The following is a 114434-nucleotide window of genomic DNA, read 5'->3' as shown; positions in this document are numbered from 1 at the left end:
CTACCGCCCGCCGGCTCCTGAAGCCATCGTCCAAATGGACCAAGGGCCAATTAGCCACTAACAATCAAATTGGACCACATAGGTGGGGCTGATCACGGCAGAAAGCGCCGAAATCTGGTCCAGATCAGGGCGCAACGCCACCTCTTCGCCGCCATTATCAGACAGCCAGACCGCAATCGCGCTCAGCACGCGGGTGGCCAGTGGCAGCACTGTCAGGCGGTAGAAGGCGCGGTTGGCCTCTTGGTAATTGGCATAGGTCGCATCACCCGGAATCCCCAAGAGCATCGGCGGCACGCCATAGGCAATCGCGATCTCGCGCGCGGCGGCCTCTTTGGTTTTCTGGAATTCCATATCCGAGGGTGAAAACCCCATCGGTTTCCAATCCAGGCCCCCTTCCAGCAACATCGGCCTGCCCGCATTGCGCGCGCCCTGATGCTGGGTCTCCATCTCACCCAGCAACCGGTCATATTGATCCGCTGTCAGCGACGACTGCCCGTCCGCCCCGCGATAGACCAGCGCACCCGAGGGGCGTGCGGCATTGTCCAGCAAGGCCTTTGACCACCGCGACGCTGCATTATGCACATCAATCGCCGAGGCCGCCGCCTGTAGCGGTGAAAACCCGTAATGATCATCCTGCGGATGGAAACTCTTGATATGACAGATCGGGCTCAGCCCTTCGACCACCGCAAAGCGGTGTTTGCGTACGTTGACCATATATTCATAGCCCACAGGCCAACCGTCCGGTCCCGGCACCACAGACATACGATCCGACCGAAGCACATGCATCTCGACAGGCAGCCCCTCATCGGCCACAGCCTCCAGATAGCCATTGCCGGTCAGCAACACCTGCCCGAAGAGCGCCTCCAGCAACTCCGCCCGCCCCTGCCCTGCATTGGGGCGCGCCAACAGCGACTGGACTGGATGGGTATCATAGCGGCGCGTAGCGTCCTGTACGACAACTGGCAGGGCCGCCGCCGCCTCCGCAATCATCTTCACTGCCCGAAAGCCAATGGGATTGCCGGTGAAACCCGCCCGCGTCAGTGACACCACATCACGCGGCGACCAAGCAACGCGACCGGCACCGGACATCGCCATCACACGCCCCGTCGCCGAGGCTTTCACCTCGACAGGGGCCGCGTCTGGCTTGGTACGGTTTAAAAAATCAAACATTCAAAACTCCTGGTGCCGGTCGGTGGTGACCATCTGCAGTTCACGAAAAACAATTTGCCTGAGCCGGATTAGGAAATTGACACAGCAGCGCACGCACCGGCGCGCAACGCCTTCAAAGCGTACGAATACTGGGGTTGCGCCACTTTGCGGCGGGTTCGATCATCAGATCATAAAGCGCCCAGACAAGCGCATCGACACGGTCGGGCGATCCTTTCCCCTCATATCCCGCGCCGGTCATCTGCCCCATCTGGTCTTCCAGCGCAGAGAGGCCCAGCACATGCGCCACACGGCCCTGCTCATAGAGTGCCGCCACAGGTTCGGCGCGGGCAACCTTGCCTTTTGACGCATGAACGGAACGGTAGGGCACCATGCCATCCACACCGCGCAAGACGGCCTCAACCATATCACCGCCCTGATTGACCTCGGCCACCAGACGGTCGGCCCCGTGCCTGCGCATCGCGGCAATCGCAGCCTCGGCCCAGACTGTCGGACGTGCGGCCTTGATGCTGGCATCCTCCAAAACGACGGCGGTCCATTGATGCGGCGGCCCTTTCATATAGGCCCCCGCGACCACAATCCCGCAGGCGTCCGATCCCGCATGCGATGTGCCAGGCGGATCAATTGCCACGACAATGCGGTCAGGCCTTTGCACCTCGGCCACCTGACAACGCGCCAGATCATCCGATGACCACAACGCCCCCTCGACCTCGGTCAGCATCAGGCCTTCCATCTCCTGCCGCCCCAGCGAGGTGCCGCCATAGCGCCCCTCGATCTCGCGCAGGAAACTTGCCGCCAGATTTGCGCGGTTGGCCTGTGTAGGGGCGTGGGTGACAACGGTCGTGTCCATCTCCAGCAGATCGCGCAGTAGCTGCGATTTGCGCGGTGTTGTGGTCACACAGGCCCGCGGGCTGTCCCCCAGCCGCAGCGCAAACTGCAACATATCCCATGCCGCGTCCCCCTTGCGCCATTTCGCCAGTTCATCCGCCCAGACCGCATCAAACTGCGGCCCGCGCAGGCTATCGGGGTCGTGCGCGGAAAAGACCTGGGCCTCGGCCCCGTTGGGCCAGACCAACAGCCGCCGCCCCGCAATCCACAACGGGCGGCGGTCATCAGGGCAGACCGAAAGAATCCCGCTATCGCCAAAGACCATCACCTCGCGGGACTGATCCATCGTTTCGCCCACCAAAGCCACACGGCGCGCAGTGCCACGGGCATGGGGCGTCGGCCCTTCGACCATTCTGCGCACCCATTCGGCACCGGCGCGGGTTTTCCCCGCGCCGCGACCGCCCAAAATCACCCAAGTGCGCCAATCACCTTCTGGTGCGATCTGATGCGGCATGGCCCAGAAATCAAACAGATATGGCAATGCGCGCAGCTGCTCATCCGTCAGCATCCCCAAGAACGCCCTCTGCGATGAGGGCGTCGCGGAGGCGATCAAGTTGGCGCCCGATGTCATCCCTGATCGCGTCATAGTCGATGGCGTCTGCATCGGGGTCGGTTCCGATTTTGTCATGGAATTTATCCTCAGCGATCACCACCCGCAGGTGCGACGCATGTAAAAGATCAAGCTGTTTGTTGATGTCGTTCAGATTGCCGTAGGTGACCTTTTTCAGGTCATCAGCCATTTCGCGCAGCCTCTCGCGGACGTACCGCGACACGGCATCTATCTCGACGACCCTGTCGGATGCCGACTCGAGGCCATCCAGCCCTGTTTTATCTGGTGTATTCATTTTGAACTGACCTTGGGAAGGAAACTTCCGTTACGGTCGAGCGACCGGGATCACGTTCATTGATCCCCGTCTTCTAGCCTGTGTAAACTACGCCTGACACTACGATAAGTCAACAAAAATGGCGCCCCCAGAGGACGCGCCATTAAGAATTTGTTAACAAATATAGAATGTTACCCGTCGTTCGCGCGCTGCGCCTCGATCTCGCGCCAGCGGGCCACATTGCGGTTATGGTCATCCAGATTGGTCGCAAACGCGTGGCCACCGGTACCATCGGCCACAAAGAAAATATACTCGGTCGTATCAGGATCGAGCGCCGCTTCAATCGCCGCCTGTCCGGGGTTTGCAATGGGGGTTGGCGGCAGACCAGTGATCACATAGGTGTTCCACGGCGTTTCGCCGCGCAGTTCACTCTGGCGCAAACCACGGCCCAAGACACCTTCTCCGCGCGTGATGCCGTAAATCACCGTGGGGTCTGTTTGCAGGCGCATGCCAAGGTTCAAACGGTTCACAAAGACGCTCGACACCTGACGGCGCTCATCAGGTACGCTGGTCTCTTTTTCGATGATACTGGCAAGGATCAGCGCCTCTTCCGGGGTCTCCAACGGCAACCCGTCAACGCGGTTCTCCCATGCTTCGGCCAGAATCGCTGCCTGTGTTTCCTGCATCCGGTTCAGGATCGACGATACCGTATCGCCTGGCGTGAATTCGTAATCACGCGGGGCAAGGCTGCCTTCGGCTGGTGCCTCGGTCACATCCGCGACCAGACTGTCAATCTGTCCAAGCGCGTTCGCGATCTGCCAGCTGGTTGCACCCTCGGCAATAACAAGCCGGAACGTGGCACTGCCATCAGCCTTAGTGGCCTCATAGCTCGCGGGCGGTTCGGTCTCGCCCACCACAAAATCCGCCACCTCGATGAATTCATTGGTCGCAGGATCAAGTTCGCGCACATCGACAAGCGTCTGGTTGATCCCGACGCGATAGATCACCTCGGCACCGCACGTGTTGCGGCCACCACGGGTGACTATATCAACAATCTCTTCCATCGACGCCGCCGCAGGCACACGGAAGCGGCCGAATTTCAGATCATCGGATTTTTCGGTGTAATCCGCACCGACCTCAAAGATGAACGCCGAAGAAATCGCGCCCTGATCCACCAGATCATAACTCAGCGCCTTCATGCTGCCCCCGCGCGGCACCTCAAGACAAATGGCGGCGTCCAGCGGGCCCGCCGTGCGGTACTCTCGGCTTCCCCACGCAATAACGCCCGCGAGCAGGAACAGCCCGACAATCAGGAAAGTCAGTGCATTCGACGCGATATGACGCCACATTAATCCACTTTCCCGAAGACAACGCTGGCATTCGTGCCACCAAAGCCAAAGGAGTTTGACAGAGCGATATCAATCTTGGCGGGCTTCTTTTCGTTGGCGCAGAGATCGACCACGGTCTCGCAGTCCACATTATCAAGGTTGATTGTCGGCGGCGCGACCTGATCGCGGATCGCCAGGATCGAGAAAATCGCCTCAATCGCACCCGCAGCCCCCAAAAGGTGGCCGGTGGCCGATTTCGTGGAGGACATCTTCAAAGATGAAGCGGCGTCCCCCACCAGGCGCTCGACAGCACCCAGTTCAATCGTGTCTGCCATCGTCGACGTACCATGCGCGTTCACGTAGTTGATCTGGCTCGGATCAATCCCCGCGTTACGGCAGGCCGCGCGCATCGCACGTTCCGCGCCTTCATGGTCAGGTGGTGGCGCGGTGATGTGGTAGGCGTCACCGCTCAGTCCATAGCCCAACACCTCGGCGTAAATCTTGGCACCGCGCGCTTTGGCGTGTTCGTATTCTTCCAGCACCACAATGCCGGCACCTTCGCCCATTACAAATCCGTCGCGGTCAGCGTCCCAAGGGCGACTGGCTTTGGTCGGATCATCATTATGCTTTGTGCTCAACGCCTTGCAGGCATTAAATCCGGCAATCCCCAGTTCGCAAATCGCCGCCTCGGCACCACCGGCAATCATGACATCCGCATCACCATGCTGGATCAGACGCGACGCATCACCGATCGCATGGGCACCTGTCGAACAGGCCGTCACCACCGCATGGTTCGGGCCACGGAACCCGTATTTGATGGACACCTGACCGGAAATCAGGTTGATCAGCGCACCCGGCACAAAGAACGGCGATACGCGGCGCGGGCCTTTCTCGGCCATCATCACGGCGGTATTGGCAATCGAATTCAGACCACCAATGCCCGAGCCGATCATCACGCCCGTGCGTTCCAGATCCTCACGATCCTCAGGGGCCCAACCGGAGTCCTCAATCGCCTGCTGCGCCGCCGCCATACCAAAGATGATAAAGGTATCAACTTTGCGCTGCTCTTTGGGATCAAGATATTTGTCGGCGTTGAATGTCCCGTCGGTTCCGTCGCCCAAAGGCACTTCGCAGGCATATTGCGTGCTCAGCCGGCTTGGGTCAAAGCCGGTAATCGTACCGGCACCGGACTGGCCAGCCAGAATGCGCTCCCATGACTTTTCCACACCATCTGCAAGGGGTGTGACCAACCCCAGACCTGTCACAACAACACGACGCATATTTTGCCCTCACCTCTTGGCGTATTTGCCGACACTGATAGCCCAGCCAAGGGCCAAGGGGCAAGTGCAGCAATCTTGATCGGCAAGGATTGCACCAATTGCAGAAAGCGTCCTGTTCGCTCTTTGATGAAAAATGCGCCAGAGACTGATTCCACTGCCGCGCATCCCGCCGATCCGCGAATGACAGACTACCCCACAAAAGCAAAACGGCGCCCCGAGGGACGCCGTTTCACAAAACCGGATCTAACGCTTAGCTTGCGCCGTCGATGAACTTAACCGCATCACCGAATGTCTGGATGGTTTCTGCAGCATCGTCAGGAATCTCGATCCCGAACTCTTCTTCGAAAGCCATAACCAGCTCAACAGTGTCGAGGCTGTCTGCACCCAGATCATCAATAAAGGACGCAGCTTCCGTCACTTTGTCTTCTTCAACACCAAGATGCTCTACAACAATCTTGCGTACGCGGTCTGCAACGTCGCTCATATTAAATCCTTACGTTTCTGTGGGCTCTCACCCGTTGTTCCCTAGGCTTGTGCCTAAATTTATGCGCCCTTGACGGGTCGCAGCCTTATCTGCCCTGCACAACAATTGACGTGGCGTCACATGCACCGTTCAGCAAATCTGCGTGGCCTATAGCAGAGAATACCCGCTTGGCAAACGCTTTCAATCACCGAAAGTGATGATCTTCTAGATCATGGCCATCCCGCCATTCACATGCAAGGTGGTCCCTGTCGTATAAGCAGCCTCGGGACTGGCAAGATAAAGCACCGCTGCCGCGATTTCCTCGGCCTCGCCCATCCGCCCTGCAGGAACCTGCGCGAGGATACCGGACTTCTGATCATCGGTCAGCTTGTCCGTCATCGCCGTCGTGATGAAACCGGGGGCGACGCAGTTCACCGTTATGCCACGGCTTGCCACTTCGTAAGCGATGGATTTTGACATCCCCACCATACCCGCTTTCGAGGCCGCATAGTTGGCCTGCCCCGGATTGCCTGTTGCCCCCACAACGGACGAGATATTCACGATCCGTCCCCAACGCGCTTTCATCATCCCACGGATCACGCCCTTGCACAGACGCATCGTCGAGGTCAGGTTAACCTCCAGCACCGACGACCATTCCTCATCGGACATGCGCATGAAGATGTTGTCGCGTGTGATACCCGCATTGTTGACCAGAATATCGACCGATCCCATCAGGTCAGCGGCCTGTTTGGGCAGCGCTGTCACCGCTTCGGCATCGCTCAGGTTACACGGCAACACATGCGCGCGCTCCTCCAAGGACGCGGCCAGCTCTTCCAGCGGGGCCATACGGGTGCCCGACAAGGCAACGGTCGCGCCCGCATCGTAAAGCGCCTTGGCAATCGCGCCACCGATGCCACCGGATGCACCCGTTACAAGCGCATTCTTTCCATTCAGATCAAACATTTATACGTCCTTCTTCAACTTATGCTTTGATAGCAGCAACCGCTGCAACCACATCTTCAGGTGTGCTCACCGCCACCGCGTTGATCCCCCGATCAATCCGCTTGACCATGCCTGACAGGGCTTTGCCCGCCCCGATCTCGCAGACCTCGGTTACGCCTTGGGCGGCCATATACATCACGCTTTCACGCCAGCGCACCGAGCCTGTCACCTGCTCTACCAGCAAACGGCGGATCATTGCCGGGTCATTGACCGCTTCGGCCAGCACATTGGACACCACAGGCACCTTGGGCTGCGCGATCTCGACCGCATCCAGCGCAAGCGCCATCGCATCGGCGGCGGGTTGCATCAGGCTACAATGGAAAGGCGCGCTGACTGGCAAAAGCAAAGCGCGCTTGGCGCCTTTGGCCTTGGCAATCTCGACGGCCCGTTCAACAGCTGCCTTATGACCCGACACAACCACCTGAGCGGGATCATTGTCATTAGCGGCCTGACACACGTCGCCCTGCGCGGCCTCTTCGGCGACCGCTTTCACAGCCGCAAAATCCAGCCCCAAAATCGCGGCCATCGCGCCGATGCCCACAGGCACCGCCTCTTGCATCGCGATGCCGCGTGCGCGCAGCAAACGGGCCGCATCTGCGACAGTGAACGCACCTGCCGCCGCAAGCGCAGAATATTCCCCGAGTGAATGACCTGCCACAAATGATGCGGCCTCAACAGTCACACCCTCTGCCTCAAGCGCACGCATCACGGCTATCGAGGTCGCCATCAACGCAGGCTGTGCATTCGCTGTCAGTGTCAGCGCGTCCAGTTCACCCCCCCAGATCAGACCAGAAAGATCCTCCCCGAGCGCCTCATCCACCTCATCAAAGACGGCCTTGGCCGCCGGATAAGCATCAGCAAGGGCCTTACCCATCCCGATTGTCTGTGCACCCTGCCCCGGAAATACAAATGCGCGCATGAAGCGTCCCCCAATCATTGCCTTTTATTGCCATGACGCTTACCGCGCCGCGCCCGTCTGCACAAGCAAACACGAAACTGCACAGCACCAAGAGCACAGGCGCACAGAACGTGCCCTTTGCATGATGACCAGACATGTTACCTATCCTGAAACTTTTTTGGAGATTGTTATGTCAGGCACGCAAACCTACGGTACAGTTACGAAAACCTTTCATTGGCTCACGGCACTATTGATCATCACCATCGTGCCGCTTGGGGTGGTTGCCTATAACCTGCCCTACGAAACAAACGAGCAGCTGGCCCTGAAAGCACAGCTGTTTTCATATCACAAAACACTGGGGGTGATCGTCTTTGCCGTGGCCCTGGCGCGCATTGTCTGGGCATTTACCCAGACCAAACCGGCCCCGCTGCACCCTGAACGCAAATCCGAAACCTGGCTTGCCGAGACGGTACACTGGCTCCTTTATATCTCGCTGGTGGCTGTGCCGCTGACCGGTTGGATCCACCACGCCGCGACCGAAGGCTTTGCACCGATCCTGCTGCCCATCAGCCAGGACCTGCCCTTTGTGCCCAACGACGAAGCCGTTGCAAAACTCTTTGGTGGTCTGCACTGGCTGTGGAGCAAGATCATGGTTGGTTCAATTCTGCTGCATATCGCAGGCGCGCTCAAACACGTGTTCATCGACAAAGATGCCACCCTGCGCCGCATGTGGTTCGGCAAAAGCGAAGCTGCTGGCCTTGGTCGCCATGTTGGCACATGGACAGCACCTGTTGCAGCGGTCGCACTCTATGTTGCACTAACAGGTGCAGGCGCGGCAGCAGGCCTCTACGCTGCACCTTCAACTGCCGAACGGATTGAACTTGCCGAAGTATCCTCGGACTGGACCGTGACCGAAGGGTCCATCAACCTCACAATCACGCAGTTCGGCAGCGCTGTCAGCGGCAGCTTCGCGGATTGGACCTCTGCGATCAGCTTTGATGAGACCGCAAGCGGCGTCATGGGATCGGTTGAAACAACCATTTCCATTGGGTCCCTGTCGCTGGGTTCTGTCACGGGCCAGGCGCTGGACGCAGATTTCTTCAATGCCGCGACATTCCCCACAGCGGTCTTTACGGCCGACATTCTGGCAGATGGTGACGCCTATGTGGCTGATGGCACGCTGACGATCAAAGACATCACAGCACCGCTTGCCTTGCCGTTCTCGCTGACACTTGAAGACGACACGGCCACGATGAATGGGTCCATCACCATTGACCGGCGGACGTTTCAAATCGGCCAGAGCATGAGCGACGAAAGCAACCTCGCCTTCCCTGTGCAGGTTGATATCACCCTCACCGCAACCCGCTAAACGAAAAAAGCCGCGCTCCGATATGGAGCGCGGCCTGATTGTTCCGTCAGACGGTGAGCTTATTCAGCTGCTTGCATCGCCTCGATGGAAATCATGACTTCCACTTCATCGCTGACAAATGGTGCAAAAGCGCCCACTTCGAAATCGGACCGCAGCAGTGTTGTTGTCGCGTCAAAACCTGCCCACGGCATTTCGGCCATCGGGTGCATGCCAACCTGGTTCAGCTTGGCATCCAGGACAACAGCTTTCGTGATGCCGTTCAGTGTCAGATCACCCGTGATCAACGCTGTGTCTTCGCCTGTCACCTCAATCCCTGTGGATGTGAATGTCACCATTTCGTCTTCGGCAGCGTCGAAGAAATCACCGCTCATAAAGTGCTGAAAACGCTCTTCCCAACCTGTCAGCATGGTGCGCACAGGGAAAGAAACGTTGACAGAGGATGCCGCGGGATCTTCCTGGTTGAATGCGATCTCGCCTTCAAATCCGGAGAACATGCCGTAGGTTGTCGAATATCCAAGGTGGTCGTAGCTGAAGACAATCTGGCTGTGGCTCGCATCCAGCACGTAGTTTTGTGTTGTTGCAAATGCGGGTGTTGTCAGGGTCGCAGCAGCAAGTGCCGCGGAGGTCAAAAGGGTTTTCATGAGGCTTCTCCAAGCTGAAAAATGTTTCGTGGGCTTGAGATAGCCAATCTGGTTTTGGTTCCTAGCTTCAAAAACGAACAGAGTCTGTTCACGGATACGCAGGATCACGACGCACGCACTCGCCGAAACAAAAAAGGCCGCCCCTTTCGGACGGCCCATGTCATTGGCGACAGTGCGTTCTTACAACAAGTCACTCGCCAACCGGTCCCGCAACGGGAGCAATTGCGCCTCTGTGCCTCTTGCAATGCTGATCGCATGGGCGGAATCGTTGTAGCCCAGCAAAAGCTGTGACTGACCGGTGCTTTCATCCAGCTCCAGATAGATGCCACTGATTTCGTCGAATGTATAAAGCCCCACGGTTGTCGGACTGCCGAAACGGTTGTTCACAACCTCGCGGATTTCGCGCGCTTTGGTGTCGATATGGACATCCGCAATCGTGCCACGGCTGGCAAACCACAAAAGATAGAACCCGATCGCCCCCATCAACACGGCAGCACCGATGCGCATAAAGCCAAAATTACCATCAAAGAAGAGGGTCGGCAGAACCAGAACGCCCAAAGTTGCCGTCACCAGACAAACGCCAAAAAAGAAACTGATCGCCTGCCCCAGCATCACTGAAACAGGCGCGGCGTCGGATGAGCGGACCTTATAGCCCCAAAACTGATCTTCGGTCGCAAACGGGGCCGCACGCGCAACGTGATTAACAAAGCCGCCAGCGGTGATGTTCATATCTGTCATTCTGCCCACTCCAAACTTATTGATGACATGATGCCCTGCAATCCGGGCAATAAAGCGGCAAGCACAAGGCGAGGTTAAGAAATCCCCGATTGTTGCGAAAAGGCTGCTTTTCTGGGGCATTCATGGCTTGCGCCACGGGAATTCACCTGTATAAGACGCCATCCTTGCTGCAAAACGTATGAACTGCGCAGGCTCTCGTGGATGGGACGCATGCAAGGGGAACCGCCCATCCTTTGAAATGCGCTGATAAATGAACTGGAGTTCACATGCCGCTATACGAGCATGTCATGATTGCGCGTCAGGACTTGTCCAACACGCAAGCTGAAGGCCTCATCGAACATTTCGGAACCGTCCTTGCCGACAACGGCGGCAAGCTGCTGGATAACGAATACTGGGGCGTCAAAACGATGGCCTACAAGATCAACAAGAACCGCAAGGGCCACTATGCCCTGCTGCGCACAGATGCGCCTGCTCCTGCTATTCAGGAAATGGAACGCCTGATGCGTCTGCACGAAGACGTCATGCGCGTGCTCACCATCAAGGTCGACGCACACGAAGAAGGCCCTTCCGTGCAAATGCAAAAGCGCGAAGAGCGCGGTGACCGTGGCGAACGCCGCGAGCGTCGCTAATCGTTGATCTGAGAAAGGACATCAATCATGGCAACCAAACCATTTTTCCGTCGTCGTAAGTCCGATCCGTTTGAAGGCGAAAACGCCCCGAAGATCGACTACAAAGACACTCGCCTTTTGCAGCGCTACATCTCTGAGCGCGGCAAAATCGTTCCCGCCCGTATCACTGCTGTTGGTGCAAAAAACCAGCGCGCTCTCGCCCGTGCGATCAAGCGTGCCCGTTTCCTTGCCCTGCTGCCATACGCCGTAAAATAAGGAAATCATCCCATGGATATCATCCTCCTTGAGCGCGTTGCAAAGCTGGGTCAGATGGGCGAAGTCGTCTCTGTCAAAGAAGGCTACGCACGCAACTTCCTGCTGCCACAGGGCAAAGCCCTGCGCGTAAACGCAGCAAACCTTGCCCGTTTCGAGGCCGAAAAAGCCCAGATGGAAGCACGCAACCTTGAAACCAAAAAAGAAGCCGAAGCGCTGGCTGCAAAGCTGGACGGTGAGAAATTCATCGTGATCCGCTCTGCATCCGACGCAGGTTCGCTTTACGGTTCTGTCACAACACGTGACGCCGCAGAAGCCGCCACTGCAGCCGGTTACTCGGTCGACAAAAAGCAGGTTGTTCTGCTTGGCGCGATCAAAGAACTTGGCCTGCACGATGTTTCGATCAACCTGCACCCCGAAGTCACAGCCACGATCACACTGAACGTCGCACGTTCCGTGGAAGAAGCTGAACTTCAGGAAGCCGGCAAATCCATTGCAGAGCTTGCAGCAGAAGAAGAAGCAGCAGCTGAATTCGAAATTCAGGAACTGTTTGACGATATCGGTGCTGCAGCATCTGACGACGATGAACTGGCAGAAACTGCCGGTGTCGACGCAAATGCGGATGACGCAAACGAAGAGAAGTGACTTATTTTCATCTGACAAATTCAAAGGCCGCTCCATTCGGGGCGGCCTTTTTCGTTTCGCGATTCTCTCATTCACGAAATCTTAGTGCGCTGTGGCGATAACACGTGACACAACGAGAAAGGAGCAGGAATGAAAACGCTATCACTTGGCCTCGTGGTCATGATCACCGCGACACAACCACTTTACGCAGACGGAACACAGCAGGCGATGGAGGCGTTCATGACCTCCCAAATCATGCCTTGGGCCTCAGACCCCGTCTTGATTGCTGCGATTGAGGCGCAAAACACGACGACATCCAGCTACGATCAAGCAGAGATTGATATGCTTGATCAGCTTTGGCGCGGTTACGCGGCAAGCGGCGATGGCGACCTTATAAATAAAGTCCTTCAGAACGCGGCAGCCGACTTTCTGCGCGCACAGGTAAGCAAGTCAGGCGGCGCCATTACCGAAATCTTCATCATGGACGCGCGCGGCCTGAACGTTGCAGCATCATCTGTGACTTCCGACTACTGGCAAGGTGACGAGGCTAAGTTTCAGGAAACCTATCAGGTTGGGCCAACGGCCGTGCATTTCGGGGACGTTGAACTCGACGATTCAACGCAGCAGGTTCAGGGACAGGTGTCGATGACCATGACAGATCACGACACCGGTCAGCCGATTGGCGCAATGACAATCGGGATCAATCTGACGTCCTTGATGTAGACGGAATTGCGCATCTGACCGAAGGCACAGGATGCACCGCAAGCGGGCATCCTAACGGTCGAATGTCTCCAGTTCCAGCCGCGCGTTGCAATACGCGCCATCATAGGTCCCGATCCAGATGTCGATCCGTCCATCGACAGGGCGCGTCAGGGTGATCTTGGGGTCAAGATTACCATTGTCGTCATCGTCGTAATACCAATTGGCAGAGGCTGTGTTGATCAAAAGTGCCGCATCACATTCACTGACCACCCGCAGTTCAAGCCGATAGGGGTTCATATTGCTCAACTGAAAGGAAAAGTCCGGCGCGGTCGGAAAATATCCTGCCCCCGTGTCGGTCCCGGGACGCACATTTGGACAATCCCAGATATAATTATCCCCTCCGGCAACAACATCGAAAGACCGCGGCGTATAAAGTTGCTGGCCGGTCGCCTGATAAGAGGCTTGTGGCGCGACATTGAAATTCGGGCACGCCGCGGCACTCCCCGCCATTCCGACAATCGCACAAACGGACAATACGGTTAGTTTTCCCATTATCTGGCTCCTTCACTTGATGCCGCAAGCATAAAGTCGGAAAACTGAAAAAGTACCTGCATTTAAAGGCAGTCTGGGGCAAGTAAGGATCGGGCCGCAATCATCTCACGAAAAAGGGCGCCGCAACGGGCGCCCTCTCTTATTCGATATTGCTGAAAACCTATTCTTCTTCGAGCTTCTCGACAGCCTTCTGAAGGTCTTCTTTGCTGACCTCTTTGTCGGTCACGGCCGCCTGCGCAAGGATGTGGTCAACAACCTTGTCTTCGAACATCGGCGCCTGCAACTGCTGGCGGAACTGCGCGTTCTGCTGAACAAACTCGAAGAAATGACGCTCTTGACCCGGGTACTGACGCGCCTGGTTCATGATCGCCTGTGTCATCTCCTGATCGGTCACCTTCACTTCAGCCTTCTGGCCGATGTCAGCCAGCAACAGACCCAGCTTTACGCGGCGCTCGGCCAGCTTGATGTGCTCGCCGGTTGGCTTGATCTCGGGATGATCATGGCCTTCGACCTCGGGGTTTTCTTCATGCCACAACTGATGCGCAATCTGGTTGGCTTCCGCCTCGACCAGCAACGCTGGCAGGTCGAATTTGACCTTCTTGTCGAGCGCATCCAGCAAGCCACGCTTTGCAATTGCACGGGACGCGCCAGAGTATTCCGCTTCCAGACGCTCTGTGATCTGACCCTTCAGCGCTTCAAGATCCTCGGCACCGAACTTTTTGGCCAGGTCGTCATCCAGCTTTGGCTTCTTTGGGCCGCGGACTTCTTTGATTGTGCATGAGAAGACAGCTTTCTTGCCAGCAAGGTTTTCTGCCTGATAATCCTCAGGGAAGGTAACCTCGACGTCTTTCTCGTCGCCCGCTTTCACTTTCAACAGGCCGTCTTCAAAGCCGGGAATGAACGAGTTTGACCCCAGGACAAGCGGGTAATCTTCGGCTGCACCACCATCAAAGGGCTCGCCGTCGATCTTGCCGACGAAATCCAGAACAACCTGATCGCCGTCCTTGGCTTGCGTCTTTTTCGCCTCATAGGTCACGGCCTGTGGGCTCTCGGCAAGGTTCTCGAGCGCTTCTTTGACAGAGGCCTCATCCGCCTTCACGATCAGGCGTTCAAGCTTGACCTTGCTGAAATCAACGTCCTCGATCTCTGGCAGCTTCTCGTAAGAGACTGAAATCTCGACGTCGTCGCCTTCTTTCCAGTCTTCGTTGGTCATTTTCATCTCGGGTTGGGCCGCAGGACGATCACCGGTTTCTTCCAGATGCGATGACAGCGCGCCGTCGATCGCCTCTTGCATGCTCTCGCCCATCAGGCGCTGGCCGAATTGCTTGCGCAGCAATGCCATCGGCACTTTGCCTTTGCGGAAACCTTTCATTTCGACCGAAGGCTGTGCCTCTTTCAGCTTCTCTTCAACCTTGGCGTCCAGTTCGGCCGCCGTGACGGTGATCGCATACTCGCGCTTGAGGCCTTCGTTCAGGGTCTCGGTGACCTTCATGTGCTGTCCTTCTTTTTTCAAACTTGGTGCGGGTGAAGGGACTCGAACCCCCACGCCTTGCGGCGCCAGAACCTAAATCTGGTGCGTCTACCAATTCCGCCACACCCGCATGATCAAAAGGGGCTGGATTGCGCCAGCCCCGGTTTGCGCGCTGTCTAGCAAAGGAAACGGGGGGATGCGAGAGGAAAAATCGCGTTAAATGCCCAATGCACGAAAGACTTTGGGCAGTTCTTCGGGAAGGTCCTCGGCAATCAGGCCCGGACCGAAGGAGAGCGCGCATTCGGTGTGCAGCCAGGCACCGGATTCGGCGGCTTGCATCGGAGCGAACCCCCGCGCCAAAAGGCCGGTGATAAAGCCTGCCAAAACATCGCCCGATCCGGCGGTCGCCAGCCAAGGCGCGCTGCGTTCATAGACGGATGCATTGATGCTGCAGCGCCCATCCGGTGCGGCAATCACCGTATCGGGCCCTTTGAACAGAACGACACACCCGGCCCGCTTGGCCGCGTCGCGCGTAGCATCCACCTTGGAATAGGCCGGGCCCTTGATCGCAGGTGCCGCCAGCTTTTCCGCAATGTCCGGAAACAACCGCGCAAACTCGCCCGCATGGGGCGTCAAAACACACCTGTCATGTAACATCGCGAAGAGAGGCGCATCGCGCCCGATGAGCGTCAGGGCATCCGCATCCAGCACCATCGCCCGGCCGCTCTTCAAGCCTGCCTCGATGAGGCTACGGCTTTCATCGCTCACGCCCATGCCGGGGCCAAGGCAAAGAGCGTTAATGCGCGCATCACTCAATGCATCGTCAAGCGCGTCGGCGTCCCCCAGCTTGCGTAGCATGATCGCGTTGAGTTGCGCCGCATTCTCGATCAAGGCCGCAGGCGGACAGCCAATCGTGACTGCCCCTGCCCCAACGCGCAACGCGCCACGGGCAGCAAGGCGCGCAGCACCGCCTTTGCCGACGCTGCCCGAGAGGATGAGGGCATGACCATAGTTATACTTGTGGGGTAGATCTTCGCTGAATTTGCCCAACAAACTCCAGCCACGATCAGGCTCATACCACCAGCATGGGATCAAGCGCGGCACAACAGTCAAGTCAATGCTTCTTTTCTTGCTGTTCCTACTAGGTCGAACACCCAATTCAATCAGAGCTGAGTGCCGATCCAAACCAATATCAGAAACTACGGTTTTTCCACAGACATCAGGCCCGTCGCACAAATAGTGGCCAGCTTTAGCAAACTGAAACGTGACAGTTAGAGAAGGTCTAATCAGCGGAAGGTAAGCGTCATCCGAACCATGTAGCAGCATTCTGCCGCTGTCTGAACAGCACCCTGACGGCATATCAACGGATACAACTCGTTCGATTGCGCATGCATCGTTAACGGTTTTTGCGATACCCTGATCAATAGCTCTGGTTAGTCCGGTGCCAAACAAGGCGTCGACCGCAAGATCATAGTCGCTTTTCCAAGTATTGAATGCGTCAATTCGGGAAACCTCCCCCATTCCCCCCCAACGCTCATAATTCACCCGCGCATCCGGCGGCAACTTCTCCGCATCCCCATAAAGAAAGACCTCAACATGCCACCCCGCCTCTCTGAGCAGCCGCGCGACAACAAACCCATCACCGCCGTTATTACCCGGCCCACACAGAACCACCGCACGATGCAGTCCCTGCTCATCATTTTGCAGGAAATACTCCGGGGGTTTGGGGGCTGGCCCCCAAGATGGTGCCAACTCCGGCCATTCCTCAAAAATAGCTGCGACGACGCCCCGCCCCGCGCGCTCCATCAATTCCAGTCCGGTCACCTCGCCCGAGGTGATCGCGGCCGCTTCGATGGCGCGCATTTGGGCAGCGGTGAGTAGTTCGGTCATGGTTTCAGCACCAAAAGTTTACAAATCGCCCATCAATCAATCTAGTTGCACAAATTTTAAGCATTGCACACAGTTTCCCCCGACCAGCCTGCCTTGAGGTTCCACGACGAATTGTCCCTATGCAAGAGAAATGGTCTGACCACTGACGAAACACACAAGGGGGAGTCGCGAGCGATGAAAAAAATCGAAGCGATCATTAAGCCATTCAAGCTCGACGAAGTGAAGGAAGCCTTGCAAGAGGTGGGCGTCCAGGGCCTGTCTGTCGTCGAAGTCAAAGGGTTCGGCCGCCAGAAAGGGCACACCGAACTTTACCGCGGTGCTGAATACGTAGTCGACTTTTTGCCCAAAGTGAAAATCGAGGTCGTCCTGGCTGACGACCAGGTCGATGCGGCCATTGAAGCCATTATTGGCGCCGCGAAAACCGACAAGATTGGCGACGGCAAGATCTTTGTATCGTCAGTCGAACAAGCCATCCGCATCCGCACCGGCGAAGCCGGCGACGATGCACTCTAACCAGTAACGACGCTACAAAAAAGGACATCATAGATGGACAACAAGGCTGTTCTAAAACTGATCAAAGACGAGGAAGCCGACTACGTCGACATCCGCTTCACTGATCCACGCGGCAAACTGCAACACGTGACTGTTGTGGCCGATCTCGTTGACGAAGACTTCCTCGAAGAAGGCTTCATGTTCGACGGGTCATCTATCGCCGGTTGGAAATCTATCGATCAGTCCGACATGAAACTGATGCCACAGGCCGAAAGCGCCTACGTCGATCCTTTCTATGCAGAAAAGACAGTCTGCATTAACTGCAACATCGTCGAACCCGACACGATGGAACCTTACGACCGCGACCCACGCGGTACAGCCGTCAAGGCCGAAGAATACCTCAAGGCTTCGGGCATCGGTGACACCGCATACTTTGGTCCAGAAGCAGAATTCTTCGTCTTTGACGATGTGCGCTTTCAGGTGTCCATGAACAAAGTGTCCTATCAGGTCGACGCAATCGACGGCGCATGGAACACAGACACCGAGTACGAGATGGGCAACACAGGCCACCGTCCCGGCGTCAAGGGCGGTTACTTCCCTGTGAACCCCATCGACGACGCGCAGGAAATGCGCTCCGAGATGCTGTCCACCATGAAGCGCATGGGCATGAAGGTCGACAAGCACCACCACGAAGTGGCGTCTTGCCAGCACGAACTTGGCCTGATCTTCGGCACGCTGACACATCAGGCGGACGAGCTGCAGAAGTACAAGTACGTCATCCACAACGTGGCACAGGCCTACGGCAAATCAGCGACATTCATGCCCAAGCCCATCGCAGGCGACAACGGCACCGGCATGCACGTCAACATGTCGATCTGGAAAGACGGCAAGCCGCTCTTTGCTGGTGACAAATATGCTGACCTGTCACAGGAAGCGCTCTACTTCATCGGCGGTATCCTCAAGCACGCCAAAGCGCTGAACGCGATCACAAACCCGTCCACAAACAGCTACAAGCGTCTGATCCCAGGCTTCGAAGCCCCCGTTCTGCGCGCTTACTCTGCACGTAACCGTTCGGGTTGTGTCCGTATCCCATGGGCTGAAAGCCCCAAGGCAAAGCGCGTCGAGGCCCGTTTCCCCGATCCCGCAGCCAACCCTTACCTGTGCTTTGCAGCACTGTTGATGGCTGGCCTTGACGGCATCAAGAACAAGATCGACCCAGGCCCCTCTTCCGACAAAGACCTTTACGATCTGCCACCGGAAGAACTGGCAGCGATCCCAACGGTCTGTGGCTCACTGCGCGAAGCGCTGGAAGCACTGGAAGCGGATCACGAATTCCTGCTGGCCGGCGACGTCTTCACCAAAGACCAGCTGGAAGGCTACATGGAGCTGAAGTGGGAAGAGGTCTACGCCTACGAGCACACACCGCACCCAGTTGAATACAAGATGTACTACAGCTGCTAATTTCCCAAGTTTAAGAAAGCCCCGTCAGAGAAATCTGGCGGGGCTTTTTTGTTTCTTTTCACAAACCGCGCCGTTTGTATCTGCCGGATATCACGCATAGCCGTCTTGCTTTGAGTTTATGGGCACATGGTGCCCATCACCCAAAACACCACACTTATTAGGCAACTCGCGTCAGACTGCCGCATTTTTGGGCAAAAGAGGGCGCACAACCATAGACCTATGTGCCCTCCTTCGTTACGCTTTCCCTCAGGCCGACAGAAAATATTTGCCCCTCGGGGTGAATTGCACCACGAAGCCTGATCATAAGACAAATGAACAGGGACAGAATTATGAAACTCGTTATTGGATTAGACGGGCGAAGCTCGGGAGAGAAAGCCCTCGCCTTTGCCAAAAACCTGGCGAAGAAAGCCGATGATTGTGAATTGATCGTCGTCTATGTGATCGAATGGTCGCCGTTTTCATTTCAAACTGCGGCTGAGAATGCGGAACGTCACAAGCGGCGCGAAGAGGAAATCGCGATCGCCCGCGAGCGGGTTGTCGATCCGGCTGTGGCCGATCTCAAAGCTGCGGGGCTGAATGCCCGCGCCATTGTGCGCCACGGCGATGTGGCCGACACAATCGACAGCATCGCGCATTCCGAAGACGCTTCCCAGATTGTTGTCGCCCGTTCGAGCGATGGTGGCCTGACATCACGCATCTTTGGCAGTTCAACCGCAAATCTCGTGATGAACGCACGCGTTCCTGTCACCGTCGTCGCATAAGGAGCAGTCCAGATGAAAAAATTTCAAGCTATTTTCTTTACGTTGATTGCTTCGCTGGCTCTGGCTGTTCCCGCGCGGGCACAAGAAGCGGCCCTGTCTCTCGATGCCCGCGTAAACGAGGCGTTTGCAAACGCCACGGGTTGGTTCGTTAACTTCATCTTCATGTCGATCCCCGGTACGAATTTTCCCTGGATCGTCATGTGGTTGGTGGTCGGTGCCACTGTTTTCACAATTTACTTTGCCGCCGTACAGTTCCGGTTCTTCGGCCACGCGATCGCGCTGGTAAAGGGCGATTATTCAGACCCCAAGGATGCAGGCGAGGTCAGCCACTTTCAGGCGCTGGCAACCGCACTGTCCGGGACTGTCGGACTTGGGAACATCGCCGGTGTTGCTGTGGCCGTCGGCATCGGTGGTCCGGGCGCGACTTTCTGGATGATCCTCGCGGGTCTGCTGGGCATGGCGTCCAAGTTCACCGAATGTACGCTGGGTGTGAAATACCGCAACGAATACCCCGATGGCACCGTGTCAGGTGGCCCGATGTATTACATCTCCAAGGGTTTTGACGAGCTGGGACTGCCCGGGGGGAAAGTCCTTGCTGTGATGTTCTCGATCTTCTGTATCCTCGGCGCTCTGGGTGGCGGTAATATGTTCCAGGCCAACCAGGCCCATGCGCAGATCACGCAGATCACTGGTGATTTCCCGGGTTGGATCACAGGGATTGTCTTTGCCGCGATCGTCTTTGCGGTCATCGTGGGTGGGATCAAATCCATCGCGCGGGTGACTGAAAAAGTCGTTCCCTTCATGGGCATCCTGTATGTCGGTGCGGCCATTGTTGTGTTGATCGTCAACTACGAGATGATCGGCTGGGCCTTTGGTCAGATCTTTGCCGGTGCCTTCACAGGTCTGGGCGTTGCAGGCGGTTTCGTCGGCGCGCTGATCCAGGGTTTCCGCCGTGCGGCGTTCTCGAACGAAGCGGGCGTGGGTTCCGCGGCGATTGCGCACTCTGCGGTGAAAACAAATGAACCCATCACCGAAGGGTTTGTGTCCTTGCTCGAGCCACTGATCGACACGGTTGTGATTTGTACAATGACCGCCTTGGTCATCATCATCTCCCAGCAGCTGATCATTGATCAGGCAACAGGTAACTACATGCTGAACGAAGCAGGCACAGCGATTGCAACGATTGATGGCAACAGCGGTGTTGCACTAACATCCGCCGCCTTCGGTTCTGCCATCAGCTGGTTCCCCTATGTTCTTTCATTGGCCGTGATCCTGTTTGCCTTCTCGACCATGATCTCGTGGTCATACTACGGGTTGAAAGCCTGGACCTACCTCTTCGGCGAAGGCAAAACCACAGAGCTGGTCTTCAAGATCATCTTCTGCATCTTCATCGTGATCGGGGCAGCCGCAAGCCTTGGCCCTGTGATTGACTTCTCGGATGCCGCGATCTTTGCCATGGCAGTGGTGAACATCTTCTGCCTCTACTTCCTGATGAAAGTGGTGCGCAAAGAGCTGAACTCTTACAGTGCCCGCCTGAAATCAGGCGAGATCAAGAAGTTCACGCACTAACAAGTGTGACATGAATGAAAGGGGCCGCGGTGCATGCCGCGGCCTTTTTTCGTGGCGCGGGGCTGGCTTGCCCACAGGACTGTGACAATCCACCCCCCTTCAATGCCTTGACACAACACCGCATCAGGTCACTCTGTGACCGGTTCCCACCGGAGGCATATGATGAAGAATTTCCCCGTCACGCTTACCCTGATCGCCCTGACGACACCCGCATTCGCCGATGTCACAATCAGCCACGGCTTTTCGACCTTCGGTGATCTGAAATACGGCCCGGATTTCACGCATTTCGACTATGCCAACCCCGACGCCCCCCAAGGCGGCACCATGAGCCAGCGCCAGCTCTTCGGCACCCCGACTTTTGACAGCCTGAACGCCTTCATCATCAAAGGCGACAGCGCCCCCGAGGTCAGTGTTCATATCTATGACAGCCTGATGGTGCGCGCCAATGACGAACCCGATGCGCTCTACGGGTTGATTGCGGAAACCATCGAATACCCCGATGATTTTTCATATGTCGTCTTCAACATGCGCCCCGAGGCCCGTTTCCATGACGACACCCCCGTCACCGCCGCCGATGTCGTGTTCACGATCAACGCGCTGCAAACCGAAGGGCACCCCTACTATCGCAACCTCTTGTCCGATGTGACCGCCGTGACCGCGGAAAGCGCGACCCGCGTCCGCTTTGATCTGGCCCCCGGTGCGGGAAGCGGTCTTTTGGGCAGTGTCGCGGAACTGCCCGTGCTGCCTGCACATTTTTATGACACCGTGGATTTCGCCGAAAGCTGGATGGATATCCCCCTTGGGTCCGGCCCTTACGAGGTCACGACCGTGGATGCCCCACGCACCATCACTTTCTGCAAAGACCCCGATTACTGGGGTGCGGACCTGCCCGTAAACACAGGCCGCAACAACTTCGACTGCTTTACTTACGAATACTTCGTCGATGATACCGTGGGGCTCGAGGCCTTTGCCGCCGGTGAATACCATATGCGTGTCGAATACCGCTCGGCCTCTTGGGCGACAGGCTATGATTTTCCTGCAGCACAGCGCGGCTGGGTCCAGCAACTCTTGATCCCCGATGGCCGCCCCGCCAATGCCCAAGGTATCTGGTTCAACATGCGTAATCCCGTGCTGCAAGATATCCGCGTGCGCCAGGCCCTTGAATATGCGTTCAATTTCGAATGGACGAATGACACGATTTTCTATGGCACCTATACCCGCAACGACAGTTTCTTTGAAAACACCGATATGCAGGCGACAGGTTTTCCCGAAGGCGCGGAACTGGCACTGTTAGAGGAATTCCGCGACCAGCTCCTGCCGGAAATCTTTACGGAACCTGCCCATGTCCCCAACCCCGGCAGCGACCGCCCCCGCGACCGTGGTGATCTGCGCAGGGCGGGCGAGCTTCTTGAGGCCGCGGGCTGGACTGTGGGCGATGACGGGATGCGCCGCAACGCAGCCGGCGAGATCCTGCACCTTGAATTCCCCGACAGCAGCCGCAGTCTTGAGCGGATCATGATCCCCTATACCGAAAATCTCAAAGCCCTTGGCATTGATGCAGAATTCGAAGTGATCGACCCAAGCGCGTGGACCCAGCGCAGGCAGGCATTCGATTTCGATCTGTCCTCGACCGCATGGTCCGTCGCCACGACACCGGGGGCAGAATTGCGCGCCTTTTACGGGTCTGCCGCCGCCGGTGCGGAAGGCAGCAACAACCTGACAGGCCTTGCCGATCCTGTGGTGGACGCGCTGATCGAAAAGGTCGTCGTGGCCAGCACCCGCGAAGAGCTCACCACCGCTGTGCGCGCGCTTGACCGCGTCCTGCGCTCCAAACATATCTGGATTGGCGGCTGGAACCTCGGGGCGCACCGTGTGGCGGTCTGGGATATCTTCGGCATGCCCGAAACGCCTGCCCCTTATGATTTCTTCCGCAACGTCGATTTCTGGTGGTTTGAACGCGACAAATACGATGCTTTGGTGGCTGAAGGGGCACTCGACGGCGGATTGTGATCGAAACCCGGGATTTTTCGCGCGCCGCCAAACGATTGCGGTATAGGCTGAGGGCAGATTGCGATTCATTCCAAAGCATCAATTCACATGTCCAAATACCACCCTATCGACGTGCGCTACAAAGGCCCCTCGACCGCCTATCGCGGGTCGGCACGCCGGAAAGCAGAGCAACGCGCCAGCGTTTTCGCGCAAACCAAGCCACGTGCTGCCAAGACTGTGCCAACAGCCATCCCCAAAGTCAGGCGCAGCCAAAAACGGCCGGTGACGCAGTCTGCCAAGCGCCCGCAGCGGCTGACGCGGCTTCTCGGCTTCGTCACCAGAGGCAACCTTGCACTCGCTGTGATCCTGGTGGTGATAGGCCTGATCAGCAACCCACAGCTCTTGTGGGACTGGCTTTCGCTGGGCAGCACGCAGATGAACACGATCCCCTGAGCCGTATGGCCCCCACCACGGCAGCGCATCTGACGCGGTAACATCTCTCACCTTGCTGCGATAAACAGGTCTGCCGATTGCCATCCGCGCGCCACCTTGCCATCACGGATACAGACAGAGGAGGCCCCGCAATATGCCAACCGAAAAGCTCACCTTCACCGGACATGGCGGCGACACGCTTGCCGCACGCCTTGATCTGCCAAACGGGCCGCATCTCGCCACAGCCCTTTTTGCGCATTGCTTTACCTGCTCCAAGGACATCACCGCGGCGCGCCGGATCGCAGCGCGTCTGTCCTCCATGGGGATCGCCGTCTTGCGGTTTGATTTTACAGGCCTCGGGCATTCCGAGGGCGAGTTTGAAAACACCAGTTTCACCTCGAACGTGGATGATCTGGTTGCCGCCGACAAGGAGTTGGCCGCACGGGGCATGCCGCCCTCCTTGCTGATCGGCCATTCGCTGGGTGGTGCGGCCGCCCTGAAAGCCGCCCCTATGCTGACAGGTATCAAGGCCGTCGTCACAATTGGTGCCCCCTTTGATCCCGGCCATGTCACCCATCATTTCGCCCATGCGATCCCCGAAATCGAGGATCAGGGCGTGGCCGAGGTTGACCTTGGCGGCCGCCCCTTCCGCATCGGCAAAGGCTTTGTCGAAGATATCAGCACGGCAAATCTGAAGGCCGCGATTGGCAATCTGGGTGCGGCCCTTCTGGTGCTGCACGCCCCCCGCGATGCCACCGTCGGGATCGCAAACGCCTCGGATATCTTCATGGCAGCCAAACACCCCAAGAGCTTTGTCACGCTAGACAATGCCGACCACCTGATGACAGGGGCAAAAGACGCCGATTACGCAGCAGATATGATTGCCGTGTGGTCGAAACGCTATCTGGAATTGGCACAGCCTGAGCCGAAAGCCACCACACCTGAAGGCATTTTGCGGGTGTCCGAGGCGGACGCAAACGGCTTCTTGCAGGATATCCAGTCCGGTCCGCACCATCTGCTGGCAGATGAGCCTGCAAAACACGGTGGCAGCAACAAAGGGCTTTCGCCCTATGGCCTTGTTTCCGCCGGACTGGGCGCCTGCACGTCGATGACGATCCGCATGTATGCGCGGCGCAAAGGCTGGCCTTTGACGGGTGTCAGTGTCGATATCAGCCATGCCAAGGAACACGCCGCTGACGCAGCTGATCCGGCGGATGGCAAAGTCGATCACTTTGAACGCCTCATCCGGCTCGAAGGCGATCTCAGCAAAGACCAGCGCGACAGACTGCTTGAGATTGCAGATAAATGCCCAGTGCACCGCACGCTTGAGCGGTCATCGGCTGTCACTACCCGTCTTGCATGAAAAAAGGCGCAAGCGTGATGCTTGCGCCTTTTCCAAGAATTGAAAGCGAAGCTTATGAGCGCGCGTCGCCGATCAGCTTCCACAGACCGGGGACCAGCAGCGCCGCAAGGCCCAGCTTGAGCGCGTCACCGATCAGGAAGGGTGTCATGCCCACTTCGACCGACCACGCGAGGCCGTTGCCATAAAGAACGCTCAACCACGCCACACCGGGCAGATAGATCAGCGCATTGGCGATCAGCAATGCAACACCCATCATCAGAACCGAACGGTCCCAACCGGCACGCGCCGCAAAGCCGAGTGCCAGCGTCGCCACGACATAACCCACCAGATAGCCGCCTGTGCCGCCCATCATATAAGTCAGACCTGCGTTTTCGGCGGTCGAGCCTGCAAAGACGTCAAATCCAAGCGCACCGATGATCATGTACCCCATGATCGTCGCCAGACCCAAACGCGGGCCGTAGGTGGCACCGATGGTCAGCACCGCAAATGTGCCCATGGTGATCGGGACCGGCCACATCGGCACTTTCACTTTCGCCATGATCGCCAGAACCGCGATCCCCAGAACCACCATGGCGGCCTGCTTGATGCGCAGCGCGGTACCGGTTGACGGGCCGAACGCCTCGGCCAGGACTTTGTCGTTAAGTGCGAGGGCCATGTGCCACTCTCCCCTATTGTGAATTTCGTTTCGGTTTTATCGCCGATGCCGCGACGCGGCGCAAGCATGATGGCGTTAACGGCGTTGATAAGTCGAGGTCGAGACATAATCCTTGCGCGGCCCTTTAACGGTCCAGATCGCGCGCCACACGGGCCATGCCGTGAAATCATAGCGTACCGTATAGAAATCATCGCCACAGGGATGGTCGGTGCCTGCGGCATGGCCTGCAGGGGTAAAGGCATGAAACGGACGCCCGTCATCGAATGTGACGACAACATCCAGTGGCATGAAGGCCCAGTGATAGCACCGTTGCGCCTCCAGTGTGACACCGCTGTCCAGCGTCAACTGCCCTTGCTCGTGATAGGTCAGATGATCCGCATCCGTGGCTGTGAACACCACCTGCCCTTCCAACACACCGTTCTGGCCATCGCGCCGGTCCACGATCGTGCGCCGCAAAGCCCAAACACCTTCAAAATCCGTTGCCACCAGTGCCAAAAGCCATCTCTCCCTTGAGGGTTCTGCCCCGGCCCCTTATGACGCGTCAGGAATCCTCTGCCCACCCCCTGTAAAAGGTGCATGCCAATGATCCCTCGCTATTCCCGCCCCGAAATGACCGCCATTTGGGAACCGGCCACCAAATTCCGCATCTGGTACGAGATCGAAGCGCATGCCTGCGACGCACAAGCAGCCCTTGGCGTGATCCCCAAGGAAAACGCCAAAGCTGTGTGGAAAGCCAAAGACGTGGAATTCGATGTCGCACGGATTGACGAAATCGAGGCCGTCACCAAGCATGACGTGATCGCGTTCCTCACACATCTGGCCGAACATATCGGATCAGACGACGCGCGCTTCGTCCATCAGGGCATGACATCGTCCGACGTGCTCGACACAACGCTGAACGTGCAACTGGTGCGCGCGGCCGATCTGCTGATTGCCGATATGGACCGCGTCCTCGCCGCCCTGAAAACCCGCGCCTATGAGCATAAAGACACCGTCCGCATCGGTCGCAGCCACGGCATTCACGCAGAGCCCACGACAATGGGTCTGACCTTCGCCCGCTTCTACGCCGAAATGGACCGTGGCCGCGCGCGCCTTGTGAATGCCCGCGAAGAAATCGCGACTGGCGCAATTTCCGGCGCTGTCGGCACATTCGCCAACATTGATCCCGCCGTCGAAGAGCACGTTTGCGAAAAACTGGGCCTGAAGCCCGAACCGATCAGCACCCAGGTGATTCCCCGTGACCGCCACGCGATGTTCTTCGCGACCCTTGGCGTGATCGCGTCCAGCATCGAAAACATCGCCATCGAAATCCGCCATATGCAGCGCACCGAGGTGTTGGAAGCCGAAGAGTTCTTCTCTGCAGGGCAAAAAGGCTCGTCCGCGATGCCGCACAAGCGTAACCCCGTCCTGACCGAGAACCTGACAGGTCTGGCGCGTCTGGTGCGCATGTCGGTGGTGCCAGCAATGGAAAACGTGGCCCTCTGGCACGAGCGCGACATCAGCCATTCATCCGTAGAACGTGCGATTGGTCCTGATACGACAATCACCTTGGATTTCGCGCTGAACCGTCTGGCGGGTGTGATCGAAAAGCTGGTGATCTATCCTGACAACATGCTGGCCAACATGAATAAATTCCGTGGCTTGGTCATGTCGCAACGTGTGCTTTTGGCCCTGACACAGGCCGGTGTCAGCCGCGAGGACGCCTATAAACTGGTCCAGCGCAACGCCATGCGTGTCTGGGAACAGGGTGCGGATTTCAAAACGGAACTGTTGGGTGACGCCGATGTTCTGGCGGCACTCTCTGCCGAGGAGATCGAAGAGAAATTCGACCTCGGATACCACATGAAACACGTGGATACGATCTTTGGGCGCGTCTTCGACGCTTAACAACACACTTCAGATGACCTGATCGCAAACCGCGATGCGATCAGGTCTCTCACCAACGAACCTACAGCTTTGACGGCGCGTGGAGCGCCTGTGCCGGCAAACTATGTGACGACGACCGCAGAACCGGAGCATCTTGCGCTGCCTTGGCCGATTTGCGGCGTACCGCAGGCATCGCCATGGCCACATAGCGGCGATCATCATGCAGGTTCGTGTAAGGCTCACCAATGATCTTTGCAGGGTATCCCAACTGACGCAGCGTGCGCGCAAAAACGGGCGGACACAGCGCTACAATTTCGGTGGCACCCTGCGCTGTCGCCTGCTCGACCACACCATCAAGTACGAGCGCGAGGCATTCTGACCGTTCCGCATGGGTGTTGAGCGCGTCCGAGATCACAACGCGGGTTGCTTCCCAGACATTCGGCGTGACCTCTGCATGCGGAATAATGTCGGCGGGGATGCCGATCAGCTTCCCGTCCACCGCGTCACGCAGCATATATGTATGCGCCCCCCACTGTGCCGTCGTGGCCATTGCCCGCATGCCACCGACAACCTTGCCATCTTTCAGAACAAGCGAATAATACGCCTTGGGGTTGTCGTACTGATCCATTTCCACATCATCGTCATGCGGAATGTCCCACCCCAATTGATCGACAAAGAATTGCTTGCGAAGTGCAAGAAATTCGAAGAACGCAGATCCATGCTTGTGGAGTTCTGTCAGGTTGAATGTAATCTTCTCCATAGTATTCCCTCTGGTTGTAATGTTTGGGTCGACGGCCCCCACCGTCACCAAGTACGATGCTAACATAGCAACCTACAATTTAGCTCTAATTGTAAGGAATGGATAAAAGAAGCGCCTAATTCTTTTTAGATTAGGCCGAATTGATTTGCCAATGCAGCCGCCTGGGTCCCGGTTTTCGCACCCAGTTTCAGTTTGGCATTCTTGAGCCGCTGCTTGACTGCCCCTTCGCTAACACTCAACTCAAACGCGATTTCTTTCAAGCGCTTACCGTCCTTGACCATCCCCAAAGCTTCGAGCTCTGCCTTGGTCAGATTCGTCGGTGGCGCCGTCTCGGTGTGGCGGCGCGTCAGATAGGCAAGAAGCAGCTTCACTTCGAGATCGGTGTAATCCCGGTCAGATCGTGTAAAAGATGCAAAGGACCGTTGCTCGTCTGCATCGCTATCAAACACCGAAACAGTGACACCGTATCGCATACCAAAACTATAGGCCTGAGTGATGATTCGCTTTGGATCGTCTTCTGCAAGTGCGGACCACCTGATGGCACCCACATTCGCATAGGCCCACTTTACGACCGGATCAAAAAGCATATACCGCTGTTTGGTGTAATGGTTGATCCAGCCTTTCGGAAAGGCGTTCACCTCTTCCATCGGGAAAGCAAAGCCAATGCGTAGCGCCACATAATAGCCAGAGGGGGCTAGCTGCCCAATCTCTTCTGGGTCTAAGAGTGTCGACATTCAACTTCCTTAACGAGCCGTTGTAACAAAGCTCTTGTTGCGGCCGCGCTGTTCGCCCTAATATGCCCGGACAGCGGTTCGAACAGACTTTATGGTCATAACGTTAATCTTGGCAACCGGAAAGCGAGTACAATTCGATGGCCTCTACGCAATTTGAGATTAGCGAAACACTCGGCCAGCTCAATGACCTTGCGCCGGCTGGCTATGCGTTAGGCATCCATATTGAGTACACGACCCCCAAGTTCATGTTCCAAACCTATCCCAAAGACTGGCTGGATTACTATTCACGAAATGGTCTGTTGATGTCAGACCCGATGGTGGCCTGGGCGTTTGATACGGAAGGTGCCACGCGCTGGTCCGCCCTTGATGATCCGGCGGGTGTCATGACCAAAGCGGCTGAACATGGTCTGAGATATGGCATCGTGGTATCCATCGTATCGGATGACAGCCGCACAATTTGTGGTTTTGCCAACGGTGAACGCGAATTCTCGGATGAAGAAATCGCAAGTATTCAGGGACTTGTCACCAAGATCCATGACAACACCGCAGACACTGCCCAGCTTGACCCCAAGACCGTCGAGCAGTTGAAAAAGATGTCAATTATGGTGACACACCCGCGCGCTTAAGTCGTTTAAGCTAACCAATATTTTACGGTCACGCGTTTATGTGACCCTATGGATTTCAGCGCCTCGTCCACCCCTGATATGACCCTGACACGTCGCCGCAAGGCGGCAATGGTCGTGCATATGCTGCTGGAAGACGGCAACACGCTCGCATTGGGGCAACTTCCCGAACCGTTGCAACTCTTGCTCACCGATGAGTTGGGTGCCCTGCGGCGGGTCGACAAAGCCACCGTCACCGCCGTGGCGGAAGAGTTCACTGCCGAGCTTGAGGCGGTGGGTCTGACGGCCCCCGGCACCCGTGACGGGGCGATCACAGCACTTGCCGATCACCTCAGCCCCGTTCTGGCCGGCAGGCTGCGCAACCAGCTGGAAAGCGTCCGCAACGGCGATCACTGGCCCGTTGTCGTCGACCTCAGCGTCGAACGGCTTGTGAAGATCATGCAGTCCGAAAGTATCGAGATCTGTGCGGTCGCTCTGTCCAAACTGCCGGTTGCCAAGGCCGCTGAGGTGCTGACCAAGACACCCGGGGAAAGGGCGCGCAGGATCACATATGCGATGTCCCAGACCGAAGATATCTCGCCTGACGCCGTGCGCCGTATCGGGGCCGCATTGGCTGCGGATTATGGCCAGCCGGCCGATCAGGCGTTCGAAAAGGCGCCGGTGCAGCGCTTGGGTGCTATTCTGAACTCGACAGTCACAGATACCCGTGAAGACGTGCTGGAAGGGCTGGAAGGCACGGATCCGGACTTCGCCAGCAATGTACGCAAGGCGATTTTCACCTTCAAGGACATCGCGCCGCGCGTCAAACCGACCGACATTCCGAACGCGATCCGCAACGTGGATGGCGATATGCTGACCACGGCGATCGCGGCGGCGCTCGCCGGTGAAGAGGCGCTGATGAATTCGGCAGAATTTATCCTCAAAAGCCTGTCGCAGCGCATGGCAACCCAGTTGCGCGAAGATGCGCAGGAACGCGGACGCATCAAAAAAGACGATGCTGAAAAGGCTATGGCCGCGATCACGACTGTCATCCGCGAAATGGCTGACGCCGGTGTCATCACCCTGATTGATCCGGACGCAACGGATACCGCCGAAGAAGAAGGCTAAAAACAACAAATGTGATTCACGTCGCGCAGAAAATCTCCTAAGCTCACAGCATGACTGATAATCACCCTTTCACTGGCCAACGCTGGCACGACATGGGCGGCGGCGCGGCCGGCACCATACCTACCGGGCAACATGATTTTTCACTTTGGGAAAAGCGTGTCGATGCCTTGATGATCATCGCCTCGAGCCAAGGGCATTTCACCGTCGATGGTCTGCGGCGCGTGCTTGAAGACATGGGCGAAGAGGCGTTCGAAACCATGACATACTACGAACGCTGGATTGCCGCCGTGAACCAGAACCTGATCGAGGCTGGCGTCTATACAACCGCCGAACTTGCCCAACGCATGACGGCAGTCGCCGCCCGCGGCGCCACCTATGGCGAGGCTGCAAGTGAGTGACCGCCAATATATGCGGGTGCGCGCAGATATGCCGCCCGGCCATGTGCGCACACCATCCTATTTGCGGGGCAAGATCGGCTGGGTCGAACGCACACTTGGTCCCTTCCCCAACCCCGAACAACTGGCCTATGGGCTGAACGCCCAGGCCCTGCCCTTGCTACGGGTCCGCTTTTCCATGGCCGAGGTTTGGGGTGAGGCATCCGAAAACCCCGCCGACACAATTGACGCCGAAATCTATAGCCACTGGCTCGAACCCGCAGAGGCACCCCATGCCCCATGATCACCACGACCACCTGTCGCCCTCGGGTCACCCCTACCGGCCTGATGATGATCACCCTCTGACCTACTGGCAGCAAATGGAAATCGCTGTGCGCGAGCTGCTGATCGAAAAAGGTGTGACCACGGCTGCGGCCATCAACGCCCAGATCGAGGCCATGGACGCGCGCAGCCCTGCCCATGGCGCAGCGGTGGTGGCACGTGCATGGACCGACCCTGATTTTCGCGCAGCTTTGCTGGAAGATGCCAGTGCCGCGACTCGCGGCATGGGTTTCGATATCGGCCCAATGCGGCTGATCGCGCTGGAAAATACGGAACACATCCACAATATCGTCGTCTGCACCCTTTGTTCGTGCTATCCGCGCAATCTGTTGGGCCTGCCGCCCGATTGGTACAAATCCCGCGCCTATCGGTCCCGCACCGTCAAGGAACCACGCAAAGTGCTGGCCGAGTTCGGCGTCACATTGCCCGACACCACCACGGTCCACGTCCATGACAGCACGGCCGACATGCGCTATGTTGTCATCCCGCAACGCCCCGCAGGGACGGACGAATGGCACGTTGATGACCTTGCGAAACTCGTCACCCGTGACAGCATGATCGGCACGGGGCTTGCCAAATCACCGGATGCCGCGTGACGACTGAGGAACCCCCGACCGGAACACGGGCCGATTGGCTGGCTGACCGCGCCCTGCGCGGCCTGATCGGCACGCTCATGCGCCTGCCATACGAGACGCGCGTGCGCATGATGGGCAGCGCGCTGCGCCGCGCAATCGGGCCTTTGGCAGGATACCGCAAACGGGCCGAACAGAACCTGGCGCTGGTCTATCCCGACATGGGCGTCATCAAACGGCGGCAGATTGCGGAGCAGTGCTGTGACAACTTCGGACGCACAGTCATCGAGAATTATTCGTGGCAGGAATTCGGCAAGAAACTACGCGATACCAAGCCACAAGGGGACGGCCTTGATGCGCTTTCGGATGCCGTAAAATCCAAGCGTCCGGTCCTTTTTGTGACTGGCCACTTCGGCAATCACGAAGCCCCGCGTCAGGTACTGACCGCGATGGGGCATACCATAGGCGGCCTCTACCGCCCGATGCAAAACGCCTATTTTAACGATCACTATGCCAAGACAATGACCTCATGGGGCGGCCCTGTCTTTGCCCAAGGCAGACGCGGCACCATGGGCTTCGTGCGGCACCTGCGCGGTGGCGGTCTGGGCACGCTGCTGTTTGATGTCGCGGCACCAGGGCCTTCTCTGCCCTTTCTGGGCCACCCTGCGCGCACCTCGGTCTCTGCCGCCGAGATCGCGTTGAAACTCGATGCTGTCATGATCCCCTATTTCGGAATCAGACAGCCTGACGGGCTTTCATTTCAGGTTGAGGTTGAGGCACCCATCGCACCGGATAGGCCTGAAAGCATGCTTTTGGCCATGAATTCACGTCTTGAGGCACAAATTGCGCGCAACCCGGCGCAGTGGTTTTGGGTGCACAGGCGATGGAAAAACCGTGGTCGCAGTGCCTAGCGCAGCACAGCCGCACCGACGATCGGGCCATGCGTGGACTGCTGCAAGATCACAACAATCGGGCTATCCCCTGCCGCATCCGCCTCGAACGCCAGTGGTGACCGCCCGTCCCATTCAGCGACGACTTCCCATGATGTGACGATATTGGCATAGCTCAATTTGCGTCCTGCGTTTTCCCCGCGTCTGATATCAACTGTTTCCTCGGGGATGTAACGGACCAGTTGCACTGCATAGTCCCCACCTTGCCCCGGTTCGGCGGTGATCAGAACGGCACCCTCACGCCGCGTCAGTTGCAGATCAAAAAGGCTTCCTGCCTCTCTTTGCGCCTGAAGCGCATCCATCACCTGCATGGGGCGCGAACCGACCACCTGTTCAACACCGTTGATAATCATCTGCGGGGTATAGACCGAGGTGGCATTCGCAGCGCGCGCATAGGCGTGCTGGCGTGCGGTGAAAGCAGGGTTTGCAAAGATATCCTTCCAGCCGATGTAATCCCAGTAATCCACATGAAGTGCCAGAGCGATCACATCATCCCGCTTGGCCAGATCATGCAGCATCTCGTCTGCCGGAGGACACGAAGAGCACCCTTGCGAGGTATAAAGCTCAACCACCACCGGATCGTCCTGGGCTGCAACCTGTGTTGCATGCATGACTCCAAAGACCGACAAGGCAGCAAGAAAATAACGCATAAGGAACCCCGGGTAATTGCTCTTCTGTGTCGGGTGTAATCAGATTAGACTGAAATGGCCAATCAATGAATTGCGATTGCAAAGTTAACAATGTTTCAGTGTCAAACGGCGTTGATCTTTATTGTGTGCAACAGTATACAACGCCCAAATGCGCCGCATTGCATGACGAATCTGCATGGTGCATCACCGCGACAAGCAGCCTTGCATAAGCATACGCCACGAAAGGGAACGCCATGACGATCACAGTCGGCAAAGATACTGCCAAGACACGCAAAACCCTCAAAGTCGGTGACCAGTCGGTCGCTTACTATTCCATCCCTGCCGCTGAAGCCGCAGGTCTGGGGGATTTTTCCAAACTGCCCGCAGCCCTGAAGGTCGTGCTTGAAAACCTGCTGCGCTTTGAAGACGGCGGTTTTTCGGTCTCCGTCGACGATATCAAAGCATTCTCCGCATGGGCCGACAACGGCGGCAAAAACCCCATTGAGATCGCCTACCGCCCTGCCCGCGTGCTGATGCAGGACTTTACCGGCGTTCCTGCCGTGGTTGACCTAGCCGCGATGCGCGACGGGATCGTAGCTTTGGGCGGCGACGCCCAGCAGATCAATCCGCTGAACCCTGTTGACCTGGTCATCGACCACTCGGTCATGATTGACGAATTCGGCAATCCACGTGCGTTCCAGATGAACGTAGACCGTGAATATGAGCGCAACATGGAGCGTTACCAATTCCTCAAATGGGGTCAGGGCGCGTTCAACAACTTCCGAGTTGTGCCACCGGGCACCGGCATCTGCCATCAGGTGAACCTTGAGTATCTGGCGCAAACCGTCTGGACCGACAAAGACCAGAACGGCGAGGAAGTGGCCTATCCAGACACGCTCGTCGGCACCGATAGCCACACCACGATGGTCAACGGTCTGGCCGTCTTGGGCTGGGGTGTTGGCGGGATCGAGGCCGAAGCCGCGATGCTGGGCCAGCCTGTCTCCATGCTGATCCCCGAAGTTGTCGGCTTTGAGCTGACAGGTGAGATGGTCGAAGGCACCACAGGCACCGACCTTGTGCTGAAAGTCGTCGAAATGCTGCGGAACCTTGGCGTTGTGGGCAAATTCGTGGAATTCTATGGCGCGGGCCTTGATGTGCTGCCACTGGCCGACCGTGCCACCATCGCCAACATGGCACCGGAATATGGCGCGACCTGCGGTTTCTTCCCGATTGACGGTGAAACACTGCGCTACCTGCGCAACACAGGCCGCGACGAAGACCGCATCGCGCTTGTCGAAGCCTACGCCAAGGAAAACGGCTTCTGGCGCGACGAAAACTATGCACCTGTTTACACCGACACGCTGCACCTTGATATGAGCACGATTGTGCCTGCAATCTCCGGTCCCAAGCGCCCGCAGGATTACACACCGCTGACCCAGGCTGCTTCGGCCTTCATGGACGTCGTGAACGAATATCGCGGCATCGACAGCAGCAAGGCCGCTGACGAAATGGCATCCGAGGGCCCTGCCCCGACCGAACCGATGGACCCGCGCAAATCACAAGCCGTCAAAGGCGAGGATTACAAACTGCGTGACGGTTCTGTTGTGATCGCTTCGATCACATCCTGCACCAACACGTCAAACCCCTACGTCATGATCGGCGCAGGTCTGGTGGCACGCAAAGCGCGCGCCTTGGGCCTGAACAGCAAACCATGGGTCAAGACATCACTGGCGCCCGGTTCACAGGTCGTGTCGGAATATCTTGAAGCCGCAGGTCTGCAAGAAGACCTCGACGCGATCGGCTTCAACCTTGTGGGTTATGGCTGCACCACCTGCATCGGCAACTCTGGCCCGATCCAGCAGGAACTCTCCGAAGCCATCGCCGAGGGCGACCTGATCGCCACGTCCGTTCTGTCGGGCAACCGCAACTTCGAAGGCCGCATTTCGCCTGATGTGCGCGCCAACTATCTGGCCTCTCCTCCGCTCGTCGTGGCCTATGCGCTGGCGGGTGACATGAACGTCGATATGATCAACGACCCGCTGGGGCAGGACAAGGACGGCAATGATGTCTTCCTCAAAGACATCTGGCCCACCTCTGCCGAGATCAACGAACTGGTCGAGCGCACCGTGACACGTGAGGCGTTCCAGAAGAAATATGCCGACGTCTTCAAAGGCGACGAAAAGTGGCAAGCGGTCGAGACCACAGATTCCGAGACCTACGACTGGCCCGCATCGTCAACCTACGTTCAGAACCCGCCCTACTTCAAAGGCATGTCCAAGGACGCAGGCACCATCAAGAACGTCGAAAATGCCAAGGTTCTTGCGGTTCTGGGCGATATGGTCACAACCGACCACATCTCGCCTGCCGGTTCGTTCAAAGACACCACCCCAGCGGGCCAATACCTGCTGGACCGTCAGGTGCCTGTGCGCGAATTCAACTCTTACGGATCGCGTCGCGGCAACCATGAGGTCATGATGCGCGGCACATTCGCCAACATCCGCATCAAGAACGAAATGCTCGACGGCATTGAAGGCGGCTATACCAAAGGCCCCGATGGCGCGCAGACATCCATCTTTGACGCGGCTATGGCCTATCAAGAGGCCGGCACCCCGCTGGTGATCTTCGCGGGCGAACAGTACGGCGCGGGTTCATCGCGCGACTGGGCGGCAAAAGGCACGGCACTCCTGGGCGTCAAGGCCGTGATCGCGGAAAGCTTCGAGCGTATCCACCGCTCCAACCTTGTTGGCATGGGCGTTGTGCCGTTCGAGTTCACTGGCGGCGACACCCGCAAATCGCTGGGCCTGACAGGCGACGAAACGGTGACTATCGAAGGTCTGGATGCCGTCAAGCCACTGCAGGATATGACCGCCAAGATCACAATGGCCGATGGCAGCGTGAAAGAGATCACCGTGAAATGCCGGATCGATACGGCGGTTGAGATCGAATACATCGAAAACGGCGGTGTGCTGCACTATGTGCTGCGGAACTTGGCCAAAGCAGCGGCCTAACCGAAAAAGGAAAAGCCCGGTCATTGTGACCGGGCTTTTTTTATCCACGCGTGGGTTTCACCCACCCTACTCCATCGCCTTCGCAAGTTCCGGCAGGAACCGCTGCTCGTAATCCGACCCGACCAACGGCCCGACAAAACGGAAAAGGACCGTCCCGTCACCATCCACGATGAAAGTCTCTGGCGGCGCGGTGACACCCCAGTCGATCGCCGAACGGCCCCGCAGATCAAACCCTGTGGCGAAAAAGGGGTCGTCATAATCCACCAGATACTGTGACGCTTGTGCCTGCTGATCGCGGAAATTCACGCCAGCGACACGGTAGCCTTCGGCCTCGAGATCAAGCAGATTCGGGTGTTCTGCACGGCAGGGCGGGCACCAGCTCGCCCAGAAGTTCACAATCGTAATCTCGCCTGCACGCAAATCGGCATCGGTCAGTTGCGTTGTCCCCTGAACGGCCTCGACCGGCAGGGGCGGTGCCTGATTACCGACAAAAGTCGATGGGAGTTCATCAGGGTTGTCCCGCATCATCCCAGCAATCGCGAGGCCGGCAAAGGCTGCAAAAATCACCGGAGGCAGGATCATCAAAGGTTTGATCTTAGCCATTCTTCTCGACATCCTCCAAGGCAGCACGCACCTTGGCATAGCGCCGCCAACTCAGCCACACCAGCGCGAGCAACAACACGATGCTGACCGCATAGGCCGACAAAACCTCAATCCGATAGTCACCTAAATCAGGCACGGCGCGCCCTCGCTTGCAAGGCGCGGATCCGGCGCGCGCGAATTTCGGTACGGGTGCGCATCAGAACGAGCGCGATGAACAAAAGGACAAATCCGGCGATGCAGACAAGGAGCGGAAACCAGAACACATCCGAAATGTTCTCTTCCTTATCCAGCGACAGCGACGCCCCCTGATGCAGCCCCTGGTTCCAGAACAACACCGCATAGCGCGACAGGATCGCAAAGACCGACCCCACCATGCATAAGACCGATGTCAGATCGGCGGCAGTATCAGGATCTTCAATCGCTTCCCAAAGGGCGATGTAACCCAGATAAAACAGGAACAGGATCAGGAATGACGTCAAACGCGGGTCCCATGCCCAGTAGGTCCCCCACATGGGCTGCCCCCAGATGCCGCCGGTGAAGAGCGCGATCAGCGTGAAAACAACGCCCACAGGGGCCGCGGCACGCGCCGCAAGCGCCGAGACATGGTGGCGGCGAATGACCCAGATCAGAGAGGCCACCAGCATCATAATCCATGCGTTAATCGCCATCAGGGCCGCTGGCACATGCAGGTAGATGATCTTGACGGTCGAGCCCTGGCGGAAATCATCGGGGGTAAAGAAGAACCCCCAGATCAAGCCCACCGTGAGGCACAGCCCCGCCAAAGCAAAGCTCCACGGCAGGACCGGACGGGTCCAGCCCATGAAACGTCTTGGATTTGCGTATTCCCACATCGACATGGCGTTTATTTATCCTTCATGGTCCCGTCCAACAATCCCCGATCACCGCAGATTGATGCGTAAGACAGCCGCAGTGGCAAATGGCAGGAGCGCGAAACACCCTGCAGTGATCCCCGCCATCAACATCAAGGCCCCCGTCGGATCAAGGCCATCAGCCCCGCGGCGTACGGCCTCGGCCCCGAAAATCAATGTCGGCACATAAAGCGGCAGCACCAGTAGCGACAACAACAACCCGCCGCGCCGGATGCCGACGGTCAGCGCGGCCCCGAATGTCCCAATCATCGACAGCGCAGGCGTACCCAGCAAGAGCGAGACCAGCAGATAGGCGTAGGCCTCGGGCGCGAGGCTGAGCAGGAACCCCAAAGCAGGTGCGGCCAGCGTGAGCGGCAGACCTGTCGTGATCCAATGCGCCAGCGCCTTCATCATCGCAGCCCCTTCCATTGGCAGCGGCGATGTCGCCAAAAGGCTGAGCGATCCATCTTCGAAATCCAGCGCGAAAATCCGGTCCAGCGACAAGAGTGCCGCCAGGAGTGATGCGACCCAGAGGATACCGGGCGCGATGCGCGACAAAAGTTCTGTTTCTGGCCCTACTCCGAAGGGCACCAGCACGACGACGATCAGGAAGAAAGCAAGGCCAAGTCCAAAACCGCCGCCTGCGCGGAACGCCAGCCGCAGATCGCGCAACAGCAGCGCGATCACAAGAAGGCCTCGTCTGATCCGCCATCTGCGTCCGCTGCGGCTTTGAACGGTGTCAGATCCAGTTCGGGGGCCGCCAGCCCCAGATCAATATGCGTCGCAATCACCGCCACTCCGCCCGCGGCAAGATGCGTGTTTTGCAGCCAATCGGCAAAGAGTTTCACGGAAAACCGGTCGAGCGACACCGTCGGTTCATCCAGAAACAAAACCTTGCGGCCGATCACACCCAAACGCGCCAGTCCAAGACGGCGCTTTTGGCCCGCTGACAACGTACCGCCCAAACGGTCACGCAGATCGGCCAGATCAAAGGTCTCCAAAATCGTATCCGGCAGCGCTGCACCATGCACATCCGCCCAGAATTTCAGGTTCTCCGTGACTGTCAGCGCGGTCTTGATGCCGTCCGCATGGCTGGCATATGCACCTTGCTCTTCAGGAAAATCCACCTCGCCTGTGATCGGCGGCTGCAACCCTGCGAGCGTGCGCAGCAGCGTGGTTTTCCCGACGCCATTGGGACCGCGCAATATAATCGCCTGACCCGCTGCAACCTCGAAACTGACGTCCGTCAGCACCGGCACGCCGCCGCGGGCGCAACTCAGATTACGGACATACAGCATTCAGACAGGCAAGAGGGCCACGGCAACGCGCCGGCCCTCGGACAAGAGAACATTATAGGTCCGGCACGCCGCAGGGGACGCCATGGTTTCCACGCCAATCCCTGCATCCTCCAACGCCGTGCGAAAGGCCACCGGCGGATGCGCGATTTCGGCACCAGTACCAACGAACAGCACGTCAATGTCACCTACATGGTCCAGCACAGCAGCGGTATCTTCAAAACCACCCCAACCGCTCACCCCCGAGGGCATGACGAGAACAGCACCATCATGGCGTTTCCCGCCAATGCGGAAAAACCCGGTGCCGTAGCCATCTATCGGCACGGCATCGTTATAGCTGATTTCGTTCAGACGCATGTCTCACCTCCATTCAGGTGTCGATGTGACCGTATTTCGTCCCCGCGCTCGGGTCTTTCTTCGACCAGTCGCGCTTGACGCCCAGCACCAGCAGGATCGCTGATGCCACAAAGATCGAGGAATAGGTCCCGATCAACACGCCCCACATCATCGCAAAGACAAACCCGCGGATCACGTCACCACCCAAGACGAACAGCGCCAAAAGTGCAAGCATCGTCGTCATCGAGGTCATCAAAGTCCGGCTGAGGGTTTCGTTGATCGACAAGTTCAGCACCTCTTTGAGGTCTTTTTGCTTATACTTGCGCAGGTTTTCCCGCACGCGGTCGAATACAATCACCGTATCGTTGATCGAATAGCCCACAATGGTCAGCAAGGCCGCGATAATCGCGAGATCGAACTTGATCTGAAGCTCCGAGAATATCCCGATGGTCAGGATCACGTCATGGCACAGCGCCAGCACAGCGCCGACCGCGAACTGCCATTCAAAGCGCAGCCAGATATAGAGAAGGATCGCGATCACCGCCAAACTGACCGCCAATATCGCGGTCTGGATCAGCTCACCCGACACCTTCGGCCCCACTGATTCCACCGAAGGGAACGTCATATCGGGGTCAATTGTGCGCAGCGCAGCCTGCACCTGATCAATCGTTTCAGTCGCGATCCGCTCATCGCCTTCCTGCGCCTGAATGCGCACCATTGCCACGTGCTGGTTTTCGTCAAACGACGGATCGAACACCTCGGCAATCGACACGTCACCGAGGTCCAGCGCCTCAAGTGCGGCACGGTATTGGGCTACATCGACAGGCGTTTCGGACTGGGTCCGGATGCTTGTACCACCCTGAAAATCAATGCCGTAGTTCAGGCCCTGGATCAGAAAAGACGCAAAAGCGATGACCATGGCGATCATGGAAATACCCAGCCAGATACGGGCGCGGCTGAAGAAATCGATCGTTGTGTTTTCGCGAACCAGTCTCAGGCGCATATCAAACCTCGATTGTTTTGGGGCGGGTGCGCGAGAACCAGATCACAATCAGGGATCGGGTCACAAAAATCGCGGTAAAGACGGATGTCATGATCCCGAAGCCCAAGGTCACGGCAAAGCCGCTGACCGGGCCGGAACCCATGGTGAACAGGATCACAGCCGTCATAAAGGTGGTGATATTGGCGTCGATGATCGAGGACAGCGCTTTTTCATAGCCCAGCTCGATCGCGCGCGCAGGGCCTTTGGCGGTTTTCAACTCTTCGCGGATGCGTTCAAAGATAATCACGTTCGCGTCCACCGCCATGCCGATGGTCAACACGATACCCGCGATCCCCGGCAAGGTGAGTGTCGCACCAACAATGCTCAGCAGGCCAAAAATCAGACCGACGTTGATGATCAGCGCAATATTGGCAAAGACGCCAAACAAACCGTAGCTGAGCACCATGTAAAGCAGAATGCCGATACCTGCGACGATGCACGCCACCTGCCCCGCAGCAATACTATCCGCGCCCAGTTCCGGACCGATGGTCCGTTCTTCAAGGAATGTCAGTTCCGCTGGCAGCGCGCCTGCGCGAAGCAAAACAGCCAGATTTGTGGCTTCCTCAATCGTGAAATTACCGGTGATGATACCCGAACCACCCGGAATATGGCTTTGGATCGTAGGGGCAGAGATAACCTCATTATCCAGCACAATCGCGAAAGGGCTGCCGATGTTTTCCAGCGTATAGTCGCCGAATTCTCGGGCCGCGGATGTGTTGAACCGGAACGCCACCGCAGGGCGGCCGTTCTGGTCAAAATCCAGTTGCGCGTTCTGCAGGTCCTCGCCCGTCACCACAGGGCGACGTTCCAGAATATAGAAAAGGCCCGCTGTCTCTTGTGCAGGCACAATCATATTGCCGGTGCCTGCCGACGCATCGGGATCGCCCGTCGTCCCCTCAACAGGGTTGAATGTCAGCTGTGCGGTGGTGCCCAGCAGTTCGATGATCTCGTTGGCCGAGCCGACACCGGGGACCTGTACCAGAATACGCTCTGCCCCTTGCCGCTGGATCGTTGGCTCACGGGTGCCAACCTCGTCGATCCGGCGGCGAATGATCTCGAGCGTTTGGAGGATCGTCCGCTCGTTCATCGCGGCCATTTCCGCATCGCTCAGCGTGATTGTGAGCAGCGTACCATTCAAACGGACATCTATATTGGTGGCGGCAGCACCGGTAAAGGACGCCACAGGTGTGGCCAAACTCCGCGCAATCTCGAAAGCGCGGGTCGCACCAGCCGCCTCGGAAATACGCACGCGCAATTCGGTGGGCGGGCTATCCTCGCGGGTGACGAACCCAACTGTGTCACGCTCTACGGCCAAGGCATCGCGTACGGATGGCCAGAAACCTTCAAGAAATGAGGCATGCACATCCTCGACCTGCACTTCGACCAACAGGTGTGCCCCGCCACGCAGATCAAGCCCGAGGTTGACAAGGCCCGAGGGCAGGAAACTGGGCCATTGCGCGGCATCAGCGGCAAGCGCATCATTGGTGATGCCCGTGTCGATGATCGCCATCGCGTCATTATGCGTCTCGACCCGACCATAAAAGCCATTGGGCAAGGCAAACAACAGACCAACAACAACTGTGATCCAGATCATCAGCTGCTTGGGGAACGAAATATTGAGCATAAAAGCGTGCCTCGCCGGCCAGACTTAGGTTTTTGCCGGTTCTGTTTTGTTCATGACGGTCGCAATTGTCGATTTGACGACACGGACGTTCACGCCCTTGGCAATCTCGACTTCGACTTCGTTGGTGCCGTCTTCTTTGACTTTTACGATCTTCCCAACCAGACCGCCTTGGGTGATGATCTGGTCACCCCGACGCAGGCCTTCGATCATGGCAGCATGCTCTTTCAGCTTTTTCTGCTGCGGGCGGATCAGCAGGAAATACATGATCGCGAAGATCAACAAGAGCATAATCAGGTCGGCAGGTCTCATAAATCCATCCCTTTTGGTCGTGCGGCTTTAGCGCCTTGGAAACTCGCGGCACATTATGTCCGCCACCTGTGAATGGCAACCGCGATTGGCCCGAATTGAGCAGGCTTGCGTGCCATATGGGTTGGCTGTCCGCCGAAAGCAATCACAATGCTGCGCTTTCGGTGTGAATTGCTTGAGAGCCGCAAGTTTCGAGGCTTGCAAGCAAACAAAAAGGCCCACAGAGAACTGCGGGCCTTTTAAGTACCTGTTGCGGTTGTTTAGACTGGGCCGAAGAGGAAACCACCTGTCAGCAAACCGTAGCCGATGTTTGGCTGAACACCAAAGACGCCTGTTTCCAGATCAGTCTTCACATCATCCATCATGTTCCGGTCCAGACGCTTGCTTGCGCCCATTTCGTAGCTCAGACCAACTACAATCGCATCTGTATCGCCGCCGAAATCCGCGTCGATGTTGGTGTAACGGGCCGTTGCTGCAATACCGGGCGCGAACGCATACGCACCACCGATTGAAAGCGCTGTGTATTCGCCAATGAAATCGTCACCAGAAAGAGCTTCGACACCACCATTGATGCTGATCGCATCATCAAAGCGGTACTCACCACGCAGACCATAAACCGCAAAATCCACGTCAGTGACGCTTGCGTAGTAAGCACGGCCAAAGATCTGGCCCGCATCATATTCTGCTGAAAGGAAATAGGTGCTTTCGTCAACGTCGGCAATACTTTCGACGATACCACCGACTGTCACCCCGGGAGCAACCTCACCCTGCGCGAAGAGCGTTGTAATCTCGATCTCGTCAAAGTCCTGGTCAGGACGATTGTAGTTGATCGCAACACCGAACGCACCTGTTTGGTACTGACCGAAAAGGTCATAGCCGCTGAAGTCTTCTTCGCCGAAGAAGGAGAAGTCGACAGTCGTGTTTGCAAAACCGGCGCCGAACAGAATTTCGGGGGTAATTTCATATCCGGCGAAAGCGTCAAAAGTGCGCACGGTAAATTCATCGCCGTCGCCAAGATCAATGTTGTCGTTCGAAATGCCTGCGCCGAAGACAAACTGGTCAAGGGTGAATTCTGCATCACCTTCCAGGTCGAAACCTGTCACATCTTCACCACCTTCGTCCGAAGAGAATGTTGAATAGTCTAGGTCGAACGCACCATAGGTGAGTTCCTGCGCAAAAGCAGGGGCAGCCATGACACCCATCGCAGCGATAGAGAGAGTTGTCCTAATCATTTGTTTTCCTGTCTAAACATCTGTTTCGTACGCGGACACATCGCGCAAAACCCTGCTATGAGCAACCCGTCTAGCGGTGTTTTTTCGCAGCAATTTAGAGGCATTTTTGTGGCAGGCCACACAACCCTTGATTTTAAAGCGGATGAAGCGTGCTTTGCCGTGATAGGCCGCGCTCCGACCAGCCGGCAAGTGCCCTTTGGTTGTGCTTTCTATGCTTCACTTGCCGGGCACAATCAGGCATATCACCGTCACGCAAACACCCTAGAAGGACCGATGCTATGCATGATATCCGCACCATCCGTGACAACCCCGCTGCTTTTGATGCGGCCCTGTCTCGTCGTGGACTTGCACCTGTATCGTCCCGGATCCTTGCGATGGATGAGGCGCGCCGCGCCAAAATACTCGCGGCTGAAACCGCGCAGGCCGAAGCCAATAAAGCCGCCAAAGACGTCGGCGCAGCCAAGGCCCGCGGTGACGAGGCCGAATTCGAACGCCTGCGCGCGCTTGTGGGTGAAAAGAAAGCACAGATCGCCGCGTTGAACGATGAGGCCAAAGCCGAGGATGCCGCCCTCACCGATCTTTTGATGGGCATCCCGAACCTGCCTGACGACAGCATCCCCGATGGTGCGGACGAAAACGACAACGTCGAAATCCATCGGTACGGCACCCCCCGCGCCCTCGATTTCACGCCGCTTGAACACTTCGACATCCCCGCCATCCGTCCGGGCATGGATTTTGAAACCGCCGCAAAACTGTCCGGTAGCCGGTTCGTGCTGCTGTCCGGTGCTGTGGCACGTCTGCACCGTGCGCTGGCGCAATTCATGCTGGACGTGCATGTGGAAGAACACGGTCTGACCGAAACCATCACCCCTGTGCTGGTGCGCGAGGACATGATGTATGGCACAGGCCAATTGCCGAAATTCGGCGAGGACAGCTATCAGACAACAAATGGCTGGTGGCTGATCCCCACTGCCGAGGTGACACTGACCAATATCGTGAACGGCCTGACAGTCGAGGAAAGCTACCTGCCCCGCCGCTATGTGGCACACACCCAGTGCTTCCGCTCCGAGGCAGGTTCGGCGGGCCGTGACACATCGGGCATGTTGCGCCAGCACCAGTTCGAGAAGGTCGAAATGGTCAGCATTACCAAGCCCGAGGACAGTACCGCCGAGCACGACCGAATGACGAAACAGGCGCAGGCCATCCTTGAAAAGCTGGAGTTGCCCTACCGCACCGTCGTGCTTTGCACCGGTGATCTGGGCGCGGGTATGCGCAAGACCCACGATATCGAGGTCTGGTTGCCCGGCCAGAACACCTACCGCGAGATCAGCTCGGTTTCTGTAGCCGGTGATTATCAGGCGCGCCGCATGAACGCCCGATACAAGCCCGAGGGCGGTGGCAAGCCGCAGTTCGTGCACACGCTGAACGGATCGGGCCTTGCCGTCGGGCGGACGTTGATTGCCGTGGTCGAAAACGGCCAGCAGGCTGACGGATCGGTCGATCTTCCCGCCGCTTTGCACCCCTATCTGCGCGGCAAGACGCGGATCAACGCAGACGGCCAGATGGTCTAGCGCGGCGGCAAGAGATCGTCCTTTGTGAGGGTCTCTTGCAGTTTTGGCAGGACTTTTGCGAGCGTCTTGGGCTGATAGGCCGGATCACATGCGATCCGGTCAATCGCCGTCTGGCTCACATCCACCACACGCGTCGGCCCGTCGCGATCGAAAGGGCGCAACCGCATCACGCGGGCCAACAATCCCAAACGGGACTGATTGACCAGTGCCTCGCGGATGTTGCGCCCCTCACGGACCTGCGCCAGTTTCGCGCTGTCCATGCACAGTTCCGCCCTTTGCGCCCCTTCTGCGACCCAGTCAAACGCGAATGCCGAGAGCCCCAACCGGTCGCCCCCGCCCCCGACTGATCCATGATCACCCGGGAACCATTCCTGCCGGTAGGGCCAGTCCGCGCGGGTGGCAGGATCCAGACTTGTCTCCGCGTCCAGTCCCAGCGCCGTCCGGTTCATGCGGTCCAGCTTGTCTGACCAAAGAGCCGGCGCAAATGTCCGGCGCTGCTCGTCAATCGCGACGGCGTGGCGGGCCGAAAGCACCGTGCGTGACAGGTCCGCATCGTGGAACTGGTGCCTTTTGTTGAAGAGTGGTGCTGCGGCCCAATAGCCCGGCACCCCCAGCGCGCCGACCGTATCCCAGACGCCAAGATATTTGATCGTCAGGTTTACACAGAGGCCCGGCTTTGTCTTTTGCCGCCAGTTCCATTCGAGTTGGCTTGTCGCCGTGTAGGGCGCAAAATCGCGGCGCCACGCAAAGCTTGCCGGATCATCCGGTTTGGTGTCCTTGGAACGCGACCGGTAGCGCCGGATTGCCTCGCCGATACGGCCCACATTTTCGCGCGGCGGGATCCCGCAAGAGCGCAGTAGTCCGGCCAATGACCGCGCCGTATAGGCCCCGCGCGAAAATCCGAAAATGAAAATCTCGTCCCCCGGTTCATAGCAGAAAACCAAAGCGCGATAGGCGTCCTCGATATTCTCGATCAGGCCCCAACCCAATGCACCACCCGCGAAACGATCCAGCCACCGCGCGACCGCGTTCGATCCGCGTCCGGCCCCGACGCCCAGCACATAAAACACCTGCTGTTTGCGCCCGTCATCCGCCGTGTGTTTGACCGCCTGCGCCATGCGCACCACATTCGTGGGGTTCACAGCATCATGGCGGTTCCAAGTCCCGTCACAAAAAATCGCAATGCGTTTCATGGCAATCTCCTGAATTGAATAAGTGAATGCTGGCGCAAGGATCGGTTGTAGGCAAGTCCGGGATGTAACCGGTTTTTTGGGTAGCACTCCATCAGCAGACAGAGGATAACAGGGACATGAAAAACATATACGCGATCCTCACCCTACTCGTTACGGTCACTTTTGTGGTGTCCCCTGCGCTCACCAGACCGTTCAGCGGGTTTCGTGAAGACCAACTGCCCGTTCCGCAGATTGACCCGCCGGTCCAGCCCGAAGGCTATGCCTTTGCGATCTGGGGGCTGATCTATGGCTGGCTCGTGGTGTCAGCCGTCTACGGGATGATCAAACGGGCCGATAGTGCCGAGTGGAATTACGCCCGCCCGCCGCTGATCATCAGCCTTGCGGTAGGCACACCGTGGCTTGCTGTGGCCAACGAAAGTGCAATCTGGGCGACAATCCTGATCTTCGTCATGGCCACTGCCGCGATTGCGGCGCTCTTGCGCGCACCGCGCAAGCACCGTTGGTTCTTTCGGGTGCCGGTGGGTATCTATGCGGGCTGGCTGACAGCGGCGTCTTTCGTGTCGCTGGGCAGCACCGCCGCAGGCTATGGCATCGGCCCCGCAGCGCAAGGCTGGGCCTATATCGGCATCACCGGTGCCTTGATCGTTGCAGTCGCCGTCCTGACCCGCGTCAAATCACCCGCCTATGCGCTGACCGTGATCTGGGCGTTGGTTGGAATTATCGTGGCCAATGGCGCAGCAAACTGGACCGTATCGGCGCTGGCGGCCATCGGCGTGGTCATCCTGCTGGGGCTGATCGCCAGAATGCGGGTCAGCTTGACCCCTTCTTGAGATGCTTTGACAGGCGCGACGGCTGCGAGGACTTCTTGTCCTTATACGGATTCTTGTCGCCCTGATCGCGCAAATAGAGGCGGATCGGCGTGCCCGGCATATCAAAGTCAACGCGTAAGCCATTGACAAGATAACGCTTATAGCTTTCCGGCATCAGATCAGGATGAGATGTCATCACAACAAACGCAGGCGGACGCGTTTTCACTTGGGTCATATAGCGCATCTTGATCCGCTTGCCGCCCGGTGCGGGTGGCGGGTGCTGTTCCAGCATCCCCGTCAGCCAACGGTTCAGTTGCGCGGTTGAAATACGGCGGTTCCAGACCTCATGGGCGCGCATGATGGCCTGCTGCAAACGGTCAAGCCCTTTGCCGGTCTTAGCGGAAACGGTCACTAGAGGCGCACCGCGCAGTTGCGGCAAAAGCCGTTCAAAGCTTTCGCGCAATTCCTTCAGCTTGGTCTGCTTTTCGTCCTCGACGTCCCATTTGTTGATGGCCACGACAACAGCACGACCTTCACGTTCGGCCAGATCGGCGATGCGCAAATCCTGCTGCTCGAAGGGGATTTCGACATCAAGCAGAACCACCACGACTTCGGCAAATTTCACAGCACGCAGACCGTCGGACACGGACAGCTTTTCCAGCTTTTCCTGCACCTTGGCTTTTTTGCGCATCCCTGCGGTGTCAAAAATCCGCATTGGCACCCCGCCCCAGTCCTGCAGAACAGAAATTGCGTCGCGGGTGATCCCTGCTTCGGGACCTGTCAAAAGGCGTTCTTCGCCGATAATCTTGTTGATCAGCGTGGATTTACCCGCATTCGGGCGGCCTACCACGGCAATCTGCAAAGGCTTGGCGCGGGTCGGGATACGCGGCGCATCCTCGTCATCCTCGCCCACGTCGACATCAATCTCGGGCGCGTCGGCGGCAGCTTTTTCCTCATGCGCCTCGGCAATCGGGCGCAGCGCGTCCATCAACTCGCCCATGCCCTCGCCGTGTTCGGCGGACATGCGGATCGGCTCGCCCAGACCCAGCGCATAGGCCTCAAGAATGGTGGCGTCGGCGGCTTTGCCTTCGCCCTTGTTGGCAGCCAGAATCACATTGGCGTTTTTCTTGCGCAGAATATCGGCGAACACCTCATCCGCAGGCAGAACACCGGCGCGGGCGTCGATCATGAAAAGACAGACATCAGCCATTTCCACGGCACGTTCGGTCAGGCGGCGCATCCGGCCTTGAAGGCTGTCGTCTGTCGCTTCTTCCAAACCTGCGCTGTCGATCACGGTAAAGCGCAGATCGGCAATCCGCCCCTCACCTTCGCGCAAATCACGCGTTACCCCCGGCTGGTCATCGACCAAGGCCAGTTTCTTGCCCACCAGACGGTTGAACAAGGTGGATTTGCCCACATTCGGACGGCCCACAATTGCGAGGGTAAAGGTCATTTTGTCAGCTCCTGACGGTCTACGCTTGCGCGCTTACACCAACGCGCGCCTAACGGAAAGCGTGCAATTGACCGTCTTTGCTTAGCACATAGAGCGTCCGGCCAGCCACAACAGGCCCAGAGGCCGCGCCGCCCGGCAAGGCAAGCTGCCCCAAGGATGCACCAGATGCGGGATCAAACTGCCGGATCTGCCCGTCAGATGAGGTGACAATCAGTCGACCACCGGCCAGAACAGGGCCGTAGTGCGTGAAGATACGTCTTTCGCGTCGCGGGTTCGCACCGTCCTCAAGCACCGGCAACGGCACACGCCAAACGGGGCTGCCGGAGTTTGCATCCAGACGCACCAGCTCATTGACATCGTTGATCAGGAACACGGCATCACCGACAACCCAGACAGGGCTCAGCGACCCTTCGGTTGCCGTCCACACGCGCGCGCCATCGCGCAGATCAAAGGCGGCGGTGCGGCCCCCAAAGTTGCCGATATAGACGCGATTGCCCACAATCACCGGATCGCCCGAAATATCATTGATAACGGCCGAGGCACTGCCCAAACGGTCACCGGTCACAACCGAAGACCACCGTGTCAGCCCGCCACGGGGATAGGTAGCGAGCACCTCACCCGATGGAAACGGAAATACAACATATTCGCCGCTGACTGCAGGCGATGCCCCGCCCGCGAAATTCGCGGTGGACGGCGCACCGGAGCGCTGCCAGCGGATCCGGCCATTGGTCACATCAAGCGCCCATGCGGTACTGTCGCGGGCCACGACATAAACCAGATCGCCCTGCAGTGTGGGTGCGGCATTTGCGGGTGCATCAAGGTCCTGCACCCAGATTTCAGCACCCGTAGCCGCATCAAGGGCCGTGATTTCACCGAAACCGGTGGTGACGTAAACACGCCCGCCGCCGACAGAAATGCCCCCGCCGGAGGCATCCGTCGCATTGTCGCGCGTAGGCGTCAGATCACGGGTCCAGATATTGCCACCATCAACAGATGTCGCTGTCACAAGGGCACGTGCATCAACCGTGTAGATGATCCCGTTTGCCACAACAGGGTGCGATGTCATCCGCGCGCGTCTGCTGTCGCCCTCGCCGATATCCACCGAAAACAGCGGGCTCAGGCTCGGACCGAGTGCCGGATGCGTGATCGTATGGCTGGGGCTGCCGTTCCGGTGTGTCCAGTCGGCATTCACCTGTGCTGCAGGCAGTGCCACAGGGCGGCTTTCATTGGCCAGAACGGTCTGCCCACGGATATCGAAACGGTCACCGGGCAGGATCACATCATCGTCGCCGCATGCCGCCAAAAGAACGAGGCTGATCGCTGCGGTGATGGTTACTCTTAAGGTCACGGGTCAGATCCAATCTGCGCTTTACTGGCTAACAGGGTCGGGCATGGGTTCGCCCAGTGCCACCATGAGGCTCTGGACACGCTCGCGCAAGCCGCGAGTCACACCGGCGTCTTCCTCAATCTGACGCAAAAACCCCAGACCCGCATCAATATCACCTTCTGTCAGGGACAGATAGGCCAGCTGCTCAAGCGCCAGCAGGCGGAACGGCTCACCCGGCTGGGCCAATGCATCAAGCTGGATGCGGCGGGTATTAATGTCCTCGACCGGCAGCATCGCCATCTTGAAAGCCGCCAGTTCGCGGTACATTTCCGGCACATCGGGATTGACGGCAACACGGTTCAGGGTCGCCAAAGCGCCCGCATTATCGCCTGCTTCTTCCTGTGTGGAGGCCTGCAAAAGCAAAGTGACGGCAACGGCCGCACCCTCGGCCTCGATCTGGGCCATTGCGGCTGCGCGCGTGGCAGGATCGGCCTCTTCCAGCGCTGCCATGATCGCATCACCGGTTGCCTGTGCGGTCGCACGCTCTTGGGCATTGCGATACTCGTTCCAGGCCGCACCACCCACGAGCAGCAAGACTGCCGCGACACCGATCCAGCCATAGCGGCGCAAATAGCCAAACAGCTTTTCGCGGCGGACTTCTTCGGTGACTTCATTGATAAAACTGTCAGTGTCGCTCACCTTGGCCCCCAGTTTTGCATAATTCTGTAATCTCTTTGCGGGTACATATCGTGAAGCCTGCGCGATGAACAAGAGGCCAGCGTCATTTGCGCAGGTGAAAGCCGCAATTGATGCGCAAAACGGTGCTTGCCGGAACAGTATTGGCAGTATAATCTGAACTGAGCAGTTTAGTATGGCAAAGTGATCCTACCGCCGCGGCCGGACGTAACGATAACAGACTGATCATTGCGCCACAGCGTGCATCGATCGCAAGAGAGATGACAAGATGAAACTGATACCGATCATCACGGCACTTTTGGTGCTTGCCGGCCTTTACATGGTCGTTTTCGAGCGGGATGTGCTTCTCGGCGTCGCCCAGTCCACCGCACCCGAAGCAGCCGTCTTGGACACCGCCGATGCCACGGCCCCTGAAAGCGTGGTGCAGGATGCCGCCGCAGTCAGTGTTGTTGCTATGCATTCCGTGGCGCAAACCATTGACAGCGCTGTGATCCTACGCGGCCGCACCGAGGCCGCACGCAAGGTCACGGTCGCTGCTGAAACATCGGGCCTTGTGATTTCGGAACCGTTGCGCGCCGGCGCATCGGTGAATGCGGGTGACGTTCTGTGCCGGCTGGACCCGGGCACACGCGAAGCGTCATTGGCCGAGGCGCGCGCACGACTGGCCGAGGCCGAAGGCCGTGTGCCAGAGGCGCAGGCCGGTGTGCTTGAAGCGAACGCGCGGGTGCGCGAGGCGGAAATCAACCTTAACGCTGCCAGCCAGTTGTCGGAAGGCGGTTTTGCTTCTGAAACCCGCCTTGTCAGCGCGCAGGCCGCGATGGAAGCCGCGGCAGCCGGTGTGCAGCGCGCCAATTCCGGTGTGGCGTCGGCGCAGGCGGGCATCCAGTCCGCGCAGGCTGCCGTTGCCTCTGCTTTACGCGAAATTGACAAACTGACGATCACCGCCCCCTTCTCTGGCTTGCTTGAAACCGACACCGCGGAATTGGGCGCGCTCTTGCAGCCGGGTGCACCATGTGCCGCAATCATCCAGCTTGATCAGGTGAAACTGGTGGGATTTGTGCCAGAGACAGATGTCTCCAAGATCACAGTCGGGGCAATGGCTGGCGCACGCTTGACCAACGGCGCTCAGGTTCAGGGCCGCGTGACATTCCTGTCGCGCAGTGCTGATGAGTTGACGCGCACATTCCGCGTGGAAGTCACTGTCGAGAACAGCGATCTGGCCATCAGCGACGGACAGACGGCGGAAATCCTTGTGGCCTCAGACGGGCGCACGGCGCATCTGATCGCGCAATCCTCGCTGACACTGGATGATGACGGCGTGCTGGGCGTGCGCACAGTGGCAGAGGATAACATCGTCAAGTTCATGCCGGTTACGCTGTTGCGCGACACTGCCGAAGGTGTCTGGGTCACAGACCTGCCAGAAACGGTTGATATCATCACGTTGGGTCAGGAATTTGTTGTCGACGGGGTGCGCGTGGCACCCACATATACGGATGCCAAAGGATGACCGGTCTCGTTGATTGGGCCGCAGCCCGCGCGCGGATGGTGCTGGCCTTTATTGCGCTCTCGCTGCTGGCGGGGGGCATGGCCTATGTCGGACTGCCCAAAGAGGGTGAACCCGATATCGAAATCCCTGCGATCTTTGTGTCGGTCCCCTTCCCCGGTATTTCTGCCGAAGACAGTGAAACCCTGTTGGTCAAACCGATGGAGACCGAACTGTCCGATCTCGACGGGTTGAAATCCATGAGCGCCACCGCCGCCGAAGGCTATGCGGGCATGGCGCTCGAGTTCGAATTCGGCTGGGACAAAACCAAAATTCTTGCCGACATCCGTTCCGCCATGAACAACGCCGAGGCGCAGTTCCCTGCGGGCGCGGATCAATATTCCATCAATGAAATCAACTTCTCTGAGTTCCCGATTGTGATCGTGAACCTCACCGGTCAAGTGCCCGAGCGCACCCTGTTGCGGGTGGCCAAAAACCTGCAGGACCGCATCGAAGGAATTGATGCGGTGCTTGAAGCCGGACTTGCCGGTCAGCGCGACGAGATGCTGGAGGTCGTGATCGACCCGCTCCGTCTTGAAGCCTATAACGTCACGGCAGGCGAATTGATCGGTGTTGTGACAAATAACAACCTGCTGATCGCTGCAGGCGAGGTGGACACCGCGCAAGGGACGTTCTCGGTCAAGATCCCCTCGTCTTTTGACGAACCACAGGACGTCTATAACCTGCCCGTCAAAACCAACGGTGACCGCGTGATCACGCTGGGCGATCTGGCCACGATCCGCCTGACATTCGAAGACCGGCTTGGCACTGCACGGTTCAATGGTGTGAACACGGTGGCCTTGCAGGTGGTCAAACGCAAAGGGTTCAACCTGATCGATACCGCCGCATTGGTTGAAGAGGCAGTCGAAGCCGAACGCGCAAGCTGGTCGCCCGAGCTTCAGGAGGCGATCCAGGTCGGCACCTCGAACGACCAGTCCCGCAATGTGGCTTCAATGGTCAGCCAGCTGGAAGGTTCGGTTCTGACCGCAATCGCGCTGGTCATGATCGTCGTTCTTGCCGCCTTGGGGACGCGCCCTGCGCTGCTGGTAGGCTTTGCTATTCCCACATCCTTCCTGTTGTGTTTCGCCCTGCTTGCCGTGATGGACATCACGATTTCCAATATCGTGATGTTCGGGCTGATCCTTGCCGTGGGTATGCTGGTGGATGGCGCCATTGTGGTGGTTGAATATGCCGACAAGCGCATCAAAGAGGGCACGGGCCCGATGCACGCCTATGTCGAGGCCGCCAAGCGCATGTTCTGGCCGATTATTTCCTCGACCGCCACGACGCTCTGCGCCTTTCTGCCGATGCTGTTCTGGCCGGGTGTGCCGGGGCAGTTCATGGGGATGCTTCCTGTCACCCTGATCTTCGTGCTCTCGGCATCGCTGGTTGTCGCGCTCGTCTATCTGCCTGTCATGGGTGGCGTGACAGGCCGGATGAGCCGGATGTTCGGCAATGCATCCGACACGCTCCGCGCCCGCCTGCCGTGGGTGGTGCGCGCGGCACTGGTCCTGCCTGCCATTATGATCGTGTTCACGGGTGCGATGCTGACGCTGAACCCCGGCTATCTGACCGGTGAAGCGGTGCAGACAAGCGGGTTGGGCGATTCCCTTCCCGGCATGATTGTCTTCCTTCTGGGGGCTTTCGCATTGTCGATCACCATCGGGGCCGCCAAGATTGAACGCGAAGCCAAAACAATCAAAGCCGGTTACCGCCGCTCGCCCTTTGGGCACTTCATGCATTTCGTTGCAGGTAACCCGATCATGCCGCTGGTCACTGTGGCGGCCGTTGTCTTCACCGTGATCTCGATCTTCGGCTACTACGGGGCCAACAACAATGGGGTGGAATTCTTTGTTGAATCCGAGCCCGAACAGGCCATCGTCTATGTACGCGCCCGCGGAAACCTTTCACTTGAGGAAAAAGACGCGCTGGTGCGACAGGCTGAAGATATCGTTCTCGCGCATCATGGCGTGATCACCGCTTTCGCCTTTGCCGGTGACGGCGGGCTGAACACGGACGCAAGTGGCGCCAGCACCCCCAGCGACACCATCGGGCAGGTGCAGCTTGAGACAATTCCATGGGAAGACCGCGCAGGCATCGCCGAACTGGACGGTGATGTGGTGCTGGCGGAACTGCAAGAACAACTCAACACAATCCCCGGGATCGAAACCGAGATCCTGGCCCAATCCCGCGGCCCTGCCTCGGGCAAGCCGGTGCATCTGCGCCTGAAAAGCGACAATTGGGACGACCTGATTGCCGCCACCAACATCGCGCGCGCACAATTTGAACAAACACCGGGATTGATCACAATCGAGGATTCCCTGCCCCTGCCCGGCATCGACTGGCAGATCGACGTTGATGTTGAAAAAGCAGGGCGCTTTGGCGCCGATGTAGCGACTGTGGGTGCCATGGTGCAGATGGTCACGCGGGGTATTCTGCTTGATACGATGCGCGTCGACAGCTCTGACGAGGAAATCGAAATCCGCGTCCGCCTGCCAGATCAGGACCGCGTGCTCTCTACCCTTGATAGTCTGAAAGTGCGGACCAATCAGGGCCTGATACCGCTGTCGAATTTCATCACGCGCACGCCGGTGGCAAGCCTCGCGCAGATCGACCGCATTGACCAGAAGCGCTATTTCGACGTCAAGGCAGGCGTGGCCACAGGGCTGACGACACTGACGATGGACGGCGAGAATATCGCGGTTGTCCAGATCGTGAGCGACGAGGCATCCGGCATGGATCGCTATGCAGTGCAGACGCTGCTGGGTGATATGACGTCTGCGCGTCTGACGGCCCTTGTGGACGCAGGCGACATCTCGGAGACACCGCTCAATGCCAACGAACGCATTGCCGCGCTGACGGACTGGCTCGGCACCAACCCCCTGCCCGCATCCATTGAATGGGAATGGACGGGCGATCAGGAAGAACAGGCCGAATCCGGCGCGTTCCTGCAAACCGCCTTTGCAGGTGCGCTGGGTCTGATGTTCATCATCCTGCTGGCGCAGTTCAACAGCATCTACAACTCCATCCTTGTTCTGATGGCCGTGGTCATGTCGACCGCCGGGTCGCTGGTGGGGATGCTGGTGATGGATCAGCCGTTCTCGATCATCATGACGGGAACAGGTATCGTGGCGCTTGCGGGCATCGTGGTGAACAACAACATCATCCTGATCGACACCTATCAGGAATACAGCCGTTATATGCCCAAAACCGAGGCGATCACCCGCACAGCCGAAGACCGCATCCGCCCTGTGCTTTTGACGACCATCACCACAATGGCGGGGCTGGCCCCGATGATGTTCGGCCTCAGCCTTGATTTCATGAACGGCGGCTATTCCATCGACAGCCCGACAGCGCTTTGGTGGAAACAATTGGCCACAGCCGTGGTCTTTGGCCTTGGTATCGCAACAATGCTGACGCTGGTCTTCACGCCCTCCATGCTGGCCCTGCGGGTCTGGTTTGTGACCTATGTGCAGTGGTTCGCACAACTCTTGGCGAAACTCTCCATGGGGCGCAGCAGCCGCGCCGCCCGCGACTGGGCGCTGTCACGACAGGCCCGCCGCATGAAAGCGCCCGAGATTATCTGGGATGATCCAAGTGCGGCGGTGCTGACACCCATCGCGCCCAAACAACCGGTACAAGCCGCTGAATAAAGAAAAGGCCCGCTCGAACGGCGGGCCCTTTGATCCGGTCGGCGCGAACTAGACCGTCGCCTCTTCTTCCTCGGACTGTCTGTTCCACAAATGCGCATAGCGCCCTTCGGCAGCCAGAAGGGCGTCATGGCGACCTTCTTCGACAATGACACCGTTTTCCAGCACCACGATCAGATCGGCATCGGCAATCGTGGATAGGCGGTGCGCAATCGTAATCACCGTGCGCCCCTCGCCCATCGCCTTCAACTCGGCCTGAATTTCCCTTTCGGTTTCGGTATCAAGCGCGCTTGTCGCCTCATCCAGCAACAGGATCGGCGGGTTCTTCAAGAGCGTCCGCGCGATCCCCACCCGCTGCTTCTCACCCCCCGAAAGCTTCAACCCACGCTCACCCACAGTCGTTTGATAGCCGTCTGGCAGGCTGATGATAAACTCATGAATTTTGGCAGCTTTGGCCGCCGCGATAATCTCATCTTCGCCGGCCGTGGGCCGCCCGTAGGCAATGTTGTAATGTACGGTGTCGTTGAAGAGCACGGTATCCTGCGGAACAACACCGATCTGTGCGTGGAGGCTCTCCTGCGTGACATCCCGCACATCCTGCCCATCAATCAAAAGCGCCCCGCCGCTGACGTCATAGAACCGGAACAGCAACCGCCCGATGGTCGATTTACCCGACCCCGAAGAGCCCACAATCGCCACGGTCTGACCGGGAGCCACCTCAAGGCTGACGCCTTTCAGGATTGGCCGCGCGGCATCATAGCCAAAGCTGACGTCCTGCAAGACGACACGCCCGCCTTTCACCTCAAGCGGTTTCGCGTCCGGTTTATCCGTCACCTCGGCGGGTTGTTCGAGCAGGTCAAACATATCGCCCATATCAATCAGGGCCTGCCGGATTTCGCGGTAAACCGTGCCAAGAAAGTTCAGCGGCATCGTGATCTGGATCATATAGGCATTGACCATCACGAAATCGCCCACGGTCAGATCGCCCCGTTGCACACCCAAGGCGGCCATGACCATCACCGCGACCAGACCGCCGGTAATCAGTAACGACTGGCCGAAATTCAGAAAAGCGAGCGAGTAATTGGTACGGATTGCAGCGTTTTCATAATTCGCCATCGCAAGGTCATAGCGGTCGGCCTCCCAGCGCTCGGCGCCGAAATACTTGACCGTTTCGAAATTCAACAGACTGTCGATCGCCTTCTGGTTCGCATCGGTGTCCTGATCGTTCATTTCCTTGCGGATTTTTACCCGCCATTCCGTCACCTTGAAGGTGAACCAGACGTAAAGCGCGATGGTCAGCACAACGACCGCCAAATACCAGACATCAAAGAGGAAAAAGAGGACCACAGAGATCATCAGCAGTTCAAGAACCAGCGGCCCCATCGAGAACAGCAAGAAGCGCAGAAGGAAATCCACGCCTTTCACGCCACGTTCGATCACGCGCGACAGACCACCCGTCTTGCGGGTGATATGGTAGCGCATCGAAAGGCGGTGGATGTGGGTAAAGGTTTCAAGCGCAAGCTGCCGCAAAGCCCGTTGCCCGACGCGCGTAAAGACCACATCGCGCAATTGCTGAAAGCCCACCGACATCAGCCGCGCCAAACCATAAGCCAGCGTCAGGCCGACGGCCCCCAAGCCCAGCACTGTGGCCGCCGTCGCCCCCTCGGGCGCCAAGGCATCAACGGCCTGTTTATAAAGAACAGGTGTGCCGACCGCGATCACCTTGGAGAGCAAGAGCACGGCCAGCGCAATCACCACACGGCGTTTGACCCATGTCTGCCCCTCCGGCCACAGATAGGGCACCACGCGGCGAATGACGTTCCACCCCTGGATTTGGGCATCGCTCAGATTGGCATCGGTTTTTTCTAGACCACGCATTGGGACTCCACGGCTTGAGGCGTCATTCCTAAGCCTGTGATCCAAAGATGACCAGAGGCCCGCGCGCTATTGCGTGATCTCGGGGATACGAAAGATTTGACCGGGGTAGATCAGGTCAGGGTCGCGGATCAGATCGCGGTTTGCTTCAAAGACCTCGACGTAAAAGATGCCCGCGCCAAGGTTCTCTTCGGCAATGGCCCAGAGCGTCGCACCGGGTTGCACGGTACGAACCGCCACTTCAAAGCCCTCGACGGCTGTTTCTTCGGCCAGCACCGCCGCCACGTCAGCGGCCTCTTCGCGCCGGAACGGGGTTTCAAGGCGCGAAACTACACCACCCTCTGCATCCACTTCGTCAATCCGCAGCGTGTAAACACCTGTTGCGATATCGGGCAGATCAATCCGCCAGTCGCCGCCCTCGGTGACAGGCGCGGCTGTGACCGGTTCGTTGTCGATATAAACCTGAACGGCCCCGTCACCTGTGGCGCGGCCGGAAAGCTGGACTTCACCCTCTGGATCATAGGTGATCGCATCAAGGGCGACGTTTGGCTGGGCTTCGGGTGACGCGAGCGTGGGGCTCGCCTGAACGACGCGCACACCATCCGCATCCGCTTGCAGCACTGTGGGGGCCACGGGTGCCGCAGGTGCAAGGTCAGCATCCGGCAAGCTTGGCGCTTGTGGTGCCGCAATAGGCGCCGCGTCCGCCGTGGTGTCCTGCACCGGATCAGCCGGTGCTTGCGGGGCGGCATCGGTGACAGCCGGTGCGGGGTCTTCCGCCGCGGCGATTACGACGGGGGCCGCAATGGGCGCCACCATGTAACTTGTGGTCGAAGCAACCGCCTCGCCCTCCGGATCTGCCAGCAATGACAACCTGCGTGGTTGTGCGGCGGGGCCTGCGACGGGCAGTGAGACAAAATTGCCCGCTGAGTCGGCAATGACGCGGTCAATCGCTTCTCCTGCCAGAATAACATCAACGGTTTGCCCCGGCTCGGCGCGTCCCGCGATCACCATGCTGCCGTCAGGCTCTACGCGGAACGTATCGAACTCCGGCACCTGCTGCGCTTGCTTTGGCTCGGGGGCTTCGGCCACGATATCCGGGGCAGGTTCAGGCGCGGCGGCGGATTCGGGCGCGGCAAGAACAGGTGTCTCGGCGACCACATCTGCGGGCGGTTCATCTGCTTCCGGTCGCGGCATCATTACAAAAATCAACACACCGATGGCCACAGCAGCGATGCTGCCCAGTACCACAGGCTTTGCGCCTGATTTCACGTCTTCTTCCAAGTTTCGCCCCTTTTACAATGCCCGCTGTAGGCAAACCTATAGTCAAGGTTGAGACACCTTAACAACGCCGCTATGACCGGTCAAAGTGAAGCTAGCGCGAAGGAACCACAATGTCTGCACATCCAAAATCAGTTTGCGTCTACTGTGGCTCTCGGGACGGCGCTGCACCTGCCTATGCCGAAGCTGCCAAAGCCACAGGCGAGATGCTGGCCGCCAATGGCTGGCGTCTGGTTTATGGCGCAGGTGATGTGGGGCTGATGGGCCGTGTGGCCAATGCGGTTCAGGCGGCCGGCGGCAAGACCTTTGGCGTGATCCCGACCCATCTGATGGATTGGGAAGTGGGCAAGCGCGATCTGGATACCTTCGTGGTGACCGAGACAATGCACGAGCGCAAGAAAGTGATGTTTATGAACGCCGATGCCATTGTCGTGCTTCCGGGCGGTGCGGGATCACTCGATGAGTTCTTTGAGGCGCTGACGTGGCGGCAACTCAAACTTCACATCAAACCGCTAATATTGCTCAATACCGAAGGCTTCTGGGACCCGCTGCGCGATCTGCTCGTGCATGTGGTCGACGAGGGCTTTGCGGGCGACGACATCCTGTCATTCGTTCAGGTCGCCGAGGACATCGCCGATCTCGAGGCCAAACTGAAAGCCGTGCTATAGCGCCTGCATCAACTCCGCATACCGCCCGAGCGAAATATTGGACCCGCAGGCAATAATCCCGATCCGGCGCCCTGCCAGTTCCGCCTTCAACGACCCCATGATGGCCGCCAGTGAGGCCGCACAAGCCGGTTCGGCCGTGATGCGCAGGATGTTTTGATAGACATCCATCGCCGCCAGCATATCGTGGTCTTCAATCTTGACGATCCGGTCCACATAGGCGCGGCTTACACCATAGGTCAGCGGCAGCGCGAGCGGTGCGCCAAGACTGTCTGCGATGGTGGCAACTCTATCGAGTTGCACCGGCTGACCCGCTGCAAGGCTTTGCGACATACTATCCGCACCGAAAGGTTCAACACCGATCACCGTGGCAGCGGGGTTCATCTGTTTGATCGCACAGGCCATGCCGCTGATCATGCCCCCGCCCCCGACGGGAACAACGAACGTATCTATCTGCGGCGCCTGCACGGCGTATTCGTGGCCGCAGGTCGCCGCGCCAAGGATCATATGATCCGCCTCATAGGGATGCATGAGGGTCCGGCCTTCCTCGGCTGCCGCGTTCATCGCGGCAAAAGCCGCAGCCATATCATCGTGCAAAGTGACGGTCGCACCCAGCGCCTGACAACCGGCAATGCGGGCAGGATCAGTGGCCTTTGGCATTGCGATCAGCGCATCCACACCTGCGGCTTGCGCGGCCCATGACACCGCCAGTGCGTGATTGCCACCGCTCGCCGCAACAACACCCGCCGCACGCTGCGCCGCGTCAAGATTGCGCATCCCCAGCAAAGCACCACGCGCTTTGAATGACCCGGCTTGTTGAAAGAGCTCAAGCTTGACAGTAACGCCTGCGCCCTTTGGCAACAGCCCATGCCAACGGGCAGAGGTCAGCGGCAGGATCGGTGTCTCAATCAGGTCTGCTTGCACGTGGGCTTTCGCGGCAACGATTTCGTTTAACCTTGGTCCGATCATCACTTCCTCCAAGCAAAAGGCCCGTATGAGCGATGTCACACGGGCCTTTCAGATTGTCCAGATCAGACAGGATTACATGCGCGAAGCGACGTTTTCCCAGTTGACCAGATTATCAAGGAAGTTGGTCAGATAGGCCGGGCGCTTGTTGCGGTAATCGATGTAGTAGGAGTGTTCCCATACATCACAGCCCAAAAGGGCGGTCTGGCCAAAGCACAGCGGGTTCACACCGTTTTCGGTCTTGGTCACCGCCAAGGAGCCATCCGCGTTCTTCACAAGCCAGCACCAGCCCGAACCGAACTGGCCCGCACCTGCGGCGCTGAACTGCGACTTGAATTCGTCAACCGAACCAAAGCTCTCGACTAGTGCTTTTTCAAGCTCGCCTGGCATCGCGCTGTCATTCGGGCTCATCATTTCCCAGAACTGGTTGTGGTTCCAAAGCTGGCTGATGTTGTTGAAGATGCCGTTCTGCGCAACAGCAGATTTGTCGTAAGTGCCGACGATGATCTCTTCGAGGGATTTACCCTCCCACTCGGTGCCTTCAATCGCCTTGTTGCCATTGGTGACATAGGCGTTGTGGTGCAGGTCGTGGTGAAATTCGAGCGTTTCAGCGGACATGCCTTTGCTGGCAAGCGCGTCATGTGCGTAAGGAAGGTCGGGAAGCGAAAAAGCCATAGCTTGTGTCTTTCTGTATTGAGGAAAGGATACCCGTTACATGTCACATGGACAGCTAACGTCAAGGGTACGCGGCGGGACACGGTCGTCTGATTGCCGAAATCCACCTATGACATTCAGGGTCCCGCAGGTTGCCAAAGCTCGATCGGGTTGCCTTCTGGATCGTGGATGCGTGCAAATTGCCCGACACCGTCCATCTGTGTGCGATCAGTCGCTGTGATCCCTGCATCTGCCAGCTCTGCAAGCGCAGCCTCAAGATCGGCCACGCGAAAATTCAGCATGAACGCACGGTCTTTGGGAAAATAGTCTGTATCTGCATCAAAAGGTGAAAAGATCGTCACCCCCTCTTGCGTGATCCACGGCCTGTCGTCTGGCCCGTTCGGAACCGGATTGATGCCCAGATGGGTGTGATACCACTGCGCCAAAGCGGCAGGATCCTTGGCGCGGAAGAACACGCCACCAATTCCCAAGACCTGAACCATCTTAGTCAATCTCCTGATTGCGCAGCCCGATCATTTCGGAAAACCCACAAAAAAGCAATGAACGGACCATTATGGACACGGCGCTGCGCGTGAGCACAAACTGCTGAACTGTCATTTCTACGCGCGGCTGTTTTGGTTCCGCAACGCCCTAAAATTACGCCCGCCATACCTATGCGAACTGGATAATAACCGCTTCGAAATCGACGTCGCTGGTGACCACCGTGTGATGGCCCTTCCCGTACGTGTCTTGCATATGCCACACATCGCCTGGCCCGATGTCGCGTGCCTCTCCGTCACTGGCGGTCACGCGGACCATCCCTGCGAGACAGATCAGTTTTTGCGCAACAGGCGTCGGGTGAATGGGTTCATCCCATCCTGCCTTTAGTCTTAAAAACATGGTTCTTTTGGCTGCTTCAGGCTGTGACACCGCGATGGCTTTGGCTGGCGGTGCAAAAACCCGCTCTTCAAGGGTGACCGTCACGTCCTCCCAATGACTTTCGCCGCTCTCATCGACATAGAGCTTGTGAAAGGTCATCATGATGGAAAATACCCGACCTGCCCTGCCTTGGCAGAGGCCGCCAGCAGGTTGAACGCATATTCCGCGACGGAGCGGAAACAGATCACCTGAAATGTATCCTCATCGCGCATCCAGAAGGCCGCAGCCACCTGCCCCAGACGCGTGCGGCGGAAATCGCCCGGTTTGAAGGTGTCAGGATGCAGATCAACAGGCGCCAGTTTCGCGATCACCTCGCGGCAGAACGCACCTTCGACAATCAATACCGCCCGCGCGTCTGACACGTTCTCGGCCAGATAATGCGTGCCCGTCAACGCCTTGTCGATTGCGGCGATGGCTTCGGCCACCTCATCATAGGGCACAAGGACCAATATCTCGTCGGGCGACATCCAGCAGAGGCCCTTCTTGCCCTCGCTGTTTGCTTGACCCTGCGCCGGAAAACCGACGCCAGAGATCCCTGTGCAAACGGCGCGCAGTTTCTTATCCGCCAGATCACCGCGCAGGATAATCATGCCCTGCAATCCCGCCTCGCGGATCGTCACTTCACCCGGGGCAACCTTGCCTTGTAATGCACTGACAGCATTAGACATTCTGCTTCTCCCCTTCTTTATCATAGACGACCGGATCAACGATCCTTGCCCGCACAGTCGTGCCATCGACTTTGTTGAACTCAATAACCTCGCCGATCCGCTCGGGCCCGCGATGCACCAGCCCCATCGCGATGCCGCGCTCAAGATTGGCGGAATAATAGGTCGAGGTCACGCGGCCCTGGGTATTGCGCTGCCCGTTGGCATTTGTCCCCTCGGCAATCGCATAGGCCCCGTCCGGCAGAACCGATCCATCCTCGGTCTCAAGCCCGACCAGTTTCCAGCGGTTCGGGTCGGCCATATGGCTGCGCTCATGCGCGCGTTTGCCAAGGTAGTCTTCTTTCTTCTTCGACAGCGCCCATTGCAGATTGAGATCCTGCGGAATGACCGTACCGTCGGTTTCATCCCCGATCATGATAAAGCCCTTCTCGGCGCGCAGGATGTGCAGGGTTTCGGTGCCATACGGCATGATTCCGAATTCCTCGCCTGCTTCCATCAGCGCCTCCCAGAAGGCCGCACCCTGTCCGGCAGGAACGGCAATCTCGTAAGACAACTCACCCGAGAAAGAGATGCGGAAGACGCGCGCGTCAAAATCGCCGATCTTGCCTGCTGCATAGGTCATGAACGGCAGCGCCTCGGCGCTGACATCCATACCGCCCAGTTTGCGCAGCAGTTTACGTGCATTAGGCCCCACAACCGCGATCTGGGCATATTGTTCGGTGACATTGGCGACATAGACTTTCCAGTCCCACCATTCGCATTGCAGCCAGTCTTCCATATGGGCGTGGATGTGTTCGGCTCCGCCGGTCGTGGTGTGACACAGCCATGTATCCTCGGCCATGCGGACAACAACACCGTCATCCATCAGGAACCCGTTTTCGGAGCACATGAGGCCGTAACGGCATTTGCCCACCGGCAGTGTCGACATCATGTTGGTGTACATCATGTCGAGGAACTTGCCCGCGTCCGGCCCTTTGACGATCAGCTTGCCTAGGGTCGATGCATCAAGCAGGCCAAGGTTCTCGCGGGTGTTCTTCACTTCGCGGTTCACCGCGTCATGGACGCTCTCACCGGACCGCACGTAGGCAAAAGGCCTGCGCCATTGGCCGACCGGTTCGTTATCGGCCCCATGAGCGTTGGACCACGCCGAGATCGGCGTCATGCGCAGCGGCTGGAACAACTCGTCGCGTGCGGCACCGGCAATCGAGGCCATCGAGATCGGTGTATAGGGCGGGCGGAAGGTAGTCGTACCCACATCGGGAATATCTGCATTCAGCGATTGCGAAAGGATCGCCAGACCGTTGATATTGCTCAACTTGCCCTGATCTGTCGCCATCCCCAGCGTTGTATAACGTTTCGTGTGCTCGACGCTCTCAAAGCCCTCTTGGGCGGCCAATTGCACATCACTGACCTTCACATCATTCTGGAAATCCAGCCACGCCTTGGACCGCAGCGCATGGCTTGCGCCCAGCGGCATCAACCAGACGGGCGAAATCGCACCTTCCGCCGCATCCTCGCCCATAGGTGCCTGCGGGCCGCGTTTGGTGTGGCCTGTGGCTTTCGCCGCTGCACGCCCTGCTGCCCAGCCATCACAGACAACCTCGGCCGTAAACAGATGCCCGTTTGCAATTCCTGCGGTCATAACGAATGGCAGACCATCTGCGCCAGTTGGCGCGCGGTCGGGATCGGGGCGGAACATCACCTGTTCCGCATCCCAGTTCAGCTTGCCACCGCAGTGCGACCACAGGTGCACCACCGGTGACCACCCGCCCGACATCGCAACGCAATCACAGTCGATCTCCTCAAGGACCCCGCCTTCACCGGCCTGCGCACAAAGTGCGACACCGGTCACACGCTTGCCGCCTTTGACCTTGGCAATCCCCTTGCCCATCTCGATGCGGATCCCCAGCGCGCGGGCGCGGTCGATCAGCTCACCCTCGGCTTCGGCCCGCGCGTCAACGATCACGGGCACATCAAGGCCCGCCTCTTTCAGCACAATTGCCGTGCGGTATGCATCGTCGTTATTGGTCACGACCACGGTCCGGTCGCCAATGGAGACGCCAAAATTCACCGCATAGTCGCGCACAGCCGAGGCCAGCATCACACCGGGCAAGTCATTGGCAGCAAAAGACAAAGGCCGCTCGATCGCACCGGTCGCGGTCACAATCTGCTTGGCACGGATCCGCCACAGACGATGGCGCGGACCTTCGGTATCGGGCGCGTGATCGGTCAGGCGTTCATAGGCCAGCGTATAGCCGTGGTCATAGACCCCTGCCCCCATACAGCGCAGGCGCAGGTCAACGTTTGGCATGGCTTCAAGTGCTTTGACCGTGGCATCAATCCAGTCCTGTGCAGGCATGGCATCAATGGTCGGCGTATCAACCACCGCACGCCCGCCCCAATCGGCGGTCTGTTCGACCAGCAACACCCGCGCACCGCGCGCGCCTGCGGCATGTGCGGCCGCAAGACCGGCAATGCCGCCACCCACAACCAGCACGTCCACATGACAGTTGAAATGCTCGTATGTATCCTGATCACGGTCTTTCGGGGCTTTGCCCAGACCCGCCGATTTGCGGATGATGGGCTCGTAAACATGCTTCCAGAACGACTGCGGATACATGAACATCTTGTAGTAGAAACCCGCAGGCAGGAACCGCGACAGATGCGTGTTGATCGCACCCACATCGAATTCGAGGCTCGGCCAGTGGTTTTGCGACTGCGCCGTCAGCCCCTCGAAGAGTTCGGTAGTCGTCACCCGCGCATTGGGTTCGAACTGCGCACCTTTGCCAAGGTTCACGAGGCCATTGGGCTCTTCCGCGCCCGAGGCCACAACGCCGCGCGGACGGTGGTATTTGAACGACCGCCCCACCAGCATCTGGTCATTGGCGAGCAACGCCGATGCCAGCGTGTCACCTTCAAACCCGTGCAAGTGCTTGCCATTAAACGTGAATGACACAGCCTTGTTTTTGTTGATCAAACGGCCCTGACCGGCCAGACGGGTGCTCATGTCAAATTCCCCCAAGACCAACCGGGACGCGCGGCCGAAATCTTGTCTTTTATCTCTTGTGGTGGCTCAAGCGTCTGGGCCGGATAGGTGCCGAAGACCTGCAATGTGTTGGTGCAGCGCGCGGCCAGAAACCATTTGCCGCAGCCATAGGCATGGCGCCAGCGTTCGAAATGCACGCCTTTTGGGTTCTCGCGCATAAAGAGGTAATCCTCGAAGTCCACATCCGATGCGCCGGGTCCTTCGCGCTTGAGATGGGCTTCGCCACCCGCGTGCAAATCAGTCTCATCGGCATCGACGCCGCAATAAGGGCAATGCAGGGTCAGCATGGTTGAACCTCGGTATTTGGGAAACGCGATGCGTTCAGAACGAAAGGGATATGAGCGAAAATCCCCCACGCATTTGCGCGAACAGGCACTAATTCCGCCGATATCGCACAGCCACGGCCCGCAGGGGTCGCAGTGGGGTGGCCTGATGCTAGGCTCATCTCATGGAACTTTTGCTGATTGTCATAGGGGGAATCCTCTCGACGGCCATAATCTTTGTGGTCATCGACGGGTTGCGTGGTGGACTGTCCGAAGATGACGAGGATAGGTTTGATTAGTGACGCGCAGACGCGGTCTGGCTGGACTGTGCTGAACATCAATGCGCCACCCCTGCTGCCACGCTTTCATCAATGAACTTGCCCTCGCGGAAGCGGAACATGCTGAACTCGTCGGTCAGCGGTGATTGTCCTTTGGCCATCAACTCGGCCATGGCCCATCCGGACCCCGGGATCGCCTTGAACCCGCCGGTGCCCCAGCCGCAGTTGACGAAGACGCCCTCAACAGGGGTTTTCGACAGGATGGGCGAGCGGTCGCCCGTCACATCCACGATCCCGCCCCATTGGCGCAGCATTTTCAAACGTGCAATCATCGGGAAGGTCTCGACCAGGGCGCGCACAGTTTCCTCGATATGGTGGAACGATCCGCGCTGGGTGTAGTTGTTATAGCCGTCGGTGCCGCCGCCAATGACCATTTCGCCCTTGTCGGACTGGCTCATATAGCCGTGGACGGTGTTGGCCATCACAACCACATCCATGCAGGGCTTGATCGGCTCTGACACCAGTGCCTGCAGCGCGACACTTTCAATCGGCAGACGGAACCCTGCCATTTGTGCCAGCACACCGGAATGCCCTGCCACAACCATCCCCAGCTTGTCGCAATCAATCGGCCCTTGGGTGGTATCTACGCCCACAACCTTGCCGTTCTCCTGACGCACCGCTTTGACTTCGCATTGCTGGATCACGTCCATGCCCATATCGGAACAGGCCCGCGCATAGCCCCAGGCCACCGCATCGTGGCGCGCAGTACCGCCACGCGCCTGCCACAAACCGCCAAGCACCGGATAGCGCGGCCCGTCGATATTCATGATCGGGCAGAGTTCCTTGACGCGGGCCGCATCAATCCATTCGGTCGTCACCCCTTGCAGCGCATTGGCATGGGCGGTGCGTTTATAGCCGCGCACCTCATGCTGGGTCTGGGCCAGCATGATCACGCCGCGCGGGCTGAACATGACGTTGTAGTTGAGGTCCTGGCTCATCGTCTCATAGAGAGAACGCGACTTTTCATAGATCGCCGCAGAAGGATCCTGCAGGTAGTTCGAGCGGATAATCGTCGTATTCCGGCCCGTATTCCCGCCACCCAGCCAGCCTTTTTCAAGAATGGCCACATTGGTGATCCCAAAGTTCTTGCCTAGGTAATAGGCCGTGGCCAGACCATGCCCGCCCGCACCCACGATAATCACGTCGTATTTCTTTTTGGGCGCGCGTTTGGCCCAGGCGCGGTCCCAACCGGTGTGTTGGCGCATGGCTTCTTTGGCAACTGCAAAGGCGGAATAGCGTTTCATCAGGGTCCAGAATCCTCTGTCTCGGGCGGCACTGCTGTTGCATACTATCTGGACCCTGCGCCTGTCCAAGAGGATACTATCAGCGGCGCATAGATTGCTATTTACGACATGCGTGCCGCCACTGGAAACGGCATAGGGTCACAGCCCCTTTTCATGCCCGCCTCGGGTGGTTATGTCAGCCGCAACGAAAAGGACGAGAAACACATGATTTTCTGGATTGTTTGCGCTGTTTTGACGCTGGCTGTGACGGCGCTGATGGTCACGCCTCTGGTGCGGCCCAAAGAGATCGGCGACGACAACCCCGATATCGCCATTTACCGTGCCCAGCTGGAAGAGATCGACCGCGATCTGGAACGTCAGTTGCTGGAACCCGAAGAGGCCGAGCGTGCCCGCACCGAAGTGGCCCGCCGCCTGCTTGCTGCAAGCAACGCTGCCGTGAAACCGACAGCGGCCAGCAAACCCAACCGCTGGCTGCCTGCGGCGATTGTTGTGCTGATGCTGGGCGTGGGCTTTGGCACCTACTGGATGATCGGCGCACCCGGTTATCCCGATATGCCGCTACAGTCGCGCCTTGCCGCCAGCGAAGAGATGCGCGCAAACCGCCCCTCGCAGGCCGCGTTAGAGGCCGCAGCCCCTGTACCGCCGCCCGCCCCCGATGTCCCTGATGAGTACCGCGCGGCAGTCGAACAGTTGCGCGTGATTGCCCCAACCCGCCCTGATGATCTTGAAGCATGGTCGCGGCTGGCCATGGCCGAGGTCGAATTGCGCAACTATGCGGGCGCCGCCGCCGCGCAGGAACAGGTCGTCGCTATCAAAGGAGATGCCGCCGAAACCCTTGATCTGCAACGCCTGCTTGATCTCAAGGTCGTCGCGGCCGGCGGGTTTGTCTCGCCCGAGGCAGAAGAGCTGATCGGCGATATCCTTGATAGCAACCCCGGCAATATTGCGGCGCGGTATTATCTGGGGTCGCTCTATAACCAGACAGACCGCCCCGATCTGGCCCTGCGCCTGTGGCGCGAGATTATCGAGAACGGCGATCCTGCGAATTTCCACGTCGCCAGTGCCCGTGCGCAGGTTGGCGATGCAGCCTTCCGCGCGGGGGTCGAATACGCCCTCCCCGAGGCGCGCGGCCCGTCATTTGAACAAATGGATGCGGCACAGGATATGTCCGAGGAAGACCGTCAGGCCATGATTGGCGGCATGGTCGCGGGTCTTGCCGACCGGCTTGCCACCGAAGGTGGCCCCGCCGAAGACTGGGCGCGCCTGATCCGCGCCTATGGCGTGCTGGGTAATCTTGATGCTGCGCGCACTGTCTGGACCGAAGCACAGCAGGTCTTTGTCAGCAGCATGCGCGGGATGGAAATCTTGACCAATGCCGCCCGCGATGCGGGCGTCTTGGAAGAATGATCTTAGAGACCCCCGAAGAATTCCTGCGCGTGATCCCGCCCCATGGCGCGCTTGCCGGGCTTGATCTGGGGACGGTGACTATCGGTGTGGCAGTGTCGGACGTGTTGCAATCGGTGGCGACCCCGGTGACCACGATCAAACGCAAGAAATTCGGCGTTGATGCAGCGAAACTTCTGGAACTGACAACACACCGCATGGTGCAGGGGATCGTGCTGGGCCTGCCGCGCAACATGGACGGCAGCGAAGGCCCCCGCGCCCAGGCCACCCGCGCCTTTGCCCGCAACCTGTCAAGACTGACCCCCCTGCCGATAACCTTCTGGGATGAACGGCTGTCCACCGTCGCCGCCGAACGCGCGCTCATTGAGGCGGATACGTCACGCAAACGTCGCGCAGAGGTGATCGACCATGTTGCCGCAAGCTATATCCTTCAAGGCATGTTAGACCGCATGCGCAACCTGAGGGACGATTCGTGAGCAAACCCGAAAACACCGATCACATCTGGTCCCGCGCCGAGATCGAAAGCCCCTGCATCAAGATCTGCGTGATTGAGCCGAAAAGCCGCCTGTGCACAGGCTGCCTGCGCAGCATCGACGAAATCGGCGCATGGTCACGGATGACGCCCGAAGTCCGCGCCGAAATCATGGCCGAACTGCCCACACGGGCAGGCCAGATCACGAAACGGCGCGGTGGGCGGGCAGCACGTCTGAAATCCTAGCTTGTTCTGGCGTGCAATATCCGTCCGATCACATTCATCAGCAACTGCGCTGCTAGCGTCGATGTGGACCCGCTATGATCGTAATCAGGGGCCACTTCCACCAGATCGAGCCCGACGATATTGCCACGCTTTGCCAGTCCCGCGAGCAATTCAAGCACTTCGTAATAGATGAACCCGCCGTGGCTTGGCGTGCCTGTTCCAGGGGCGATTGACGGATCAAAGGCGTCGATATCGACAGTCACATAGTACTGCACACCCGCAGGAATACGGTCCAGCATCGCATCTACGCCCATCGCGCGGAACTGGCGCACCGACTGGATATCCGACCCCATGTTGCGCGCATCGACATAGCCGTCCTTGGCGGTGGAGGAGACGTTGCGAATACCGATTTGGCTGAGGCCTGTGACATAGTTCTTTTCGGCGGCACGGCGCATGGGATTGCCATGGCCGAACCGCACACCATGACGTTCATCGACAAAATCAAGATGCGCATCAATCTGGACCACATGGATCGGACCTTGGTCATCAAAGGCGTTGATGCAAGGGATATTCACTGAATGATCGCCGCCCAGCACAACGGGGATTGCACCCGCCGCCAGGATTTTGCGCACACCGAATTCGATATTCGCATGGCTCTGCACCGTGTCGGTATGCACGATATCCGCATCGCCAATATCGACGATCGTGACCTCGGCAGGGTCAAGATAGGTCACATCATCCTCGTGGTCATAGGCCCCCGCATGGCCGAAGGAAAACAGGGTCGAGGCCTCGCGGATCGCGCGCGGCCCCATGCGCGCGCCCGACCGCCACTGGGTTCCGAAATCAAAGGGCGCACCCATCACCGCAACATCGGCGTCAATCGCGTCCCAATCGGACACATAGGGGTATTTGCCAAAGGTGCAGATGCCTACAAATGGCAGGTTCAACCGCCCGCCCTCATAGCCATGATTTGCCATATCCCGTCCCCTCATTGCGTGATGCACAAGGGAACTATGGCCGATCTACAGGCGTGCTGTAAGGACATTTTTTGACGCGTCAGTTACCTGTGCGCGGAAACACAAAACACCGGTCGCGGCGGATCATCAGCCAAAGCGGCATACCGGGTTTGGGCAGGAACACCGACGGCACCACGGCCTTCAGGATCGAGCCATCAAAATCCATCCGGAATTCAACAAGGCTGGAGGCCCCCATGAACCGCGCGCGTTCGACAACACCGCGTGCGGCGGTGCCGTCTTCGGGCGTCGGATTCGGGCCGCGCCCGCCACGATCAAAGTCGATCTTCAGGTGCTGGGGGCGAATGACGATATCCACCTCGGTCCCGTCCGGCACACCGGGAGCAAGGAACTGGCCAAAAGGTGTGTCTGTCAGCGCACCCTGAACCTTGCCCTTCAGAACATTGATATCACTGAAAAATGCAGCGGCTGCTTTATCTTTCGGCGTGTTGTAGATGTTATAGGGTGCACCGCGCTGCACAATCTTGCCGTTGCGCATGAGGGCGATCTCATCGGCCATGCGCATCGCCTCGCCCGGCTCGTGGGTGACCAGCAAAACCGCGGTGCCTTCGCTTTTGAGCACTTCCAGCGTTTCATCGCGGATATCATCACGCAGACGGTCATCAAGTCCGGAAAACGGCTCGTCCATCAGCATGATGCGTGGGCGCGGTGCGAGTGCACGGGCCAGTGCGATGCGCTGCTGCTCACCGCCCGAAAGCTGATGGGGATAATCGTCGATATAGGCAGACATGCCGACCTTGGCCAATAATTCATGCACGCGGTCGGTCGCCTTGCGGCCTTTCAGCCCGAAGGCCACGTTTTGCCCGACTGTCAGATGTGGAAACAGCGCAAAATCCTGAAACATCAGCCCGATATGGCGCTCCTCGGGCGGCAGCGAGACATCGCCGTCACAAACCAGCTTGCCATCAACAAGGATCGTCCCGCTGCTTTGCTTTTCCACCCCCGCGATAATCCGCAAAGTCGTGGATTTACCGCATCCCGACGGGCCCAGCAAACAGGTCACCTGCCCCGGCATCACTGTCAGGCTCACGTCATCGACGACACGGCGCCCGCCGAAGTCTTTGACGATATGGCTGATCTCAAGGCGGGGGGCTGGCATAGGGGGCGTTATCCCTGACGGAAACTATTGGGTATAGCGCACCTAACAACAGTTTTGCTGCAGGGCAAGACGCCGAGCCGGATCGCTACCAGTATTCAGGCTTGCTGAGGGCGTGAGCGCAGGTCGAGGGCCCGTGCAACGCCGTGAAAGGCGCATCTGTCAGCGACCGTCCCAGCCAGCCTTGGGGGTACTGTAAAGGAAACGGTGCCTGCGCCTGCGCCTGCGTCACAGGTTCAAATCCGGTCTTGGCATAGAAGTTGATGTCACCATTAGTCAGGACCTCCGCAAAATTGCGCGCGCGAAGCTGCTCCAGGCCGTATCGGATCAAACTCTGCCCAAGCCCCTTACCGTGATGCGCGGTCGCGATCGCCATAGGCGACAGCAGGGCCACCTTAGTCGGATCATCACGGTAGTGCAGAGGCGAAAACATGACCGCCCCTGCCAGTTCATTTCCATCAATCGCAAGACAGACCAGCAAGCCCTCTGCGCCCCCGGGCGTCAACATTTCTGACGCAAGCTGGCCGATCACGGCCCCTTCTGCGGCCCCTTCCGAAGCAGTAAACACCGCCGCGAATAAATCGGCGATCGCCGTGACGCGACCGGCATAATCTGTGCTAAAATCCATCGCGTCCCGGGTTTCCTAAATGGTTGCGTTGATCGCGCCGCCGTCCAGAACGATATTCTGGCCCACGATAAAGCCCGCATGGTTGGAACAAAGGAAAGCACACATCGCGCCGAATTCTTCGGCTGTCCCGTAGCGGCGGGCAGGAATTGTTGCCTGACGCTGGGCGGTTGCTGCGGCCAAATCAATGCCTTGCGCTTTGGCAACACCGGTATCAAGGCTGACCGCCCGATCCGTGGCGTGAATACCGGGCAGCATATTGTTGATGTTGACGCCGAACTGGGCCACCTGACGCGCTGTGCCAGCGGCATAGCCGGTCAAACCGGCACGGGCAGAGTTTGACAGACCCAACTGCGGGATCGGCGCCTTCACAGATCCCGAGGTGATGTTCACGACGCGGCCCCAGCCCTTCTCGATCATCCCAGGCATCAGCGCTTTCATCAACGCAATCGGGGCCAGCATGTTGGCATCAAGCGCTGCAATAAAATCATCGCGATCCCAGTCAGACCAGATACCAGGAGGCGGGCCACCGGCATTATTGACCAGAATATCAACACCTTCAGCCTCTTTGAGCAATGCGTCACGGCCTTCCTGAGTGGACACATCTGCAGCCACGGTCACAACATCAACGCCATACTTGCTGCGGATATCTGCCGCTGCCGCCTCAAGCGCCTCAGCACCGCGGGCGTTCATAACAAGATTGACGCCTGCCTCGGCCAAAGCCTCGGCGCATCCACGCCCCAAACCCTTTGATGATGCACATACCAGCGCACGCTTGCCTTTGATCCCAAGATCCATCGTGTCGTTCCCTTCTCCATTGATTGTGGACGATCTAGCACTGCCGCCCCGCTTCGGCAAACGAAACGCGCAACGCGGCGTTCATGCTTGGCCTGAGGCCAAAGCCGGTGTAACTCCAGTCGCCATGAGCCAGCGTCCCATTACTGTTGATATCTATCCTGCGACCAACGTGATCGCCAGCGATGGCGTGGCCAAGGGCGAGACGCTGTCATTCGCCGATGAACTGGTGATGGACGATGTCTACCAGATTGATGCCAAGGAAGGGCTGACACCGCTTGAGCTGATTGCGGATGGCAAAGGGCTGCACCGCGCCGATACGCAAGGCAATATCGTGCATCTGGACTGCTGCCTGACGCTTATGGCCCCTGACGGGGACACGCATGAAGCCCTTGTTCTGGTCGAAGTCGAAGATGACAGCGTCGCAGATATTTTCCTGCTGCCATTGGGAGAATTGCAGCCCGCTGTTGATTATCGCCTCGTCGGTCTGGAGCGTCACACAGCCACCCGCCGCTTTGCCGAAGCCGCCAGCGGATCCTTTGCCCGCGGCACACGCATCACCATGAGCGACGGACAGATGCGCCCGATCGAAACGCTGAGCATCGGAGATATGGTCCTGACCCGCGACGCAGGCAAACAGCCGATCCGCCATATCGGGCAGGCCACAATGCGTGCCTCGGGCAGTTTTGCACCGGTTGTGATCACCAAGGGCGCATTGCACAACGAAGCCGATCTGGTAGTGCGTCCCGACCACCGTCTGTTCATTTACCAGCGCGAAGACCAGCTCGGTGCAGGACGCCCCGAAATTCTGATCAAGGCGCGGCATCTGGTGGATCACACAACCGTGTTGCGGCGGCGTGGCGGTTTCGTGGATTACTTCCAGCTCATCTTTGATGACCATCACATCATCTACGCCGAAGGGATTGCCGCAGAATCGCATCTGATCAGCGCGCAAACACGCCATGGTCTGCCGGCCGGCGTCTCGTCCCCCGATCACGCGCACCGGCCGCATCTGGATTACGAAGTGCAAAACAGCCTAATTCCTGCACAAAAAGCGGTGTCTTTGCTGCGCAAGGCATCAACGCGGTAGGCCCCCGCCACTATCAGAGCCCGTTCTCTTCAAGCACGATGACAATCGTCCCCTCCCGTGGCGTTCCGTTGTGATCGACCTGCGCCTCCAGATCACCGCCCGCAAAGGCAGACGCGGGATTGCCCAGCAAAACCCCTGTCATTTCCCCCGCAAAACCCAGTGTTTGCCCCCCGCCGCTCAGTGCGCCCGCATAACCCAGCGGCATATCCTGCCCGACAGCGTTGCTTTGCAGATCAATGGTTCCGGCGTAATCCGCGATATCGGCGTCAGAACTGCCCCCGAAAACACTGCTTACCGCTCCTTGGGCCACACTGGTGTCAAAATCTATCTGCATATCCGCATCCCCGAACAGGATGAGCGGCTGACTGCCCGTCTCGACCCGCATCGTTGCAAAGCCGCTCAGGGACATGGAGCCGGACGCGGGGATGTTTTCATCGGCCGTCACAGCCATACCAAGGACACCCGCCTCGGGATCACCAAGAACCCGCAATTTCTGTCCCTCATAAATGTCCAGCCGCGCAAGGCGGGGATCAATCCCGCTGCCGCCTCCGCCTCCGCCGCCCCCGCCGCAGGCCGCAACACCAGCCACCAGACAGACGGCACATGCATAGTGTTTCATTGCAGCCCCCTTGCCCGCGGTGATAGCCATGAAAACCAAATCTTTGGTTAAGCGCACTGTCCCGATTGCCCTTTCCAGCCCGAACGCATAAAGCGTCATGCATGACAAATCGCCCTGACCTTCCCCCTGAAATCGCCCGCCGCCGGACCTTTGCGATCATCTCGCACCCCGACGCGGGCAAGACGACGCTGACGGAAAAGTTCCTCCTTTATGGTGGCGCCATCCAGATGGCGGGACAGGTGCGCGCCAAAGGCGAAGCACGGCGGACGCGGTCGGACTTTATGCAGATGGAAAAGGACCGGGGCATCTCTGTGTCCGCCTCTGCCATGTCGTTCGACTTTGAAAAGTACCGCTTCAATCTCGTTGACACACCGGGTCACTCGGATTTTTCCGAAGATACCTATCGCACGCTGACTGCGGTCGATGCCGCCGTGATGGTGATCGACGGAGCCAAGGGTGTGGAAAGCCAGACCCAGAAACTCTTTGAAGTCTGCCGTTTGCGCGACCTTCCCATCTTGACCTTTTGCAACAAAATGGACCGCGAAAGCCGCGATACCTTCGATATTATTGACGAAATCCAAGAAAACCTTGCAATTGACGTCACACCGGCCTCATGGCCCATCGGTGTAGGGCGCGAATTCATCGGCTGCTATGATATTCTGCGCGACAAGCTGGAATTGATGGACCGCGCCGACCGCAACAAGGTTGCCGAAAGCATCCAGATTTCAGGTCTCGATGATCCCAAGCTGGCCGAGCACGTCCCTGCGCATCTGCTCGAAAAATTCCTTGAAGAGATCGAGATGGCAAAGGAACTCTTGCCACCGCTCGACCCAGAGGCCCTCTTGAATGGCTCAATGACTCCGATCTGGTTCGGCTCTGCCATGAATTCCTTCGGGGTCAAGGAATTGATGGACGGTCTGGCCACCTATGGGCCGGAGCCGCAAATCCAATCCGCCCAGCCCCGCAACATCGCGCCCGAGGAAAGCAAGGTTGCAGGTTTCGTGTTCAAGGTGCAGGCCAACATGGACCCCAAACACCGCGACCGCGTGGCCTTTGTGCGACTCGCGTCAGGACATTTCGAACGCGGCATGAAACTGACCCATGTGCGCAGCAAAAAGCAGATGGCCATCACAAACCCTGTGCTGTTCCTCGCCGCTGACCGCGAACTGGCAGAAGAGGCATGGGCCGGTGATATCATCGGTATTCCCAACCACGGCCAGCTGCGCATTGGCGATACGCTGACTGAGGGCGAGGCGATCCGCGTCTCGGGCATCCCGTCCTTTGCGCCGGAACTTTTGCAAACCTGCCGCGCGGGCGATCCGATGAAGGCCAAACACCTTGAAAAGGCCCTGATGCAGTTTGCCGAGGAAGGGGCCGCCAAAGTGTTCAAACCGACCTTCGGGTCGGGCTTTATCGTGGGCGTTGTGGGTGCGCTGCAATTCGAGGTGCTGGCCAGCCGGATCGAGCTCGAGTACGGGCTGCCCGTCCGGTTCGAGCCCTCACAATTCACCTCGGCCCGCTGGGTGGCAGGCGATCAGACAGCCGTGGACAAATTCGTGGCCGCCAACAAACAGCACATCGCGACGGACAATGACGGCGACACAGTCTATCTGACGCGCCTGCAATGGGACATTGACCGCGTCGGGCGTGATTACCCCGAAATCAACCTGACCGCGACAAAAGAGATGATGGTTTAGGGAGTAGCGGTTGAACGACAGAAGCCAAACATTCCCCGGCGGGATCGGCGGCCTGATGCCCCAATACCAAAAACGTCGTGCGCTCTTGACGGGCGCGGACCTCCCGCCATTGGACGTTGATTTCGAAGCGCTCAAGGCCCTGCCCTTGCCGCCCCCGATCATGCCCCGGCCCGAGGGCCTCAGCCGTGTCGAGAAGAAGCGCCATATGCTGCTGGGCGAATTGCAGGGGCACTGCGAATTGGCCTTGCTGCACGGGCTTCTGGTGTCCCATCTGCGCAAACACACTTACCCTGCAAGCGCGCATGCACTGTTCCGGCGGCTCTGGGCCGAGCAGGAGGCGTGGTTGCTCGCCACTCTGCCCACCCGTTGGCTGATTTCTGCCGTCATCACTTTTGCAGAGCACGGGGAGACCGAGGCAGACCGCAATCTGGCCGCGCGCATGAACATCCTGTTTTCGCTGATGAAAATCTATGAAGCCGAGCGTGCATTCTCCGGCCACCCGCCGCAAACGCCGTTTCGAACGCAAGATCGCAACAAATCCCCCCTGCCCATGGGGATGACGGACTTTTCAGTCCTGAAAGGTGATCTGGAAGCCCATCTGCTGGCCCCCCTCTGGCGCGACGCCGAACATGCACCAGCAACCGGAAAGCTGACACGACATTTGCTTGATATCCTCAACAGTGATGATGGTACCGTCTTCCGCCGCTTTGCCCTAATGCGCGAAAAAGCCACGAAATCCCCTTGAACGCAGGCGGTTTGTGCGCTCAGCTTGACGGTAACGGGCATTTCCGCTATCGCATCCTCACGGCTCGCGAGGGCCTACGACGCGGGACGCTCGGAGAATTGCGTCCTTTCACAACATGCGGACCGAAACCGCATCTAAAGGACGTATATGACCAAGTTTTCTGATTTGAACCTTGCCCCCAAGGTTCTCAAAGCGATTGCCGAAACCGGCTATGACACCCCTACCCCTATTCAGGCCGGCGCGATTGCCCCCGCCCTTGAAGGCCGTGATGTCTTGGGCATTGCCCAGACCGGCACAGGCAAAACCGCCGCATTCACCCTGCCGATGATCACGCTTCTGGGCCGTGGACGTGCGCGTGCACGGATGCCGCGCAGCCTTGTTCTGGCGCCAACGCGGGAACTCGCCGCGCAAGTGGCCGAGAATTTCGACGCCTACGCCAAATATACGAAGCTGTCGCGCGCCCTGCTGATTGGCGGCACGAGCTTTAAGGATCAGGACGCCATCATCGACAAAGGCGTCGATGTGTTGATCGCCACCCCTGGCCGCCTGCTCGACCACCTCGAGCGCGGCAAACTGATCCTCACAGACGTCAAGATCATGGTTGTGGATGAGGCTGACCGGATGCTCGACATGGGGTTCATCCCCGATATCGAGGAAATCTTCAAACGCACGCCGTTCACCCGCCAGACCCTGTTCTTCAGCGCGACGATGGCCCCCGAGATCGAGCGGATCACCAACACGTTCCTGTCAAACCCCGCCAAGATCGAAGTCGCCCGCGCGGCGACCACGAACGTCAACATCAAGCAAGGTGTTGTGATGTTCAAAGGGTCCTCCAAGCCCAAAGAACCTGCGGAAAAGCGTGAGCTGCTACGCAAGCTGATTGATGCCGAAGGCGATGCCTGCACCAACGCAATCATCTTTTGCAACCGCAAATCCGACGTGGATATCGTGGCGAAGTCGCTGAACAAACACGGCTATCAGGCGGCCCCGATCCACGGCGATCTGGACCAAAGCCACCGGACCAAGACACTTGATAAATTCCGCGACAATGATCTGCGGATTCTTGTGGCCTCTGATGTGGCCGCGCGTGGCCTGGATATTCCGGCCGTCACGCATGTTTTCAATTTCGACGTGCCCAGCCATGCCGAGGATTACGTCCACCGTATCGGCCGCACCGGTCGTGCGGGCCGCACCGGCACTGCGATCATGATCTGTATTCCACGCGACGAGAAGAACCTCGAAGACGTGGAACGTCTCGTGAACCAGCCAATCCCGCGCCTGGACGTGCCCGGCGGCAAAGCAACGCCGACACCCGCACCAGCCGAGGCTGCCGGCGAGACGACCGAAGAAAAGCCCAAGCGGACACGTAGCCGCCGCAAGCCGGAGCCAAAGACAGAGACCCCAAAGGCGCAAGAGCCCAAGGTCGTTGAAGCGAAGGAAGAGGCCGCGGCACATGAGCAAAAGCCACGCGAAGACCGTTCACGCGGCGGGCGCGGGCGCGGCAACGACCGCCGCGACACCGGCCCGAAAATCGTAGGCATGGGTGAGGATACGCCAGCGTTTATCGCGCTCAGCTTTGCCGAGCGGGCCAAGAACTAGCGCCACTTAGCCAGCCCTCTTGAAGCGGATGTTCCTTAAGCGGGAACATCCGCTTTTGTTTGGGCGACCTTACGCAGGACAGGCAATCTGGATACGGTTTTCAGACAACAGCCGGTCACCGGCAGGTCTGATCGTCACCCCTTCCCGCTCATTTATGATCCGGTAACCCTGCGGGCAGAGGCGGGCCGCATAGTTGTTGCGTTGTTGGTAGTAGGCCTCTGCGCCAAGCGGATCGGCATAGCGCGTCATGCTGAACTCATAGACATCATTGGCGCCCTGGCGTCCAATCAGATGGCTGGACGGGTCCGTCATCATACAGCCGGACAGTGTCACCGCCACAACAAGCAGAGGAATGGATTTATGTTTCATTGTCACTCACCTCATTGGTTTTGCCCCATGAGGTGATGATGATCAAAGCAAGTCGTCAAAACTGTGACCGAATGGTGGATGTATTATTTTTCGGAATGTAGCCTATCTCGCGAGAGCTGCGAACAATTCAGTTAGTTAGACTTCACTGCGACAAAATTCTTTTCCACAATTCTGCAAAAAGAACCGCCCTAAATCAACATGTTGCGGACTATTTTCACTGTAAAAATAAGAGTTTAGGAAAGTTTTCCGACCTTACCCACAGGAAAAAAGCTTGCAAGCTTCTTGCCACCCAAACTAAAATTGGGACGGCAGGGCAGGACGACGACGCGTTTATAGCGAGGAGTCCGTCTTGGAATACATTCTACAACTCATAAGAGAAGCCGAACTCAGTTTGTTCTTTATGAACGGAACAGGTATCGGTGCGTTCCTATTATTCTTTATTGCCATCACCGCTTTAATGAGGTTCGGCGGCGGCAGAATAGAGCTTAGAAAAATTGCAAACGCATTCCGTCGTTCGTAGGTCGGAGTTCTCCCCGACGCTACCCCAACCGTGACACAATGACGGTCACCTCGGGCTTTTTGCCAATCTCGCTTTGTGCCGACCGCCGCGCAATCGTCTTGAGCTCTTTTTCCAGCTTCACCTCGTCGCGCAATGTCTTGGCGTTGGCGCGGTTCACAAACTGGCTCAGGTCTTCTTCAACGACCTCGACCAAAGCAGCATTGTTCCGCCCTGTCTCGGCAAGCCCCATGATTTCCACCCAAGGGTCGCCCAATGGTTCGTCATTCTCGTCAATGATCAGCGTCACAATCATATGCCCGTTCATCGCCATGCGGATACGGTCGCGCACGATGCCGTCCATGGCACCCACCTGTACCGACCCGTCCAGATAGGTCCGGCCCGTGTCGATATATTCGGCCACAGTCGGTTGGTTGCCCGACAGATCAATCATCATCCCGTTGACCGCCACAATTCCTGACAGTCCGCTTTCCGCACCCAGCTTCACATGTTCACGCAAATGACGGTGTTCGCCATGCATCGGGATCAAGGTCTGGGGTTTGGTGATCTGGTGCAAACGCAGCAGATCGGGGCGGTTGGCGTGGCCCGATACATGGTACTTGCCGCCTGCATCGTCGATCACGTCAACTCCCAGCTCGGAGAGCTGGTTCATGATGCGGATCACGCCGCGTTCATTACCGGGGATCGTTTTGGAGGAAAACAGGAACGTATCGCCGTCCTGCAACTTGATCCCCATATAGTTGCCCTGCGCAAGCTGCGCGCTGGCCGCGCGGCGTTCACCTTGGCTGCCGGTGACCAACAACATGACGTTGTTACGAGGCATCTGCAGCGCGTCCTCGGGCGACACCACAGGCGGGAAACCTTTCAGAATGCCCACTTCGGTGGCGGCTTCGACCATACGCCGCATGGCACGACCCAGCAGAACGACCGACCGGTCCGCCTTTTGCGCGGCAATCGCCAGCGTCTTCAACCGTGCAATATTGGAGGCAAAGGTGGTCGCCACGACCATCCCCTGCGCCTCTTTCATCATCCCGGAAATCGCGTCGCCGATCGAGGCCTCTGACCGGCCCGGATCACGCGAGAAGACGTTGGTACTGTCACAGATCAGCGCCTTCACGCCATCCTTTGACACCTCTTCCCACAGCGACTCGTTCCACGGATCACCGACCACAGGGGTTTCGTCGATCTTGAAGTCACCCGAATGCAGAACGCGGCCTTCTGGCGTATCAATCAACAGGCCCGCGCTTTCAGGGATCGAGTGGCTGATCGGCAGGTATGAAACGGTGAGCGGCCCACATTTGATCATCTCGGGGTAGACCCCCACGACCCTGACCACGTTTTCAGGATGCCCGTGTTCTTCCAGCTTGCGCCGCGCGATATTGGCGGTGAAGGGGCGCGCATAGACAGGGGCGCCCAATTGCTCCCAATAGTGGCCAATCGCGCCGACGTGGTCTTCATGCGCGTGGGTGATAAAGATCGCCTCGATCTGCCCCTTGCGCTCTTTCAGCCAGGAAATATCCGGCAGGATCAGATCCACCCCGGGTGTGCCGTCCATATCGGGAAAGGTCACGCCCAGATCGACAACGATCAGCCGCTCCTTGCCTGCAGGCCCATAGCCGTAGACATAGGCGTTCATGCCGATTTCACCGGCACCTCCGAGGGGTAGATAGATCAGGCGGTCGCTCATGCGTTGTCCTTGTTATATTTGTGTATGACGGTCAGGCCGTGCATCGTCAGATCGTCTTCGAACGCGTCAAATAGGGCTTCTGCCTGTTGGAACAATGGAGCGAGGCCCCCCGTGGCGATGACTTGCATCGGCACGTCACGTTCTGCTTTGATCCGCGCGCATATCTCACGCACCAGCCCGATGTAACCCCAAAAGACACCGGATTGCATACAGGCCACAGTATTGGTCCCTATGACACGTTGCGGCTGGGTAATATCCACATGCGGCAGGGCCGCGGCGGCATTATGCAGCGCTTCGAGCGACAGGTTGACCCCCGGTGCAATCACGCCGCCCACATAGGCGCCGTCCTCGGCAACAACATCAAAGGTCGTCGCCGTGCCGAAATCCACCACGATCAGGTTGCCACCGTGCCTGTCAAAGGCACCGGCGGCATTGACCAACCGGTCCGGTCCGACTTGGGTGCCTGCATCAACGCGCGGTGCTGTGGGCAAAAGGCAATCGGGCTTGCCGACCACCAGCGGGCGGCAATTATAATAGCGATCCGCAAAGACCCGGAGATTGAACACCACGCGTGGCACGGTCGAACTGACGATCACTTCGTCAATCATCACGTCAACATTCTGGAACCGCATCAGTGTGGACAGCCAGACATAGTATTGATCCGCCGTGCGCTGCCATTCGGTGCTGGTGCGCCATGTCGCGATAAACTTTTCCCCGTCCCAGATGGAAAACACAGTATTTGTATTGCCGCAGTCGATGGCCAAGAGCATGGGGCCGCCTCCCTTATGAAAAGAATATATCGGCCGCCGGGATCGCACGCGGCCCGGTACCTGTGATCAGCACCAGATTGCCGTCACGGTCGATACTGTCAAAGATACCTGTCACATCCTCGCGACCAGTCCGCGCAGTTATGACCTCACCCAGACGCGCGGCTTTGGACAGCCACTCATCACGGATACGGTCAAATCCGAGGCGCATCAGCTTGGCTTCCTGCGTGGCATACGCATCGGCAAGGGTCGCAAGGAAATCCTGCGGGGACACCAACTCTCCGCCAGCCTCCGCAAGGCTGGTGGGCGCAAAGGCAGCCCCCTCTATCCCTTCCGGCGTATGTTTGAGGTTCACCCCGATCCCGATCGACAGCCAGTTTACGAACGGACCGCTTCCCGAACTTTCCAGCAGGATCCCCGCCACCTTGCCCCCTGACAAAAGCACATCATTGGGCCATTTGAGCGCAAGCTTGTCGGCAGATACGTAAATCGAAAGCGCCTGATAGAGCGCGTTTGCCGCCAGAAAAGACCGTTTTGCGGCCTCTGCCGGTGTCGCCTCGGGCCGGAAAATCAATGTCGCGTTCAGGTTGCCTTCCGGCACGATCCACGCACGGCCCCGCCGCCCCCGCGCTGCGGTTTGATGCTTGGCCATGATCCATGTCGGGCGGGTGATATCGGGGGCCCGTCGCGCTGCCTCGGTCATCGTGCTGTCCACAGTGTCCAGCACGACGCAGGCGTACCCCTCGGGCCAAGGCCCGTGTCCCGTGCCCTTAGTTGACAAGCGTCGCCGCGGCAGCCGCCGCGATCGGCTCGATGCCGAAGAGGTTGACGACACCGATCAGCATGACCGCCGCAGATCCCATCAGGAAGCCCCAGAGAACAGGGTTGATCTTACCGTCCAGCGCTTCGCCCTCTTCCCCGAAGTACATGAAGTACACGATCCGCAGATAGTAAAAGGCACCTATTACAGAGGCGATCACACCGGCCACAGCCAACCATGCCAACCCGCCATCATAGGCCGCGCGCAACACGTAGAACTTGCCAAAGAAACCGACCATGGGCGGCACGCCCGCAAGGCTGAAGAGCAGGACAAGCATCGCAAGCGCGCGCAGTGGCTGACGCTTGGAATACATCTTGAGGCTATCAATGCTCGTGACGGGCCGCCCGTCACGTTCCATCGATAGAATGAACGCGAAGGTGCCGATATTCATCGTCACATAGATGGCCATGTAGATCAGCATGGCCTGCACACCAAAGGCAGTGCCCGCAGCCAGCCCCATCAGGGCAAAGCCCATATGCGCGATCGAGGAATAGGCCATGAGGCGTTTGATGTCTTTCTGGCCAATCGCGGCAATCGCACCAAGGAACATGGAAACTACAGCCAGGAACGCCACGATCTGCTGCCAGTCACCCACGATCCCGCCGAATGCGTCATGCACAACGCGCGCGAACAGCGCCATAGCGGCAACTTTGGGCGCGGTTGCGAAGAACGCCGTGACCGGTGTGGGCGAGCCCTCGTACACGTCAGGCGTCCACATGTGGAAGGGTGCGGCCGAGACCTTGAACGCAAAGCCCGCAATCAGGAAGACCAGACCGAAGAGAAGACCCAGAGATGGCTCATCCGCTGTCGCTTCGATGATGCCCGCAAAGAGCGTGGTACCTGCGAAACCGTATGTCAGCGATGCACCGTAAAGCAGCAAACCGGACGACAGCGCACCCAGCACAAAGTACTTCAGGCCCGCCTCGGTCGATTTTACGCTATCGCGCCGCAGCGATGCGACCACGTAAAGTGCCAGTGACTGCAATTCGAGGCCCATATAAAGCGCCATCAGATCGCCTGCGCTGACCATGACCATCATACCCACGACAGCCAAAGCGACGAGTACCGGATACTCGAACCGCAGCAACCCACGGCGCTGCATATAGCTTTCCGACATCAAGAGCACAGCAGCAGCGGACAGCAGGATCACCACCTTGGCAAACCGCGCAAAGCCATCATCCACGAACATACCGCCAAAGGCAATGTTCGTGCCCTGCCCGTTGATCCCGATCCAGACCGCCAGCAGCACAAACAGACCCGAGGTGGCCCAGGTCAGAAGCGGCGCCATGCCGTCTTTGGTGGTATAAACCGCCGCCAGCAATGCGCCCATGGCATAAACCGCCAGCACAAGTTCGGGCATCAGGATTTGGATATCAGCACCAATCATAACGGGCTTTCCTTAATTCGAAGCAAACTGCGTTGCGGCCTCAAAGGTCGCAAGCGCGGTGTCATAGTTATCAACCAGCGCCGCAACGCTTGGGCCGATCATGTCAAGAACGAGTGCGGGATAAACACCCAAAAGCAGGGTCATCACCACCAGCGGCGCAAAGATCGCGCGTTCGCGTGTGGTCATGTCAGAGATGGTTTTCAGGCTCTCTTTGATCAGGTCCCCCATCACGACACGGCGGTAGAGCCACAGCGCATAGGCGGCAGAGAGGATCACACCGGATGTCGCAAAGACCGCGATCCATGTGTTGACCTGGAAAATACCCATCAACGTCAGGAATTCACCAACAAAGCCCGATGTCCCCGGCAGACCCACGTTCGCCATTGTAAAGAACATAAAGATCAGCGCATAGGCCGGCATCCGGTTCACCAGACCGCCATAGGCGTCAATCTCGCGGGTGTGCATCCGGTCGTAGATCACGCCGACGCAAAGGAACAACGCACCCGAGATAAACCCGTGGCTGATCATCTGGAAGATCGCCCCGTCAATCCCCTGCTGGTTGACCGCAAAGATCCCCATCGTCACGTACCCCATGTGCGCAACAGATGAATAGGCAATCAGCTTTTTCATATCTTCCTGCACGAGTGCGACCAGCGACGTATAGACAATCGCAATCGCGGACAGCCAGAGCACCAGCGGCCCCATCACCTCGGACCCGACGGGGAACATCGGCAGGCTGAAACGCAGGAACCCGTAGCCACCCATCTTCAACAGGATCGCGGCCAGCACGACCGATCCCGCCGTGGGCGCCTGCACGTGCGCGTCAGGTAGCCATGTATGGACAGGCCACATGGGCATCTTGACCGCGAAGCTGGCAAAGAAGGCCAACCACAAAAGCGTCTGCATCCCGCCCACGATCTGAACACCCAGAACGCTGAAATTCTCGGTCCCGAAGGTGTGGGTCATCAGCGTGGGAATATCGGTCGTACCTGCGTCGGCAAACATCGCCACCATCGCGACCAGCATCAGCACAGAGCCAAGGAAGGTATAAAGGAAGAACTTGAAGGACGCATAAATCCGGTTCTTGCCGCCCCAGATCCCGATAATCAGGAACATCGGGATCAGACCTGCCTCGAAGAACAGGTAGAACAGCACCAGATCAAGCGCGAGGAAGACGCCCAACATCAGCGTTTCCAGCACGAGGAACGCGATCATGTATTCCTTTACGCGGGTTTCGACGTTCCAGCAGGCCGCAATCACCAAAGGCATCAGGAAGGTGGTCAGCATGACAAAGAGGATCGAAATGCCATCGACACCCATCTTGTATTGCAGCCCCAAGAGCCAGTCGCGGGTCTCGACCATCTGGAAGCCGGTATTGTTGGGATCAAAGTTCGTCAGAATGAACAGCGAGCAAATGAACGTCACCACGGTCGTGACCAGCGCCACCCATTTGGCATTGCGCTGTGCGTCCGCATCGTCACCGCGCAGGAAGAGCGCCAGAATGACGGCCCCCAGAAGCGGCAGGAACGTTGTGAGAGAAAGAATATTGCCCATTAGTTCGCTCCCCCGAAGAGCGTCATCCAGGTGAGGAGCACTGCAATGCCAAGCACCATCGCAAATACGTAGCTAAAGATATAACCGGACTGTGCGCGGCCAGCGAGACGGGTGAAGAAAGGGATAATCCCCATCGCAATCCCGTTGATCCCGCCATCAATCGTGTCGGTGTCTCCGCGCTTCCAGAACAAGCGTCCCAAGGCCAGCGCGGGCTTGATAAAGATGAAATTGTAGATCTCGTCAAAGTACCATTTGTTCAGCAAGAACTGATACAACGGCGCCTGCTGTGCGGCCAGTTTGGCCGGCCAATCCGGACGGCGGATATACATCTGATAGGCCAGCGCCAGACCGGCCAGCATCGCGATAAACGGTGCGACCTTGACCCATTTTGCGACCTCATGCGCATCATTCAGCACGTGATTGTCGGGGCTGTTGTGAATTGCGCCCTCACCCGGCGCGCCGACAAGGTTGTAATGGGCCTTGGCGTGATCACCCTCTTCTGCCGCGTGATCATCGGTTGCACCATGGTCACCCTCGGTGCCATGCTCGGAAGCTTCAGCGTAAGGCACGCCAAAGAACTTGCCGACCTTGTCGTTGGAACTGAAGAATGACCCGTACCAGACCATGCCAGAGAAGATCGCCCCCAGTGCCAGCACATAGAGCGGCACCAGCATGATGGTCGGGCTTTCATGGGCATGGTCATGGGTATGCGCATCGCCGCGTGGCGTGCCGTAGAATGTCATGAACATCAGGCGCCAGCTGTAGAAACTTGTCATCAGCGCGGCCACGACCAGCATCCAGAAGGCATAGCCGCCATTGGTGCCTGCATAGGCGCTCTCGATAATCGCATCTTTTGACACGAAGCCCGCGAAACCAACAGGGAAGCCCACGTAGAGCAGCGGAATACCCACACCCGTGATTGCCAAAGTGCCGATCATCATCATCCAGAAGGTCTTGGGGATCTTGTGACGCAGACCGCCATAGTTCCGCATGTCCTGTTCGTGGTGCATCGCGTGGATCACCGAGCCTGCCCCAAGGAACAACATCGCCTTGAAGAACGCGTGTGTCAGCAGGTGGAACATCGCAACCGAGTAGACGCCCAGACCTGCGGCCACAAACATATAGCCTAGCTGCGAACAGGTCGAATAGGCGATGACCCGTTTGATATCGTTCTGCACCAGACCCACGGTCGCCGCGAAAAACGCGGTGGTTGCGCCCAGAAACACAATAAAGCTGGTTGCTGTGGGTGCATATTCCATCAGCGGCGACATACGGCAGACGAGGAAGACACCAGCGGTGACCATGGTCGCCGCGTGGATCAGGGCGGACACAGGAGTCGGGCCTTCCATCGCGTCCGGCAGCCATGTGTGCAGAAACAGCTGCGCCGATTTACCCATCGCGCCGATAAACAACAGGAACGCGATCAGGTTCAGCGTGTTCCAGTCACGCCACATGAAGGTGATCGTGTGTTCCTGCAAATCCGGAATCGCGGCAAAGATGTCGTCAAACTTGATGCTGTCGGTCACCAGATAAAGCGCAAAGATACCCAAGGCGAAACCGAAGTCACCCACACGGTTGACGACGAACGCCTTGATCGCAGCGGCATTGGCGGTCGGTTTTTTATAGTAGAAACCGATCAGAAGATAGGACGCGACACCCACGCCTTCCCAACCAAAGAACATCTGCACAAGGTTGTCGGCTGTCACCAGCATCAACATCGCGAAAGTAAAGAAAGACAAATAAGCAAAGAAACGCGGACGATAGCTCTCGCCTTCTTTGAAATTCTCGTCATGGGCCATGTAGCCGAAGGAATAAAGATGCACGAGCGCGGACACGGTCGTGATCACGATCAGCATGATCGCGGTCAAACGGTCCATCTTGATCGCCCAATCGGTCGAGAGCGTGCCGCTTTCGATCCAGCGCAACAGGTTGACGGTATAGCTACCGTTCACATGTGCCGAGGCATCGAACGTCAGGAAAACAACCCAAGACAGGAAGGCCGACAGGAACAACATGCTGGTCGCTGTCCACTGTGCGGCCTTTTCACCGATGAATTTCCAGCCAAAGCCGCAAAGCAGCGCACCGACCAGAGGCGCAAAGAGAATGATGGTTTCCATTGGTTTTAACCCTTCATCACGTTGACGTCTTCAACGTCGATGGTCCCGCGGTTGCGGAAGAAACAAACAAGGATCGCAAGGCCGATCGCGGCCTCGGCGGCGGCAACGGTCAGCACGAACAGGGTAAAGACCTGACCGACCAGATCGCCCAGATAGCTGGAGAAGGCGACAAGGTTGATGTTTACCGCCAGCAGCATCAATTCGATGCTCATCAACAGGATGATCACGTTCTTGCGGTTCAAAAACAGCCCGAAGATGCCAATGACAAACAGGGCGGCCGCCACCGTGAGATAATGTTCAAGTCCGATCATACGCATCTTCCTTCAAAGGGCATTGGCCCCGGTCTTTATTCGCAGTCCCGGACCTGATCCGGGACCTCATGTTGTCGTCCGGCCGCGGGTTTATCCCGCCAGCACAAATTCCGTCTTATCGCCACGCAGCTCCGGATAGGCCGCTGCACAGGCGCATGTTTCTGTTGTTTCGGTCGTGATCACGAGATCACGGGTCATATATTCAAGATCCGCCGCAATCCGTTCAAAGGTCGCAAAGACCCGTGATCCGGATTGATGGCGCTCGAGTACCTCGCGGACATCATCGGTGCGGTCAAACGCGCTCTCGGGCCCCATGTTTTCTTCTGCGGCGCGGAACGACAGCATTTCACCCGTCGCACATTCCACCAAAGCACACCCTTTGTAGGACCCCTCTTGCGTCCACCAATGCGTCCACATCACACGGCCCTCGCCCAGATCACGATGACCGTATTCGCCGCCGTGGCTGATATGCGTGATCCGCCGACACTCCGCCAGCGTCAGCGCGCTGGCTGACGTCGCGAAGATCATCATGGCCGTGGGTATGATGGCGAGTTTCCGCATATCTGCTTACAGACCCTGCCCCGGCTTGACGTCTTTCAGTTCCATCGCCTTGGCCGGATCACGGTACATCTGCGCAAGGATGTTCTGGCGCTTGATGTCCACACGGTGGCGCAGCGTCAGCACAATCGCCCCGATCATCGCCACAAGCAGGATCAGGCCCGAAAGCTGGAACAGAAGAATGTACTTGTCATAGATCAGCAGACCCAGCGCGCGGGTGTTGTCCCGATCGCCCGCAGGTGCCGCAATGCGGCCCTCAACCCCGTCAGCAAAGCCCCAAACACCCAGCGCCAGCGCCAGTTGCATCAGGATCACCACACCGATCAGCAGCGCCAAAGGCAGGTATTTTGTCATTTCCGCCTTCAGTTCGGCGAAATCAATGTCGAGCATCATCACAACGAAAAGGAAAAGCACCGCGACGGCGCCCACGTAGACGATGATCAGCAACATCGCCACGAATTCCGCGCCCAAGGTCACGAACAGCCCCGCAGAGGACAGAAACGCGAGGATCAGCCACAACACCGAGTGTACCGGATTGCGGCTCACAACGGTCATCAGACCACCGGCAACGGTCGTCACGGCAAAGAGGTAAAATATGAACGCGAAGACGGTCATGCGCTTTCGTCCTTTTCTAAGACTTCGGTTGCCAGTTCCATCGCTTTGGTCATGGCTGGCACGCCTGCGAACATGCCCATCTGGGCGATCACTTCGGCGATTTCCTGTTTTGTGGCCCCTGCTTCGACCAGATGGCGCACGGTCAGTCGGATCTGTGCCTCAGCCTGCGCGCCCAGCACGGTCAGCCCCGCAAGCGTCAGCATCAGCCGCGTTTTCGCGTCCAGCCCATCAGGGTTGATCCCCTTGCCAAAGAACATCTCCATGGTTTCCTTGGGCATGGTGGGCCAAAGGTTTTCAAACCCTTTGGGCGTGAAGGATTCCAGAGCCGGATTCATGGCTTTCGCCCAGTCCTGGCCCATCTTCATCATGGCTTCAAAGGGGTTCTGTTCGGTCATCTGTACGGCGCGTCCAGTTCGAGGTTGCGTGCAATCTCGGATTCCCAACGGTCGCCGTTCTCAAGCAGTTTGGCTTTGTCGTAATAGAGCTCTTCGCGTGTCTCGGTGCTGAATTCGAAATTCGGACCTTCCACGATGGCATCCACAGGACAGGCTTCCTGACAGAAACCGCAATAGATGCATTTGGTCATGTCAATGTCATAGCGCGTCGTGCGACGGCTGCCGTCATCGCGTGGTTCGGCGTCAATCGTGATCGCCTGCGCAGGGCAAACGGCCTCGCAGAGTTTACATGCAATGCAGCGTTCTTCGCCATTGGGATAGCGGCGCAGCGCGTGTTCACCACGGAAGCGTGGGGAAAGCGGCCCCTTTTCGTGCGGATAGTTCAGCGTGGCCTTGGGCGAGAAGAAGTACTTCATCCCTAGCTTGAAGCCGACCCAGAAATCCTGAAGCAGGAAGTATTTCGCGGCGCGGGTATAATCCATTTGCGTCATTTTATGCTCCCATAGCCCAGCGTGCCCAGAAGCCGCCGAGTACTTCGAATTTTGCAAGGAACGACACCAGCACGACCCAACCCAGCGACAGTGGCAGGAAGACCTTCCAGCCAATGCGCATCAATTGGTCATAGCGGTAGCGCGGGGTGATGGCCTTGACCATCGCGAACATGAAGAAACACATCGCCATCTTCAGCACCATCCAGAAGATACCATCCGGCAGGAACGGTACAGGCGACAGCCAGCCCCCGAAGAACAAGAGCGAGATCAGCGCGCACATCAGCACGACCGCCATCAGTTCACCGATCATGAACAAAAGGAACGGTGTGGAGGAGTATTCCACCTGATAGCCCGCGACGAGTTCCGATTCAGCCTCGGGCAGGTCAAACGGTGGACGGTTTGTTTCGGCCAACGCGCTGATAAAGAACAGGAAGAGCATCGGGAAATGCGCAACCCAGAACCAGTTGAACAGGCCCGCGTTGCCGTCTTGTGCGGCAACGATATCGCCGAAGTTCATGGAACCCGCCGAGATGATCACACCGACGATGATCAGACCGATCGAGACCTCATAGGAAATCATCTGCGCCGCTGACCGCAGCGAGCCAAGGAACGGATATTTCGAGTTCGAGGCCCAGCCACCCATGATGACGCCGTAGACCTCCAAAGAGCCGATTGCGAAGATATAGAGGATCGCCACGTTGATATCCGCCAGCACCCAGCCGTCATTGAAAGGAATCACGGACCAGGCGATGACCGACAGAACAAATGCGATCAGCGGGGCAAGGAAGAAAACGAACTTATCCGCACCCGCAGGCACGACGATTTCCTTGACGATATATTTCAGAAAGTCGGCAAAGGACTGCAACAGGCCGAACGGGCCCACAATGTTTGGCCCCTTGCGCATCTGGACGGCAGCCCAGACCTTACGGTCGGCATACATCAGAAACGCAAGTGCGACCAGAAGCGGCACAAGCACCAGCAGACACTGCCCCAAGATCACAAGGACGATGCCAAGGTTGGTGTTGGTAAAGAATTCAACCATTGTCGTCGTCCTTATTCTGCGGCCAGTGGCGCAGATTTCCGTGCCTTCGCGTTCGCGCTCAGCTCTGCCATCAGTGTTGACGCGCGGGCAATCGGGTTTGTCAGATAGAAGTCGGTCACCGCATTGCGGAAATCAGCCGATCCGGGTTTCTTGACCGGCAGCGCAGACCATTCATTCTCGGCCACTTCATCAATATCACCCAGATGTGGGTGCGCCGCCACAAGCGCCTGACGCAGTTGCGCCATGCTGTCGAATGGCAGTGTCGCATCCAATTCTGCCGACAACGCCCGCAGGATCGCCCAGTTTTCCTTGGCTTGCCCCGGCGGGAAGCTGGCACGCAGTGCCAGTTGCGGACGGCCTTCGGTGTTGACGAACAACCCGTTTTCTTCGGTATAGGCAGCGGCCGGCAGGATAATATCGGCGCGGTGCGCACCACGGTCGCCGTGGCTACCCTGATAGATCACAAAGGCACCCGGTTTGACCTCAACCTCATCCGCACCAAGGTTGTAGATCACTTCGGCGCCCTCAAGTGCGGCCTCAAGCCCGCCTTCGGTTGCAGCACCCACATCCATGGCACCCACACGGCCAGCCGCGGTGTGCAGAATCAGGAGTTTCGCTCCCGCAGCCTCGGCCGCTTTCATCGCCTGGCTCAGAACGGCTTCGCCATCGGCCTCGTTCAAAGCACCCATGCCAACGATCATCACGCCAGCTTTGTCTTTTTTGTCGCTGTGATCCATCTCGGCCAGTTTGACCAGATCATCGCGGCCCGCACCAATCTGGACCACATCATAGGTCAGATCATCATTTGTCCCGATCCGTGCGACATGCGCCCCACGTGACCACGCCTTGCGGATACGCGCATTCAATACCGGCGCTTCCTCGCGCGGGTTGGTGCCGATCAGCAGGATCATGTCGGCATTATCAATATCTTCGATCGCGGCAGTGCCGACATAACCAGAGCGGTTGCCGATAGGCAGTTTCGCACCATCCGTGCGGCACTCAACACGGCCACCCTGCCCTTCGATCAATTGCTTGAGCGCGAAAGCAGCTTCAACAGGCGCCAGATCACCCACAAGACCCGCGACTTTCTTGCCTTTCATCGCGGCGGCCGCAGCGGCAAGCGCCTCGGGCCAGCTGGCTTTGCGCAGCTTGCCGTTTTCACGGATGTAAGGCGTATCCAGACGCTGGCGGCGCAGGCCGTCCCAGACAAAACGGGTCTTGTCGGAAATCCACTCTTCATTCACGCCGTCATGGTTGCGCGGCAGGAAACGCATCACTTCGCGGCCCTTGGTATCCACGCGGATGTTGGACCCGAGTGCATCCATCACATCAATTGATTCTGTTTTGGTCAGTTCCCAAGGGCGGGCGGTGAAAGCGTAGGGCTTGGAAACCAGCGCACCAACGGGGCACAGGTCGATGATGTTGCCCTGCATATTCGAATCGAGCGTTTCGCCCAGATAGGACGTAATCTCGGCATCCTCACCGCGCCCTGTCTGGCCCATCTGGTGAATACCGGCGACCTCGGTCGTAAAACGCACACAGCGGGTGCAGGAGATACAACGGGTCATATGGGTTTCGACCAATGGACCAAGATCAAGATCCTCGGTTGCGCGCTTGGGTTCGCGGAAACGGCTGAAATCGACGCCGTAAGCCATGGCCTGATCCTGAAGATCACATTCACCGCCTTGGTCGCAAATCGGGCAATCCAGCGGGTGGTTGATCAGCAAAAACTCCATCACGCCTTCGCGGGCCTTTTTGACCATGGGCGAGTTTGTTTTCACAACAGGCGGCTGGCCTTCCGGACCGGGGCGCAAATCCTTGACCTGCATCGCGCAAGAGGCGGCAGGTTTTGGCGGGCCGCCCACAACCTCGACCAGACACATGCGGCAGTTGCCCGCAATGGAAAGCCGCTCATGATAGCAGAAACGCGGGATTTCGATCCCCGCCTCTTCACAGGCCTGTATCAGGGTCATAGCCCCGTCAACTTCGACCTCATTTCCATCAATGATGACTTTGCGCAGATCAGACATGGCGTGTCCTATGTGTTCCCTCATGCGCCTTAGGCCGCAAGGGACCTAGCGCGTTGTCACGCGTTCTAACGCGACAGGCCACGCGATGCCAGTCAGATTGACAAAAAAACGATCACTTTTCGCACTTGCAGCAAAGTCTTAGCGCAAGAGCCAGCCAACGCGCGTATTTGCGGCGATTTGGGCGCGACCTACGGTGCAATAGCTGTCAGGATCATCCGCAACGACCCCAAGGCGGGCCAATTGTGCACGCGCAATGCCCTCAAGCCGGTCTTTTTCTGCGTCGTCATTGATGTAGGCATCAATCTCTTCATCGGAAAAGCCAAGGCTGCTGGCATGGCTGCGCAGGGATTGCAGATACCCATACCCGCGAAACAGGCGCGCACGAATGCTGTCGCATTGCTCGGAAATCTCATAGGCCATGCCCACAGCGATAATGCCGTCGCGTACATGTGCCACATCTTTCAGCGCGGTCTGTGCAGACGCATGGCCCGCAGACATAACCGTCGCGACAGCCATGACGGCACCAAGGGCAAAGTGTTTCATTCTCGATCTCCTCTGCGACACCCGACGCGTCACATTGCTCGCAGTACAGATCATCTTTCGGGCCGCGTTATTCAATATCAGGGCTTTGACATCGGTATATTCATGCCGAATAGAGAAAACAGAGTGAGTTAAGTCACTGACATCATGTGTTTTTACCTTCACTTGTTCATAGCCGATCCTTGGCGCGCAACCAATCCCAGCCAAAAGCCTCTTCGCTATCGCCATGCGTCTGCCGATGCTGCAGCTTGGCCATCGCTTCGTCGAGCGTCGGTTGCGTCCCTTCCGGCACCCACCACATCACAAAATGCATCTGTACCAGCGTTTCGAACCATTCTTTGCTGCGATTCATGAATCTGGCGTGCAGGGTATCAAAGACATAGGTCCGCAATTGTGCGGGCGTTTCCCAAACCGACAGATTGGCTACAAACTGCGGATCACCGTCCAAATGCGCCTCGGTGTTGCCCTTGCCGGGCTCGCCCGAACCTTCCATCATCCACACAAACCCCGGCATGCGCTTGCCCAGTCCGTTGATCAGATCAAGGTTGTTCATAAACTCGGCCACGCGCGGATCATCCGTGGGGGCAATCAGGCGACCTATGTTCAACTCGGCAAGGTGCATCTGCTGGTCCTTTCTGGGCGGGTGGGTTGAAACCCACCTTACATTACCGCCGCCGTTGCCGTGCCGGCGCAATACCTGCGATCCCCTTGCGCAAGAACGCCAGTGTCAGGATCACCCCGATAAGCGCCAAAGCACCTGCCGCCGCATAGGCCCAAACGGGCGCTATGTCAGCCCGCACAGCTTTAACAGTAAACCACGCGGGCAAAAAGCAAACGCCAGACGTGACAAGGGCCGCGCCAAAGCTCGCGGCCCCGTCAAGAATATTCCGAAACGCCATAAGGGTTTAGGCGGGGATCAGCAGCGCGCTGATGGCCGAGCCTTCAAGTACCTCGGCGTCCCCTGCGGCGCAAAGATCATCGGATGTGATATCCACGCCGTGCTTGACCTGAAAGCTGCGCTGGCTGACGTCGGTTTCAAGTTCGATACCGGCGCGCTGGCTGTTTGCGGACAAAGACCCACGGCCAACCTCGTTGCGTGCTTCGTTCAAAGAGGAATCCAACGCCGCATCATAGCTGTAACGCGCGCAGTTCTGCGCAATACGGTTGGCCAGCGTCAGGCTGGCGTAGTACTGCGGCGTCGACATATTGAACAATTTCTGCACAGCCGGATCATCAAATGACCGCGCCCCGCCGGTTGTACAAGCGGCCAGTGCCAAAGCCGCGCCAAGCATCAATCCACGTGTCATCATTCTGCTGCCATCCCCGCCAAACGTTTGCCTTTGATCCGGTCCTCGATTTCGTCCCGGAAGTTCTTGATCAAGCCCTGGATCGGCCATGCAGCCGCATCCCCCAGCGCGCAAATCGTATGGCCTTCGACCTGTTTTGTCACGTCGAGCAACATATCAATCTCTTCCACGCTGGCGTTGCCTTCGACAAGACGCGCCATCACGCGCATCATCCAGCCGGTGCCTTCGCGGCAGGGCGTACACTGGCCACAGCTTTCGTGCTTGTAAAACTTGGACAGACGCCAGATCGCCTTGATCATATCGGTCGAGTTATCCATCACGATCACAGCAGCCGTGCCGAGCGAGGATCCCTTTTCCTTGAGCGCATCAAAATCCATGACAGCGTCGCGCATGTTCTCGCCGCGCACACATGGCACGGATGAGCCGCCCGGAATAACCGCCTTGAGGTTATCCCAGCCGCCGCGAATACCGCCGCAATGCTTTTCAATGAGTTCTTCAAAGGAAATCGACATTTCCTCTTCGACAACGCAGGGGTTGTTCACGTGGCCCGAAATCGCAAAAAGCTTGGTGCCGGCATTGTTCGGGCGGCCCATGCTTGCAAACCAGCCACCACCACGGCGCAGGATCGTTGGCACAACCGCGATGGACTCCACGTTGTTTACCGTGGTCGGGCAGCCGTAAAGACCCGCACCCGCAGGGAACGGCGGCTTCATGCGCGGCATGCCCTTTTTGCCTTCGAGGCTTTCCAGCAGTGCTGTTTCTTCGCCGCAGATATAGGCACCGGCACCGTGGGTCAGGTAAATATCGAAATCCCAGCCGGATTTGGCAGCATTCTTGCCCACCAGACCGGCAGCGTAGCATTCGTCAATCGCGGCCTGCAGCGCCTCTTTTTCGCGGATATATTCGCCACGAATATAAATATAGCAGGCATTCGCGTTCATCGCGAAGCTGGCAATCAGACACCCTTCGACCAGCGTATGCGGATCGTGGCGCATGATTTCGCGGTCCTTGCATGTACCGGGCTCGGATTCGTCGGCGTTCACCACCAGATAGGCCGGACGACCGTCACTCTCCTTGGGCATAAACGACCATTTCAGGCCGGTCGGAAAACCCGCCCCACCCCGGCCACGCAGACCCGAGGCTTTCATTTCATTGATGATCCAGTCACGGCCCTTCTTGATGATGTCGGCAGTACCATCCCAATGGCCCCGCGCCTGCGCACCTTTCAAAGTGCGGTCATGCATCCCGTAAAGGTTCGTGAAAATCCGGTTCTCATCTTTGAGCATCAGCTATCGCCCTTGTCTTTTTGGCGCGCACGCCAGAGTTGGTAGGTCTGCCACAGGGCAAACCCGAAACCGGCGAGCGCTGCAAGGTCAAAAAGGGCCCGCAAACGGTTCGGCCAGTCATATTCGGCGCCAATCAGATTGGCCAACACCCAGAAAACACCTGTCCCCGCTACAATCAACGCGACGCGTTGTCCCGCGCGGCTCTCAGAGGTGTTTCCGTGTTGGGCCATTCGTCTGTCGTTGCCTTAGTAAACGCCACCCTTGTCAACCTTCTTGGAGAATTCTGTTTCTCCACCGGCAGCAAGAGTCTTTGCCTGTTCGACCCAGTTATCACGGGTCGCACGGCCTTTGAAACCTTCCAGATTGTCATCAATCCAGGCCTGTTCTTTGGGGCCCCATGTCGCGATCTGGTCAAAGTGGAAAATGCCCATGCCATGCAGGGTTTTCTCGAGCTTCGGACCAACGCCTTTGATCTGTTTGAGATCATCCGGCCCGCCATCACGTGCTGCACTCAGGAACTCTGGCGCGTCATCAGCCGTGGATGCAGGTGCCTCGGCAGCAGGCGCAGCAGCAGGCGCGGCTGGCTTCGGTGCAGGTGCGGCGGCAGCAGCAGGTTCTGGCGCAGCAACAGGGGCCGCCTTTGCAACAGGGGCTTCAAACTGGTTGGGGCCAGGTGCAGGTTCGCGCCACCCCAGCGCCAGCGCGATCGCGGCAATCACACCAACGATACCACCTATAAAGGCCGAACCAAACAGTCCGTAATCGTAAAGAACAAATGCAACGCCTGCTGCAATGATGGCAAACAAAGCAGCTACGGCAATGATGCCCTGACTGATCGGTGCAGTATCTTTCATGGTCTTCTCTCTCCCTCAGGTGGCCGGTGTGGCGGCCTTGCAGATAAAACGCCAACCGCCTGTGCCAAACTGACGCAAGCGCACGTTCAGGGATATCTCTAAACCAATCTTTGCCATCCGGTAAAGAAATACCGCAAAAGCCCAAGACATCCGGCCAATTGCAGGCGTGCGATGCCTAATGGCTATGCGTTTACGCACCCTTGGCGAGATCTGCAGCCTGTGCCATCCAGTTGTCGCGCGCGATGCGGCCCTTGAATTTCAAACGGCTGTCGACCCAGGCGATTTCTGCTTCTGTCCATTTGGCGATCTGGTCAAAGTGCCAGAACCCCAGCTCGTTCAGCACTTGTTCCAGCTTGGGGCCAACACCACTGATCTTTTTGAGATCATCTGCTTTCCCGTCACGCGGGGCGGTGAGCGTTTCAGGCGCGCTGCCCGCATCTTCACCGGCAACATCAGGGTTCGGATTCGACTTGCCGGTCGGTTTCGCCTTGGATTTCGCAACCGCCTGCTGCTTGGTTGTGCCGGTCTCATCGACAGGCTTGTCAGCGGCGGGTTTGGCGGCTTTCGCCTTTGTTTTTGGCGCAGCGACTTTCTTTGCGTCTTTCACCCAAGGCGTCAGCAAAGGTACTTCGGTGCCGTCAATCCGTTTGACCGTATCGCCGATATCCGTCGCCAACTGCACGCTGGCGTTATACTTGGTCTTGCCGCTGTCATAATCTTTCAGCGTGGTCAGCCCTTTGAGGGGCTCTGCCGCAAAGCGCCCGTTCTGGGGCCCCGGTGTCGGCACGCGACCGGCGGCGAGTTCGTCGATGATTTCGCGCAGGCGCTCGGCGGTCAGGTCTTCATAGTAATCCTTGCCGATCTGGACCATCGGCGCATTGGCGCAGGATCCCAGACACTCGACCTCTTCCCACGAGAATTTCCCATCAGCCGACAGCTCGTGCGGCTTGTCCGCGATTTTATCCTGACACACGCCAATCAGATCTTCTGCACCACAGATCATGCAAGACAGCGTGCCGCAGACCTGAATATGCGCCACAGAGCCAACTGGCTGCAGCTGAAACATAAAGTAGAACGACGCGACTTCGAACGCGCGGATGAATGCCATATCCAGCATATTCGCGACATACTCGATGGCAGGGCGTGACAGCCAGCCTTCCTGCTCTTGCGCGCGCCACAGGATCGGTATGATCGCCGAGGCCTGACGGCCTTCGGGGAATTTCTTCATCTGCGCCTCGGCCCATTTCTGGTTCTCGGGCGTGAAGGCGAATGTCTCTGGCTGTTCATGATAAAGGCGGCGTAGCATCAGGTCTTTCCGGTCACATCGTTGCGGTGAAACAGGTTCCACCGGATTTTCATTGTTCCCCTAACATACCGGGCGGTCCGGGCAAGGGATTTGTCTTCAGGCGCAAGCGCCCGTGGTCAGGCGAAAGGCCTGTCCATCAATCGCGCCCTGCCCCTCTGCGCGCAGTTCTGTCATGACACGGGCCAGATCTTCACGCGACAGCACGGCATCGGCCATGATCAGATCGGTGTTGGCGCTGGTCAGGGCACATCCGTTCGCTTCGACACTGCTCACAAAGCGCGCTTTCGCGGATTGTGGCACCGCAGCCGGTGCCGGCTCTTGTTCCGCTGGCGGCAGAGGCAGCGGTATGATGATCGGCACGGCACAGGCTGTAGCACCCAAGAAAGCCGCAAGTGTCAGATAACGCTTCATATCTTTGTTCCTTGAACAGGGCCGGCGCTAGTTTTCAACAGCAGCCGGCGCAACGGCAAACACATCTGTGAGACCATAGACCAGAATAAACACCGACACGGCCAACCCGACCACACCGCCAATAAAAATCCCCGCCATACGCCCGCGGAACATGCGCGAGACGGCAGCCGAGACGAAAAAGCCCAGCGCGACCAGAATGCCGAGGATCAGGTCGCCCAGTGTCATCTGTCGATCTCGCCGAACACGACATCCATTGTCCCGATGATCGCACTGACATCCGCCAACTGGTGGCCCTTGCAGATATAATCCATCGCCTGCAGGTGAAGATAGCCCGGCGCACGCAGCTTGGCGCGATACGGCTGGTTTGTGCTGTCCGCCACCAGATAAACGCCGAATTCGCCTTTGGGGGCTTCGACCGCGGCATAAACCTCGCCTGCGGGTACATGGAACCCTTCGGTATAAAGTTTGAAGTGGTGGATGAGCGCCTCCATCGAGGTCTTCATCTCGCCGCGTGTCGGCGGCGTCATCTTGCCGCGCGCCATCACATCGCCCCTTTCATGGCGCAGCTTTTCGCAGGCCTGACGGATGATGTGCACCGACTGGCGCATCTCTTCCATGCGGCACAGATAGCGGTCGTAGCAATCGCCGTTCTTGCCCACTGGAATCTGGAATTCGAATTCGTCGTAGCATTCATAAGGCTGCGCGCGGCGCAAATCCCATGCAAGGCCGGACCCGCGCACCATGACACCGGAAAAACCCCATTCCTGAATATCTTCTTCCGTAACGATCCCGATATCGGCGTTACGCTGTTTGAAAATCCGGTTCTCGGTCAGCAGGCCGTCGATATCGTCAAGCACCTTTGGGAATGCGACGGCCCAGGTATCAATATCCTCGATCAGCTGATCAGGCAGGTCCTGATGCACACCTCCGGGGCGGAAATAGGCGGCATGCAGACGCGCACCACAGGCGCGCTCGTAAAAGACCATCAGCTTTTCACGCTCTTCAAAGCCCCAGAGTGGCGGGGTCAGCGCGCCGACATCCATAGCCTGCGTCGTGACGTTCAGCAGGTGGTTCAGCACGCGTCCGATCTCGGAGTAAAGCACACGGATCAGCGATGCGCGGCGCGGTACTTCGGTTTTGGTCAGCTTTTCAATCGCCAGACACCAGGCGTGTTCCTGGTTCATTGGTGCCACATAATCCAAGCGGTCGAAATACGGCAGGTTTTGCAGATACGTGCGGCTTTCCATCAGCTTTTCGGTGCCGCGGTGCAGCAGGCCGATATGCGGGTCGCAGCGCTCTACGATTTCACCATCCAGTTCCAGCACCAGACGCAACACGCCGTGTGCGGCAGGGTGTTGCGGGCCGAAGTTGATGTTGAAATTCCTGATCTGCTGCTCGTCCGTCGCCGCATCAGTCGATCCATCATCATAGATATTTGTCCGGATATCACCGTCCATCATGGCTCAAGCCCTCGCTAAATTGTCTTGCCACCGCTGTGGCAGAGGCCCGATATTGCGGGCCACCCATTCATAGTGTTCGTTCAGCATCCCCAAAGCACGGGGGCGCAATTTGTCCAGCATCACCACCTCGGGACCCTCATTGGCGGGACGGGCGACGGTGGGTTCGACCTGTCTGATCCCCAAGAACGCACAGAGCCGCGCCAGACCCTCAGCCGTAAAAAGGTCTTCGGCAAACTGGATCAAAAGCCGCCCCTCTGGGATGACGCGGCGCAGTTTGCGGATGATCTTGGGGTAGTCACCGCGCTCGAGAATATGCTGCTCATGACCGCGATTCAAAATCCGGTAGAGGATATTGTTGGATTTCTTTTCATAGACCTCGTGGTCCTGCCGCTGGCGGCGGGCCTGCATCCGGATATGCGACCACAAGCGATCCAGTGGATCACGGATCAGGTAGAGGAATTTTGTATTGGGCGAAAGGTCACGCATCCGTGCAAGCGCGTCATCCGACAGCGTTGCATAATTGGGCGTGATATCACCAACGACTTGTGCATCACGTCCTTCGGTCAGCCATGCAACATAAGCGCTGTCATCCGTGCGATCACCCTCAAGCGTGGCGATCAGTGCTTTCATCTCATTGATGCGGCGATCCATATTCTCGACCTGCCAGCCACGGCCCTCTGCATCGGCTTGCACCTTGGCAGCGCGCATTTCACGCAGACGGACGCGAAAGGCCACCAACTGTTTTTCACAGCGTTCCGCGTCAAACGTATCCCAATAATGCGCTTCCTTTACCGCAGGCATGGCACAATCGGGGTGATCATGCAGATAGCGGTAAAGCCATGTGGTGCCCGCCTTCGTGGCACCAACGCAAAAAAGAAGGGTTGGCGCGGCCATCAGCCTGCTTTCTCTGCTTTCTTTTCGTCGCCCGGCAGGATGTATTCGGCCCCCTCCCACGGTGACATGAAATCGAACTGGCGGTATTCCTGCACAAGGCTGACAGGTTCATAAACCACGCGCTTTTGCACTTCGTCATAGCGCACTTCGGTGTAACCCGTTGTCGGGAAATCCTTGCGCAACGGATGACCGCGGAAACCGTAATCCGTCAGGATGCGGCGCAGATCGGGGTGACCCGAGAACAGGATGCCGAACATATCGAATACTTCGCGCTCGAACCAGTTGGCCGACGGATGCACCGAAATGATCGAGGGCATCATATCCTCTTCACGGATCTGCACGCGCAGGCGGATCCGGTGGTTCTGATACATGCTGAGGAAATGGTAGATCACGTCAAAGCGCTTGGCACGGCTGGGATAGTCCACTGCCGTAATGTCCACGAGCGAGGAAAACTTGCATGCGCCGTCCGTCTTGAGAAACTCGACAAAGGCCACCAGCGCCGAGGGTGCGACAGTTACTGTCAGTTCGTCATGGGCGACTTCCCAAGACAGCACGCAGTCGCGGCGCTTCATCTCAAGATGGGTGCCAAGTTCTTGCAGGGCTTCAGTCATTTTCTCTTCCTTTCGTCCCGTTTCGCGGACGACGTTTTCACGCGTGCGGCCTAGCGCACGATAGTACCGGTGCGGCGCATTTTGCGCTGCAATTGCAGGATACCATAAAGCAGCGCCTCGGCCGTGGGCGGACAGCCCGGCACGTAGACATCCACAGGCACGATCCGGTCACAGCCGCGCACCACGGAATAGCTGTAGTGATAGTACCCACCGCCATTCGCACAGGACCCCATCGAAATCACATAGCGCGGCTCTGGCATCTGGTCGTAAACCTTGCGCAGCGCAGGTGCCATTTTGTTGGTCAGCGTACCGGCCACGATCATCAGGTCCGACTGGCGCGGGGATGCGCGCGGAGCCGTGCCAAACCGCTCAAGGTCATAGCGCGGCATCGAGGTGTGCATCATTTCCACAGCACAGCAGGCCAGACCGAATGTCATCCAGTGCAACGAACCTGTGCGCGCCCAGTTGATGATGTCCGCGGTTGAGGTCACAAGGAAACCCTTGTCCTGCAACTCCGAGTTAATCAGCTGCGCGCCGTGCTCTTTGTCGGCACCTACAGCGGTTCCAGTCATCACTCCCATTCGAGCGCCCCTTTCTTCCATTCGTAGGCAAAGCCAATCGTCAGCACGCCCAGAAACACCATCATCGACCAGAATGCCGTCATGCTGACATCCTGGAAGGCCACGGCCCATGGGAACAGGAACGCGACTTCGAGGTCAAAGATGATGAAAAGGATGGCGACCAGATAAAAGCGGACATCGAATTTCATCCGCGCATCGTCAAATGCGTTAAAGCCGCATTCATAGGCAGATACTTTTTCGGGGTCAGGGTTGCGCACCGCAACAATGGCCGCAGCAATGATCAGGATCAGGCCCAGCGCAATGGCGAGCCCCAGGAAGATCATGATCGGCAGGTATTCAGAGAGCATTTCCTGCAAGGGGTGTTCCTTTCGGCAGGGCGCGCGTGTCACGCACCGTCTGTTGGCTGCGTTGTGCATACCGTTGCCACAACAAAGGGTCAACCGAGCGGAAGGTCACACCACAGCAATTTGAAAGGATTTATTTCGCGCGATTGGCCACAGGATGGCGCGGCGACAGCAGTGCACCGGCAACGGAAAGCAGTGACACATTATGCGCAAGTCCATTTGCCCGCGTTTCCTGCCCCAGAATGATGTCGGTCATCTCGGTCAGGTTGTCGGCCTGCTGGTCTGTCAGCCAGAAGATGGCATGCATTCCGACAGTGAAATCAGCCGGCATATCAGTCACCTCAACGCGGCAACCATTGCCCATAGGCTGAAATCTCTGCGAGGTCACCGTGACAGAGCGGTTTGGCAACACGATCATGACATCATGGCGCGCCTCGGTGGATGTCAGCACCTTGGCGTCGACTTTCACGATCATCGGCTGATCGGGGTTCTGGGGGTCAGCGGCATGGGGTGCCGCAACAGCCACATCAAAGAACCCGTTATCATCCGCAGGACCCGTCAGGATACGTCCACGGCGGGTTTGCGGCTGCAAGGCACACTGGCGGCGCGCCACAGCGGCGGAACAGGGCAGCACCAGCTTTGTTTTCAGACGGATCTGCCATGCGGGGCCCGCATAGGCCAACAGATTGAACAAAATTTGCAAAAGCGCCATCACCACGCCCATCGCGGCTACAGCAAGACACACCAGAATAACAAGCGCTGCCGACTGGTGCTCTGCGGGGGCCCAGCCTGCGACGATCTTGATCAACGGCATCACGACGATCAGCGCCGTGACGGACCATGACAAAGCGATTGTCTCAAGTGTGACGTTCGGGAAAAGGACGACATGGCCGACAACCAGCATCGCAACCGACAAGGACGCCAGTGTTGCGCGCTCGGGGGTCAAAGCGGCGGGATCAAAGAACGCCACGCCCAGCATCACGAGCACGGGAATCGCGACCGCAAGCGCGATCAAGCGGCGCAAACGCATGACGCGATACATCATCTGTTCGGCTGTGGGCCATTCAAATTGCATGTCACTCTCCTACTCCACAGGTAGAATGCCCTGCGAAATCGGTCAGAAGTGAGACACAATTCTGACGATTATGACGCCGAAGTGACGGTCCAATCCGGTTTTCGCCGCTCAAAAAAGGCAGAAATGCCTTCTTTCGCTGAACGGCCCTCCCATTGGGCGATCAACGCGTCGATGGACCGCGCAATCACCGATTCGTCGATGACAGGGCCCAATGTGCGCGCAAAGGCTTTGGCCGCGGCTACAGCATCAGGCGCACATTGCAGATAAGGGGCCACTTCTGCCTCGATCGCCTCATCCAGCGCAGCTACCGGGACAGCTTTGGCGACAACACCCAGATCAACCGCCTCGGCAGCGTCAAAAAGCCTGCCTGACATGAACACCCGCCGCGCCATTGCCTCACCCATCCGTGCCAGAACATAAGGCCCGATGGTCGCGGGGATCAGCCCCAGCTTGGTTTCCGTCAGCCCGAATTTGGCGTGATCCGCCGCAATCGCGATATCGCAGACACAGGCCATCCCGACACCACCGCCAAAGGCGTTGCCCTGCACCCGACCGATGACCGGTTGTGGCAATGTGTTGATCGCCCCCAGCATCTGCGCCAGCGACTGTGCTCCCGCCCGCTTCTTGGCGGCATCACCCGCCATCTGGTCCTGCATCCAGCCCAGATCACCACCTGCGCAGAAAGATGCACCCTGCCCTGTCAAAACCACAACGCGGATCGCAGGATCCGTCGCAATCTTGGCGGCCACAGCCGTCAGATCATCAATCAGCGCCTGCGACAGCGCATTGTGCTTTTCAGGCCGCGCAAGGGCCAGAGTCGCGACACCGCGCGCATCGACATCCAGCTCTATCATCGCATCCCCTTTGCCATTGCCGCCGCCTGCGCAATCACATCCGCATCCACGCCGGTCGCGTACCCCAGCCGCTCTAAAAGCGCCAAGACCGCCTCCGTCGCCACATTCCCCGGTGCGCCGGGCGCATAAGGACAGCCACCCAAACCACCCACAGCGGTATCAAAGGCACGCAGCCCCAGATCAAGCGACGCCCCGATATTGGCCAAGGCCAGCCCGACTGTGTCATGGAAATGCCCCGCAAGAGCAGCGGCGGGTGCCACGTCCAGCACCGCCTTCAGCATCGCGGCAACACGTTCCGGTGTCCCTTTGCCGATCGTATCCCCTAAAGACACCTGCATCGGCGCAAGATCACGCAGCATTTCAACCGCTCGGGCCACAGCATCCGGCGCCGTTGCCCCATCAAAAGGGCAGTCGGTGACGCAAGAGACATAGCCCCGCACCGTCACACCTGCGTCTTCTGCCGCCTGCACAACAGGGCGTAGCCGCGCGACGGACTCCGCAATGCTGCAATTCAGATTGCTCTGTGAAAAACCCTCCGAGGCGGAAATGAACACCGCGATATCCGTCGTCATATCCGTACGCCTTGCGGCCAGAAACCCCTCCCAGCCGCGCATATTGGGCACCAGAACCGCATAGCGCACACCCGCCCGTGGCGTCAGACCCGCCAGCACCTGATCCGAATTCGCCATTTGCGGCACCCACTTGGGGCTGACGAAACTGCCAACCTCGATATCGCGCAGACCCGACTGGCTGAGCAGATCAATCAGCGCCACTTTATCCGCGACCGCGATCACCCCGGGCTCGTTCTGCAAGCCGTCGCGCGGGCCGACCTCGTGGATACGGACATGCTCCGGCATCACCCCTCCCATGGCGCATAGAACGCCTTGGCATAAAGGGCGGGAGCATCCGGCAGGGCCTTTTGAAACGCAGGACGCGCCTCAAGACGGGCATACCACGTGGCCAAGGCGGGCAAGTCATCCAGATGAACGAAATGCCTGGCCATATAGACCGCCTGCCCCACGCCGATATCAGCCGCAGAAAAGCCGGATAGCAGATAGTCCCCTGTCAGCGCCAGCTCCACGGTGCCCAAGGTTTTCAAAAGGCGCTTGGCCTCCAACTGCATGATGACAGGCGACCGCATGCTGTCATCGTAAAGCGCGATATGTTGCTGGGTCAGGGCGGCAGTATGCTGCGAGATCGTCTCGGCGAAATGGATCCAGTTCAACCACTGTGCGCGCTCGGCGTGACTTGGGTCGCGACCCAAGCCCGCCTGCGGGAAACGCTCGCAAAGATATTCGGCAATCGCCCCGCTTTCTGTGAGGATAACATCATCCATTTCCAGGGTCGGGACACGACCTGTGGGGTTGAGTGAACGGTAAGGTTCCTGCCGGAGTGTCTTGTCGAACGGATAGGTGACGAGATCAAAATCCAGCCCCAACTCATGCAACAGCCACAGGCTGCGCATCGAACGGGTTTGCGGGCAATGGTGCAGCCGGATCATACCGCGTCCTCCAGCCGGACCATCAATGCGCCCGCCGTGACCTGATCGCCCGTGGCCACGCGCACCTCTGCGACGACGCCGCAGCGCGGGGCACGCAGCACATGCTCCATCTTCATCGCTTCAAGCACCACCATACGGTCCCCCTCTTGCACGGTGTCACCTGCCCGCACGGCCACATCCCGCACCAGACCGGGCATCGGTGCCAGCACCGCATCACCGCCCAGTGCCGCCCCACTGCGCGCCAGCGGATCAACCACGTCAAAACTGATGCTTTGCTGCCCGAAAACCGTCACGCGCCCTTGGTGCAAAACCGCTGGGACACCCCAATGCCCTGCGCGGCGCTGCAACGACACGACTTGTCCGTCAATGTCCACGCGGCACTGATCCGCGCTTTGCACGTGCAGCACCGCCACGGTATCCGCATCCCCCTGCCGCAGCAGGATCTGCCGCTGCAAAGGCTCCCACAGGGTGAACCCTGTGAAAGGATCATCCGCCAACCGTGCCACCGTCACCGCCGCAATCGCGATGTTGCGCGCGGTCGGGACAACCGCCGCACCAAGCGTTTCACCATGCCGCGCAATCAGCCCTGTATCGACATCACCCGCCACAAAGTCCGGCACACGTGCCAAGCGGCGCAGAAAATCCAGATTGGTTACTGTCCCGGCAACTTCTGTGCCATCCAGCGCCGCCGACAAGGACCGCAAAGCCCCCGCCCGATCCGGGCCATGTACTGTCACCTTCGCGATCATGGGGTCGTACCAAGGAGAAATCTCGTCCCCCTGCGCCACGCCGCTATCAATGCGCGCAGCAGCCGGAAACACCAGATGATCAATAACGCCTGTCGCGGGCAAGAACCCCGCAGGCACATCTTCGGCATAAAGCCGCGCTTCGAAAGCGTGGCCTGTGATCGCAAGGTCCTCTTGCTTGGCTGGCAAGGGCTCACCTGCCGCAACCCGCAATTGCCATTCCACCAGATCAACGCCCGTAATCGCCTCGGTCACCGGATGCTCGACCTGCAAACGCGTGTTCATCTCCATGAACCAGAACCCGTCGGTGCGCAGCCCGTCACTGCCATCCACGATAAACTCGATGGTGCCGGCACCAGCATAGCCGATAGCCTTGGCCGCCTTGACCGCTGCCGCCCCCATGGCAGCGCGCACTGCATCGGTCATCCCCGGCGCGGGTGCTTCTTCGATCACTTTCTGGTGGCGGCGTTGCAATGAACAATCGCGTTCGAAAAGATGCACCGCGTCTTTGCCATCCCCGAAAACCTGTACCTCGATATGGCGCGGTGCCGTGACATATTTCTCGATCAGAACGGCAGGGTTACCAAAGGCCGTGCGCGCCTCGGCCTGCGCAGAGGCAAGGTTCTCGGCAAAATCCGCCGCCCGTTCGACAAGGCGCATGCCCTTGCCGCCGCCACCAGCAACAGCCTTGATCAGCACGGGATAGCCGATCTGGTCGGCCTCACCTGCCAGAAAATCGGGGTTCTGGTTTTCACCGTGATAGCCCGGCACCACCGGCACGCCCGCGTCATGCATCAACGCCTTGGCGGCATCCTTGAGCCCCATCGCGCGGATCGCCTCTGCCGAGGGCCCGATGAACGTCAGGCCAGCCGCCGTGACCTGTTCAACAAAGTCCGGATTCTCCGACAAAAACCCATAGCCCGGATGGATCGCCTGCGCACCTGAATCAAGGGCCGCCTGAATGATCAGATCACCGCGCAGATAGCTGTCAGCGACAGGGGCAGGCCCCAGCCGCACCGCCTCATCCGCCATGCCCACATGCAAGGCCTGCGCATCCGCATCGGAATAGACCGCCACCGTGCGGACGCCCATGGCGCGGGCCGTCCGGATGATCCGGCAGGCAATCTCGCCACGGTTGGCAATCAGGATCTTGTCAAACATCGCCATCACATCCGGAACACGCCAAAGCGTGTCTCCTCGATCGGTGCGTTCATGGATGCCGCCAGCGACAGCGCCAGCACTTCGCGGCTCTTGCGCGGGTCTATGATGCCGTCATCCCAGAGCCGCGCACTTGCATAAAGCGGGTGCGATTGTTCGGCGAACATATCAATGGTCGGTTTCTTGAAGGCGGCTTCTTCCTCGGCAGACCATTCCCCGCCGCCGCGCTCGATCGCGTCACGTTTGACGGTGGCCAGCACGCCTGCGGCCTGTTCGCCACCCATCACCGAAATCCGTGACGTTGGCCAGGACCACATGAAATGCGGACTGTAAGCCCTTCCCGACATGCCATAATTCCCTGCACCAAACGATCCGCCGACAACCATTGTGATCTTCGGTACCTTTGTGGTCGCCACGGCTGTCACCATCTTGGCCCCGTGCCGCGCGATCCCTTCGTTCTCATATTTCTGCCCGACCATAAAGCCGGTGATATTCTGCAAAAACACCAGCGGGATCTTGCGCTGGCTGCAGAGTTCCACGAAATGTGCGCCCTTCTGCGCGCTTTCGGAAAACAGAACACCATTGTTGGCGATGATCCCGCAGGGCCAGCCGTCGATATGGGCAAAGCCGCAGACCAGTGTTTCGCCGAAACGCGCCTTGAATTCGTCAAAGCGTGATCCATCGACAATGCGTGAAATGACTTCGCGGATATCATAAGGCGTGCGCAGATCAGCAGGCACCACGTCAAAGAGCGTATCAGGATCAATTGCGGGAGGTTCGGGCGGTAGCCTTATGGTGTTTATCGACTTTTCCAGATTACAAGATGCCACCGCCTGTCGTGCCAGCGCCAAGGCATGGGCGTCATCCTCGGCCAGATAATCGGCCACACCGGACAGGCGCGTGTGCACATCACCGCCACCCAAATCCTCTGCCGACACAACCTCGCCTGTCGCGGCTTTCACCAAAGGCGGACCTGCCAGAAAGATCGTGCCCTGGTCGCGGACGATGATCGACACATCGGCCATGGCGGGCACATAGGCGCCGCCCGCGGTGCAAGACCCCATGACAACGGCGATCTGCGGGATACCTTTGGCGGACATCTGCGCCTGATTATAGAAAATCCGGCCGAAATGGTCGCGGTCGGGAAAGACCTCGTCCTGATTGGGCAGGTTCGCGCCGCCACTATCCACCAGATAAACACAGGGCAGATGACAGGCCTCGGCGATTTCCTGTGCGCGCAGGTGTTTCTTGACGGTCATCGGATAATAGGTGCCGCCCTTCACTGTGGCGTCGTTGCAGACCACCATCACCTCATGGCCGTTCACACGGCCCACGCCCGCGATCACACCCGCACAGGGTGCTGCCCCGTCATAAAGCCCATGTGCTGCCGTGGCGCCCACCTCGAGAAACGGACTACCCGGGTCCAGCAACCCCGCGACGCGGTCACGCGGCAGCATTTTACCGCGGCTCAGATGGCGGGCACGGGATTTTTCGCCACCGCCAAGCGCCGCGATCCTTGCGGCCTCTGCCACATCCGCCAAGGCAGCCTCGTGTAACTTGCGATCACTCATGCCCCGAGCCCCTGTGGTGCCGGCAGGCTCTCACCGCGCGGGCCGACATAGAACGTTGTTGTCAGGCCAAAGGGATGCACGCAGTTGATTACCATGCGAATGGCCGGATCGGGATGTGTCGTGGCTGCGCAGTCGGTCGGGCTTGCCCCGGTGGGTGCGGCGGCCAGATAGGTCGCGGCATAGCGGTTGATGATCTCGGTTTCACTGGGCACCTGACCATATTGCAGGCCAAGATATGCTGCCAGAGCGACAAGTGCCGCCAGCGGAAGAAAGAAATAAGCGCGCCTCATCCGTCGGTTTTCCCGCAAAACTGTGCAAAGGCACCGTCCCTCGCCGCCGCGCAAGCCTGCCTGACCGTGAATTCCAGCTCCAAGGCAATCAGCGCGGTTTCACGCATTTCACAAGCCGCTTTATCCGCCTCGGCGGTGGTTGTTTCGGTCTGGCCCACCCGCAGCGCGCATTCCAGCACCACATTGGCCGTTGCCGCACCCGGATTTGCGACTGAGGCGCGCAGATCGTCATTGTCACCCTCGGCACGGTCTGCGACCCACGCCTGCAAACCGCCGTAATTCATGGCGATCCGCCAATCCCAATAGGCTTTCTCCCCAGCCGCACAGGCCACTGGATCTGCGGTGCAGGCCCGCGCTGAGTAGCCAATACAGGCGCGCGCAGCACGGGTCACAAGACCGCCGGGGCCTTTGGTGACCTGATCATTGATGCAGGCATCGGTTTCGGTTGCGGCAAAGGTCATGCCGTCCAGCTCGACGACAGGTGGCGCGCCAAAAGTTTGCGCAAAACCGGCCACAGGCATCAAAAGGAACAGCGCAAGCCATTTCATGTCATTGCCGCCATCAGTTCGCGGCCCACCAGCATCCGGCGGATTTCCGATGTCCCTGCCCCGATCTCCATCAGCTTTGCATCACGGAAAAGCCGCGCCACAGGGGCATCGGCCAAAAAGCCCGCGCCGCCCATCGCCTGCACGGCCTGATGGGCCTGTTTCATCGCCTCTTCGCTGGCATAAAGACAGCAGGCCGCCGCGTCCTGCCGCGTGACCGTGCCCCGGTCACAGGCGCGCGCTACCTCGTAGACATAGGCGCGGGCCGAATTCATCGCCGTATACATATCGGCGATCTTGCCTTGCATCAGTTGGAAATTGCCAATCGGTTCGCCAAACTGTTTGCGGGTGCTCAGGTACGGCATGACCTCATCCAGACAGGCGGCCATAATCCCAAGCCCGATGCCCGCCAGCACAACCCGTTCGTAATCGAGGCCCGACATCAGAACGCGCACGCCGCGGCCCTCTTCGCCCAACACGTTCTCGAACGGGACGGCGACATCATCAAAGATGAGTTCGGCCGTGTTCGACCCCCGCATCCCCAGCTTGTCGAAATGGGGCGAGGTGGAAAACCCTGTCATCTCTTTCTCGATCAGAAAGGCCGTGATCCCTTTGGACCCCGCAGCGGGATCTGTTTTGGCGTAGACCACCAGCGTATCGGCGTCAGGGCCGTTGGTGATCCAGTATTTGTTGCCGTTCAGGCGGTAGTGATCGTTCCGCTTTTCCGCACGGAGCGTCATTGAGACCACATCAGACCCCGCCCCCGCCTCGGACATGGCAAGCCCGCCGACATGCTCACCCGAAATCAGACGCGGCAGATATTTGGCCTTTTGTGCCTCGGTGCCGTTCAGTTTGATCTGGTTTACACACAGGTTGGAATGCGCCCCGTAAGACAGGCTGACAGAGGCACTGGCGCGGGCAATTTCCTCGATCGCGACCGTATGCGCGAGATAGGACATGCCTGCCCCGCCATAGGCTTCATCCACCGTGACACCCAGCAACCCCAGTGCGCCCATTTCGGGCCAAAGTGCCGGGGGGAAGGCGTTGGATTGGTCAATCTCGCCCGCCATGGGTTTCACGCGGGTTTGCGCCCAGTCATGGACCATATCGCGCAGGGCATTCACATCCTCGCCCAGATCAAAGGTCATTGAGGCATGAAACATCGGTTGCTCCAGATTAATTGAACGCTTGTTCATTAATAGGACGCAGCACACCGCCCTGTCGAGTCATTTTTGATCGACGCGGCCCCTTGTCCGCTATTCAGCAGCAACCTGACCTTGATAGACCGCTGAAACCTCGGCGCGGATAATCCGTGCGATCAGCGCGCAATCCTCAAGACTGAACGTCAGCGGCAGGCGCATATCGACGACGCCCGCCAGCACACGATCCGACGCGGGCATGGGCGCGGACGGCGCATAGCGCCAGCTGTCATAGCGCGAGGTAAAGCCTTTCGGCTCTGCTCCGCCGAACCATTTCAGTTCGACCCCGCGCGCCGCACAGCGCGCCAGCACAGCCTCGACCGCGGCAGGTGCCCAATCGAGCAGCAGAAACTGGAACGAAGAGGCCACGAACTGTTCTTTTTCAGGACGCACAATCAGGCGCAGACCCGGTGTTTCGGCCAGTCCTTTTTCCAGAACGCGGTAGCGTGCGTTCCAGCGCGCCGCTTGTGCAGCCAGATTGCGCAGTTGCGGGCGCAGGATCGCCGCGCGCAGATTGTCCATCCGCCCCGAAATGTTCGGCGTTTCATATTTGATCTTGGCAAATGTCGCGACTGGCGGCGCGGCACGGTGTTTTTCAAACAGCATATAGCTGCCTGAGAGCATGATCGCGCGGGCCATGTCCTCGGGCCCGTCACAAATCAGAAACCCGCCTTCGCCGGAATTGATGTGTTTGTAAGTTTGCGTTGAATAGCAGCCAAACCGCCCCCAACGCCCCGAAGGCACGCCGTTCCAAGCGGCCCCCATGGTATGGGCGCAATCCTCTATCACATCGACACCGGCGGCTTCACAGAGCGCCATCAGCCGCTCCATATCGCAGATATGGCCGCGCATATGACTGAGCAGCAAGACCTTGGCCTGATCCAGCTTTCCCTCCAGATCATCCAGATCAATGACAAGATCCTCGGTCACGCCGACAAAGACCGGCACACCGCCCACGGCCGCAATCGCACCCGGCACTGGGGCCAGCGTGAAGGCATTGGTCAGCACCTTGTCGCCATGCTGCACGCCGCAGGCGCGCAAAGCCGTTGTCATTGCATACCCGCCCGAAGCCACCGCAAGGCAGTATTTCGCGCCTACTGTCGCAGCGAATTCCTCTTCCAGCAGGGCCGTTTCCGCAATCTCGTCGCCGCTGGTGTTGTAGCGGTGCAAGCGGCCTGATTGCATCACGGCATTGGCCGCAGCGATCCCTTCGGCGGGGATCGGTTCCTGCTGGGTGAAACTGCCTTTAAAAATCTCGGTCATGGGGTCACTCTGATGCGGTTTACGCCTGCATCAAAGCATCACTTGTCCCCCGCGCATAGGGCCAATTCACCCGATCAGCCGGGCCACCACTGCGTCCAGTTCATCGTAGTGATCAATCGTGGCCTCGGGATCAAGGGCCAGCACATCATCGCGCCCGGGGCCAAAGGTGACCAGCACCGACGGCACGCCGGCATTGCGCGATGTGTCGCGATCGGTCGCCGTATCCCCCACCAGAAGCGAGCGCGCAGGATCACCCCCTGCACGGCGCACAGCCTCGAAATGATGTGCTGGGTCGGGTTTGCGCACCGGCAGCGTATCGGCCCCGATCAGCGAGCCGAATGCATCACGGACCCCGAGGCTGCGCATCAGGGTTTCGGCCAGCCCTTCAGGTTTGTTCGTGGCAATCCCCACGGCATAATCGGCAGACAGCAGACGTTCGACAGCCTCCATGGCACCGGGATAAAGCACGGTGTGGGTATCAATCGCCTGCGCATAGGCGGCCAGCAACACGGGATATTGTGCATCAACCTCGGCCTGCCCGAACCCTTCAACGCGCGAAAAGCCCAGCGTCAGCATCGCCCGCCCACCGCGCAGTGCTGTGGCGGCATCGGTCGCATGATCCAGCAGATCGCCCAAACCCAGCCCGCGAAAGCAGCTATTGGCAGCGGCAATCAGATCGCCGCTGGTATC

At 58.4% G+C, this 114434-nt stretch carries 120 protein-coding genes and 1 tRNA gene (1 of these 121 only partly in view); 33 read left to right on the top strand and 88 right to left on the bottom strand.

The annotated features are described in order from the left end of the window. Positions 1-57 precede the first annotated feature (57 nt). From C7964_RS15600 to fabD, 8 genes are all read right to left on the bottom strand, one after another. The gene (locus tag C7964_RS15600; RefSeq protein ID WP_286163991.1) at positions 58-1170 is read right to left on the bottom strand and encodes a phage portal protein; all 1113 of its coding nucleotides are present in this window, start codon (positions 1168-1170) and stop codon (positions 58-60) included. Positions 1171-1282: 112 nt separating this feature from the next. Further along, positions 1283-2626 (bottom strand): DNA-packaging protein, encoded by a 1344-nt coding sequence (locus C7964_RS15595; RefSeq protein WP_110280581.1) that lies wholly within the window; start codon positions 2624-2626, stop codon positions 1283-1285. Then, positions 2550-2900: a hypothetical protein gene (locus C7964_RS15590; protein ID WP_110280580.1), complete on the bottom strand. Its 351-nt coding sequence runs from the start codon at positions 2898-2900 to the stop codon at positions 2550-2552. The genes C7964_RS15595 and C7964_RS15590 overlap by 77 nt, the downstream gene beginning before the upstream one ends. 170 nt (positions 2901-3070) lie before the next feature. After that, the gene (gene mltG, locus C7964_RS15585; protein WP_110280579.1) at positions 3071-4228 is read right to left on the bottom strand and encodes an endolytic transglycosylase MltG; all 1158 of its coding nucleotides are present in this window, start codon (positions 4226-4228) and stop codon (positions 3071-3073) included. After that, entirely contained in the window at positions 4228-5487 is a 1260-nt protein-coding gene (fabF, locus tag C7964_RS15580) for a beta-ketoacyl-ACP synthase II (protein ID WP_110280578.1), read from the bottom strand. The genes mltG and fabF overlap by 1 nt, the downstream gene beginning before the upstream one ends. Positions 5488-5737: 250 nt before the next feature. Further along, positions 5738-5971 carry an acyl carrier protein gene (locus tag C7964_RS15575; protein WP_055293044.1) on the bottom strand — a complete coding sequence of 78 codons (234 nt, stop codon included), beginning with the start codon at positions 5969-5971 and terminating at the stop codon, positions 5738-5740. Positions 5972-6175: 204 nt separating this feature from the next. After that, positions 6176-6913, bottom strand: a complete 738-nt coding sequence (gene fabG, locus C7964_RS15570; RefSeq protein WP_110280577.1) for a 3-oxoacyl-[acyl-carrier-protein] reductase — start codon at positions 6911-6913, stop codon at positions 6176-6178. A 19-nt stretch (positions 6914-6932) separates the two neighbouring features. Continuing rightward, on the bottom strand, positions 6933-7871 hold the full coding sequence (gene fabD, locus C7964_RS15565) for an ACP S-malonyltransferase (protein WP_110280576.1): 939 nt from the start codon (positions 7869-7871) through the stop codon (positions 6933-6935). Between the two features lie 169 nt (positions 7872-8040). On the opposite strand from fabD, the gene C7964_RS15560 reads away from it, so the two are divergent. Next, positions 8041-9219: a cytochrome b/b6 domain-containing protein gene (locus C7964_RS15560; protein WP_110280599.1), complete on the top strand. Its 1179-nt coding sequence runs from the start codon at positions 8041-8043 to the stop codon at positions 9217-9219. A gap of 59 nt (positions 9220-9278) precedes the next feature. Here the strand turns inward: C7964_RS15560 and C7964_RS15555 are convergent, their stop codons facing one another. Further along, positions 9279-9860 (bottom strand): YceI family protein, encoded by a 582-nt coding sequence (locus C7964_RS15555; RefSeq protein WP_110280598.1) that lies wholly within the window; start codon positions 9858-9860, stop codon positions 9279-9281. Between the two features lie 180 nt (positions 9861-10040). Continuing rightward, positions 10041-10598 carry a hypothetical protein gene (locus C7964_RS15550; RefSeq protein ID WP_146214876.1) on the bottom strand — a complete coding sequence of 186 codons (558 nt, stop codon included), beginning with the start codon at positions 10596-10598 and terminating at the stop codon, positions 10041-10043. A 266-nt stretch (positions 10599-10864) separates the two neighbouring features. On the opposite strand from C7964_RS15550, the gene rpsF reads away from it, so the two are divergent. The 4 genes from rpsF (at position 10865) to C7964_RS15530 (ending at position 12826) form a co-directional block, all read left to right on the top strand. Next, entirely contained in the window at positions 10865-11227 is a 363-nt protein-coding gene (rpsF, locus tag C7964_RS15545; protein WP_110280574.1) for a 30S ribosomal protein S6, read from the top strand. Between the two features lie 27 nt (positions 11228-11254). Continuing rightward, a complete protein-coding gene (gene rpsR / locus C7964_RS15540) occupies positions 11255-11482 on the top strand; it encodes a 30S ribosomal protein S18 (RefSeq protein WP_055293050.1) in 228 nt (75 codons plus the stop codon). A 12-nt stretch (positions 11483-11494) separates the two neighbouring features. Then, a complete protein-coding gene (gene rplI / locus C7964_RS15535) occupies positions 11495-12124 on the top strand; it encodes a 50S ribosomal protein L9 (protein WP_110280573.1) in 630 nt (209 codons plus the stop codon). Positions 12125-12253: 129 nt separating this feature from the next. Next, positions 12254-12826 carry a hypothetical protein gene (locus C7964_RS15530; RefSeq protein WP_110280572.1) on the top strand — a complete coding sequence of 191 codons (573 nt, stop codon included), beginning with the start codon at positions 12254-12256 and terminating at the stop codon, positions 12824-12826. 51 nt (positions 12827-12877) lie between these two features. Here the strand turns inward: C7964_RS15530 and C7964_RS15525 are convergent, their stop codons facing one another. The 4 genes from C7964_RS15525 to C7964_RS15510 form a co-directional block, all read right to left on the bottom strand. Further along, positions 12878-13357, bottom strand: coding sequence for a hypothetical protein (locus C7964_RS15525; RefSeq protein ID WP_110280571.1), 480 nt, complete (start codon positions 13355-13357; stop codon positions 12878-12880). Between the two features lie 160 nt (positions 13358-13517). Continuing rightward, positions 13518-14849 (bottom strand): trigger factor, encoded by a 1332-nt coding sequence (gene tig / locus C7964_RS15520; RefSeq protein WP_110280570.1) that lies wholly within the window; start codon positions 14847-14849, stop codon positions 13518-13520. Positions 14850-14873: 24 nt separating this feature from the next. After that, positions 14874-14958 (bottom strand) — tRNA-Leu (locus C7964_RS15515). Positions 14959-15044: 86 nt separating this feature from the next. Then, positions 15045-16718 (bottom strand): NAD(P)H-hydrate dehydratase, encoded by a 1674-nt coding sequence (locus tag C7964_RS15510; protein WP_110280569.1) that lies wholly within the window; start codon positions 16716-16718, stop codon positions 15045-15047. A gap of 174 nt (positions 16719-16892) precedes the next feature. On the opposite strand from C7964_RS15510, the gene C7964_RS15505 reads away from it, so the two are divergent. From C7964_RS15505 to C7964_RS15475, 7 genes are all read left to right on the top strand, one after another. Further along, positions 16893-17231 (top strand): P-II family nitrogen regulator, encoded by a 339-nt coding sequence (locus tag C7964_RS15505; RefSeq protein WP_055293055.1) that lies wholly within the window; start codon positions 16893-16895, stop codon positions 17229-17231. 33 nt (positions 17232-17264) lie between these two features. Then, on the top strand, positions 17265-18671 hold the full coding sequence (gene glnA / locus C7964_RS15500) for a type I glutamate--ammonia ligase (RefSeq protein ID WP_110280568.1): 1407 nt from the start codon (positions 17265-17267) through the stop codon (positions 18669-18671). 329 nt (positions 18672-19000) lie between these two features. Then, positions 19001-19432, top strand: a complete 432-nt coding sequence (locus tag C7964_RS15495) for a universal stress protein (protein ID WP_110280567.1) — start codon at positions 19001-19003, stop codon at positions 19430-19432. Positions 19433-19444: 12 nt separating this feature from the next. Beyond that, positions 19445-21001: an alanine/glycine:cation symporter family protein gene (locus tag C7964_RS15490; protein ID WP_110280566.1), complete on the top strand. Its 1557-nt coding sequence runs from the start codon at positions 19445-19447 to the stop codon at positions 20999-21001. Positions 21002-21163: 162 nt separating this feature from the next. Continuing rightward, entirely contained in the window at positions 21164-23011 is a 1848-nt protein-coding gene (locus C7964_RS15485) for an extracellular solute-binding protein (RefSeq protein WP_220000183.1), read from the top strand. Between the two features lie 87 nt (positions 23012-23098). Then, entirely contained in the window at positions 23099-23443 is a 345-nt protein-coding gene (locus C7964_RS15480; protein ID WP_110280564.1) for a hypothetical protein, read from the top strand. 133 nt (positions 23444-23576) lie between these two features. Next, complete coding sequence (locus C7964_RS15475; RefSeq protein WP_110280563.1) at positions 23577-24785, top strand: bifunctional alpha/beta hydrolase/OsmC family protein; 1209 nt, start codon at positions 23577-23579, stop codon at positions 24783-24785. 52 nt (positions 24786-24837) lie between these two features. On the opposite strand, the gene C7964_RS15470 is transcribed toward C7964_RS15475, so the two are convergent. Together C7964_RS15470 and C7964_RS15465 are read right to left on the bottom strand one after the other, a co-directional pair. Beyond that, a complete protein-coding gene (locus C7964_RS15470; protein ID WP_110280562.1) occupies positions 24838-25440 on the bottom strand; it encodes a biotin transporter BioY in 603 nt (200 codons plus the stop codon). A 75-nt stretch (positions 25441-25515) separates the two neighbouring features. After that, a complete protein-coding gene (locus C7964_RS15465; RefSeq protein ID WP_286163994.1) occupies positions 25516-25926 on the bottom strand; it encodes a DUF6314 family protein in 411 nt (136 codons plus the stop codon). A gap of 96 nt (positions 25927-26022) precedes the next feature. On the opposite strand from C7964_RS15465, the gene purB reads away from it, so the two are divergent. Then, positions 26023-27327, top strand: coding sequence for an adenylosuccinate lyase (gene purB, locus C7964_RS15460; protein ID WP_110280561.1), 1305 nt, complete (start codon positions 26023-26025; stop codon positions 27325-27327). A 61-nt stretch (positions 27328-27388) separates the two neighbouring features. On the opposite strand, the gene C7964_RS15455 is transcribed toward purB, so the two are convergent. Then, positions 27389-28066: an acyl-homoserine-lactone synthase gene (locus tag C7964_RS15455; protein ID WP_110280560.1), complete on the bottom strand. Its 678-nt coding sequence runs from the start codon at positions 28064-28066 to the stop codon at positions 27389-27391. A gap of 125 nt (positions 28067-28191) precedes the next feature. Continuing rightward, positions 28192-28800, bottom strand: coding sequence for an autoinducer binding domain-containing protein (locus C7964_RS15450; protein WP_110280559.1), 609 nt, complete (start codon positions 28798-28800; stop codon positions 28192-28194). A 137-nt stretch (positions 28801-28937) separates the two neighbouring features. Between C7964_RS15450 and C7964_RS15445 the strand changes: the two genes are divergently transcribed. Genes C7964_RS15445 through C7964_RS15420 form a run of 6 tightly spaced genes read left to right on the top strand, consistent with a single transcriptional unit; the run spans position 28938 to position 32729 of the window. Further along, a complete protein-coding gene (locus C7964_RS15445) occupies positions 28938-29426 on the top strand; it encodes an autoinducer binding domain-containing protein (RefSeq protein ID WP_110280558.1) in 489 nt (162 codons plus the stop codon). Positions 29427-29474: 48 nt separating this feature from the next. Continuing rightward, entirely contained in the window at positions 29475-30530 is a 1056-nt protein-coding gene (locus C7964_RS15440) for a FliG C-terminal domain-containing protein (RefSeq protein WP_110280557.1), read from the top strand. Between the two features lie 50 nt (positions 30531-30580). Further along, on the top strand, positions 30581-30928 hold the full coding sequence (locus C7964_RS15435) for an SH3-like domain-containing protein (RefSeq protein ID WP_286163988.1): 348 nt from the start codon (positions 30581-30583) through the stop codon (positions 30926-30928). After that, positions 30906-31208: an SH3-like domain-containing protein gene (locus C7964_RS15430; protein ID WP_181417209.1), complete on the top strand. Its 303-nt coding sequence runs from the start codon at positions 30906-30908 to the stop codon at positions 31206-31208. The genes C7964_RS15435 and C7964_RS15430 overlap by 23 nt, the downstream gene beginning before the upstream one ends. Then, entirely contained in the window at positions 31198-31842 is a 645-nt protein-coding gene (gene nthA / locus C7964_RS15425) for a nitrile hydratase subunit alpha (protein ID WP_110280555.1), read from the top strand. Before C7964_RS15430 ends, nthA begins: the two co-directional genes overlap by 11 nt. Next, positions 31839-32729 carry a lysophospholipid acyltransferase family protein gene (locus C7964_RS15420; RefSeq protein WP_110280554.1) on the top strand — a complete coding sequence of 297 codons (891 nt, stop codon included), beginning with the start codon at positions 31839-31841 and terminating at the stop codon, positions 32727-32729. Before nthA ends, C7964_RS15420 begins: the two co-directional genes overlap by 4 nt. Here the strand turns inward: C7964_RS15420 and C7964_RS15415 are convergent. After that, positions 32726-33418, bottom strand: a complete 693-nt coding sequence (locus tag C7964_RS15415) for a DUF1223 domain-containing protein (RefSeq protein WP_110280553.1) — start codon at positions 33416-33418, stop codon at positions 32726-32728. The genes C7964_RS15420 and C7964_RS15415 overlap by 4 nt on opposite strands. A gap of 233 nt (positions 33419-33651) precedes the next feature. On the opposite strand from C7964_RS15415, the gene acnA reads away from it, so the two are divergent. Beyond that, positions 33652-36405 (top strand): aconitate hydratase AcnA, encoded by a 2754-nt coding sequence (acnA, locus tag C7964_RS15410; RefSeq protein ID WP_110280552.1) that lies wholly within the window; start codon positions 33652-33654, stop codon positions 36403-36405. A gap of 66 nt (positions 36406-36471) precedes the next feature. Here acnA and C7964_RS15405 read toward each other — a convergent pair whose 3' ends face one another. The 10 genes from C7964_RS15405 to C7964_RS15360 form a co-directional block, all read right to left on the bottom strand. After that, entirely contained in the window at positions 36472-37008 is a 537-nt protein-coding gene (locus C7964_RS15405) for a DsbE family thiol:disulfide interchange protein (protein ID WP_110280551.1), read from the bottom strand. Beyond that, entirely contained in the window at positions 37001-37144 is a 144-nt protein-coding gene (gene ccmD, locus C7964_RS15400) for a heme exporter protein CcmD (protein WP_110280550.1), read from the bottom strand. The genes C7964_RS15405 and ccmD overlap by 8 nt, the downstream gene beginning before the upstream one ends. Then, entirely contained in the window at positions 37137-37865 is a 729-nt protein-coding gene (locus C7964_RS15395; protein WP_110280549.1) for a heme ABC transporter permease, read from the bottom strand. The genes ccmD and C7964_RS15395 overlap by 8 nt, the downstream gene beginning before the upstream one ends. A gap of 42 nt (positions 37866-37907) precedes the next feature. Beyond that, a complete protein-coding gene (gene ccmB, locus C7964_RS15390; RefSeq protein ID WP_110280548.1) occupies positions 37908-38564 on the bottom strand; it encodes a heme exporter protein CcmB in 657 nt (218 codons plus the stop codon). Beyond that, positions 38561-39175, bottom strand: a complete 615-nt coding sequence (ccmA, locus tag C7964_RS15385; RefSeq protein WP_110280547.1) for a heme ABC exporter ATP-binding protein CcmA — start codon at positions 39173-39175, stop codon at positions 38561-38563. The genes ccmB and ccmA overlap by 4 nt, the downstream gene beginning before the upstream one ends. Continuing rightward, positions 39176-39529, bottom strand: a complete 354-nt coding sequence (locus C7964_RS15380) for an Mth938-like domain-containing protein (protein ID WP_110280546.1) — start codon at positions 39527-39529, stop codon at positions 39176-39178. Between the two features lie 13 nt (positions 39530-39542). Next, the gene (gene secF / locus C7964_RS15375) at positions 39543-40511 is read right to left on the bottom strand and encodes a protein translocase subunit SecF (RefSeq protein ID WP_110280545.1); all 969 of its coding nucleotides are present in this window, start codon (positions 40509-40511) and stop codon (positions 39543-39545) included. 1 nt (position 40512) lies between these two features. Beyond that, a complete protein-coding gene (gene secD / locus C7964_RS15370) occupies positions 40513-42174 on the bottom strand; it encodes a protein translocase subunit SecD (RefSeq protein ID WP_110280544.1) in 1662 nt (553 codons plus the stop codon). A 24-nt stretch (positions 42175-42198) separates the two neighbouring features. Beyond that, on the bottom strand, positions 42199-42483 hold the full coding sequence (gene yajC, locus C7964_RS15365) for a preprotein translocase subunit YajC (RefSeq protein WP_055293082.1): 285 nt from the start codon (positions 42481-42483) through the stop codon (positions 42199-42201). A 257-nt stretch (positions 42484-42740) separates the two neighbouring features. After that, on the bottom strand, positions 42741-43712 hold the full coding sequence (locus C7964_RS15360) for a hypothetical protein (protein ID WP_146214875.1): 972 nt from the start codon (positions 43710-43712) through the stop codon (positions 42741-42743). Positions 43713-43990: 278 nt separating this feature from the next. Between C7964_RS15360 and serS the strand changes: the two genes are divergently transcribed. Continuing rightward, entirely contained in the window at positions 43991-45283 is a 1293-nt protein-coding gene (serS, locus tag C7964_RS15355; RefSeq protein WP_110280542.1) for a serine--tRNA ligase, read from the top strand. Here serS and C7964_RS15350 read toward each other — a convergent pair. Beyond that, complete coding sequence (locus C7964_RS15350) at positions 45280-46476, bottom strand: T6SS phospholipase effector Tle1-like catalytic domain-containing protein (RefSeq protein WP_110280541.1); 1197 nt, start codon at positions 46474-46476, stop codon at positions 45280-45282. The genes serS and C7964_RS15350 overlap by 4 nt on opposite strands. Before the next feature lie 116 nt (positions 46477-46592). On the opposite strand from C7964_RS15350, the gene C7964_RS15345 reads away from it, so the two are divergent. Beyond that, the gene (locus tag C7964_RS15345) at positions 46593-47306 is read left to right on the top strand and encodes a TspO-related membrane protein (RefSeq protein WP_110280540.1); all 714 of its coding nucleotides are present in this window, start codon (positions 46593-46595) and stop codon (positions 47304-47306) included. Here the strand turns inward: C7964_RS15345 and der are convergent. From der to C7964_RS15330, 3 genes are read right to left on the bottom strand one after another with little or no spacing between them, the layout of a single operon-like run. Then, positions 47287-48738 (bottom strand): ribosome biogenesis GTPase Der, encoded by a 1452-nt coding sequence (gene der, locus C7964_RS15340; protein WP_110280539.1) that lies wholly within the window; start codon positions 48736-48738, stop codon positions 47287-47289. The two genes, C7964_RS15345 and der, sit on opposite strands and share 20 nt — an antisense overlap. A 49-nt stretch (positions 48739-48787) precedes the next feature. After that, the gene (locus C7964_RS15335) at positions 48788-50086 is read right to left on the bottom strand and encodes a PQQ-like beta-propeller repeat protein (RefSeq protein WP_110280538.1); all 1299 of its coding nucleotides are present in this window, start codon (positions 50084-50086) and stop codon (positions 48788-48790) included. Positions 50087-50107: 21 nt separating this feature from the next. Then, positions 50108-50764, bottom strand: a complete 657-nt coding sequence (locus C7964_RS15330; RefSeq protein WP_110280595.1) for a tetratricopeptide repeat protein — start codon at positions 50762-50764, stop codon at positions 50108-50110. A 265-nt stretch (positions 50765-51029) separates the two neighbouring features. Here C7964_RS15330 and C7964_RS15325 point away from each other — a divergent pair, with 265 nt between their 5' ends. Together C7964_RS15325 and C7964_RS15320 are read left to right on the top strand one after the other, a co-directional pair. After that, positions 51030-52268 (top strand): efflux RND transporter periplasmic adaptor subunit, encoded by a 1239-nt coding sequence (locus C7964_RS15325; RefSeq protein WP_110280537.1) that lies wholly within the window; start codon positions 51030-51032, stop codon positions 52266-52268. Then, positions 52265-55957, top strand: a complete 3693-nt coding sequence (locus C7964_RS15320; RefSeq protein ID WP_110280536.1) for an efflux RND transporter permease subunit — start codon at positions 52265-52267, stop codon at positions 55955-55957. Before C7964_RS15325 ends, C7964_RS15320 begins: the two co-directional genes overlap by 4 nt. A gap of 48 nt (positions 55958-56005) precedes the next feature. Here C7964_RS15320 and C7964_RS15315 read toward each other — a convergent pair whose 3' ends face one another. Both C7964_RS15315 and C7964_RS15310 read right to left on the bottom strand, forming a co-directional pair. Beyond that, positions 56006-57832, bottom strand: coding sequence for an ABCB family ABC transporter ATP-binding protein/permease (locus tag C7964_RS15315; RefSeq protein WP_110280535.1), 1827 nt, complete (start codon positions 57830-57832; stop codon positions 56006-56008). Positions 57833-57898: 66 nt separating this feature from the next. Beyond that, positions 57899-59110, bottom strand: coding sequence for a LysM peptidoglycan-binding domain-containing protein (locus tag C7964_RS15310; protein WP_110280534.1), 1212 nt, complete (start codon positions 59108-59110; stop codon positions 57899-57901). Positions 59111-59220: 110 nt separating this feature from the next. On the opposite strand from C7964_RS15310, the gene C7964_RS15305 reads away from it, so the two are divergent. Next, positions 59221-59775, top strand: a complete 555-nt coding sequence (locus C7964_RS15305) for an LOG family protein (RefSeq protein WP_110280533.1) — start codon at positions 59221-59223, stop codon at positions 59773-59775. Here C7964_RS15305 and C7964_RS15300 read toward each other — a convergent pair. The 8 genes from C7964_RS15300 to C7964_RS15265 all read right to left on the bottom strand — a co-directional run bounded on the left by C7964_RS15300 (position 59770) and on the right by C7964_RS15265 (position 67887). After that, entirely contained in the window at positions 59770-60741 is a 972-nt protein-coding gene (locus C7964_RS15300; RefSeq protein WP_110280532.1) for a threonine ammonia-lyase, read from the bottom strand. The genes C7964_RS15305 and C7964_RS15300 overlap by 6 nt on opposite strands. Positions 60742-60813: 72 nt before the next feature. Further along, positions 60814-61413: a superoxide dismutase gene (locus tag C7964_RS15295; protein ID WP_110280531.1), complete on the bottom strand. Its 600-nt coding sequence runs from the start codon at positions 61411-61413 to the stop codon at positions 60814-60816. A 116-nt stretch (positions 61414-61529) separates the two neighbouring features. Beyond that, a complete protein-coding gene (locus C7964_RS15290; RefSeq protein WP_110280530.1) occupies positions 61530-61895 on the bottom strand; it encodes a VOC family protein in 366 nt (121 codons plus the stop codon). Positions 61896-62064: 169 nt separating this feature from the next. After that, on the bottom strand, positions 62065-62433 hold the full coding sequence (locus tag C7964_RS15285) for a cupin domain-containing protein (protein ID WP_286163985.1): 369 nt from the start codon (positions 62431-62433) through the stop codon (positions 62065-62067). Further along, positions 62430-62999, bottom strand: coding sequence for a sarcosine oxidase subunit gamma (locus tag C7964_RS15280; RefSeq protein ID WP_110280529.1), 570 nt, complete (start codon positions 62997-62999; stop codon positions 62430-62432). Before C7964_RS15280 ends, C7964_RS15285 begins: the two co-directional genes overlap by 4 nt. After that, positions 62992-66003, bottom strand: a complete 3012-nt coding sequence (locus tag C7964_RS15275; RefSeq protein WP_110280593.1) for a sarcosine oxidase subunit alpha family protein — start codon at positions 66001-66003, stop codon at positions 62992-62994. Before C7964_RS15275 ends, C7964_RS15280 begins: the two co-directional genes overlap by 8 nt. Then, positions 66000-66329, bottom strand: a complete 330-nt coding sequence (locus C7964_RS15270; protein ID WP_110280528.1) for a sarcosine oxidase subunit delta — start codon at positions 66327-66329, stop codon at positions 66000-66002. Before C7964_RS15270 ends, C7964_RS15275 begins: the two co-directional genes overlap by 4 nt. Before the next feature lie 313 nt (positions 66330-66642). Continuing rightward, positions 66643-67887, bottom strand: a complete 1245-nt coding sequence (locus tag C7964_RS15265; RefSeq protein ID WP_110280527.1) for a sarcosine oxidase subunit beta family protein — start codon at positions 67885-67887, stop codon at positions 66643-66645. Between the two features lie 204 nt (positions 67888-68091). Here C7964_RS15265 and ccmI point away from each other — a divergent pair, with 204 nt between their 5' ends. From ccmI to C7964_RS15250, 3 genes are read left to right on the top strand one after another with little or no spacing between them, the layout of a single operon-like run. Continuing rightward, positions 68092-69294, top strand: a complete 1203-nt coding sequence (gene ccmI / locus C7964_RS15260; protein ID WP_110280592.1) for a c-type cytochrome biogenesis protein CcmI — start codon at positions 68092-68094, stop codon at positions 69292-69294. Continuing rightward, positions 69291-69767: a Holliday junction resolvase RuvX gene (gene ruvX, locus C7964_RS15255; RefSeq protein ID WP_110280526.1), complete on the top strand. Its 477-nt coding sequence runs from the start codon at positions 69291-69293 to the stop codon at positions 69765-69767. Before ccmI ends, ruvX begins: the two co-directional genes overlap by 4 nt. After that, positions 69764-70009: a DUF1289 domain-containing protein gene (locus C7964_RS15250; RefSeq protein WP_110280525.1), complete on the top strand. Its 246-nt coding sequence runs from the start codon at positions 69764-69766 to the stop codon at positions 70007-70009. Before ruvX ends, C7964_RS15250 begins: the two co-directional genes overlap by 4 nt. Here C7964_RS15250 and speB read toward each other — a convergent pair. From speB to C7964_RS15230, 4 genes are all read right to left on the bottom strand, one after another. Further along, the gene (gene speB / locus C7964_RS15245; RefSeq protein WP_110280524.1) at positions 70006-70965 is read right to left on the bottom strand and encodes an agmatinase; all 960 of its coding nucleotides are present in this window, start codon (positions 70963-70965) and stop codon (positions 70006-70008) included. The genes C7964_RS15250 and speB overlap by 4 nt on opposite strands. 79 nt (positions 70966-71044) lie before the next feature. After that, a complete protein-coding gene (locus C7964_RS15240; RefSeq protein ID WP_110280523.1) occupies positions 71045-72121 on the bottom strand; it encodes an ABC transporter ATP-binding protein in 1077 nt (358 codons plus the stop codon). An 85-nt stretch (positions 72122-72206) separates the two neighbouring features. Beyond that, the gene (locus tag C7964_RS15235) at positions 72207-72746 is read right to left on the bottom strand and encodes a GNAT family N-acetyltransferase (RefSeq protein ID WP_110280522.1); all 540 of its coding nucleotides are present in this window, start codon (positions 72744-72746) and stop codon (positions 72207-72209) included. A 15-nt stretch (positions 72747-72761) separates the two neighbouring features. Continuing rightward, on the bottom strand, positions 72762-73541 hold the full coding sequence (locus tag C7964_RS15230; protein WP_110280521.1) for an SDR family oxidoreductase: 780 nt from the start codon (positions 73539-73541) through the stop codon (positions 72762-72764). A 124-nt stretch (positions 73542-73665) separates the two neighbouring features. Here C7964_RS15230 and C7964_RS15225 point away from each other — a divergent pair, with 124 nt between their 5' ends. Beyond that, the gene (locus C7964_RS15225) at positions 73666-74628 is read left to right on the top strand and encodes a Hint domain-containing protein (RefSeq protein ID WP_110280520.1); all 963 of its coding nucleotides are present in this window, start codon (positions 73666-73668) and stop codon (positions 74626-74628) included. Positions 74629-74641: 13 nt separating this feature from the next. Here the strand turns inward: C7964_RS15225 and C7964_RS15220 are convergent, their stop codons facing one another. Beyond that, positions 74642-75247 carry a hypothetical protein gene (locus C7964_RS15220; RefSeq protein ID WP_146214874.1) on the bottom strand — a complete coding sequence of 202 codons (606 nt, stop codon included), beginning with the start codon at positions 75245-75247 and terminating at the stop codon, positions 74642-74644. A gap of 101 nt (positions 75248-75348) precedes the next feature. On the opposite strand from C7964_RS15220, the gene C7964_RS15215 reads away from it, so the two are divergent. The 3 genes from C7964_RS15215 to C7964_RS15205 all read left to right on the top strand — a co-directional run bounded on the left by C7964_RS15215 (position 75349) and on the right by C7964_RS15205 (position 79288). Next, positions 75349-76944: a peptide chain release factor 3 gene (locus C7964_RS15215; RefSeq protein WP_110280518.1), complete on the top strand. Its 1596-nt coding sequence runs from the start codon at positions 75349-75351 to the stop codon at positions 76942-76944. A gap of 10 nt (positions 76945-76954) precedes the next feature. Next, complete coding sequence (locus tag C7964_RS15210; RefSeq protein ID WP_110280517.1) at positions 76955-77689, top strand: hypothetical protein; 735 nt, start codon at positions 76955-76957, stop codon at positions 77687-77689. A 147-nt stretch (positions 77690-77836) separates the two neighbouring features. Next, positions 77837-79288 (top strand): DEAD/DEAH box helicase, encoded by a 1452-nt coding sequence (locus C7964_RS15205; RefSeq protein WP_110280516.1) that lies wholly within the window; start codon positions 77837-77839, stop codon positions 79286-79288. A 69-nt stretch (positions 79289-79357) separates the two neighbouring features. Here C7964_RS15205 and C7964_RS15200 read toward each other — a convergent pair whose 3' ends face one another. Then, complete coding sequence (locus tag C7964_RS15200) at positions 79358-79657, bottom strand: hypothetical protein (RefSeq protein WP_110280515.1); 300 nt, start codon at positions 79655-79657, stop codon at positions 79358-79360. 349 nt (positions 79658-80006) lie between these two features. Between C7964_RS15200 and C7964_RS20010 the strand changes: the two genes are divergently transcribed. Beyond that, on the top strand, positions 80007-80177 hold the full coding sequence (locus C7964_RS20010; protein ID WP_181417208.1) for a hypothetical protein: 171 nt from the start codon (positions 80007-80009) through the stop codon (positions 80175-80177). 19 nt (positions 80178-80196) lie between these two features. Here C7964_RS20010 and C7964_RS15195 read toward each other — a convergent pair whose 3' ends face one another. The 39 genes from C7964_RS15195 to C7964_RS15005 all read right to left on the bottom strand — a co-directional run. Next, entirely contained in the window at positions 80197-81861 is a 1665-nt protein-coding gene (locus C7964_RS15195; protein ID WP_110280514.1) for a ribonuclease J, read from the bottom strand. Next, positions 81858-82631 (bottom strand): type III pantothenate kinase, encoded by a 774-nt coding sequence (locus tag C7964_RS15190; protein ID WP_110280513.1) that lies wholly within the window; start codon positions 82629-82631, stop codon positions 81858-81860. Before C7964_RS15190 ends, C7964_RS15195 begins: the two co-directional genes overlap by 4 nt. A gap of 13 nt (positions 82632-82644) precedes the next feature. Next, positions 82645-83355: a biotin--[acetyl-CoA-carboxylase] ligase gene (locus C7964_RS15185; RefSeq protein ID WP_286163983.1), complete on the bottom strand. Its 711-nt coding sequence runs from the start codon at positions 83353-83355 to the stop codon at positions 82645-82647. 43 nt (positions 83356-83398) lie between these two features. Then, a complete protein-coding gene (gene nuoN, locus C7964_RS15180; RefSeq protein WP_110280511.1) occupies positions 83399-84835 on the bottom strand; it encodes an NADH-quinone oxidoreductase subunit NuoN in 1437 nt (478 codons plus the stop codon). 12 nt (positions 84836-84847) lie between these two features. Then, positions 84848-86389, bottom strand: coding sequence for an NADH-quinone oxidoreductase subunit M (locus C7964_RS15175; protein WP_076658699.1), 1542 nt, complete (start codon positions 86387-86389; stop codon positions 84848-84850). Then, positions 86389-88506, bottom strand: a complete 2118-nt coding sequence (gene nuoL, locus C7964_RS15170) for an NADH-quinone oxidoreductase subunit L (protein WP_110280510.1) — start codon at positions 88504-88506, stop codon at positions 86389-86391. The genes C7964_RS15175 and nuoL overlap by 1 nt, the downstream gene beginning before the upstream one ends. Positions 88507-88511: 5 nt before the next feature. Beyond that, complete coding sequence (gene nuoK / locus C7964_RS15165; protein ID WP_008235370.1) at positions 88512-88817, bottom strand: NADH-quinone oxidoreductase subunit NuoK; 306 nt, start codon at positions 88815-88817, stop codon at positions 88512-88514. 90 nt (positions 88818-88907) lie between these two features. Next, entirely contained in the window at positions 88908-89378 is a 471-nt protein-coding gene (locus C7964_RS15160) for a hypothetical protein (protein WP_110280509.1), read from the bottom strand. Between the two features lie 6 nt (positions 89379-89384). After that, entirely contained in the window at positions 89385-89990 is a 606-nt protein-coding gene (locus tag C7964_RS15155) for an NADH-quinone oxidoreductase subunit J (RefSeq protein WP_110280508.1), read from the bottom strand. Next, on the bottom strand, positions 89987-90385 hold the full coding sequence (locus C7964_RS15150) for a carboxymuconolactone decarboxylase family protein (RefSeq protein WP_110280507.1): 399 nt from the start codon (positions 90383-90385) through the stop codon (positions 89987-89989). The genes C7964_RS15155 and C7964_RS15150 overlap by 4 nt, the downstream gene beginning before the upstream one ends. Beyond that, complete coding sequence (nuoI, locus tag C7964_RS15145) at positions 90382-90876, bottom strand: NADH-quinone oxidoreductase subunit NuoI (protein WP_055293121.1); 495 nt, start codon at positions 90874-90876, stop codon at positions 90382-90384. Before nuoI ends, C7964_RS15150 begins: the two co-directional genes overlap by 4 nt. A 1-nt stretch (position 90877) precedes the next feature. Continuing rightward, on the bottom strand, positions 90878-91918 hold the full coding sequence (nuoH, locus tag C7964_RS15140) for an NADH-quinone oxidoreductase subunit NuoH (protein ID WP_110280506.1): 1041 nt from the start codon (positions 91916-91918) through the stop codon (positions 90878-90880). An 11-nt stretch (positions 91919-91929) separates the two neighbouring features. Next, positions 91930-93948, bottom strand: coding sequence for an NADH-quinone oxidoreductase subunit NuoG (gene nuoG, locus C7964_RS15135; protein WP_110280505.1), 2019 nt, complete (start codon positions 93946-93948; stop codon positions 91930-91932). Between the two features lie 138 nt (positions 93949-94086). Continuing rightward, entirely contained in the window at positions 94087-94491 is a 405-nt protein-coding gene (locus tag C7964_RS15130) for a DUF5333 domain-containing protein (protein ID WP_110280504.1), read from the bottom strand. 166 nt (positions 94492-94657) lie between these two features. Further along, positions 94658-95110 (bottom strand): DUF3291 domain-containing protein, encoded by a 453-nt coding sequence (locus tag C7964_RS15125; RefSeq protein ID WP_110280503.1) that lies wholly within the window; start codon positions 95108-95110, stop codon positions 94658-94660. 43 nt (positions 95111-95153) lie between these two features. Then, positions 95154-95288, bottom strand: a complete 135-nt coding sequence (locus tag C7964_RS20240) for a hypothetical protein (protein ID WP_286163982.1) — start codon at positions 95286-95288, stop codon at positions 95154-95156. Between the two features lie 105 nt (positions 95289-95393). Then, entirely contained in the window at positions 95394-95798 is a 405-nt protein-coding gene (locus C7964_RS15115; RefSeq protein ID WP_110280501.1) for a hypothetical protein, read from the bottom strand. Further along, complete coding sequence (nuoF, locus tag C7964_RS15110) at positions 95795-97081, bottom strand: NADH-quinone oxidoreductase subunit NuoF (protein ID WP_110280500.1); 1287 nt, start codon at positions 97079-97081, stop codon at positions 95795-95797. Before nuoF ends, C7964_RS15115 begins: the two co-directional genes overlap by 4 nt. Next, on the bottom strand, positions 97081-97311 hold the full coding sequence (locus tag C7964_RS15105) for a DUF5337 domain-containing protein (protein WP_110280499.1): 231 nt from the start codon (positions 97309-97311) through the stop codon (positions 97081-97083). Before C7964_RS15105 ends, nuoF begins: the two co-directional genes overlap by 1 nt. Positions 97312-97326: 15 nt before the next feature. Beyond that, positions 97327-97935, bottom strand: a complete 609-nt coding sequence (locus C7964_RS15100; RefSeq protein WP_110280498.1) for a helix-hairpin-helix domain-containing protein — start codon at positions 97933-97935, stop codon at positions 97327-97329. Between the two features lie 190 nt (positions 97936-98125). Beyond that, the gene (locus tag C7964_RS15095) at positions 98126-99241 is read right to left on the bottom strand and encodes an NADH-quinone oxidoreductase subunit E (protein WP_110280497.1); all 1116 of its coding nucleotides are present in this window, start codon (positions 99239-99241) and stop codon (positions 98126-98128) included. A gap of 96 nt (positions 99242-99337) precedes the next feature. Next, the gene (locus tag C7964_RS15090; protein ID WP_110280496.1) at positions 99338-99652 is read right to left on the bottom strand and encodes a hypothetical protein; all 315 of its coding nucleotides are present in this window, start codon (positions 99650-99652) and stop codon (positions 99338-99340) included. Between the two features lie 27 nt (positions 99653-99679). Beyond that, on the bottom strand, positions 99680-99877 hold the full coding sequence (locus C7964_RS15085) for a hypothetical protein (protein WP_076658711.1): 198 nt from the start codon (positions 99875-99877) through the stop codon (positions 99680-99682). After that, positions 99874-101112 carry an NADH-quinone oxidoreductase subunit D gene (locus C7964_RS15080; RefSeq protein ID WP_110280495.1) on the bottom strand — a complete coding sequence of 413 codons (1239 nt, stop codon included), beginning with the start codon at positions 101110-101112 and terminating at the stop codon, positions 99874-99876. The genes C7964_RS15085 and C7964_RS15080 overlap by 4 nt, the downstream gene beginning before the upstream one ends. 3 nt (positions 101113-101115) lie before the next feature. Continuing rightward, positions 101116-102006, bottom strand: coding sequence for a sulfotransferase (locus tag C7964_RS15075; protein ID WP_110280494.1), 891 nt, complete (start codon positions 102004-102006; stop codon positions 101116-101118). Beyond that, positions 102006-102617 carry an NADH-quinone oxidoreductase subunit C gene (locus tag C7964_RS15070; RefSeq protein ID WP_055686067.1) on the bottom strand — a complete coding sequence of 204 codons (612 nt, stop codon included), beginning with the start codon at positions 102615-102617 and terminating at the stop codon, positions 102006-102008. The genes C7964_RS15075 and C7964_RS15070 overlap by 1 nt, the downstream gene beginning before the upstream one ends. A gap of 50 nt (positions 102618-102667) precedes the next feature. Beyond that, positions 102668-103198, bottom strand: a complete 531-nt coding sequence (locus tag C7964_RS15065) for a NuoB/complex I 20 kDa subunit family protein (RefSeq protein WP_181417207.1) — start codon at positions 103196-103198, stop codon at positions 102668-102670. Next, entirely contained in the window at positions 103189-103554 is a 366-nt protein-coding gene (locus tag C7964_RS15060; RefSeq protein ID WP_055686150.1) for an NADH-quinone oxidoreductase subunit A, read from the bottom strand. Before C7964_RS15060 ends, C7964_RS15065 begins: the two co-directional genes overlap by 10 nt. A 121-nt stretch (positions 103555-103675) precedes the next feature. Then, the gene (locus tag C7964_RS15055; RefSeq protein WP_110280493.1) at positions 103676-104617 is read right to left on the bottom strand and encodes a hypothetical protein; all 942 of its coding nucleotides are present in this window, start codon (positions 104615-104617) and stop codon (positions 103676-103678) included. A 68-nt stretch (positions 104618-104685) separates the two neighbouring features. Next, entirely contained in the window at positions 104686-105471 is a 786-nt protein-coding gene (locus tag C7964_RS15050) for a crotonase/enoyl-CoA hydratase family protein (protein ID WP_110280492.1), read from the bottom strand. Next, positions 105468-106328 (bottom strand): hydroxymethylglutaryl-CoA lyase, encoded by an 861-nt coding sequence (locus tag C7964_RS15045; protein ID WP_110280491.1) that lies wholly within the window; start codon positions 106326-106328, stop codon positions 105468-105470. Before C7964_RS15045 ends, C7964_RS15050 begins: the two co-directional genes overlap by 4 nt. Further along, on the bottom strand, positions 106328-106972 hold the full coding sequence (locus C7964_RS15040) for a glutathione S-transferase family protein (RefSeq protein ID WP_110280490.1): 645 nt from the start codon (positions 106970-106972) through the stop codon (positions 106328-106330). Before C7964_RS15040 ends, C7964_RS15045 begins: the two co-directional genes overlap by 1 nt. Further along, positions 106969-108879 carry an acetyl-CoA carboxylase biotin carboxylase subunit gene (locus C7964_RS15035; protein ID WP_110280590.1) on the bottom strand — a complete coding sequence of 637 codons (1911 nt, stop codon included), beginning with the start codon at positions 108877-108879 and terminating at the stop codon, positions 106969-106971. Before C7964_RS15035 ends, C7964_RS15040 begins: the two co-directional genes overlap by 4 nt. Before the next feature lie 5 nt (positions 108880-108884). Beyond that, complete coding sequence (locus C7964_RS15030) at positions 108885-110447, bottom strand: carboxyl transferase domain-containing protein (protein WP_110280489.1); 1563 nt, start codon at positions 110445-110447, stop codon at positions 108885-108887. After that, the gene (locus C7964_RS15025) at positions 110444-110737 is read right to left on the bottom strand and encodes a hypothetical protein (protein WP_110280488.1); all 294 of its coding nucleotides are present in this window, start codon (positions 110735-110737) and stop codon (positions 110444-110446) included. Before C7964_RS15025 ends, C7964_RS15030 begins: the two co-directional genes overlap by 4 nt. Further along, complete coding sequence (locus tag C7964_RS15020; RefSeq protein WP_110280487.1) at positions 110734-111285, bottom strand: hypothetical protein; 552 nt, start codon at positions 111283-111285, stop codon at positions 110734-110736. The genes C7964_RS15025 and C7964_RS15020 overlap by 4 nt, the downstream gene beginning before the upstream one ends. Continuing rightward, a complete protein-coding gene (locus C7964_RS15015) occupies positions 111282-112445 on the bottom strand; it encodes an acyl-CoA dehydrogenase family protein (RefSeq protein WP_110280589.1) in 1164 nt (387 codons plus the stop codon). Before C7964_RS15015 ends, C7964_RS15020 begins: the two co-directional genes overlap by 4 nt. Before the next feature lie 93 nt (positions 112446-112538). Then, the gene (locus C7964_RS15010; RefSeq protein WP_110280486.1) at positions 112539-113744 is read right to left on the bottom strand and encodes a DegT/DnrJ/EryC1/StrS family aminotransferase; all 1206 of its coding nucleotides are present in this window, start codon (positions 113742-113744) and stop codon (positions 112539-112541) included. 66 nt (positions 113745-113810) lie between these two features. Then, positions 113811-114434: the 3' portion of an HAD-IA family hydrolase gene (locus tag C7964_RS15005; RefSeq protein WP_110280485.1), read on the bottom strand. 45 nt of this gene lie beyond the right edge of the window; the window shows 624 of its 669 coding nt (coding positions 46-669); its start codon lies off the right edge, out of view — the gene reads right to left on this strand; it ends in the stop codon at positions 113811-113813.

Origin of the sequence: Loktanella sp. PT4BL (genome assembly GCF_003201935.1) — a bacterium.
Taxonomy (GTDB): domain Bacteria; phylum Pseudomonadota; class Alphaproteobacteria; order Rhodobacterales; family Rhodobacteraceae; genus Yoonia.
This window is presented reverse-complemented; position numbering and strand designations above follow the sequence as displayed.

Bases quoted from the DNA above. Each gene is read 5' to 3' on its own strand.
- C7964_RS15025 (WP_110280488.1), bottom strand. From the start codon at position 110,737: ATGAGGCGCGCTTATTTCTTTCTTCCGCTGGCGGCACTTGTCGCTCTG.
- C7964_RS15055 (WP_110280493.1), bottom strand. From the start codon at position 104,617: ATGCAATTTGAATGGCCCACAGCCGAACAGATGATGTATCGCGTCATG.
- rplI (WP_110280573.1), top strand. From the start codon at position 11,495: ATGGATATCATCCTCCTTGAGCGCGTTGCAAAGCTGGGTCAGATGGGC.
- C7964_RS15290 (WP_110280530.1), bottom strand. From the start codon at position 61,895: ATGGTTCAGGTCTTGGGAATTGGTGGCGTGTTCTTCCGCGCCAAGGAT.
- C7964_RS15550 (WP_146214876.1), bottom strand. From the start codon at position 10,598: ATGACAGATATGAACATCACCGCTGGCGGCTTTGTTAATCACGTTGCG.
- C7964_RS15035 (WP_110280590.1), bottom strand. From the start codon at position 108,879: ATGTTTGACAAGATCCTGATTGCCAACCGTGGCGAGATTGCCTGCCGG.
- C7964_RS15555 (WP_110280598.1), bottom strand. From the start codon at position 9,860: ATGAAAACCCTTTTGACCTCCGCGGCACTTGCTGCTGCGACCCTGACA.
- C7964_RS15155 (WP_110280508.1), bottom strand. From the start codon at position 89,990: ATGACCGTCTTCGCGTTCATATTTTACCTCTTTGCCGTGACGACCGTT.
- C7964_RS15075 (WP_110280494.1), bottom strand. From the start codon at position 102,006: ATGGCCGCGCCAACCCTTCTTTTTTGCGTTGGTGCCACGAAGGCGGGC.
- C7964_RS15295 (WP_110280531.1), bottom strand. From the start codon at position 61,413: ATGGCTTTTTCGCTTCCCGACCTTCCTTACGCACATGACGCGCTTGCC.
- serS (WP_110280542.1), top strand. From the start codon at position 43,991: ATGCATGATATCCGCACCATCCGTGACAACCCCGCTGCTTTTGATGCG.
- C7964_RS15270 (WP_110280528.1), bottom strand. From the start codon at position 66,329: ATGCTGACCCTGCATTGCCCTTATTGCGGCGTCGATGCCGATGAGACT.
- C7964_RS15070 (WP_055686067.1), bottom strand. From the start codon at position 102,617: ATGACTGAAGCCCTGCAAGAACTTGGCACCCATCTTGAGATGAAGCGC.
- C7964_RS15265 (WP_110280527.1), bottom strand. From the start codon at position 67,887: ATGAAACGCTATTCCGCCTTTGCAGTTGCCAAAGAAGCCATGCGCCAA.
- C7964_RS15095 (WP_110280497.1), bottom strand. From the start codon at position 99,241: ATGCTACGCCGCCTTTATCATGAACAGCCAGAGACATTCGCCTTCACG.
- C7964_RS15435 (WP_286163988.1), top strand. From the start codon at position 30,581: ATGACTGATAATCACCCTTTCACTGGCCAACGCTGGCACGACATGGGC.
- C7964_RS15090 (WP_110280496.1), bottom strand. From the start codon at position 99,652: ATGAAGCGTTATCTGACACTTGCGGCTTTCTTGGGTGCTACAGCCTGT.
- C7964_RS15320 (WP_110280536.1), top strand. From the start codon at position 52,265: ATGACCGGTCTCGTTGATTGGGCCGCAGCCCGCGCGCGGATGGTGCTG.
- C7964_RS15480 (WP_110280564.1), top strand. From the start codon at position 23,099: ATGTCCAAATACCACCCTATCGACGTGCGCTACAAAGGCCCCTCGACC.
- nuoL (WP_110280510.1), bottom strand. From the start codon at position 88,506: ATGGAAACCATCATTCTCTTTGCGCCTCTGGTCGGTGCGCTGCTTTGC.
- C7964_RS15190 (WP_110280513.1), bottom strand. From the start codon at position 82,631: ATGCTCTTGGCCATCGACTGCGGCAATACAAATACTGTGTTTTCCATC.
- yajC (WP_055293082.1), bottom strand. From the start codon at position 42,483: ATGAGACCTGCCGACCTGATTATGCTCTTGTTGATCTTCGCGATCATG.
- C7964_RS15350 (WP_110280541.1), bottom strand. From the start codon at position 46,476: ATGAAACGCATTGCGATTTTTTGTGACGGGACTTGGAACCGCCATGAT.
- nuoH (WP_110280506.1), bottom strand. From the start codon at position 91,918: ATGGTTGAATTCTTTACCAACACCAACCTTGGCATCGTCCTTGTGATC.
- nuoN (WP_110280511.1), bottom strand. From the start codon at position 84,835: ATGATTGGTGCTGATATCCAAATCCTGATGCCCGAACTTGTGCTGGCG.
- C7964_RS15280 (WP_110280529.1), bottom strand. From the start codon at position 62,999: ATGTCTAATGCTGTCAGTGCATTACAAGGCAAGGTTGCCCCGGGTGAA.
- C7964_RS15065 (WP_181417207.1), bottom strand. From the start codon at position 103,198: ATGGGAGTGATGACTGGAACCGCTGTAGGTGCCGACAAAGAGCACGGC.
- C7964_RS15015 (WP_110280589.1), bottom strand. From the start codon at position 112,445: ATGTTTCATGCCTCAATGACCTTTGATCTGGGCGAGGATGTGAATGCC.
- C7964_RS15595 (WP_110280581.1), bottom strand. From the start codon at position 2,626: ATGACATCGGGCGCCAACTTGATCGCCTCCGCGACGCCCTCATCGCAG.
- C7964_RS15345 (WP_110280540.1), top strand. From the start codon at position 46,593: ATGAAAAACATATACGCGATCCTCACCCTACTCGTTACGGTCACTTTT.
- C7964_RS15200 (WP_110280515.1), bottom strand. From the start codon at position 79,657: ATGAAACATAAATCCATTCCTCTGCTTGTTGTGGCGGTGACACTGTCC.
- C7964_RS15105 (WP_110280499.1), bottom strand. From the start codon at position 97,311: ATGGCCCAACACGGAAACACCTCTGAGAGCCGCGCGGGACAACGCGTC.
- C7964_RS15205 (WP_110280516.1), top strand. From the start codon at position 77,837: ATGACCAAGTTTTCTGATTTGAACCTTGCCCCCAAGGTTCTCAAAGCG.
- C7964_RS15150 (WP_110280507.1), bottom strand. From the start codon at position 90,385: ATGACCGAACAGAACCCCTTTGAAGCCATGATGAAGATGGGCCAGGAC.
- C7964_RS15475 (WP_110280563.1), top strand. From the start codon at position 23,577: ATGCCAACCGAAAAGCTCACCTTCACCGGACATGGCGGCGACACGCTT.
- C7964_RS15045 (WP_110280491.1), bottom strand. From the start codon at position 106,328: ATGCCGGAGCATGTCCGTATCCACGAGGTCGGCCCGCGCGACGGCTTG.
- C7964_RS15215 (WP_110280518.1), top strand. From the start codon at position 75,349: ATGACAAATCGCCCTGACCTTCCCCCTGAAATCGCCCGCCGCCGGACC.
- C7964_RS15530 (WP_110280572.1), top strand. From the start codon at position 12,254: ATGAAAACGCTATCACTTGGCCTCGTGGTCATGATCACCGCGACACAA.
- ruvX (WP_110280526.1), top strand. From the start codon at position 69,291: ATGATCTTAGAGACCCCCGAAGAATTCCTGCGCGTGATCCCGCCCCAT.
- ccmA (WP_110280547.1), bottom strand. From the start codon at position 39,175: ATGCTGTATGTCCGTAATCTGAGTTGCGCCCGCGGCGGCGTGCCGGTG.
- C7964_RS15575 (WP_055293044.1), bottom strand. From the start codon at position 5,971: ATGAGCGACGTTGCAGACCGCGTACGCAAGATTGTTGTAGAGCATCTT.
- C7964_RS15395 (WP_110280549.1), bottom strand. From the start codon at position 37,865: ATGTCGATGTGGGAATACGCAAATCCAAGACGTTTCATGGGCTGGACC.
- C7964_RS15440 (WP_110280557.1), top strand. From the start codon at position 29,475: ATGGATTTCAGCGCCTCGTCCACCCCTGATATGACCCTGACACGTCGC.
- C7964_RS15160 (WP_110280509.1), bottom strand. From the start codon at position 89,378: ATGCGGAAACTCGCCATCATACCCACGGCCATGATGATCTTCGCGACG.
- C7964_RS15490 (WP_110280566.1), top strand. From the start codon at position 19,445: ATGAAAAAATTTCAAGCTATTTTCTTTACGTTGATTGCTTCGCTGGCT.
- fabG (WP_110280577.1), bottom strand. From the start codon at position 6,913: ATGTTTGATCTGAATGGAAAGAATGCGCTTGTAACGGGTGCATCCGGT.
- C7964_RS15240 (WP_110280523.1), bottom strand. From the start codon at position 72,121: ATGCCAGCCCCCCGCCTTGAGATCAGCCATATCGTCAAAGACTTCGGC.
- purB (WP_110280561.1), top strand. From the start codon at position 26,023: ATGATCCCTCGCTATTCCCGCCCCGAAATGACCGCCATTTGGGAACCG.
- C7964_RS15405 (WP_110280551.1), bottom strand. From the start codon at position 37,008: ATGGCTAAGATCAAACCTTTGATGATCCTGCCTCCGGTGATTTTTGCA.
- C7964_RS15360 (WP_146214875.1), bottom strand. From the start codon at position 43,712: ATGATTAGGACAACTCTCTCTATCGCTGCGATGGGTGTCATGGCTGCC.
- C7964_RS15415 (WP_110280553.1), bottom strand. From the start codon at position 33,418: ATGCGTTATTTTCTTGCTGCCTTGTCGGTCTTTGGAGTCATGCATGCA.
- C7964_RS15525 (WP_110280571.1), bottom strand. From the start codon at position 13,357: ATGGGAAAACTAACCGTATTGTCCGTTTGTGCGATTGTCGGAATGGCG.
- C7964_RS15455 (WP_110280560.1), bottom strand. From the start codon at position 28,066: ATGGAGAAGATTACATTCAACCTGACAGAACTCCACAAGCATGGATCT.
- C7964_RS15125 (WP_110280503.1), bottom strand. From the start codon at position 95,110: ATGCACCTTGCCGAGTTGAACATAGGTCGCCTGATTGCCCCCACGGAT.
- C7964_RS15485 (WP_220000183.1), top strand. From the start codon at position 21,164: ATGAAGAATTTCCCCGTCACGCTTACCCTGATCGCCCTGACGACACCC.
- C7964_RS15230 (WP_110280521.1), bottom strand. From the start codon at position 73,541: ATGGATCTTGGGATCAAAGGCAAGCGTGCGCTGGTATGTGCATCATCA.
- C7964_RS15505 (WP_055293055.1), top strand. From the start codon at position 16,893: ATGAAAAAAATCGAAGCGATCATTAAGCCATTCAAGCTCGACGAAGTG.
- nuoI (WP_055293121.1), bottom strand. From the start codon at position 90,876: ATGACGCAAATGGATTATACCCGCGCCGCGAAATACTTCCTGCTTCAG.
- secF (WP_110280545.1), bottom strand. From the start codon at position 40,511: ATGCGCCTGAGACTGGTTCGCGAAAACACAACGATCGATTTCTTCAGC.
- secD (WP_110280544.1), bottom strand. From the start codon at position 42,174: ATGCTCAATATTTCGTTCCCCAAGCAGCTGATGATCTGGATCACAGTT.
- C7964_RS15030 (WP_110280489.1), bottom strand. From the start codon at position 110,447: ATGAGTGATCGCAAGTTACACGAGGCTGCCTTGGCGGATGTGGCAGAG.
- C7964_RS15115 (WP_110280501.1), bottom strand. From the start codon at position 95,798: ATGATGACACGTGGATTGATGCTTGGCGCGGCTTTGGCACTGGCCGCT.
- nthA (WP_110280555.1), top strand. From the start codon at position 31,198: ATGCCCCATGATCACCACGACCACCTGTCGCCCTCGGGTCACCCCTAC.
- C7964_RS15450 (WP_110280559.1), bottom strand. From the start codon at position 28,800: ATGTCGACACTCTTAGACCCAGAAGAGATTGGGCAGCTAGCCCCCTCT.
- glnA (WP_110280568.1), top strand. From the start codon at position 17,265: ATGGACAACAAGGCTGTTCTAAAACTGATCAAAGACGAGGAAGCCGAC.
- C7964_RS15325 (WP_110280537.1), top strand. From the start codon at position 51,030: ATGAAACTGATACCGATCATCACGGCACTTTTGGTGCTTGCCGGCCTT.
- C7964_RS15080 (WP_110280495.1), bottom strand. From the start codon at position 101,112: ATGATGGACGGTGATATCCGGACAAATATCTATGATGATGGATCGACT.
- C7964_RS15175 (WP_076658699.1), bottom strand. From the start codon at position 86,389: ATGGGCAATATTCTTTCTCTCACAACGTTCCTGCCGCTTCTGGGGGCC.
- C7964_RS15220 (WP_146214874.1), bottom strand. From the start codon at position 75,247: ATGAAACACTATGCATGTGCCGTCTGTCTGGTGGCTGGTGTTGCGGCC.
- der (WP_110280539.1), bottom strand. From the start codon at position 48,738: ATGACCTTTACCCTCGCAATTGTGGGCCGTCCGAATGTGGGCAAATCC.
- C7964_RS15275 (WP_110280593.1), bottom strand. From the start codon at position 66,003: ATGAGCACCCGTCTGGCCGGTCAGGGCCGTTTGATCAACAAAAACAAG.
- C7964_RS15010 (WP_110280486.1), bottom strand. From the start codon at position 113,744: ATGACCGAGATTTTTAAAGGCAGTTTCACCCAGCAGGAACCGATCCCC.
- tig (WP_110280570.1), bottom strand. From the start codon at position 14,849: ATGAAGGTCACCGAGACCCTGAACGAAGGCCTCAAGCGCGAGTATGCG.
- C7964_RS15225 (WP_110280520.1), top strand. From the start codon at position 73,666: ATGAGCCAGCGTCCCATTACTGTTGATATCTATCCTGCGACCAACGTG.
- C7964_RS15560 (WP_110280599.1), top strand. From the start codon at position 8,041: ATGTCAGGCACGCAAACCTACGGTACAGTTACGAAAACCTTTCATTGG.
- C7964_RS15050 (WP_110280492.1), bottom strand. From the start codon at position 105,471: ATGATAGAGCTGGATGTCGATGCGCGCGGTGTCGCGACTCTGGCCCTT.
- C7964_RS15130 (WP_110280504.1), bottom strand. From the start codon at position 94,491: ATGAAACACTTTGCCCTTGGTGCCGTCATGGCTGTCGCGACGGTTATG.
- nuoK (WP_008235370.1), bottom strand. From the start codon at position 88,817: ATGATCGGACTTGAACATTATCTCACGGTGGCGGCCGCCCTGTTTGTC.
- fabF (WP_110280578.1), bottom strand. From the start codon at position 5,487: ATGCGTCGTGTTGTTGTGACAGGTCTGGGGTTGGTCACACCCCTTGCA.
- C7964_RS15040 (WP_110280490.1), bottom strand. From the start codon at position 106,972: ATGATCCGGCTGCACCATTGCCCGCAAACCCGTTCGATGCGCAGCCTG.
- nuoF (WP_110280500.1), bottom strand. From the start codon at position 97,081: ATGCTCAAAGATGAGAACCGGATTTTCACGAACCTTTACGGGATGCAT.
- C7964_RS15235 (WP_110280522.1), bottom strand. From the start codon at position 72,746: ATGGATTTTAGCACAGATTATGCCGGTCGCGTCACGGCGATCGCCGAT.
- C7964_RS15315 (WP_110280535.1), bottom strand. From the start codon at position 57,832: ATGCGTGGTCTAGAAAAAACCGATGCCAATCTGAGCGATGCCCAAATC.
- C7964_RS15495 (WP_110280567.1), top strand. From the start codon at position 19,001: ATGAAACTCGTTATTGGATTAGACGGGCGAAGCTCGGGAGAGAAAGCC.
- rpsR (WP_055293050.1), top strand. From the start codon at position 11,255: ATGGCAACCAAACCATTTTTCCGTCGTCGTAAGTCCGATCCGTTTGAA.
- mltG (WP_110280579.1), bottom strand. From the start codon at position 4,228: ATGTGGCGTCATATCGCGTCGAATGCACTGACTTTCCTGATTGTCGGG.
- C7964_RS15470 (WP_110280562.1), bottom strand. From the start codon at position 25,440: ATGGCCCTCGCACTTAACGACAAAGTCCTGGCCGAGGCGTTCGGCCCG.
- C7964_RS15100 (WP_110280498.1), bottom strand. From the start codon at position 97,935: ATGAAAGATACTGCACCGATCAGTCAGGGCATCATTGCCGTAGCTGCT.
- fabD (WP_110280576.1), bottom strand. From the start codon at position 7,871: ATGCGCGCATTTGTATTTCCGGGGCAGGGTGCACAGACAATCGGGATG.
- speB (WP_110280524.1), bottom strand. From the start codon at position 70,965: ATGGCAAATCATGGCTATGAGGGCGGGCGGTTGAACCTGCCATTTGTA.
- C7964_RS15430 (WP_181417209.1), top strand. From the start codon at position 30,906: ATGGCGAGGCTGCAAGTGAGTGACCGCCAATATATGCGGGTGCGCGCA.
- C7964_RS15085 (WP_076658711.1), bottom strand. From the start codon at position 99,877: ATGACACTGGGCGACCTGATCCTCGGCATTCTGGTCGCGCTGGGCTTT.
- C7964_RS15300 (WP_110280532.1), bottom strand. From the start codon at position 60,741: ATGATCGGACCAAGGTTAAACGAAATCGTTGCCGCGAAAGCCCACGTG.
- C7964_RS15285 (WP_286163985.1), bottom strand. From the start codon at position 62,433: ATGATGACCTTTCACAAGCTCTATGTCGATGAGAGCGGCGAAAGTCAT.
- nuoG (WP_110280505.1), bottom strand. From the start codon at position 93,948: ATGTCTGATCTGCGCAAAGTCATCATTGATGGAAATGAGGTCGAAGTT.
- ccmI (WP_110280592.1), top strand. From the start codon at position 68,092: ATGATTTTCTGGATTGTTTGCGCTGTTTTGACGCTGGCTGTGACGGCG.
- C7964_RS15305 (WP_110280533.1), top strand. From the start codon at position 59,221: ATGTCTGCACATCCAAAATCAGTTTGCGTCTACTGTGGCTCTCGGGAC.
- C7964_RS15590 (WP_110280580.1), bottom strand. From the start codon at position 2,900: ATGAATACACCAGATAAAACAGGGCTGGATGGCCTCGAGTCGGCATCC.
- acnA (WP_110280552.1), top strand. From the start codon at position 33,652: ATGACGATCACAGTCGGCAAAGATACTGCCAAGACACGCAAAACCCTC.
- C7964_RS15195 (WP_110280514.1), bottom strand. From the start codon at position 81,861: ATGAGCGACCGCCTGATCTATCTACCCCTCGGAGGTGCCGGTGAAATC.
- C7964_RS15020 (WP_110280487.1), bottom strand. From the start codon at position 111,285: ATGAAATGGCTTGCGCTGTTCCTTTTGATGCCTGTGGCCGGTTTTGCG.
- rpsF (WP_110280574.1), top strand. From the start codon at position 10,865: ATGCCGCTATACGAGCATGTCATGATTGCGCGTCAGGACTTGTCCAAC.
- C7964_RS15600 (WP_286163991.1), bottom strand. From the start codon at position 1,170: ATGTTTGATTTTTTAAACCGTACCAAGCCAGACGCGGCCCCTGTCGAG.
- C7964_RS15380 (WP_110280546.1), bottom strand. From the start codon at position 39,529: ATGCGTCTGAACGAAATCAGCTATAACGATGCCGTGCCGATAGATGGC.
- C7964_RS15445 (WP_110280558.1), top strand. From the start codon at position 28,938: ATGGCCTCTACGCAATTTGAGATTAGCGAAACACTCGGCCAGCTCAAT.
- C7964_RS15510 (WP_110280569.1), bottom strand. From the start codon at position 16,718: ATGACCGAACTACTCACCGCTGCCCAAATGCGCGCCATCGAAGCGGCC.